This window comes from Pseudomonas sp. GW823-FHT05G12, from assembly GCF_058795575.1.
Genome location: NZ_CM179501.1, coordinates 2,617,068 through 2,732,410, shown reverse-complemented (window position 1 = coordinate 2,732,410; position 115,343 = coordinate 2,617,068). Strand labels below are relative to the sequence as shown.

Below are 115,343 nucleotides of genomic sequence, written 5' to 3'. Positions count from 1 at the left end.
CGGGCACTGGACGCGGCCGTGCCGACCGGCCCGGAAGTGGCGATCTTCCAGGCCAGGTACAGCAGATAGGCGGCGCCAGCGTAGCGCAGCACCGTGTACAGGGGTGGCCAGGCCTTGAATACCTCACCCAGCCCCAGGCCGACGGCCAGCACCATCATCATGAAACCAAAACTGATACCCAAGGCATGAGGGACCGAGCGGCGCACGCCGAAGTTCACCCCCGAGGCCAGCAACATGGTGTTGTTGGGGCCCGGGGTGATGGAAGACACAAAGGCAAACAGCACAAAGGCGGTCAGCAGGTCGGCAGAGGCAAGCATGGCGGGCATTCCACTTTCTTTATTGGTGCTGTCACACTAACGGAGCGCCACTCCCAGCAACCGATACAGTTCGATTAAATTACGCAGATACACATCACTGTACCGACAATCCGGATCAAGGAAGCCGTCACCATGAGCCTCACCATTCGCCCTGCCGTTCGTACCGATGCCGAGCAGATCCTCACCTTCATCACCGAACTGGCCGAGTACGAACGCGCGCGCCACGAGGTGGTCGCCACCCTTGCCGACATCGAGCACAGCCTGTTCGACGAAGGCAGCACTGTGCACACCCTGATGTGCGAGCGTGATGGCCGTGCAATTGGCTTTGCCGTGTACTTCTACAGCTACTCGACCTGGCTCGGGCGCAATGGCATCTATCTGGAAGACCTGTACGTAACCCCCGAGCAACGCGGCGATGGCGCCGGCCGGCAGTTGTTGCAGCACATTGCCCGCGAAGCGCTGGCGAACAACTGTGGGCGTCTGGAATGGAGTGTGCTGGACTGGAACGAGCCAGCGATCGGCTTCTACCAGAAACTGGGGGCCGAGGCGCAGGATGAGTGGGTGCGCTACCGCCTGGATGGCGACAAGCTGGCGGCATTCGCCCGCGGGTGATCGCCCGGTTTCTGCACTTCTGCCTGCAGGAAGAAGACTGCAGGCCTGAGCCTGCCGTACCTGCTGTTCAACGGCCTCGCGCGCTGTATGACATTGACGCCAAGCCCGCCCCATGCTCTCCTTATGCCTCGCGTTCAGGTGCCCCTCAGGGGGTGAAACGGGAAACCGGTGCGTCCCAGGCCCTTCAGCAGGGCCGGACAATGCCGGTGCTGCCCCCGCAACGGTAAGCGAGTGAAGCGTCTGTACCACTGTGCCTCGTAGTACGGCATGGGAAGGTGACGCGTTCCAGGAGCCCAGCTCTTCCTCGCAAGCCCGGAGACCGGCCTGGCGTTCATGAACACCCCGCGGTGGGCGGGCGCTGTTGCATTCCCTTGGGCGACCACGTCCGGGGCTGCCGCGCTCGCCCATTGCCCACAAAAAGCAGAGGATCGCGTCATGCCCGTCACCAGCGCCAAACAACACAGCCTTGCTACCCCCGTTACGCTCAGCCAACGTGTAACCATCGCCGTCGGTGCCAGCTTGCTGGGTCTGTGCCTGGTCTACTTTGCCGGGTTCTCGCACATCGAGGCCGTGCACAACGCCGCCCACGACACCCGCCACAGCGCCGCCTTCCCCTGCCACTGAGTACGCCTGATGATCACGCGCATTGCCCGTACTGCGGGATTCAGCGGGCTCCTTGCAGCCCTGTTGCTGACCTTGCTGCAAAGCTTCTGGGTGGCTCCGCTGATTCTGGAGGCGGAAACCTACGAGTCCTCGGCCCCGGCCGCACACCACGAACACGGTGGCGAAGTTGCCGCTCATGAACACAGCGCCGAAGCCTGGTCGCCGGAAGACGGCTGGCAGCGCGTGCTGTCCACCACAGGCGGCAACCTGGTGGTTGCGGTCGGCTTCGCCCTGATCCTCGCCGCCCTGTACAGCCTTCGCGAACCCAAACGCGCCGCCACTGGCGCATTGTGGGGGTTGGCTGGCTTCGCCGTGTTCTGCCTGGCCCCAACCCTGGGCTTGCCACCAGAACTGCCGGGTACGGCGGCCGCCGACCTGGGGCAACGCCAGACCTGGTGGGTCGGTACAGCCAGTGCCACAGCGCTGGGCCTGGCCTTGCTGGTGTTCGCCCGCCACTGGTTGCTGAAGGCGCTGGGCGCCGTGCTGCTGGTCATTCCTCATGTGATCGGTGCACCGCAACCCGAGGTGCACGAAAGCCTGGCCCCTGAAGCATTGGAAACCCAGTTCAAAGTCGCCTCCTGGCTGACCAACGCCGCCTTCTGGCTGGCCTTGGGGCTGCTCAGCGCCTGGCTGTTCCGCCGTTCCAGCCAGGCTTGATGCCTGCCTTCTATGCCGGTTTTGGCTGCCGCCGGGGTTGCCCGGCGGATACCTTGCAACGCTTGCTGTGCCAGGCCCTGGACAAACAGGGCCTGGCATTGGCTGACCTGCGCGGCATCGCAAGCATCAGCCTGAAGGCCGACGAGCCCGGCTTGTTGCAACTGGCAGAGCACCTCGGTTTGCCGTTGGTGCTGTACCATGGCGCGCAACTGCAACCCTATGAACCACTGCTCAGCCACCGCTCCGCCTTTGCCCACAGGCACAGTGGCTGCTGGGGCGTAGCCGAGAGCGCGGCACTGGCCCTGGCCAGCCAGCGGCAGGGTACGGCCAGGCTGCTGCTGACGCGCCAGGTACTGGGCCCGGCGACGCTCGCCCTGGCCTGCTGAGCGTTTCGCCCCCTCTTTCTTGCCAGGACTTTGCATGACCATCTACTTTATCGGTGCCGGCCCCGGCGACCCGGAGCTGATCACGGTCAAGGGCCAACGGCTGATTCGTCAGTGCCCGGTGATCATTTATGCCGGTTCACTGGTACCCGCCGCCGTGCTCGAAGGCCACCAGGCCGAAACCGTGATCAACAGCGCCGAACTGCACCTGGAACAGATCATCGCTGCCATGCGCAGCGCACACGAAAAAGGTCAGGATGTGGCCCGGGTGCACAGCGGCGACCCCAGCCTGTACGGCGCCATCGGTGAGCAGATTCGCCACCTGCAGGCGCTGGGCATCGATTACCAGATCATCCCCGGCGTTACCGCCACGGCAGCGAGCGCCGCCCTGCTCGGCTGCGAGCTGACCTTGCCTCAAGTGGCGCAGACGGTGATCCTTACTCGCTACGGCGACAGCTCGCCCATGCCGCCGGGTGAACAGTTGGGCGACCTGGCGCGCCATGGCAGCACCCTGGCAATTCATCTGGGGGTCAAGCACCTGTCACGCATTGTCGATGAGTTGATGCCGCACTACGGCGCGAACTGCCCGGTTGCGGTGGTGCATCGGGCCACCTGGCCAGACCAGGATTGGGTGCGCGGCAACCTCGGCGATATCGTCGAACGCGTAGCGGCCAAGGATTTCCGGCGCACGGCGCTGATCCTGGTAGGCCACGTCCTGGGGGATACACCGTTCGCCGAATCGGCCTTGTACCGTGCCGGGCATGCCCACCTGTACCGCCCTGGCGACTGAACATTGCCAGCCTTGCCTCGGGCGTAGCAGACTCCGGGTTCCCGCCTGCGAACAGGAGTCATGCCCATGCTGGAACTACGCCCCAACTGCGAGTGCTGTGATGCCGACCTGCCGGGTGACAGCCCCGACGTTATGATCTGCTCCTTCGAATGCACGTTCTGCCGTGCCTGTGCCGAAACTCGCTTCCAAGGCCGCTGCCCGAATTGTACCGGGCAGTTGGTAGCCCGCCCGACGCGGGTCGGTCAGGCATTGGCCAACAACCCTGCCTCCACGCTGCGGATACACAAACCGCACGCCGCCTGCGTCTGAACAACTGCAAAGCACCGGCATCACCGCTGTTTCAGGGTGATGTCTTTCCTGTTTCTTGTAGGACTTTTCAACAATAAGCACTGGGGATTTCAACACTTCTATACTCGGCATTACCAAACCTCGGGAATGGTCGTATCGTGCAGCGCTTCCGATAACCCCACTTGCAGACGTATTCCTGAGTGTTCCAGGAAGCGGACCACATCCCTACAGGAGTTTTCCTCATGACAACCGTGCTGATCGTCGACGACCACCCTATTGTCCGGCTGTCGTTGCGCCTACTGCTCGAGCGCGAGCGCTTCCATGTCATCGGCGAGGTCGGCAATGGCAGTGAAGTGGCTCAGGTAGCCCGCGAACTGCGCCCGGACGTAGTCATTCTCGACATCGGCCTGCCTGGCCTGGACGGCATGGAAGTCATCAAGCGATTGCAGAGCCTGGAGCCGGTACCGAAGATCATGGTGCTGACCGGCCAGGCCACCGATCTGTATGTGCGTCGCTGCCTGGATGCCGGAATAGGCGCCTTCGTCACCAAGGAAGAGGACCACGAGGCCCTGCTGTTCGCCCTCAAGGCCCTGACCAAGGGTTATTCGACCTTTCCGCAAATGTCGGTCAACAGCAACTCGCTGGAGAGCGAGCCAGTGCGCCTGGCCAGTCTCTCCAACCGAGAAATGGAAGTGCTGCGGCGCCTTGCGCGCGGTGAGAACAACAAGAACATCGGCACGTGCATGAACCTCAGCGCCAAGACCATCAGCACCTACCGGGGCCGTATCATGGAAAAGCTCAAGACCGAGTCGCTGGTGGAAATGGTCGACCTGGCCAAGCGCAACAGCGTCTATTGAGCGCTCGGCTGCCATGAAACAGTTGCTGGCGAGCGTCCTTCTGGCTATCGGTCTGGCCAACTCCCCGGAACTGCAGGCCAGCAGTGAACCACGCCATCTGCTGGCGCGCTCGATCAGTGCCGCTGCCCCACTGACGTTATCCGGCGATGATCGCCACTGGCTGAAACAACGCGAACGCCTGGTAATGGGCAGTGCGCGCCCCGATTACCCCCCGTTCGAAATCAACGTCAGCCAGCATGACTATGAGGGACTGAGCGCAGACTACGCCGGCATCATCGGCGAACAGCTGGATATCCCCATTGAAGTACGTCGTTTTGACAGCCGTCACGAGGCCATCACCGCCCTGCGTGATGGCCGTATCGACTTGTTGGGTAGCTCCAACGCCTTCGAGGCGGCGGACGCCCAGCTAAGCCTCAGCACCCCCTATGCCGACGACCTGCCAGTGATCGTCACCCGTGAAGGGCGCAGCTTGAAAAGCTCGCCCGAGCTCGCCGGCCTGCGCCTGGCGATGGTCGATCACTACCTGCCGGCCGTCAGCGTTCGCACACTGTACCCCAAGGCGCAACTGAGCCTGTACCGCTCGACCCTGGCCGGGCTCGCTGCCGTGGCGCTGGGCGAGGCAGACGCCTATCTGGGCGATGCCATCAGCACTGACTACATGATCGGCAAAAGCTTTCAGGGCACGTTGAAAATCGACCATTTCTCTCAGTTGGCCCCAGAGGCTTTTGCCTTCGCCATCGCCAGCGACAACCCGCGCCTGCATCGGCTGGTGGACAAGGCGCTGTCACGCATTAGCGAAAGTGAACGCCTGAACATTCTGCGCCGCTGGAGCAGTGGTAACACCAGCCTGCTGCTGCAGCGCCACCTCACTGCCTTGAGCGAAGAAGAAGAAGCCTGGATCACCGCCCACCCCACTATCAGCGTACTGGTCAATACCTCGCTGGCACCTTTGACGTTCAACGATGCCCAGCACCGCCCTAGCGGTATCACCCTGGACCTGCTCAAGCAGATCTCGCTGCGCACGGGGCTGCAGTTCACACCCGTCGAGAGTGCTTCATCGCAGGCCATGATCGACCGCCTGGTGCGGGGCGAGGCACAGATGATCGGGGCGCTGGGCTATGGTGCCGACCGCTTGAAGCAACTGCGCTACACCCGCCCCTACCTGGTCAGCCCGCGCGTGCTTGTTACCCGCAACGACGGTGAATCACCTGCACAGGCCAAGGCCCTGGATGGCAAGCGCATCGCCTTGGTGCGCGGCTCACCGCAGCAGGCCGTTTTGCAACAGCGGTACCCGCAGGCCGAGATAGTCGAAGTTGACAACCCACTGGGCCAGATGGAGGCCGTGGCCAACGGTGTTGCCGACGCTGCCCTGAGCAGCCATATCAATGCTGCCTATTACATCAGCCATGTGTTCAAGGACCGTTTGCGCATCGCCAACATGCTCGACGACGCCCCGGCCATTGCCGCCTTTGCCGTAGCCGCCGACCAGCCCCAATTGCAGGCCATTCTCGACAAGGCGCTGCTAAGCATTCCACCTGAAGAACTGGACCAGTTGATCAACCGCTGGCGCACCAGCACTCTGGTGAGCGACAGCCCCTGGCGCGACTACCGCACCCTGGCTTTGCAGGTGCTGGTGCTGTCGGCCCTGCTGCTGGCCGGGGTGGTGTTCTGGAACAGTTACCTGCGCAAGCTGATCAACCAGCGCACCGAGGCACAGCACGCGCTTCAGGCACAGCTCGCGCTGAGCCGTGGGCTGCTGGAACAGTTACGCCAGGCCAAGGACGATGCCGAACAGGCCAGCCAGACCAAAAGCACCTTCCTGGCCACCATGAGCCATGAGATCCGCACCCCGATGAATGCCGTGATCGGTCTGCTGGAACTGGCCCTGGAAGATAGCCGCAGCGGCCGCAGCGACGCCCAGACCTTGCAGACCGCCCATGATTCGGCCATTGGCCTGCTTGAGCTGATTGGCGATATTCTCGACATTTCCCGCATCGAATCCGGGCACATCAGCCTGCAGCCAGTACCCACCAATCTGGTCGAACTGGTGCGCGCCACGCTGCGGGTGTTCGAAGGCAATGCCCGGGCCAAAGGGTTGCATCTACACGGCGAGCTGCCTGCAGAGCCGGTATGGGTGCTGGCTGATCCACTGCGACTCAAGCAAATTCTGTCCAACCTGATCAGCAACGCCATCAAGTTCACCGACCGTGGTGAAGTGCAGGCATGCCTGCTGCTGCCCAAAGTTGCCGGCCACGGCATTCTGGCTATCGAGCTGAATGTGCGCGACACCGGCATCGGCATCAGCCCCGCCGACCAGGCCAGGCTGTTCAGTGCCTTCGTTCAGGTCGATGGCCCAAGGGCACGTCAAGGGGCAGGCCTGGGGTTGGTCATCAGCCGTACCCTGGCCGAACTGATGGGCGGCGCACTGAGCCTTCAGAGCGTCGAGGGCGTTGGCACCCGGGTACAAGTCAGCCTGCGGTTACCCGTCTGCGAAGCACCGGCACAAGCGGACCCGCAACTCACCACACATGAAAGTAACAGCGGCCCGCTCAATATCTTGGTGGTCGACGACTACCCGGCCAACCTGCTTTTGCTGGAACGGCAACTGCAAACCCTGGGGCACCATGTGACACTGGCGGAGAATGGCAAGATCGCCCTTGCACGCTGGCAGGAAGCGCGCTTCGACCTGGTGATCACCGATTGCAGCATGCCGGTCATGGACGGACATGAGCTCACCCGGCGCATTCGCAGCCTGGAGGGCGAGCGCGGCCTGCCAGCAGGCCGTATTCTTGGCGTGACCGCCAATGCCCAGGCCGAGGAGCGTACTCGCTGCCTGGCCAGCGGCATGGACGAATGCCTGTTCAAGCCGATTGGTCTGCGCACGCTCAAGACCCACCTGCCCCAGGTGCGCCCTCAGCAGCTGTCGCCGGAGCCTTTCCATAGTGGGTTCGACCTGGCCGAACTGCGTCACCTGACCCAGGACGACGAACAGTTGACGCGGCATTTGCTGGAGCAATTGTCGATAAGCGTCGGTGAAGACCTGGCCGCCCTGCGTGCCTTGGCAACAGACGCCCCTGATGAAACCGTGCGCGCCCTTGCCCACCGCATCAAGGGTGGCGCCAAAATGATCAGGGTGCGCACTGTGGTCAAAGACTGTGAAGCTATCGAACACGCCCACGCAAAAGGGCTGCCGACCGTCGAACAACGCGCGCAACTGCAACTCAGCCTGCAGGCACTGCTTGACGAGATGCGCGAGGCGCTCAATGCAATTGCAGCGTCGAGGTTATCTGGCTGATGGCATCCACGACGTGCCGTGAGCCTTGCTGGATTTCCATGATCACCGTCCCCGCCTCATTGGCCAGCGCCACGCCGTGACCGGTGCGGTTGAGGCTCGATTGCATGCTGGCCACTGCCAATAGCGACAGGTCGTGGTTCTGCCGCACCACATCGACGATTTCCAGGGTGGCCTTGCTGGTTCGCGCGGCCAGGTTGCGCACCTCATCGGCCACCACGGCAAAGCCGCGCCCGTGCTCGCCGGCACGCGCTGCCTCGATGGCTGCATTAAGGGCCAACAGGTTGGTCTGGTCGGCGATGCTCCGAATGGTCAGCACAATCTGCCCGATCACATCCGACTGCCTGTTTACCGCGTCGATGCTGCGCGCAGCGTCGTTAAGCTCCTGGGAAATCTGCTCGATTACCTGCACCGCCTGCTGCACCACTTCGGTACCCTTGCGCGCGCAGGCATCGGTCTGCACCGAGCTGGCATGGGCGGCATGGGCGGCGCTGTGCTGGGTGCAGACCTGATGGGTGATGTCGCTGGCAAACTTGACCACTTTGCACAGGCGGCCCTTGCTGTCGAAGATCGGGTTGTAGGAGGCCTCCAGAAAAACGGTCTGGCCCTGCTTGTTGACGCGTTCGAAGCGGTGCGAGTGGTATTCGCCACGGTTCAGCGAAGCCCAGAACTCTCGGTACTGGGCCGATTCGCGTTCATGCGCCAGGCAGAACAGCCCGTGGTGGCGGCCAACCACTTCATCGAGGCGGTAGCCCATGGTGTCGAGAAAATTCTGGTTGGCCTTGATAACCCGGCCTTGGGGGGTGAACTCGATCACCGCCATGGAGCGACTGATGGCCTTGAGCAGGCTTTCGCTCTCGTGCTCCAGCACCACCCGCTGGGTGATGTCCGACGCCACCTTGATTACGCTGGTGACTTGCCGGTGCTGGTCCAGCACGGGCATGTAGCTGGCTTCCAGCCAGACCTCGCGCCCCGCCTTGTCGATACGCTCGAACGTACCGCTGATAGCCTTGCCCTGCCCCAACTCGCGCCACAGTTGCTGGTACTCGGCGCTTTTTGCATAGTCCGGCTCACAGAACAGCCGGTGGTGCTTGCCACGCAGCTCGTCGGCGCTGTAGCCCATGGCCTGGCAGAAGCGCTCGTTGGCGTCGAGAATAGTACCGTCAGGGGCGAACTCGATCATCGCCATGGAACGGCCGATAGCGGCCAGTTTGGCTTGCGCATCGGCCAACGCCTGGCGGGTGCGCTGGATTTCTGCCAAATCAGACTTGCGATGGAAATCGAACATGACGCGGGGCTCCCTATGCGCGGTTTTCTGAGCATAGATCGCCGTTGGCAAGTCGTGGCATCTACAGCGCCTGTCTTGAACCAGCGCGCCCCCCGTAGGAGCGGGTTCACCCGCGAACACCGGCACAGCCGGTGCCATGCCCCCGTCGCCCGCTTCGCAGGTAAACCCGCTACACAATTGTTTCGGGCCAATCATTCCTGTGGGAGTCGCGCGAGAAGGCCTTGGCGGGCACTCTCAGGTGCTCTCCCGCACCATCAGCTCAAAGCCCAGATCCTGCTGCGCATTCGTCACCCGCTTGCCATCCAGCAACGCCAGCAGCGCCTGTGCTGCACCCCGACCCACCGCAGCCCGTGGTGTGCGAATGGAGGTCAGCCGCGGCACCATATGCGCCGACGCAGGCAAATCGTTGAAACCGACCATCGCCACCTGGCGTGGCACCTCCACCCCTTGACGCAAGGCCTGCAGCACGGCGCCCTGGGCCAGGTCGTCGTTACAGAAGAAGATGCCGTCGACATCCGGCGCCTGCTGCATCAGTTGACTGAACAGCACACTGCCCAGGGCAATCGACGATGGCTCCGGGGCCAACACCTCCAGCTCGGCGGCCTGCAAACCAGCCTCTGCCAAAGCCTGACGGAAACCCTCGGCACGCTGCATCACCCTCGGGTCCAGTTGCGCGGCAATGAATGCAAGGCGCTTGCGCCCGCGCTCGATCAGGTGCCGTGCAGCAGCACGCCCGGCCTGATGCTGCGAGAAGCCGACCGACAAAGCCCCTGGCTCGCCATTGAGTTCCATCATGTGCACACACGGCACGCCGCTGGCAGCCAGCATCTGCCGGGCAGCATCGCTACGCTCGAAGCCGGTCAGCAAAATGCCGCAGGGCTGATAGGCCAGGTAATTGCGGATCAGGTTCTCTTCTTCGGCAAGGTCGTAGTGATAGTTGCCGATCAGCACCTCTAGCCCACGAGGGCGCATGACCTCGTGAATGGCCTCCAAGGTATCGATGAACAGTTGGTTGGACAACGAAGGGATCAACACCACCACCGACTGGCTGCGTGCCGAGGCCAGCGCCCGGGCGGCCGGGTTGGCCACATAGCCTAGGTTCGCTGCTGCGGCGATGACCTTTTCCACCAGGTCAGGCGCAACGGTGCTGACCCCACGCAAGGCGCGCGAAGCGGTAATCGGGGAAACCCCGGAAAGCCTGGCAACTTCGGCCAGGGTGGGACGACCTGTAGTTCGGGAGCCGGTGCGGGACATGAATGTTGTAATTTTACTACTTGCAAGGAGAGGGAACGGCCACTAAGGTAGCGCTGTCTCAGGATGCAGGCAATGTAATCTTTGGTAGCAGCCACCACGCGCTCGCCACCAGGCGTCCATACTGCGTAAGGACAAGACCAATAACACCGGGGAGGTGGCTGTTCGTCATCGGCGAGACAGCGCTATCTCACCCGCAGGAGGTACTGATGAATTCTCCCCTGTCCGCCATTGTGGTGATGGGCGTGGCCGGTTGTGGCAAAAGCTGCATCGGCGCCGCCATCGCTGCCAGAAGCGGCGGCCGCCTGATCGAAGGCGACGCTTTCCACCCTGCCGAAAACATCCGCAAGATGAGCGCTGGCATCCCGCTGGACGACAGCGACCGTGCCGGCTGGCTGGTCCGCCTTGGTGAAGAGTTGCAAGCCACCACCCAGGCCGGTGAACGCCCGATCCTGACCTGCTCGGCACTCAAGCGCCGCTACCGCGACACCCTGCGCGATGCCATGCCTGGGCTGGTGTTCGTGTTCCTCGAACTGTCGCCTGCCGAGGCCGAAAAACGCGTGCTGGCTCGCCCAGGGCACTTCATGCCGGCCAGCCTCATCGACAGCCAGTTCGCGGCCCTGGAATCGCCACGCGGCGAGCCATTGACGCTTGCACTGGACGCCACCCAACCGATCGAAGCACTGGCCGAAGCGGTGGACCACTGGTTAAAGCACTGCGGTGAGCCGGGCCTGGCGCAAACCGCCTGACCTCGGCGGCTTTTCCGCCTCACCAAAGACAGCGCTACCCCACCCCGTAAACGCGGCAAAGACTCCAAAAAGCTACGCCCAAAACAACGATAAGACCGAGGCCTTCAAACCATGTTCGGACTGGCTACTGATACCTTCCTGCTGCTCGACGCGCTGGTTACCATCGTCGGGCTGATCCTGCTGATCACCCACTTCAAGGTTCACCCCTTCGTCGCCCTCACCCTCGCGGCCGGCTTCCTGGGCCTGACTTCCGGCATGCCGGTGGCCAAGGTCATGAAATCGTTCCAGGACGGTTTTGGCGGCGTACTCGGCTTCGTCGGTATCGTGCTCGCCCTGGGCACCATGCTCGGCAAGCTGATGGCCGACTCCGGTGGTGCCGACCAGATCGCGCAAACCCTTATCCGCGCCTTCGGCAAGAAGAACGTGCATTGGGCGATGATGTTCGCCGCCTTCCTGGTGGGCATCCCGCTGTTCTTCGAAATCGGCTTTGTGCTGCTGATTCCCCTGGTGTTCATCGTCGCCCGGCGCTCGGGCGTATCGTTGGTGAAAATCGGCATTCCGCTGCTGGCCGGCCTGTCGGTGGTGCACGGGCTGGTGCCACCACACCCGGGCCCCTTGCTGGCGATCGGCATTTTCCACGCTGACATTGGCAAGACCATCTTCTACGGCCTGATCGTCGCACTGCCCACCGCGATCATCGCCGGCCCTCTGTTCGGTAACTTCATTTCCCGCTACATCCCGGGCAACCCGTCCCAGGAGCTGATGGACCAGATCGCCAAGGACTCCGATCAGGGCAACCTGCCAAGCTTCAGCATCACCCTGATCACCGTACTGCTGCCGGTCGCGTTGATGCTGCTTAAAACGTTCGCCGATGTGGTGCTGCCTGCCGAGCACATCGTGCGCCAGTGGATGGACCTGATCGGTCACCCGATCACCGCCCTGCTCGCCGCCCTGTTACTGGCCTTCTACACCTTCGGTTCGGCCCGCGGCTTCAACCGCCAGCAGATCATGAAGATGCTCGACCAGAGCCTGGCACCGACTGCCGCCATCGTGCTGATCGTCGGCGCTGGCGGTGGCTTCAAGCAAATGCTGGTGGATACCGGCGTAGGCAACGTGATCGGGCAGATGGCTGTGCAGGCAGAAATTTCGCCGATCATGCTGGCATGGCTGGTGGCGGCGGTGATCCGCATCGCGACCGGCTCCGCCACGGTCGCCACCATCACCGGCGCGGGTATCGTGGCACCGGTGATCGACCTGGTGCCGGGGGTGAACCGTGAGCTGTTGGTACTGGCCACCGGTGCCGGCTCGCTGATCCTGTCGCATGTGAACGATGCCGGTTTCTGGCTGGTGAAGCAGTACTTCAACATGACCGTGGCAGAAACCTTCAAGACCTGGAGCATGATGGAGACGATCCTGTCCATCGTCGGCATCATTTTCATCATGTTGTTGTCGCTGGTGGTGTGACCGTTGATCGGGGTAATGGCACCTTGACGGTTCGGGTAAGGCCAAAGGGAAGTATGAGCCTTACCCTTACAGCAAAGGAGCCTGCCATGTCCCGCTCGATCGTCCTGTCGATTGCCCTGCTCGCCTCGCCGCTGGCCTTTGCTGTCGGCACCGGTCCGACCTACCCCGACGACCCACACAATACGGCGCCACAGCCAGGCGTGGACAGCACCCTCAACCCGATCGAGAAGCCTTTGCCGCGGGCCACCGACCCGCGCATACAGGGCAACGAACCGCAAAGCCCGCCAGCCAAGCAGAATGACAACCGCGATCTGCCGGGGATGGAGGGCAGTGGGTCGGAAGGTACCGGCCGGCAAGGAGAAGGCAGCTCAGGCACAGGTAACCCCTGACGACACGGCCTGTACTACCACTGACGCTTGTCAGGCCGGGTCAGCCCCAGCTTTTCGATCCGGTAACGCAGCATATCCCGCGACAACCCAAGCATCCGCGCCGACTTGGTCACGTTCCAATCGGTGCGGTCCAGGGTCTTGCAAACAAGATCACGCTCCATGTCAGGCAGGCTTGTACCCGGTTCTGGCTCGTGCCGCGGCATTTCGAACATGGTCGCCATCGGCTGTTGCGCCAACGGCTCGTCAACCAAGGTCATGCACAGGTTCAACTGATGCGCTTGCACCACCTCGTTCGGCGCCAGCAACACCGTCTGCTCCAGCATGTTGCGCAATTCACGCACATTGCCAGGCCAGCTATAACCGAGCAGCAGGCTTTCGGCCTCGGCCGAAAAGCGCAGGTTCGGCTTGCCATAGCGCCGGCTATGGTGGGCAAGGAAATGCCGCGCCAGTAGCAGAATGTCCTGCCCACGCGAATACAGGCGCGGCACCTTCAGGGCGATAATGCGAAGGCGGAAGAACAGGTCACGCCTGAATTTGCCCTGCTGCACCATTTGCTCCAGATTACAGTTGGTGGCGCTGATCACCCGCAGATCCACCTTGCGTTCCTTCACGGCACCAATCCGGCGGATGCTGCGGTCTTCCAGCAACTTGAGCAGCTTGGCCTGCAGCACCAGGTCCATTTCGCCGATCTCGTCAAGGAACAAGGTACCACCATCGGCAGCCTCTACCAGGCCTACCCGGCGCTCCTTGGCATCGGTGAACGCGCCCTTCTCGTGGCCAAACAGTTCGGCCTCAAGCAGGTTGGCAGGGATCGAAGCGCAATTGAACTCGATGAAAGGCCCTTTACTGCGCGAACCATCGAAATGCAGGGCACGGGCCACCAGTTCCTTGCCAGTACCGGTCTCGCCTTCGATCAGCACCGGTGGCAGGTCGTCACTGGCCATGCGCCGCTCGGCATCGAGTACCTGGCGCAGGGTGTGCTTGAGGGTGAGCATCACCGGCGACTCGCCGATCAAAGCCTGCAACCCGGACTTCTGCGCCTCGCGCTCCTGGTAGAACGACAGCGTGCGCTCCATGCGCTCGGTAGCCAGGGCCTTGTCCAGGGTCAGCTTGAGCTCGGCCAGTACCACCGGCTTGGTCAGGTAATGAAAGGCGCCCTCCTTCATCGCCTGCACGGCATCTTCGACATTGCCGTAGCCGGTCATCATGATCACTTTCAGGTCCGGCACCTGGGCCACCAGCGTGCGCAGCAGGTCGTGCCCGCTCATGCCTGGCAACGAGTTGTCGGTCAGCACCGCGTCAGGTTGCGCCCGCTTGATCTGCTCCAACGCCAGCTCCGCGCTGTGGCACACGATGACTTCGTAGCCCTTGAGGCTGAGGTAGGTGCGAATGTTGTCGGCAAGGATTTCATCATCCTCGACGACCAGGATGCTGTGCTCCATGTTCCCCTCCCGCTGCAATATTGAATGTAAGGCTGACGCGGGTTCCTTCCTCTTCGCGGCTGCTCAGGCTGACCGAGCCGCCAAAACGTTCCATGATGCGTTTGACCAGGGCCAGGCCTACACCGAGGCCACCCTGCTTGGTCGTGAAGAACGGTTTGAACACCATCCGTTCCTGCTGCTGGCTCATGCCTTTGCCGGTGTCGGTCAGCACGAACTCGGCACGCACGCCTTCTTGCACATTGACCTGGGCATTGAGCATCCCGCCAGCGGGCATGGCCTCCAGGGCGTTGGAAAACAGGCTGTTGAGAATCTGCGTGAGCTGCAGCGGCTGGCTGACCACCCATTGCACGTCAGGCCCTTCGAAATGGAAGCGCACGCCGTTGCGTTCGATCTGCTGGGCAAAGGCCAGGTGGGTGTCCTCGATGGCCGCCACCAGGTCCACGGCCTCGGGTTCGTCACTGGCCGGGCGCAACGACACCAGCAGGTCGCGCACCCAGCGCGACATTCGGTCGACCTGGCTGATGATGTCAGTGATGTTCTTCTGCGCAGCAGCGTTGGCGGTTTCCTGGGCAAGTTCGGCGCTGGAGCGTATGTTGGCCAGCGGGTTACGCATGCTGTGAGCCACTGCCGACGACATTTCACCCAGCGCCACGTAGGTTTCACTTGCCACCAGCCTGTCCTGCTGCAGGTGCAGCATATGTGCCGCCCGGCGCACGATCCAGAACAGGCCGAAGTAGATCAACGCCCCACCCACAAGTGTCGAGGCCCAGATCAGCACATAGCCGCGCTGGATGCGCCGGATGAGGTCTTGCGGCTCCTTGTAGATTTCCACCATGGCCAGTACCTGCTCACCCTGGCTGTCGAACAGCGGGATGTAGTTCTCGATGAACAGGTAGCGTGGTGCGCGCTGAAACTTCTGCTCCTCACGATCATCAGCAACCTTGTGATAGCTGGCCGACACCGCCTTGCGCGAGCGGAAGGCGCGCTCAAGATCGCCATCAGCCTCTATCCGCTTGCCAATCAGCTCCACGTTGGTGGACCAGACAATGGTGCGGTCGCGGGCATAGACATTGGCCAGCAAGGTGTCCGGCAGGTGCTCGACATGATCGAGGAACTCGATCCGGGTCGATTCGGCCAGGGCCGGGGTGACCTGCAAGTGCTGCAGGTCCAGCCGCGGGTCCAGCAACTCGCCCATGGTGGTGCCAGGCGGCAATTGCGAATGCCGCACTTCGGCCTGGGCCATTGCCTGAATGAACTGCGCGGTAAGCATGGCATCGCGCTCCACGCTGTCGCGCACCACGAAGCGCGTCGAAACGTAACCCAGCCCACCTGCCACCGAGGTAATGATCAACAGGCTGATCACCGAAAACCAGCGCAGCAGGTTGAATTCACGCAAGGGTACGGCCCGTCCGCTGGCGGTCGCATTGGCCTTGTCGGGCGCTTCGTCTTCCAGCATCTGCATCGCGTGGTTCCCGCGCAGGGCGTACGTTCAGAACTGCATCAAGGCCAATGGCAGCAGCCACTGGGTAGCAATCCACCTGGGCAGTCGCAGCTGCCATTTGTCGCGTGTCGCGCTTCACAAACTTCGCTGCAAAAACTTGGCCAGCAGCAACATGACAAAATAAAAACTTTAATTTTCAGTAGTTTGCCAGGACTTATTAAGATCGATTAGAGGATCAATCCCCACATTTGGGTGATTATCACCCACAAAACATAAATCCTTTTTATATCAACATCTTACTGAACCATATTGATGTCATTTGACGAATTCAGGCCAGTCGGAAACTTAACGAAACCCTTGTGCCATGGCCTTCGCTGCTGCTGAGCCGGACCGTACCGCCGAAACGTTCCATGATGCGTTTCACCAGCACCAGCCCCACCCCCAGCCCACCCTGTTTGGTGGTGAAAAACGGCCGAAAAGCCATACGCTGCTGCTCTTCGTTCATGCCCTTGCCATTGTCGGCCAGGCGCAAAGTCAGGCTGCGCCGGTTGTGACGTACCACCTCGATACGCAACCGCCCGCCCTGCTCCATCGACTCCAAGGCATTGGCAATCAGGCTACTGAATACCTGGCGCAGCAATACCGGGTGCCCCAACACCTGCACGGCCGGTAACGGTTGCAGGTCCAGGCTTACCCCGCTGCGCGCCAGCGGCACAGCGTAGGTCTGCAGGCTTTCCTGCAACGCCTGCGGCAAGTCCACCGCCAATACCTCGTCGTTCAGCGGGCGCAGTGACTGCAGCATCTGGCGGATCCACTGCGACATGCGATCGACCTGGCTGATGATATCGTTGACCTGGCGTTGCGCCGGGCCTTCGTCGAACGCCAGGGCCAGTTCCGCACTTGAGCGGATACTGGCCAGCGGGTTGCGCAAGCTATGGGCCACCGCCGAAGACACCTCACCCAGTGCCACGTAGGTTTCGCTGCTGATCAGGCGTTTCTGCTGTACCGCCAGCAGCCGTGCGGCGCGGTGCATGATGCCGTAAAGGCCGACATAGACCAGTGCAGCGCCGACCGTGATGGCCAACCAGATCAGGATCAGGCCACGCTCGATGCGTGCGATCAGGTCGTGGGGCTCCTTGTAAATCTCGACCATCGCTGTGACCCGATCGCCATCGGCATCGAACAGCGGAATGTAGTTCTCGATGAACAACTGCTTGGGCGGGGTGATGAACTTCTGCTCGGCGCGGGCCTGTTCGAAATTGTGGTAGCTGGCCGAGACCCGCATCTTGTACTCGAAAGCCCGACTCAGGTCTTCGTCGCCTTCGATCAGCTTGCCGACCAGTGCCGGGTTGGTGGACCAGATCACTGTATGGTCCAAAGCATAAATATTGGCCAGCAGCATATCGGGCAGGTGAGCGATATGGTCAAGGAACTCGCCGCGGGCCTTGCGCCGGGCTTGCGGGTCGACGTCGGGCAAGTTATTGCGGTCGGTGCGCGGATCGAGCAGTTCGCCCATGGTCCGCACATTGGGGATCGACACATGGCGCACTTCGGCATCGGCAATGGAGGTGATGAACTGTGCGGTGAGTAACGCATCACGCTCGACGCTCTCGTCGATGATGAAGCGGCTGGAAATCAGCCCCAGCCCGGCAGCCACCGAGAGAATGATGGCCAGACTGACCCAGGCATACCAGCGCAGCAGGTTGAATGGCTTGCGCGGGGCGGCCAGCTCGCTACCGGCTGGCACGTCAAGAGTGACGGAACGAGGGGCGGCGTCCATAACGGACTCCTCAGCTGGGCACCTTCAGAAGGTTATAGCCCAGACTTGGGGAAACTATAGTATTAAATTGATGGCATCCGCCGAAGGGTATTTATTCGCCCTGACTTCACCTACCCAAAACAGCTTGAGGGTGGCGCGGCCCCTGCGGGAATGCTTGAGCTGCACGCCCGCTGTTACAAAGACGAATCATCCGTCAACCCTTGCAACTTTCGATACTCGCGCAGCACCGTGGGCACATAGCGCCGGGTCTCGGCAAACGGCGGCACGGCACCGCGCCGCAGTACAGCATCCGGGCCAGCGTTGTAGGCCGCCACGGCCAAGGTGATGTCGTTGTCGAACAGGGTGAGCATCTGCTTGAGGTAGCGTGCCCCGCCCTGCACATTGTCTTCCGGGTCCAGGCGGTCTTGCACCCCCATCTCGCGGGCGGTGTCCGGCATCAGTTGCATCAACCCCACTGCACCCGCCCGCGAACGGGCTTTGGGGTTGTAGCCGGACTCGGCCTTGATCACCGCGTGCAGCAGCGCCGGCGGCAGGTTGTGGAGGCGCGCAGCCGTGGCGACTACCTCGGCGTAAGGGCGGCCGGTGATCATCTGCGCTTTGACCGGCCCGCCCTGGGCCAGCGGCTCGCTGATCACCTTCTCATAGTGTCGCCCTGGTCGATGGACATTGGTCAGTACGTAGCCACCCTTGGCATCGATTGAGATGTACACATCGGCCTGGGCAGCACCTGCCGCCAGCCAGATCAAACCGAGGATGAGTCCACGCATGCCGGTCGCCTCTTCGTCGTGGCCCCCGATGTGGGGGAAATGCCCCGGAAAACCCGAGTACATTCACCACGACGCAAGCACTGTGCCGCTTCCTGTGCCGCATGGCGCAAGGCCCCGAGGCAGACGTGCACGGCTGTTGCATGGCGCATGTCAACGCTTGTCCCCATGCAGTGGAGGGTTTCACCATGCAGCGCAGAACCAACCCGCAACGTGGCTTCACTCTGCTTGAACTCCTGGTGGTACTGGTAGTACTCGGCCTGCTGGCCGGCATCGTCGCCCCCAAATACTTCAGTCAGCTAGGCCGCTCCGAGGCCAAGGTAGCGCGGGCGCAGATCGAGGGGCTGAGCAAGGCCCTGGACTTGTACCGTCTGGAGGTCGGCCACTACCCCAACAGCGAACAAGGTTTGCAGGCGCTGGTGGTCGCGCCCAGTGGCGAGGCTCGCTGGACCGGTCCGTACCTGCAGAAGGCCGTGCCGCAAGACCCGTGGGGCCGCGCTTACATCTACCGGCAACCTGGCGAGAACGGCGGTGAATACGACCTGCTGTCGATGGGCAAGGACGGCCAGCCGGGTGGCGATGGCGAAAACGCTGAAATTACCAGCTGGCAGTAAGGAGAGCGGCCATGCGCTACAGCCTCAAGGCCCTGGGTAGGCAGGGCGTGGTGCAGTTGCAGATCGACGCCGAGGACGCCGACCAGGCCCGCCGCCAGGCCGAAGACCAGGGCCTGCGTGTGCTCAGCCTGCGCAGCAGCGGCGGCGCCCTGCGCAGCATGGCCTGGCGACGTGAAGCGGCGTTCGACCTGGTGCTGTTCAGCCAGGAACTGTCAACCTTGCTCAATGCCGGCCTGCCGCTGATTGACGCACTGGAAAGCCTGGCGGAGAAGAGCCCCGCAGCGACAGCGCGCAAGGTGCTCGCCGAGCTGGTGCGCCAGCTGTACGAGGGCCGCTCGCTGTCCCAGGCGCTGGGCCAGCAACCGCGGGTATTCCCGCCGTTGTATGTGGCGCTGGTGCAGTCCAGCGAACGCACCGGTGCTCTGGGCGACGCCCTCACCCGCTACATCAGCTATCGCCAGCGCCTGGACCTGGTCCGGCAGAAGCTGGTGGGTGCCTCGGTCTACCCGTTACTGCTGTTGCTGGTGGGAGGCGGTGTGGTGCTGTTCCTGCTCGGCTACGTGGTGCCGCGTTTCAGCCAGGTGTTCGAAGGCATGGGCACCGAGCTACCCTGGCTGTCACGGGTGCTGATGCAGGTCGGCCTGTTTCTGCATGCCCAGCAAGCGCCACTGGCGCTGGGCACCGTCGGTGGGGTCGCGGCGCTTTGGCTGCTGCGCCGGCACCCGCGTGTACGGTACTGGGCCTCCTGCCAACTGCGGCGCCTGCCCGCACTGCACCAGCGCCTGATGATGTACGAGCTGGCGCGTTTCTATCGCTCGCTGGGCATTCTGCTGCAAGGCGGCATCCCCATCCTCACCGCCATGGGCATGGCCCGCGGCCTGCTCGGCAACGCAGCAGCGCAGGGTCTGGAGCAGGCCAGCCAGCGGGTGGGCGAAGGGCTGCCGCTTTCCGATGCTCTGGCGGCCGGGCACCTGGTGACGCCGGTATCCCTGCGCCTGCTGCGCGCTGGTGAGCAGTCTGGCAACCTGGGCGAGATGCTGGAGCGCTGCGCCGACTTCCATGACCAGGAAATCGGCCGCTGGGTGGAATGGTTCGTCAAACTGTTCGAACCGCTGCTGATGACCTTCATCGGCCTGCTGATCGGCCTGATCGTAATCCTCATGTACATGCCGATCTTCGAGCTGGCCTCAAGTATTCACTGAATGGCCAGGCCCAGGCTTTCGCGTAACCTGAAGCCCACACAGGCGGTGTTCTGCGCCCAACCCGGGCCGCCATCGATAGTTGATCCCCACTTATCATTCAGCGTGATATTAACCTTCGTCCCGTTCGATTCGTGCCTCACGCGCAACACACTCACACTCCGCCCACTACTAATACATTGGCGGAGTTCTCCATGGAACAATCACTCAAACCCTTGCGCTTCCCCCTCGCTGCCCTGGCAGTGGTGGTGATCAGCGCTTGCGGTCGAACCCCCGACGCGGTGCAGGCTCCCGCTGCGCCGAAGGTAAGTGTGGCCAAGGTGATCGAGCAACCGATCACCGAATGGGACGAGTTCACCGGCCGCCTCGAAGCCCCGGAAACCGTCGAAGTGCGCCCGCGGGTCTCCGGCCAGATCGACCTGGTCGCCTTCACCGAAGGCGCTCAGGTCAAGAAAGGCGACCTGCTGTTCCAGATCGACCCACGCCCGTTCCAGGCCGAAGTCCGCCGCCTCGAAGCCCAGCTGCAACAAGCCAAGGCCACCGCCATCCGCAGCGCCAACGAAGCCCGTCGTGGCGAGCGCCTGCGTGACAGCAATGCCATCTCCGCCGAACTGGCCGAATCGCGCAGCAGTGCCGCCGCCGAAGCCCGTGCCGGGGTCGATGCGATCCAGGCCCAGCTCGACCTGGCGCGCCTGAACCTCAGCTTCACCCGCGTCACCGCGCCCATCAGCGGCCGAGTCAGCCGCGCCGAGTTCACCGCCGGCAACATCGTCACCGCCGATGTCACCCCGCTGACCAGCGTGGTGTCCACCGACAAGGTCTACGCCTACTTCGACGCCGACGAGCGCGTGTACCTCAAGTACACCCAGCTGGCCCGTGAAGGCCAGCGTAGCCAGAGCACCCCGGTATACCTGGGCCTGACCAACGAAAACGGCAACCCGCACCTGGGCCAGATGAACTTCGTCGACAACCAGGTCAACCCGCGCACCGGCACCATCCGCGGCCGCGCGGTATTCGACAACAGCAATGGCCAGTTCACCCCGGGCCTGTATGCGCGCCTGAAGCTGGTCGGCAGCGCCCAGTACGACGCCATGCTGATCAACGACGAAGCCGTGGGTACTGACCTTGGCAAGAAGTTTGTGCTGGTCATGGACAAGGACAACAAGGCCACCTACCGCGCCGTGGAACTGGGGCCGAAGCTGGAAGGCTTGCGCATCGTGCGCAGCGGCCTGGGCAAGGACGACCGCATCGTGGTCAAGGGCCTGCAGCGCGTACGCCCTGGTTCGCCGGTAACCCCGGAAGAAACACAGATGGCCAGCGAACAAACCCTCGCCGCCCTCGCCCAGCAGCGCCAGGCCCTGGAGGCCAGCAACCCGGCGCCGAAGGTGGCGGGCAACAACGTGAAAGTCGCCAGCGCCCAGGCGCCACGCGGTTAAGGGACCCTACCGATGAACTTCTCGAAATTCTTCATTACCCGGCCGATCTTCGCCGCGGTGCTGTCGCTGGTGCTGCTGATCGCGGGTTCGATCTCGCTGTTCCAGCTGCCGATCAGCGAATACCCCGAAGTGGTGCCGCCCACCGTGGTGGTGCGCGCCAACTTCCCCGGCGCCAACCCCAAGGTCATCGGCGAAACCGTTGCCGCGCCGCTGGAGCAGGCCATTACCGGTGTGGAGAACATGCTGTACATGTCCTCCCAGTCCACTGCGGACGGCAAGCTGACGCTGACCATCACCTTCGCCCTGGGTACCGACCTGGACAACGCCCAGGTGCAGGTGCAGAACCGCGTGACCCGTACCCAGCCCAAGCTGCCCGAGGAAGTGACCCGTATCGGTATCACCGTCGACAAGGCCTCGCCTGACCTGACCATGGTCGTGCACCTGACCTCGCCGGACAACCGCTACGACATGCTCTACCTGTCCAACTACGCCATCCTCAACATCAAGGACGAACTGGCGCGCCTGGGCGGCGTAGGCGACGTGCAGCTGTTTGGCATGGGCGACTACTCGCTGCGCGTCTGGCTGGACCCGAACAAGACCGCTTCGCGCAACCTGACGGCCAGTGATGTGGTCGCGGCAATCCGCGAGCAGAACCGCCAGGTAGCCGCTGGCCAGCTGGGCGCGCCACCTGCCCCAGGCTCGACCAGCTTCCAGCTGTCGATCAATACCCAGGGCCGTCTGGTCAACGAGGAAGAGTTCGAAAACATCATCATCCGCGCCGGTGCCGATGGCGAGATCACCCGCCTGAAAGACATCGCCCGGGTCGAACTCGGCTCCAGCCAGTACGCCCTGCGCTCGCTGCTGAACAACCAGCCGGCGGTGGCCATCCCGATTTTCCAGCGCCCAGGCTCCAACGCCATCGAGATCTCCGACGAAGTGCGGGCGAAAATGGCCGAGCTGAAAAAGGACTTCCCGGAAGGGATGGACTACAGCATCGTCTATGACCCGACCATCTTCGTGCGCGGCTCCATCGAAGCGGTGGTGCACACCCTGTTCGAAGCCCTGGTGCTGGTGGTGCTGGTGGTGATCCTGTTCCTGCAGACCTGGCGCGCCTCGATCATCCCGCTGCTGGCGGTGCCGGTCTCGCTGATCGGTACCTTCGCGGTCATGCACCTGTTCGGTTTTTCACTCAACGCGCTGTCGTTATTCGGGCTGGTGCTCGCCATCGGTATCGTGGTGGACGATGCCATCGTCGTGGTGGAGAACGTCGAACGTAACATCGGGCTGGGCCTGAAACCGCTGGAAGCCACGCAAAAGGCCATGAGCGAAGTGACCGGGCCGATCATCGCCACCGCCCTGGTGCTGTGCGCGGTGTTCGTACCTGCAGCGTTCATTTCCGGCCTGACCGGGCAGTTCTACAAACAGTTCGCCCTGACCATCGCCATCTCGACCGTCATTTCGGCGTTCAACTCGCTGACCCTGTCGCCAGCCTTGGCCGCGGTGCTGCTCAAGGACCATCATGCACCCAAGGACCGTTTCTCGCGGTTCCTCGACAAGCTGCTGGGCAGCTGGCTGTTCTCCCCTTTCAACCGGTTCTTCGACCGGGCCAGCCACAGCTACGTCGGTGGCGTGCGCCGCGTCATCCGCTCCAGCGGCATCGCCCTGTTCGTGTATGCCGGCCTGATGGGCCTGACCTACCTCGGTTTCTCGTCCACGCCGACCGGTTTCGTGCCGGCCCAGGACAAGCAGTACCTGGTGGCCTTCGCCCAACTGCCGGACGCGGCCAGCCTCGACCGTACCGAAGCGGTGATCAAGCGCATGAGCGAAATCGCCCTGAAGCAGCCTGGCGTGGCCGACTCGGTAGCCTTCCCGGGCCTGTCGATCAACGGTTTCACCAACAGCCCCAACAGCGGCATCGTGTTCACCCCGCTCAAACCATTCGATGAGCGCAAGGACCCGAGCCAGTCGGCGGCAGCCATCGCAGCCGCGCTGAATGCCCAGTTCGCCGACATCCAGGACGCCTACATCGCCATCTTCCCACCGCCGCCGGTACAGGGCCTGGGCACGATTGGCGGGTTCCGTCTGCAAATCGAAGACCGTGGCAACCTGGGTTACGAAGCGCTGTACAAGGAAACCCAGAACATCATCGCCAAGAGCCACAACGTCCCAGAGCTGGCTGGCCTGTTCACCAGCTACCAGGTCAACGTGCCACAAGTCGATGCCGCCATCGACCGGGAAAAGGCCAAGACCCACGGAGTGGCGATCACCGACATCTTCGACACCCTGCAGGTTTACCTGGGCTCGCTGTACACCAACGACTTCAACCGCTTTGGCCGCACTTACCAGGTCAACGTCCAGGCCGAGCAGCAGTTCCGCCTTGATGCCGAGCAGATCGGCCAACTGAAGGTGCGCAACAACCTTGGCGAGATGATCCCGCTGGCGACCTTCCTCAAGGTCAGCGACACCTCCGGGCCGGACCGGGTGATGCACTACAACGGCTTCATCACTGCCGAGATCAACGGCGCTGCCGCCCCGGGCTACAGCTCTGGTCAGGCGGAAGCTGCAATCGAGAAGCTGCTGAAAGAGGAACTGCCCAACGGCATGACCTTCGAGTGGACCGACCTGACCTACCAGCAGATCCTCTCGGGCAATACCGCATTGCTGGTGTTCCCACTGTGCGTACTGCTGGCGTTCCTGGTGCTGGCCGCCCAGTACGAAAGCTGGAGCCTGCCGCTGGCGGTGATCCTGATCGTGCCGATGACCCTGTTGTCGGCCATCACCGGTGTGATCGTATCGGGTGGCGACAACAACATCTTCACCCAGATCGGCCTGATCGTACTGGTGGGCCTGGCGTGCAAGAACGCGATCCTGATCGTCGAATTCGCCAAGGACGAACAGGCCAAGGGCCTCGACCCGCTGGCTGCGGTGCTGGAAGCCTGCCGCCTGCGTCTGCGGCCGATCCTGATGACCTCGATCGCCTTCATCATGGGTGTGGTGCCCCTGGTGTTCAGCTCCGGTGCAGGTTCGGAAATGCGCCATGCCATGGGTGTGGCGGTGTTCTCGGGGATGATCGGCGTGACCGTGTTCGGCCTGTTCCTGACCCCGGTGTTCTTCTTCCTGATCCGCCGTTTCGTCGAGCGTCGCCAGGCCCGCAAGGCTGAACACGCTCAAGTGCTGGAGAACCACGCATGAACCTGCTCAAACCCCTGACCCCAAGCCTGCTGGCACTGGCCCTGGCGGCCTGTGCGGTAGGCCCGGACTACCAGGCGCCAGCCACCGAACCTGCGCAATTGGGCAGCGATGTGCAGGCCAAGGCCTACGACCGTAGCCGCTTCGAGAGCCTGTGGTGGAAGCAGTTCGACGACCCGGTGCTGAACCAGCTGGTGCAGGCTTCGCTGGACGGCAACCGAGACTTGCGCGTGGCCTTCGCCCGCCTGAAATCGGCCCGTTCGATCCGCGAAGATGCCGAAAACGACCCGTTCCCGGTGGTCACCAGCCGTGCCAGCAGCGATCTCGGCAAAGGCCAGATCCCCGGCCAGACCACGCAGCGGGTGAACAGCGAGCGCTACGACCTGGGCCTGGACATGGCCTGGGAACTTGACCTGTTCGGCCGCATCCAGCGCCAGCTCGAAGCCAGCGAAGCCCAGGAAGCGGTGGCCGCCGCCGACCTGCAACAGTTGCAGGTCAGCCTGATCGCCGAACTGGTCGATGCCTACGGGCAGCTGCGCGGTGCCCAGTTGCGCGAGAAGATCGCCCTGGCCAACCTGAAGACCCAGCAGGAATCACGCACCATTACCGAAACCCTGCGCGATGCGGGCGTGGGCAATGACCTCGACGTGGTGCGTGCCGATGCGCGCCTGGCCGGGGTCGAAGCCACCGTGCCACAACTGCAAGCCGAACAGGCACGGGCGCGGCATCGCATCGCCACCCTGCTCGGCCAGCGCCCTGACGCGCTCAGCGTAGACCTGTCGCCCAAGGCCCTGCCGGCCATCGCCAAGGCGCTGCCGGTCGGTGACCCGGGTGAGCTGCTGCGCCGCCGCCCGGACATCCGCAGCGCCGAGCGCCAGCTGGCGGCCGCCACCGCCAACGTTGGCGTGGCCACCGCCGACCTGTTCCCCCGCGTCAGCCTCAGTGGCTTCCTCGGTTTTACCGCCGCCCGCGGCTCGCAGATCGGCTCGTCGGCAGCCAACGCCTGGGCGCTGGGCCCGAGCATCACCTGGGCGGCCTTCGACCTGGGCAGCGTGCGGGCCCGCCTGCGCGGCGCCAAGGCCGATGCCGAAGGGGCACTGGCCAACTACGAACAGCAGGTGCTGCTGGCGCTGGAAGAGTCGGCCAACGCCTTCAGCGATTACGACAAGACCCAGCAGCGTCTGCTGTCGCTGATGCGCCAGAGCGACGCCAGCCGCAAGGCAGCAGAACTGGCCTCGATTCGTTATCGCGAGGGTACCGTGGACTACCTGGTACTGCTCGATGCCGAACGTGAGCGGCTAAGTGCTGAAGATGCACAAGCTCAGGGTGAGGTCGACCTTTATCGCGGCATCGTCTCGATCTACAAGGCCCTGGGTGGCGGCTGGCAACCGGAGACGGTGGCCAGCGCGCACTGATTCCACTGCCTCAACGACTCCTTTGGTTGGCTCCTCCCCCAACCGTTTGCCCCGCAGGCCATGGCCCGCGGGGCTTTTTTATGTTTGCCATCGTATTCACCCCAATACGCAGTGCATGGAATGCCACCGCAGGCCTGGCGCCTGGCCAACGGCGTGCCCGGTTCGGTTGCATTTACCCCCCGGCTGGCCCAAGCTCTGCCCTTCCCGCCGCCACGGATCGTCCGATGCCCAGACGCAACCGCTACCTGATCGCCCTGCTGTTGTCGATTCTGGTATCGGCCCTGTTCGGCTACCTGTGGCGCGACGCCCCGCCAACCCCGCCAACCTTGCCAGCACACAGCTACGCCAAGGCGCTGCGCCAGGCCCACGACGGTCAGCCCGGCGCCGCACGGGTGCTGTACCAGCAATTGCAGCGTAACGACCTGCCTGCGATCCGCCGTGCGGCACTGTACGCCGAGTTGCCCAACTACCCCTCGCCGCAGGCATTGAAACTGGCCCGCCAGGACCTGGAACATGCCGAGCCGCTGGTGCGTCGAGCGGCCATTGCCAGTATCCGCCGCCTGTTACCGCCAGCACAGCGCAGCCTGGTACTCGGCCCGCTGCTGGACGACAGTGAGCAAAGCGTGCGTTTTGCCGCCGTGGATGCCCTGCTGGGCCTCGATCCCGACGCCATCGGCCTCTATTTCGGCCCCCTGCAGTCAGCCTTGGAGCAATACCAGCAAGCCCTGGAGCAACAGCCTGAAGATGCCGAGGCCCAAGTGCACCTGGCGCGCCTGTACCTGCACGAAAACGACTACACGCACGCCGCTGCGGCCCTGCAGCGTGCGCTCGCGGTTGCCCCCGGCAACCTCGATGCCCTGGCGACTCAGGTACGCCTGCTCGAGCGCCAGGGCCACCACGACGCCTCCCGCCAGGTGCTGGGCAAAGCCCTGGCGCTGAGCCCCGACTCGGCCTTTCTGCAGTATGAGCTAGGGCTTTGGCTGAAGCGCCACGAACAGCGCGAGTATGCCTTGCTGGCCCTGTCCCGCGCCGTCGAACTGGACCCGGACAACGCCGATTACCGCTATACCCTGGCAGTCACCCTGCATGAGCTGGACCAGCTCGACGCCGCCCAGAAGCAACTGGAAACCGTGCTCAATCGGCAGCCAGCCAATCGCCGGGCACGGGTGCTGCTGATTCAGTACTGGAAAGAGTCCGGCCAGTTGCAGAACGTGCAAGTATCGCTCGCCGAGCTGGAGCGTCAGAACCCGGACGACCCTGTGCTGCAACAGGGCCTGTAGGCAGTACCTGAACTTAGTTGAACCCTGAGCCTGTGCCAGGGTCCAGTGGGTATAAGGCCACCCTAAAGGAGAGTCGTTTTGGCCAGTTCGTTGGCGCTGGATGAACGTGCCTTGATCCTCGCACCGCCACAACTGGCGGCGGATACCTCACGTCTGCTGACTTCCGCCGGCATCAACAGCCTCTGCGCGGTCGACCTGGCCAACCTGCAGGCGCGTCTGACCGAGGGCGCAGGGTTGGCGATCATTGCCGAGCAGGTGTTCAGCCAAGGCCCAAGCGCCTTGCTGCAGGCATTCATCGACCAGCAACCCAGCTGGTCGGATTTGCCCATCGTGCTGCTGACCCAGGGCGCCTGGTCGACCGCTGGCGTGAATCATCATCCAGTGGGCAATCTTCTCTGGCTGGTCACGCCCTACGAAAATGCCCAGTTGCTGCACATGACCCAGTCCGCGCTGCGCAACCGGCGGCGACAGTACGTGACACGTGACCAGCTCCATGGCATGCAGCAGCGCCTGGACAGCCGGCCTTCAACCCCGGACGAAGAGCAGGACCGCAGTGAGTTCACCCGCTGCCAGGCACGCAAGATGGAGGCCATCGGCCAACTGGCCGGCGGCGTCGCCCATGATTTCAACAACCTGCTCACCAGCATCAGCGGCAGCTTCGAACTTATCCAGCGGCGCCTGCGCCAAGGCCGCAGCGACGGCCTGGATGGCGTTCTGTGCATGGGCCGCGAGGCCGTTTCACGCGCCGCCCGCCTGACCCACCGCTTGCTTGCCTTCTCTTCCCGTCAATCGCTGCACAGCCAACGTATAGATCTGCATACCTTGCTCAAGGCAGAACGCCTGGGCGCTCGCCTGAGCCCGTCGATAACCCTGCAAGTGCACGCGGCCAAAGACCTGTGGCCCGTGGAGGCGGATGACCAGCAGTTGCAGGAGGCCCTCGACAACCTGCTGCTCAATGCCCGCGAGGCCATGCCCAACGGTGGCCTGCTATGCATCGAGGCGAACAATCATCACATCGCCACCGAGCAAGCTGCTGACGGCGCTTTGCGCACTGGCGACTATGTGCGCCTGCGAATAACCGACAGCGGCCAAGGCATGGCGCAAAGCACGCTGGAGCACGCCTTCGAACCCTTCTTCAGCACCAAGGCGACCGGCCAGGGCATTGGCCTGGGGTTGTCGATGGTGTACGGCTTCAGCAAGCAGTCCCATGGGCATATCACCCTCAGCAGCGAGATCGGCCAGGGAACCCAGGTGGAGCTGTATTTGCCACGCCATGTCGACCAGGCCCTGTCATACAGCGAACCTGTGCCAGCCAGGCAAGACGGCTGCAGCCGACACGTGCTGGTTGTCGAGGACGATCCCCATGTGCGCCAACTGCTTTGCCAGGCGCTGGACGAAAGCGGCTTCCCCTGCCAAAGCGCAGCCGACGCCAATGAGGGACTGAAGGTGCTGCGCTCGGCACAACCGGTGGATTTGCTCATCACCGATGTGGGCTTGCCCGGCATGAACGGCCGGCAACTGGCAGAAATTGCCCGCAGCCTGCGCCCACGATTACCGGTGCTGTTCATCACCGGTTACGCGGAAACGGCCATGGCCCGCGAAGGCTTCCTGGGCGCTGACATGCACCTGATCTGCAAGCCGTTCGAGTTGCAGCAGTTGCAGGCTCGAGTGACACACATTCTAGGCAAGCCTTGAAGTGCCTTACACGTCAAGCAGGCGTAGCGCCTCATCGGCAAGATGCGCCAGGGAAAACGGCTTGTTCAACAATGCCGTGCCCGGCTGATCGAGCAATTGCGCTTCAATGGACTGATCTGCATAACCGGTGATGAACAGAATTTTTTGCTGTGCAAGCTGCATGCGCATGGCCTTGGCCACTTGCCGGCCACTGAACCCACCCGGCAAACCGATATCGGTGATGACCAGATCGAAAGGGCCGCCATGGCGAAAGCGCTCCAGTGCGCTATTGGCATCGCCCACATCCGTGACGTCAAACCCACGCTCAGTCAGGTATTCGCGCATGACCGCGCGCAGATCAAGCTCGTCATCCACCAGCAGCAGGCGCTTGCCAAGTGCCATGCGCTGCGAAAGCGGTACCGGCACGGGCTCATCCGGAACCGGCTCATGGCACCTGGGGAAAAGCATGGACACCTTGGTGCCCTGCTCTGGCGCCGACTCGATCCAGGCATACCCGCCCGACTGACGGACGAAGCCATATACCATCGACAGACCAAGCCCGGCCCCACGCCCGAGAGGTTTGGTTGTGTAAAACGGTTCAAAAGCCCTGGCGATATCAACCACTGCCATGCCATGGCCATCATCCTCGACATGCAACGCCACATAGTCGCCTGGCGGCAAGCCACTTTCATCCGGGAAAAACGCAGTCAGCCGTTCGTTCACGCTGCTGATGGTGACATTCCCTTGTTCCAGGCACGCTTCACGCGCATTGGCACACAAGTTGATCAAGGCATTCTCGAGCTGGGGCACGTCCAGGCTCACTGCCCAAGGTGCAATGTCCAGTTGCCAGTGCAAACGCATCTCTGCCCCCAACGCCCGCAGCAAAAGGGGTTCGCTCAAACGTAACTGCCGATTGAAGTCCAGTGGCCGAGGGGCCAATGGCTGATGGCGGGAAAATGCGATCAACCGATGGGTCAGGTCCATGGCCCGCTGCACCGCGTCGCGCGCAACGTCCACGTAGGCCTCCACACGCTCCAGCCGCCCCTCCTGCAAGCGCCGCTGCAGCAGTTCGAGGCTGCCACCAATACCGGACAGCAAGTTGTTCATTTCATGGCCCATGCCGCCTGCCAACTGGCCAACCACCTCCATACGCTCGCTGTTGTGCATCAGCATCTCTGCCTGCCGCGCAGCCTCTTCACGGTCTGCGGTGATGTCGCGGCCAACCGCAGTCAGCAGGCTGCCGTCAAACCTCGCACTCCAGCGAAACCAGTGGTAGTGACCATCGCGGTGTCGCAGGCGGATCTCCAACTGCTCCGCGTGGCTGCATTGCAGCAGCTCGGACACTGCCAATTGCACTTCGGCACGCTCTGTCGGGTGCACCAGCTGCATCACCGACATCGCCTGCACTTGTTCTTCTGTCCAGCCCAGAATGCGGTACCAGGCCGGGTTGGCAGCATGCAGTTTCAGTTCAGGGGTGAGCATCATCATCGCTTCGCGCGACAGCAACCAGAACTGCTCTCGCTCGGCCACATGCTGCTCGACCTGGCGTTCAAAGCTCTGCACCTGCTCACGCCAATGGCGGTGTGCCTCGACGCTGGCCGTGGTCTCGATCACCGTATGCAGAAACCCCGCCACGTTACCGAGTTCATCGTGCAGGGGGGCATAACCGAATGCGCACCATAGTGGTTCGGCGCCTTCACTGCGGACGATACGCAGGGGTGGGTCCTCGACAAAATTCGAGTGGCCTTCCAGTGCCTTGAACACCCAGGGGCCCACTGCAGGCCAGATATCACTCCACAGGGTATCGAACGCCATGCCCAGCGCATCCGGTAATGCCCGCAACGCCCGGTAGCCATCGTTATGCACCACACACAGGTCCGGCCCCCAGACCACCGCACATGGGAAAGGTGACAAATGCATCATGTCCACGGCAATGCGCAACGAAGCAGGCCAGCGCGACAATGGCCCAAGCGAGGTACGCCACCAGTCGAACTGGGCTATCCGCTCCCCCATCGGCTCGATCGATGGCAAAACAGGCGACTGCAGGATGACCTGCGGCGCGGGCTCGCGTGGCTTACCGTTAGCGACCAATATCGTGACTCCAGCAATGCTCAGGGTTGACCACAGCGCCGCCAAGCCTGGCACGCTCGCCCGTGGATGGATTCAAGTTAGCACAGCACGTCCGGCCCACCATGGCGGACTTGCTTGTGGCAGCTATGCTAATTAGGTTTTCCCTCGGGCCAGGGAGCACCGGCCCATTCAGGTTGGCGACGGGAGCAGGGTCATGAGCAAGAAAATTCTGGTGGTGTTGACCAATACAGCGAAGTATCCAACCCTCAAACGGGCGACCGGGTTGTGGCTGGGTGAAGCCGTTCACTTTGTCGAGAAAGTCGAAAAGGCCGGCTACACGGTCGATTATGTCAGCCCACAGGGCGGTTACGTTCCCGTCGACCCGAAAAGCCTGCAGATGGCCCCTGACCTGGACTGGCAGTGGTATGACGACAAGCGCTTCATGACGCGCCTGGGCAGTACCTTGGCCCCAGGGCAGGTGAAGGCCAACGAATACAGCGTCATCTATTACACCGGTGGGCATGGGGTGATGTATGACTTCGCAGAAAACCAGGCTCTGCAGGAACTGGCACGCAAAATCTATGAAAAAGGTGGCATTGTCGCAGCAGTCTGTCACGGCGTAGTCGGCCTGCTGAACATCAAGCTGAGTAACAACTGCCTGCTGCTCAAAGACCGCAAGGTGACCGGCTTTTCCAACATAGAGGAAAAACTGGCCGAACTGGACGACGTAGTGCCGTTCCTGACGGAGAACGAACTTGGGGCTCGCGGCGGTGAGTACAGCAAACATGATGAGCCGTGGAAGCCATACGTGGTCGACGATGACAGGCTGATCACCGGGCAGAACCCCGCTTCCACTGCCTTGCTGGCCGAGGCAGTGCTGAAAAAGCTCAAGGGCAGTTAGCTACATCAAGGCGCTCGCTTTCCTACCGCTTCAACTGCAGCCGGACTACAGCAGCCCGGTCAGCAAATACATAGGCTCAGGGCTCAACTGTTCACCACGGACAGTTTCAGAGCGGAGAACTATTAGCCTATGTCGAAAATCATGCACGCGGGGCGCAGCATGGTGGAGCTGCTGCTGCTCATTGCAGTGGCGCTGGTGCCTGTGGTTTCCGGTTTGCTGGTGATGGCTTTCCAGCTGGAAGCGAAACTTGCGGAAAACGCCAGCATTTCCGTTCAGGAGGCGGTTTTCAGCGTCGACAATGCACTGGACAGAATGCACGAGACGGCCCTGCGCACCCTGCCATTTGCAGGGGAATCTTGCGATAACGTCAAAAGCGCCTTGCAGGACCAGGTTGCCATCCGCTCCATGGTCAGGTCGCTGACCTTGCTCAAAGACAATCAACCCTACTGCAGTACGGCTTCAGGTTCGCTGGAGCATTATTCATCATTCGCGTCGTCCGGCCAGCGGGTCGCATTGTCCTACGGCCCTCCTGACACGCGCCAGAAGCTGCTGGTCGACTTTCACCAGAAGGGCAAAAACAATAGCGTCATCGTGACAGCCTATGCCATGCAGATTCGCAATGAGCTGGATGGCTTTCTGGATGGGCTGACACTGCTGGTCGAATTTGGCGACCGCTACATATGGAGCAATGGTGACAGCCGTGACCTTGAGCGCCCTTCACAGTCAGAATTCTTTACAAGCGCCATGTCGGCCAAGTATGGATACACGGTCAAAGGTGGCTACCCAGCGGGTTTCACCGCTCAGGAAATCCGCCAGTCGGTGCTGCAGATCGTCCCCTCGCTGATGCTGGTGGGGATCGTGACCGGCTCGATCGTCTACCTGGCCCTGTTCAGGGCTCGTGCCAACAGGCGGGGTACCGCCGCCGAACGAACATGACGACGACGGTACTCCAGGGGCGATCAGTCTGTGCTCAGCACGCCACGGCGTACCTGGTCACGTTCGATGGATTCGAACAGCGCCTTGAAGTTGCCCTCACCGAAGCCATCGTCACCTTTGCGCTGGATGAACTCGAAAAAGACCGGGCCAAGCAGGGTTTCAGAGAAAATCTGCAGCAGCAGGCGCTTGTCTTCGGGCTGCGAGGCACCATCGAGCAGGATGCCACGCGCTTGCAGTTGGTCGACCGGCTCACCATGGCCAGGCAGGCGCTCTTCGAGCATTTCGTAGTAGGTTTGCGGTGGCGGGGTCATGAAGCGCATGCCCAGCCCCTTCAGCGCATCCCAGGTCTTGAGCAGGTCATCGGTCAGGAAGGCCACGTGCTGGATACCTTCACCGTTGAACTGCATCAGGAACTCTTCGATCTGCCCTGCGCCCTTGGACGACTCTTCGTTGAGCGGGATGCGGATCATGCCATCAGGCGCAGTCATGGCCTTGGAGGTCAGGCCGGTGTATTCGCCCTTGATGTCGAAGTAGCGGATTTCACGGAAGTTGAACAGTTTCTCGTAGAACCCGGCCCAGTAGGCCATGCGCCCGCGGTAGACGTTATGGGTGAGGTGGTCGATGATTTTCAGGCCAGCACCCACCGGGTTGCGATCCACGCCTTCGATGAAGTTGAAGTCGATGTCGTAGATAGAGCTGCCTTCCTCGAAGCGGTCGATCAGATAGAGCGGTGCCCCCCCGATACCCTTGATCGCCGGCAGGCGCAATTCCATCGGGCCGGTTTCGATTTCTACCGGCTGAGCGCCCAGTTCCAGGGCGCGGGCATAAGCCTCATGGGCATTGCGCACGCGAAAAGCCATGCCACATACCGACGGGCCGTGTTCAGCGGCGAAGTATGAAGCGATGCTTTTGGGTTCATTGTTCAGGATCAGGTTGATGCCACCCTGGCGATACAGGTGCACATCCTTGGAACGGTGGGTGGCCACTTTGGTGAAGCCCAGTATCTGGAATACAGGCTCAAGTACGCCTGGGGTCGGCGAAGCCAGTTCGATGAATTCGAAGCCCATCAGGCCCATTGGATTTTCAAAGATATCAGCCATGTTCGTGTTCTCATCTGCAGCGAAAATTATTGATTGCGTGGGATGTGGAACAGGAACGGCGGTGAGCACGGAATGCCCCGCACGCTACGGGCGAGGTAGTCACCTATGATCAGCTTGAACCCATGGTATGTCATATGGACCCATTCTCGGCGGGCTTGATCCTTCGGAAGTGAAGGACCTTATTGTTGTATTCGTAAATCGATTCTACATTGCGTAAAATGGTTTGTCGCGTTTTAGTTGCTCGTACGCGGCGACAAACGGCTATCCTCTCGTTTTTACTCCATGATAGTCAGATCAGCATGCCCCTTACCGTCAAACGCCGCGCCGCACTCAGCTGGCGCACGCTCTTGCCCTGGGTCGTCGGCGTGCTGCCGGTCATGTGCGGCCTGGCCGTGATGAACTGGCAGGTCGAACGTGAAATGCAGGCCAGCAGCCACGCCACCACCCGCCAGGCGTTGGAGCACGTCGAACACATCCTCGACAACCTGTCCCGTGCCGCCAATTCGCTACTTCCACTGACTGACAGCTCATGCGAGCAGGCCCAGCTCATGCTGCGGGCCCAGGTTACCCGCAATGCCTTCGTGCGCTCGACCAACCTGTTCAGGCACAACAACCTTTATTGCTCCTCGCTGTTCGGCGAGTTCGAAGAACCGGTCAATCCTGGCGATTACGTCGACGGCAAGTTATGGCTGATGGACGGCAACTCGGTTACGCCGGGCCACCCGCTGCTGGTCTACCGTGCCAGCGACGGCGACCACGGTGCAATCACCACGGTGGATGGCGACCACCTGCTGACTGCACTGCGCCTGATCGGCCCCGATGAAGAACTGCAGATCCGCGTGGGCGACGCCTGGATGGGCAAGGACGGGGTGGTCCACAAAGGCGTATCCCCTGCGGCCCCCAGTGCCAACGTGCTGATTGGCTCAACCCGCTACCCTTTCAGCGTGCAGGGCGGCTACAGTGCCGACAAGCAAGGCCAACTGTTACGCAGCCACTACCCTGGCCTGCTCAGTCTGCTGCTGGTACTGGGTGCCTTGGCGGCGCTGGTGTGCCGCTGGCAGATTCGCCGCGCCACCTCTCCGCGTGCCGAACTGGAGCGTGCCCTGCAGGCCGATGAATTCCTGCCGTATTTTCAGCCGGTGGTGCGCAAGGGCGATTACCGCTGGGCTGGCGCGGAAGTGCTGATGCGCTGGCACCACCCGCGAGAGGGCCTGGTTCGCCCCGACCTGTTCATCCCCTATGCCGAACACAGCGGGCAGATTGTCGCCATGACCCGCGCGCTGCTGACACATACCGCGCAAAGCCTGGCGCCCTATGCCGGCCTGTTGGAAGACGGCTTCCATATTGGTGTCAACATCACCGCTGACCACTGCCGCGACCTCAGCCTGCTGGATGACTGCCGCACGTTCCTGCAGCACTTTCCGCCCGGCCGGGTGGTGCTGACCCTGGAACTGACAGAGCGCAAGCTGATCGAGCCTACGCCGGTCACCCTTGAGTTGTTCGAAAAGCTGCATGCCATGGGCGTGATGATTGCCCTCGACGATTTCGGCACCGGCCAGTCGAGCCTCAACTACCTGCGGCAATTCAAGGTCGACTACCTGAAGATCGACCAGAGCTTTGTTGCCATGATCGGCGCCGATGCGCTGTCAGTGCACATACTCGAGACCATCATCGAGCTGTCGGGCAAGCTGGACCTGGGCATCGTTGCCGAGGGTGTGGAAACCGACCTGCAGCGCGACTACCTGGCCGCGCACGGGGTGGACTTCCAGCAGGGTTACCTGTTCGCCAGGCCCATGCCGGCCGCCCAGTTCCTCGAAGCCCTGGCCACTCGCCCGGGCGCAACGCAGTTGCTGCAAGATGCGCCCCCTGAGATCATGCGCAGTTGATCAACCCGCTCAATTCCCGTATTCGAGGCATTCGTGTCAAAAGGCATTGTTTCATCGGTCATGGCGTCCTGCCTGTTCGCTGTGATGTACTACTATACCTCCCTGCTCAAGCCACTCGATGGCGAAGAAATCTTTGGCTGGCGCACCCTGCTGACACTGCCCTGCCTCACATTGTTCATGCTTGTCTCGAAAGACTGGAAGCGGGTGGGCGAACTGATGGGCCGGGTAAAACGCACGCCGGTGCTGTTGCTAGGCATGATCGGCACTTCCTGGCTGATGGGGGTGCAACTGTGGCTGTTTCTCTGGGCGCCCCTGCATGGGCGCAGCCTGGAAGTGTCGATGGGTTACTTCCTGCTGCCACTGGCCATGGTCCTGACCGGGCGGCTGGTATATGGCGAGCGGCTGTCACGCCTGCAGACGGTAGCCGTGGCCTGCGCCGCACTGGGCGTAGGCCACGAGCTGTACCAAAACGGCAGTTTTGCCTGGGAAACCCTGCTGGTAACGATCGGCTACCCGATCTACTTCGTGCTGCGCCGACGCTGCCGCACCGACCACCTGGGCGGCCTGTGGTGCGACATGTGCCTGCTGCTGCCGTGGGCGCTGTACTTCGTGATCCAGAGCCCACTGTCCAACGCTGACCTGCAAGCACACCCCGGGCTGTACGTGTTGGTACCGATCCTTGGCGCGATCAGCGCTTCGGCGCTTATCGCCTACGTGCTGGCCAGCCGCATGCTGCCATTCAGCCTGTTCGGCCTGCTCAGCTACGTCGAACCCGTGCTGCTGGTAGGCGTGGCGTTGCTGCTGGGCGAAACCATCGGCCCGGATCAGTGGCTGACCTACCTGCCAATCTGGGCCGCAGTACTGGTGCTGGTGCTTGAGGGCTTCAAGCACCTGCTACGTCAGCGTCGCCGTTCGGTGTAAGCCGTACCTGGCGTACCCGTCGCTCTTCAACCGCCTCCACGGTCAGCATCCAGCCATTCCAGGCTAGCCGGTCACCGACCATCGGCAGGCGGTCGAGCAAGCTCATCACCAGGCCCGCAAGGGTCTGGTAATCCTCGGTAGCACGGGCGCTGAAGCCAGTACGCGCCTGCACCTGGCTGAGGTTCAGCGCGCCGCTGACCACGAAGCCTTCCCCCTCCTGAACGATGCCCGGGCCTTCAACCTCACTGGCATCCGGCAGCTCACCGGCAATCGACTCAAGGATGTCGGTCATGGTCAACAGCCCGGTGAAGTCACCGAACTCGTTGACCACGAAGGCAATATGGGTCGACTGACCGCGCATTTGCTCCAGGGCATTGAGGATGCTGAAGCTCTCCAGCAGGTTCAACGGCGCCCGGGCCATGCTTTCCAGGTCGGGCTGGCTGCCCGAGAGCAGTTCCTTCAGCAGTTCCTTCTTGTGCACAAAGCCCAAGGGCTCGTCCACGCGACCATCGCGGATCAGCGGCAGGCGCGAGTACGGCGAATTGGCCAGGGCCTGGGCAATGGCGTCGGCCGGTTGCGCCAGGTCGATCACATCAACCTCGGCACGGGCAGTCATCACCGTACGAATCGGCCGCTCGGCCAGGTTCAGCACGCCGCTGATCATGACCCGCTCACGGCGGTCGAACAGCACCTCTTCCCCGCCACCCTCGACCAGGTCGGCAATCTCCTCGCCGACCTCGTCAGCCTCGACCCGGCGGCCGCCCAGCAGGCGCAGCACGGCATGGGCAGTACGTTCGCGCAACGGCCTGTGCTGTTGCAGGCTGCGCTTGCGGCGGGCACGGGCCAGCTGGTTGAACAGCTCGATCAGGATCGAGAAGCCGATGGCCGCGTACAGGTAGCCTTTCGGGATATGGAAGCCCAGGCCTTCGGCGGTGAGGCTGAAACCGATCATCATCAGGAAGCCCAGGCACAGCATGATCACCGTAGGGTGGGCGTTGACGAAGCGGGTCAGCGGCTTGCTGGCAACGATCATGATACCGATCGAGAAGATCACCGCGATCATCATCACGGACAACTCATCGACCATGCCGACCGCCGTGATCACGGCATCCAGCGAGAATACCGCGTCCAGTACCACGATCTGGGCAACGATCGGCCAGAACGCGGCATGGCGCAGCGTGCCGCTGGCCTGGGTCACGTGACCTTCCAGGCGTTCATGCAGCTCCATGGTGGCCTTGAACAGCAGGAACACACCACCGAACAGCATGATCAGGTCACGGCCAGAGAAGCTCTTGCCGAACACTTCGAACAGCGGTGCGGTCAGGGTGACCATCCACGAAATGCTGGCCAACAGGCCCAGGCGCATGATGAGCGCCAGGCTCAGGCCAATGACCCGCGCGCGGTCGCGCTGATGGGGCGGCAACTTATCGGCAAGGATGGCGATGAACACCAGGTTGTCGATACCCAGCACCAGCTCGAGGACGATAAGCGTCAACAGGCCTAACCAGGCCGTGGGGTCGGCTAGCCATTCCATTAGCGGGTACTCACGAGGGGCACGTCACAAGGACGGGAGAAGGATGGCCAGAAAGGCCGAAGACTGGGGGGCTCCGCGAAGGTGCTCATATAGACCTTGATAACAAATTGGGAGAACGATGCTACAAGCACAGCAGGTTTCTGTTGTAGCGCAAAACTATTACAAAACCTGTAACGACCCTGCAACGCCCTATCGCCCCGCGGGAGCGAGTCGTGCGTGGGTACTTTTGTTCAATACATCAGACCGTCGGCGACGCGAGGATGACGCCTCTCCAACCACGTGGATCTTCCTCATGAGCCTATCCCTGTCCATGGCCGCCTTCGCCCTTGCGGCCTCGATCTCTCCCGGCCCGGTCAACATCGTCGCCCTTGGTAGCGGTGCCCGCCATGGCCTGCGCGCCAGCGTTGCACATGTCGCCGGCGCCACGCTGGGGTTCTGCCTGTTGCTGGTGCTGGTCGGGCTGGGCCTGCATCAACTGCTGCTTCGCTGGCCTTTGCTGGGCCTGATGTTGCACTGGGGCGGTGTGGCGTTTCTGCTGTACATGGCGTGGAAGCTGGCCAGTGACGACGGTAACCTGAACAGCGCACAGCCTACCCAAGCCCCTTCCGCCTGGCACGGCGCAGCAATGCAGTGGCTGAACCCCAAAGCCTGGTTGGCAGCCGTTGCCGGGGTGGGTGCCTACACCGGTGGTGAACAGCACTTGCTGTGGCTGTTTACCTGGATCTACGGGCCGATCTGTTTCATCTCAGTGGCCTGCTGGGCCTGGGCCGGCAGCGTGATTCGCCGGTACCTGGACAACCCACGTCACCTGCGCATGCTCAATCGGAGCCTGGCCGTGTTACTGGTTGCCAGTGCGGTTTACCTGATCCTTTAAGGCATGCACGGCTCCTGCAGGAGCACCGAGGCTAGCGACAGCATTTCTGTAATGCCCCGGTGTCGCCGCCAGGTGCTGTTTGAATGCCCGCTGCAGGTGTGCCTGATCAGCGAACCCGGCCTCCTGTGCAACTTCAGCAATTGAGCGGCCCTGGCGCAACTGCGCCCGGGCCAGCTGTACACGCTGGTCTAGCAGGTAACCATGCGGCGTCAGGCCGAAGCGTTGGCGAAACGCACGAATCAGGTAGGAGCGGGACAGGCCGCAAGCCCCGCAGATGTCTTCGAGGCTGAGCGGGTCACTGCGGTGGGCGCGTATGAAAGCAGCCGCTGCATCCAGCCGTGGATTGCCCTGGTCAATCTCGCTGGCATTACGGGCAAGCATGCCCGGCAGCTCGCTGAACAGGGCCGCCAGGCGGGTTTCCCGATCAGGCAGCCTGGCGTCGAACAGGTCGGCAAAGGCCTGCAACAGCCGCCCGTACAACACAGGTGAGCGGCTCCAGGTCTGTGTTGGCAGGGTAAAACCCACTGCCTGCAACCAAGGCTGATCGACGAACAGCATCAGGTAAGACCAGGGTTCCCCGGCAACAGGGTTGCAGGTATGCACCACGCCCGGGTTCATCAACACCGTGGTACCCGCCCCCACCTCAACGCACTGGTCACTGTTGATGTAAGTGCTACGCCCCCCCGTGATCACCCCGATGGAGAAGCTCTCGTGAGAGTGCGCGGCGTAGCACACCTTGCGCCCGTCCCCTACCCGTCGGGCTTCGACGAACGGCAAGGCAGGGTCGCGCCAAAACCGTGATACCTCGATCATCCTCTACTGCCCTGCCCGCCGCGGATCCATGCACCGATACTACACACTTATCGTGGGAACAGATCCAACGTGCGCTCCACTTCGTCAATATCGATCCTGAAACCATCGCCTTCCGGCAGGCCCACCACAAAGCCAAAATGCTGCTGGTCACGATCCGTCAGGTATTTGTAGTAACTGACGAAACGGTTCGGCGGCTGCAAAGTCAGCAGGCAGCCTCCAGCCTGCAGCACATTCACGCCATGCACCAACTGACTACCCTCCACCCCGATGACCACTTTAGCCCCGGCGCATGCCGCGATAATGCTCGGCACATCGGACTTCAGCGGGTTGACGATGCGAAAACCGCGGGTAGTACGCAAGTGTTCGGCAAGCTCCAGCTCGTTGCGCAACAGGCGCAGGTCACCATCACCGCCCCGCAACAGGAAAACCCCCGGGTGCTGCGTGTACGACACATGCGAGAGCAGCTTGTCACCCATGGCTCGGTAGCGAGCATGCCGGCTGCGGTTGTTGCTCTGGTCATCGAACAGCACCAGCTCACGGAAGAACGCACTGCGCAGGCGCAAAGGCTTCATGTCCAGCCAGTCTTCATAGGCCGGTGCCTGGGTAAACAGCGGATACCTGGCAGACGGGGCGGTGGTCACCGGGATGCCCTCGTTGCAGGCCAGCGCATAGGTCGGACAGTCTTCCATCAACCAGGTGCCGAACCAGGCGTTACCGTTTTGCGTGCAGTAGATTGCAGCGCGATCGATTTCATTGTCGATGAGGATGGTCGGGAAGGTACTCGGCTTCTGTGACAGCCAATGGCTGGCTTTGCCCTTGTACAACGCCCCTTCGACCAGCCATACATCCTTGATCAAGTAGCCACGGGTTGGCCCTTGCAATGTGTTGACGCCCCCCTCCATGGTCTGCGCCGGGTGCACGTAGGGGTAAAACCGCTTGCCTTCCCAGCCCGTCACCCGCTCCAGCTGACCAGGCAGGAAAATGGCCGGCGGCGAAACCGTGGCTTCGCCCGGGGCGATGTCCCAGCACTTGGTGGCGACGCTCTTGAGATCGGTCGCCGTTTTTCCACCCAGCCGTTTGCGCGCCATGTGGCGGTAGGCGGCCAAGGTCCAGCTGTGTTGCCTGGCTGCGGGCGATGCACTGAACTGCGAGATGTCGCTTCCCATGAAGCGTCCTCCCTTGATGGCGAAGTGTGGAGCCCGGCGCTAGGCGCTGTACGAAAAGTCTTGAGACGCGGGTCAGGCAAGGCGAAAACAGCCGAGGAACGGCCGGGGTCGCGCCCGACTGTACTGGAGTACATGAGCATTCCGAGGCTGTTTTCAACGCAGCATGAACCAGTATCAAGGCTTTTCTTACAGCGCCTAGGCGCCAGATCAAAGCATCCCTGGCAGTTACTCAATTGCTCGTGACTCTTTCCATGGTGGGCGGTGATTGCAAGCTGGCGTAACGGCTGCGCAACGTTTGCACAAACGGTTCGCCTGCCCCGCTGCCGCCATAGAGATAAATCTTGTGCAGGCCACCAAACACCATTTCGTGATAGCGACTGGCAACTTCTTCATCGCTTGGGCCATCCGGGAGCCCCAGATGCAACGTCAGCTTGTCGCCTTCGACCGCGAACATCGGCGTATCCCACAAGAACTTTGCCGTACCGGTCTTGGGCAGGCGGACAAACAGGTACGCATGGTTACCCAGCGAATCGATATCACCACCGCGGCGGCGCTTCCACTTCAGCAGGCCGTCGTCCGGGCGCGCCAGACACAGGCCGATGTCGTAATAATCGAAGCCCTGCTCCAGTGCCCATTCAAGCGCCATGAAGGTGGTGATCGAATTCACCTCGCGCAGTTTCTTCGCATCGGAAAACACCGCCTCGCAATAGCCAAAGCGCAACGTGCTCCAGTAACGCTTGCCGCCGCGTACCACTTCACACCCCAGGTGACAGCCGATCACTTCATCGCCCAACATGATCAAGTCAAGCCGGCCGACACTCTTGGCAATACGGAACACCTCTTCGGTAGGAAACTGCGCGGCATGAATGCCCTGCCGGGCCGAAGCATAAGGGCGCAGCAGATCCCGGTCGGCCATGGCGATTTCTTCGTCCGAAAGAGCTTGGCGCATGTGATACAGCGGCCGGTTCTTGCGAATGCTGCGCCGCAGTTCGCTGTCGTAGCGGGCCGTGATGTCTTCCAGAGGGCGCCCCAAGGGCACCACGGCGCTCAGGTAGTGCGGCACTGACAGCGCCCCCGACGTGGGCATTTCGCTGATGACCACGACGTGGCTGGCAGCCGCCGTGGCACTTGCACCGTCCACGATCGATGCGCTGCCCTGGCCCTTGCCCCCAATCAGCAGCTTGGCCATTTCCCGTTGCTGCTTGCGGCCGATGTAGAGGATTTCGTACGGGCTCTCCTGTTGCGGGCGAAACCTGGCGACTTCCCAACGCCAGAGACAGGCACGCGCCATCATTTCTCGCATTTTGCTGGCCAGCAGCCTGATTTCGTAGCGCATGGAGGGCGACAGGAGCTTGCGCGCCACAGTCGTCAAGGTCTTTTTCATTTCTTCTTCGACGTCCTTTTGAAGTGCACTATTGGCCAATCGGAAAAAGAGAAAAATCCAGCAAAAACACTTAACACTTTGATTTTTATAGTATGGCTTGCAACTTTCTAATCACATTCAGTAACAATTTAAGATGCCTGCAAACGCTTTGGCAAGCGGCTTCTGGCTGACTTTAGATCAAGTTTCATGGCGTCAAATTCCCCGCATCAAACCGACGCTCAACAACACATTTGCTATAACCGTGCCCATCAAGCTCCGCTGGCCACTTCGCTATCCATGAATAACCTTTGACGACTTGCATCAACGTCTCTCAGGCCGCTGACGGATTGCCGGGCAGGCATTGGCGGCCATGTTGAACCAGACTGGTGTTTTTCCGGCAGCCAGTGCATGCTCGCAGCTGAAACGATTCAACTGACTTGAAAACCGCCCTTTGATGTGAGGTGCAGTACCCATGGACCGTTTGCTCGATTCACTCTTCCCCAGCGCCGAGAACATCCCGGAAACCTGGCGCCTGGGAGCCCCACTGGAACAACGCGACTACCTGGTCAACGGTGAGCTCAGGCGCTGGGACGGCCCGTTGGCCACGGTGCGCAGCCCGGTGTGGCTCAAGCAAGGCGACGAAGAGCATCAGGTCATACTGGGCAGCGCCCCGCTGCTGGATGCCGAGACCGCGCTTACCGCCCTCGATGCCGCCGTACAGGCCTATGACAAAGGCCGTGGCGCCTGGCCGAACATGCGCGTGGCCGAGCGTATCCAGCATGTGGAATCCTTCCTTGCCCGCATGCGTGAACAGCGCCAGGCCGTGGTCAAGCTGCTGATGTGGGAGATCGGCAAGAACCTGAAGGATTCGGAAAAGGAATTCGACCGCACCTGCGACTACATCGTCGACACCATCAACGCCCTCAAGGACCTGGACCGCCGCTCCAGCCGCTTCGAGCTGGAACAAGGCACCCTCGGCCAGATCCGTCGCGCCCCGCTGGGCGTGGCCCTGTGCATGGGGCCCTACAACTACCCGCTGAACGAGACCTTCACCACGCTCATCCCGGCGCTGATCATGGGCAACACCGTGGTGTTCAAGCCGGCCAAGTTCGGCGTACTGCTGATCCGCCCCTTGCTCGAAGCGTTCCGCGACAGCTTCCCGGCAGGCGTGATCAATGTCATCTATGGACGCGGCCGGGAAACGGTGAGCGCGCTGATGGCCAGCGGCAAGGTCGATGTATTCGCCTTCATCGGCACCCACAAGGCCGCCAGCGACCTGAAGAAACTGCACCCACGCCCGCATCGTCTGCGCGCCGCACTGGGCCTGGACGCCAAGAACCCGGGCATCGTGCTGCCCCAGGTCGACCTCGACAACGCTGTCGAAGAGGCCGTCACCGGGGCGTTGTCGTTCAACGGCCAGCGCTGCACGGCACTGAAGATCCTGTTCGTGCACGAGGATGTGGTCGAGGCCTTCCTCGACAAGTTTCAGCACAAATTGGCGGCGCTCAAGCCCGGCATGCCGTGGGAACCTGGCGTGGCGCTGACACCGTTGCCCGAGCCTGGCAAGGTCGACTACCTCGATGGCCTGGTTGCCGATGCGACGGAAAAGGGCGCGCGCGTGCTCAACGAAAATGGCGGGCACAGCCGCGGCTCATTCTTCTACCCGGCCTTGCTGTACCCGGTCAGCCGAGAAATGCGCGTGTACCACGAGGAGCAGTTCGGCCCGCTGGTACCGGTGGTGCCCTACCGCGACCTGCAGACCGTGATCGACTATGTGCTGGACTCCGACTACGGCCAGCAACTGAGCCTGTTCGGCAACGACCCGGCCACCATCGGCAGCCTCGTCGACATCTTCGCCAACCAGGTCGGGCGCATCAACATCAATGCTCAGTGTCAACGCGGGCCAGACACCTACCCGTTCAACGGGCGCAAGAACAGCGCCGAGGGCACGCTCTCGGTGGATGACGCTTTGCGTGTGTTCTCCATCCGGACGCTGGTCGCCACCCGCTTCCAGGAGGCCAACAAAGCGCTGATCAGCGAGATCATTCGCAACCGCCAGTCGAGCTTCCTGACGACCGACTACATCTTCTGACCGCCGCGCTTATAGACAATCGATCTAGCATCACTGTCGATTTTCCATCTGGGCGAACGACTCTAAGCAACAGGGCGCCTTTCGGCGCCCATTGCACAGGAGAGTCGAACATGGCAGTCAAACCCATCCCCGAAGGCCAGCACAGCATCACGCCCTACCTGGCCATCAACGACGCCGCCAAGGCCATCGAGTTCTACAAGCAAGCCTTTGGGGCGGTGGAAATGTTCCGTCTCGATGCCCCGGGCGGTCGTGTTGGCCATGCCGAACTGAGAATCGGCGATTCGTCGCTGATGCTGGGCGACCCTTGCGACATGGAGGGCGGCCTCACCGCCAGCCAGAAGCTCAGCGGTGCGGGTGTAGGCCTGCACCTGTATGTTGAAGACTGCGACAAGGTCTACGCCCAGGCCCTGGCCGCCGGGGGCATCCAGTTACATCCCTTGACCGACCAGTTTTACGGTGACCGCAGCGGCACCCTGAAAGATCCGTTTGGCAACATCTGGTTCGTGTCCACCCACAAAGAGGACCTGACCCCCGACGAGATTCGCGCCCGTGCCGCGAAGATGTTCGGCGGTAGCCAAGCGGCGAGTTGAAAGCCGCGCGACTTTGCTTGAAGCTTGAGGCTCGTAGCTTGGAGCTGCTTCATGCGAATCATCGACAAAACCGCCACCCAGGTGCGCAGCCTGACCCCCGCTGAAGAGGAACTGCTGGTCGGCTTTGCCACCGGCAGCCTCGCCGGCCCGCGCCTGCTACAGGCCAACCAGCTACTGATGAAAGTGCGCAACGCCAACCAGTGGCTGGCTTGCGACTGCCGCAACGATGCCTTGCCGGTGCTCAATGTCACTCTCAACGGCAGCACCGGCACACTTTTCCTCAAGAACAACCCGGGCACCGCCGAGCACGCGCCTGGCTGCCCGTTCACCAAGGACGAGCGGGAAGCCGCCGAACGTGAAAACGACCCCGCCCCACCCGCCGCCTGGCTGCCACCCGATACACCCTTGCGCCTGATCAGCGACTTCCGTGCTGGCACGGCCGGCGCCGTCGGTGATGGCAACGACAGACGCGAACAGCAGCGCCTGCTGTCACTGCTGCTGACCTGGATTGAAACCAGCGGGCTCAACCTTTACGCCACCCACCTGAAAAAAGACCTGACCACACAGTTTGCCGAGTTGCGCAGCGTGGCCAGCCGCTATCCGCTGCTGGAGCGGGTGCCCGCCAGCAACTACCTGGAAACCCGCCTGGACATGAAGCACATGATGATGCTCAAGTCCCGCCTGCGCGAAGCGTCTGTGTTCGGCAACCATCGCCGCCACGGCCTGCTGCTGGACTGCGTCGACCAGATCAAAGGGCACAAGTTGTTCAACAACCGCAGCGAGGACGGTTTCGACTTCCAGGGGCATCACCTGTACTGGGGCGGGAGCCGCACCACCGGGCCGTTGCTGGCGCTGATGATCTACTCGCCGACCAGCGCCGGAAGCCATTTCTATGAGCTGATCCATGTGGCCAGTGTGCCCGTGCTGTCGCGCGCGCACCTGTTCCCGGTGTACCGTGATGAAGAGCGCGAGCCGCTCAAGGCATTGGTGTCGCTGATCGACTGGATGGCCAGTAAAGGGGTGAAAGTGCAGATGCGTCGCCCCGTGATTGGTGGGCAGGTGATGGATGAGCTGGTGCTGACCTCGGACCAGGACCGGGTGTTGTCAGTGTCGCTGCTGGAACAGCCCATCGGCCCCGAGCCGGATACCGAGAACTTCAAGCGCTACGCCGACTTCAAAAGCCTGGAAACGTTCCGCAAGTTCGTTGCCGGCTTTTTCATGCGCGAGCGTTGAAATTGGCTCGCGCAGTTCCCTGCAGGAGATCGCCCTGCCCTTCGGGCGGGGCGGTCACTCAGCGAACACAGGCGGCAAGCGGCTAGACAAGGGTGCATTGGCCGCACAGGCGCGTCAGCCCAGGAACAGCTTGTACGCCGGGTTGTCAGTCTCGTCCCAGTACCGATACCCCATCTCGTCCAGCGTCAACGGCAAGCCCGCCAACTCGTCCGCTGGCACTTCCAAGGCAGCGAACACCCGCGCCTCCGCCGCACCATGGTTGCGGTAATGGAACAGGCTGATGTTCCAACGCTTGCCCAACCGCTCCAGAAACCCCAGCAACGCCCCTGGCCGTTCGGGGAACTCGAAGCGCAGTACCCGCTCATCAGCCCCTGACGCGGCATGCCCGCCGACGGTATGGCGCACATGCAGCTTGGCCAGCTCGTTGTCGGTCAGGTCCAGCACGCTGTACCCCTGCTCCCGCAAGCTGGCCAGCAACTGCTCACGTGGGTCGTGCACCGGGTGGGTCTGCACGCCAACGAACAGGCGCGCCTCCTTGCCGGGGTAGAAGCGGTAGTTGAATTCGGTGATCTGCCGCTTACCCAGTGCCTGGCAAAAGGCCCGGAAGCTGCCCGGCTGTTCCGGAATTGTCACGGCGATGATCGCCTCGCGCTGCTCACCCAGCTCGGCCCGCTCGGCCACATGGCGCAAGCGGTCGAAATTGACGTTGGCCCCGGAGTCGATGGCCACCAGGGTCTGCCCCTGCACACCTTCACGCGCCACGTACTTCTTGATACCGGCCACGGCCAAGGCCCCGGACGGCTCGGTGATCGAACGGGTGTCGTCGTAGATATCCTTGATCGCCGCGCACAGCTCGTCACTGCTCACCGTCACCACCTCGTCGACGAAGTGGCGGCACAGCTCGAAGCAATGGGCGCCGATCTGCGCCACCGCCACGCCATCGGCAAAGGTGCCGACCTGCGGCAGGATCACGCGCTCGCCGACGGCCATGGCAGCCTGCAGGCAGTTGGAATCTACCGGCTCGACGCCGATCACCTTCACGTCAGGGCGCAGGTACTTCACGTAGGCGGCGATACCGGCGATCAAGCCGCCACCGCCCACGGGCACAAAGATCGCGTCCAGCGCCCCCGGGCGCTGACGGAGGATTTCCATGGCCACGGTACCCTGCCCGGCGATCACATCCGGGTCATCGAACGGTGGCACGAAGGTCGCGCCTTCGCTGTCGGCCAGCTTCAGCGCGTGGGCCAGCGCATGCGGGAAGCTCTCGCCATGCAGCACCACATGCCCGCCGCGCGAACGCACGCCTTCCACTTTCAACGATGGCGTGGTGGTGGGCATGACGATGGTTGCCGTCATACCCAGATGCGATGCGGCCAAGGCCACGCCCTGGGCATGGTTGCCCGCCGAAGCGGTGATCACCCCGCGCTCACGCTGCACATCGGTCAGACGCGACAGGCGGGTGTAGGCACCCCGGATCTTGAACGAAAACGTAGGCTGCAGGTCTTCGCGCTTGAGCAACACCTGGTTGCCCAGGGCGGCAGACAAGGCCGGGGCCGCTTGCAGGGGCGTTTCAATGGCCAGGTCGTACACCGGCGCCGCAAGAATGCGCCGCACCTGCTCCGACAGCAGTTGCTGGGGGGTGACGGTAGTACGAGGGACACTGAAGCTGGTCATCGATGACTCCTTGGCTATTTTTACGTTGCCCAGGAGTCAGAGAGAAAAAACCCGCCTCCAGGGCGGGTTCGGTGCACGTACGCGCTAGCCCGCCAAGCTGATAATGGCGGTAATAATAATGGCGTTCACGTGCGGGAATGTATTCATGGGGTAGGAACTTAGCCTGCCTCGCAGCCGAAAGTCAACACTTGGCCTGCTGCGCCGAAAGCGGCACATCGAACACCTTGTCGAAGCCCCACTGGAAGACAAAGGCGTAAACGAAGAAGAACACGAACAACGCCAGATTGGTCAGCAGTGCGGCCCACAGGCTCACGTCCAGCCAGTACGCCACCAGCGGCAACAGGATCACCACCAGCCCACCCTCGAAGCCCAGCGCATGCAGCAGGCGCCGCAGGAAGGTGCGCTCACGTTTGGGCTGGCGCGCTTCCCAACGTTCGAATACCCAGTTGTAACCCATGTTCCAGCTCATCGCGATGCCTGACATCAGCACCGACAGCACGGTCGACTGCGCCATGCCGGCGCCGAACGCCAGCTCCAGTGCGGGCGCCACACAGGCGACGGCGATGGCCTCATAGAGAATGGCCTGGACGATCTTGCGGGCCTTACCTTGCATGTTCAGCTCCCTGAATGAACGACCTGTAAAGCTACAAGATGCAGCCCGCAAGAAACAGCCCGAAATTTGGACAATCCCGCGTTCGGCTGCTTGTATCTATTCCGTACATGACAGTGACATCTCCTGCACCTTCGTCGAGGGAACGAACGAGGATAAGACGATGGCCCACTCTGCCCTGCCGGTGGCTGACACATGAGCCTGGTATTCATCGATTTTCTCACTTACCTGCTGTTCGGCCTGAAGCTCCTGGCGATCACCCTTGCCTCGTTGATGTTCCTGCTGGGCCTGGACGACCTGTTCATCGATCTGTGCTATTGGGGGCGCACGCTGATCCGGCGTTTTCGCATCTACGGCAAGTTCGAAAGGGCCGATGAGAAGCGCTTGTACGAAGTCCCGGAAAAACCGTTGGCCATCATGGTCCCCGCCTGGAACGAAGTCGGCGTGGTCGGTGAAATGGCGCGCCTGGCCGCTTCGACCATCGACTACGAGAACTACCAGATCTTTGTCGGCACCTACCCCAACGACCCGCAAACCCAGGCTGACGTGGACGCGGTGTGCCTGCACTTCCCCAACGTGCACAAAGTGGTCTGCGCCCGCCCCGGTCCCACCAGCAAGGCCGACTGCCTGAACAACATCATCGACGCGCTGCTGCGCTTTCAGCAGGACGCCGGCATCGAGTTCGCCGGTTTCATCCTGCATGACGCCGAAGACGTGATCTCGCCGATGGAGCTGCGCCTGTTCAACTACCTGCTGCCGAGCAAGGACATGATCCAGATCCCGGTGTATCCCTACGCACCGGAGTGGAAGGGCTTCACTGCCGGCCACTATGTCGACGAGTTTGCCGAAAACCACGGCAAGGACGTGATCGTGCGCGAAGCGCTGACCGGCCAGGTGCCCAGTGCCGGCGTCGGCACCTGCTTCAGCCGCCGCGCCATCAGCGCACTGCTCGAGGACGGTGACGGCATTGCCTTTGACGTACAGAGCTTGACCGAAGACTACGACATCGGCTTTCGCCTGAAGCAAAAAGGCATGAAGTGCATTTTCGCCCGCTACTCCATCACCGACCCGGCACTGACCCTGAAGCAGGAATGGCGCCCAGGCATGAGCCGGGAATTCTCCCAGGTGATCTGCGTGCGCGAGCACTTCCCGCGTGACTGGCAGCATGCCATCCGGCAGAAGTCGCGCTGGATCGTCGGCATCGTGTTCCAGGGCACCAGCAACCTCGGCTGGAGCCGCAAGGGCGCGCTCAACTATTTCCTCTGGCGTGACCGCCGCGGGCTGTTCGCCTACCTGCTGAGCTTCCTGGTCAACCTGTTACTGCTGGTGTTGCTGGCCATGTGGCTAGTCACGGTGATTGCGCCGGAGTCGTGGCGCTTCATGTCGATCCTCAGCGACAGCTGGTTGCTGTCGACCCTACTGTGGCTGAACGGCCTGATGCTGCTCAACCGGCTGTTCCAGCGCGCCTGGTTCGTCACCCGCTTCTATGGCATCGGCGAGGGCCTGCTGTCGGCACCGCGGATGATGTGGAGCAACTTCGTCAACTTTTTCGCCAACCTGCGTGCACTGCGCCAGGTAATGGAAATGGGCGATTCGCGGCGCGTGGCCTGGGACAAGACCACCCACGAGTTCCCCGCCATCGCCACCCCGGCTCGCACACCACTGGGCCAGCGCCTGGTGGCCAAGGGCCTGATCACCGACGAACAGTTGCAGCAGGCCATCACCAGCCCGGTTCGTCGGCGCCTGGGCCGCGAGTTGCTGCTGCGTGGCTGGCTGAACAGTGAGCAGTTGGTGGCCACCCTGGCCGAACAACTGGACCTGCCCTGGGCACCGCTGAACCCGTTCAAGCTCAGCCCGCAACTGATCGCCAAACTACCGCGCAAGCTGGCCACCCATTACGGCGTACTGCCCGTGGACGAAGACGGCGACACCCTGATCCTGGCCAGTGAAAGCCCGGTCAGCCAGGTGTCGCTGGGTGTGATCAGCCGCCAGCTGAAACGCCCGGTCAAGGCACGCCTGGTCCCCCAGGGCCGGGTCACGCTGGGCCTTCGCTACCACTACCCAAGCCCCTGGCAGCATCAAGAAACCCGAGACATGCTGGCCGTGCTTGAACGCCACCAGGACGACGAAGCGCTGCTGGAGCGGGTCAGCCATCACCAAGTCATGCTAGGCGCGCTGCTGCAGGTGCGCGGCATGGTCCCTGTCACCCTGTTCAACCAGGCGTTGATCGACTTCGACCCCGAACACCAAAGCCTCGGCGAGCACCTGATTGCCCGCGGCATCATCACCAGGCAGGTGCTGGAACAGGCCCTGATCGAACAGGCCAGTGAACAGCAAGTGGCGATTGATCTGACCCGGGAGGTGGCATGAAGCCGCGTTTTTCCCTTGCTTTCACTGGCCTGCTGCTGTGCTCCGCCGCCCTGCCCGTTGCCGCTTCGGCGCCGATGACCGACTTCCAGCGGTTCACCAGCTTTCCGTTCATGGACCGCAGCTATCGCGAGGCCAGGAAAGACAACTGGGCTGAAGTCGAGCGCCTGACCCGCCATGTGCTGGGCCGGGTACCGAACAACGACGAAGCCCGCGCCCTGCTGGTCGAAGCCCTGGCCCACCAGCGCCGTTACAAGGAGGCCCAAGCGCTGGCTGAACAGCTAGGCGACAGCCCCGAATATGCCGACGCGCTGCTGGAGCTGCGCCTGACCTGGATCGAGCAGGACCCGCCACCGGCCAGCCAGGTGGACCAATGGCTGGCCGCCAGCGACGGCAACCACCGGGTACAGCTGTGGCAGGCCTACAGCCTGAGCCTGGCCAAGTTTGGTGGCGCTGCCAAAGCGCTGGACTGGCTCAACCAACTGCCGCCCGGTGGGGACGGCCAGGTCCTGCGCCTGGCCCGGGCCACCTTCGCCGAACAGCTGCGCAACTGGAAAGAAACCATCGAGCAACTGCAGCCGCTGGCCGACACAGGCCAGTTGCCTGCCCAGGACTGGCAACGCCTGGCCAATGCCTATATCCAGCAAGTCGACGAAAAGGGCCTGACTGCGCTGCTGACCCAAGCCCCCTCCCCCGCAGCAGCCAACCAGACGCGGCTGGCCATGGCCAACCGCGCCATTGCCGTCGGCCACCACCAGCAGGCCCAACGCTGGCTGCAGTCGCTACCGCCTGATCAACTGCAGCAACCCGAGCAGCGCCAGCAACTTTGGCAACTGGCCCGCGAAGGCGACGATGCAGCGCTGGTGCGACGCCTGAGCAACGACCTGCAGCGCCCCTGCCTTGAAACGGTCGACTGGCTGTCACATCAAGACCCGGACCTGGCCCGGGAACAGTTCAAGGCCTGCTCCGCCAGCGCCGACCCTCGGGCCTATGCCGTGCTCAAGCAGCGCCTGTATGGCGCCCCGTCGCCGCCCCCGCAGCCGCGCACCGCCGCAGAATGGGAACAACGCTATCGGCAGACCGGCGACCTCGCCGCCCTGGAACAAACCACCTTCCTGTTGACCGAACAGGGCGACGGCGATCACGCACGGCACTTGCTGGAGCAAGCCTACGACCGCCGCCAGGGCCGCCTCGGCCCATCGCTGCTACAGCGTCTGGCCAACCTGTATGCCCGTGACGACGGGCCCCTGGACAGCCGACGCATGCTCGGCCTGATACCCCGGGTCAACGCCAACACCCGCGCCCAGTTGCTCGGGCGGCTGGCCGAGGCCGGCCAGTGCGATGCCGTGCGCCAGGCAGTGCCGGCCACCCCGAGCGAACCGGGCCAGTACCGCGCCCTCGGCCGTTGCGCCATGCCCGACCAACCGGGTGCGGCGGTGGTCTACTACCAGGCTGCCGAGCGTTTGGGCGACCCTGGCAACCGTCTACCGCTGGCCTACGCACTCGAAGCGGCCGGCGACTCCGAAACCGCCCAGCCGATCTGGCGCAGCCTGCCAGACAGCGCCTTTACCGATAATGCCCGCCTCACCGCTGCCCGCGGCGCGCTGAATGCAGGCGACGCCGATGCAGCACGCCGCTACTGGGACGCTGCCGCGCACCAGAGCGCTGATGACTGGGCGCTGGGCGCCGCCATCGCCCAGCGCCAAGGTGACCCGCAGGCCGCGCTGGGCTTCCAGCGCCAGGCTCTGGCGCACAGCCCGCGCCCCGACCACTACTACGCCGCATCCAGCACCGCACAACTGGCCGGCGACAGTGCGCAGAGCACCGCCTGGCTGGCCGAAGCCGTGCGCCTGGCCCCCGACCAGCCGCGCTATCGCGCCGACTACGGCATGCGCCTGGCTGGCTCGACGGACAAGGCTCAGCGCATGCAATCGATTCCCTACCTTGAACGCGCCACTCACGACTTCCCCGAGGACTACCGCCTTGGCGAAACACTCGCCTTGCGCTATGACGAACATGCCGACAGCGCTGCGGCACGCCGCGAACTGCGCCGCATTCTCGACGTAGAGCAGAACCTGGTCGACGGTGATGACGAATACGGCAGCCTGGAGGCCCGCAAGTACCGCCAGCGCCGCGCCCACGAGAGCCTGTCACGGCGCGACACCATTACCCTGGCCAGCACCTGGTCGCCGGCCGGCACCTCGACCAACGACAAGTTTCTCGACAATGGCCAGCGCAGCGGCAGCTCGCGCCGGGCGCAATCGCAGAACGTGCAGCTGGCCATGTGGGACCATGCCCTGGGCGAGGAGCCCAGCCGCAATGGCAGCACCCTGTCAGTGTATGGCCGGGTACTGTTCGGTGGCCAAAGCCGCACCGACTATGCCCAGAGCATGGGAACCGGTGTCGGCCTGCGCTACAAGCCGCTCGGCCAGTCCAACCTCAACCTGTATGCCGAGCTTTACCACCAGCGGCAGATCGACGAAGCACACTATCGCGGTCTCAGCCTTGGCCAGTTACTGAGCCCGGCCAAGGTCGGCGGCAACTGGGGCGATTTGCGCCACCACGCCGAATCGAGCAATGACCTGCTGCTGCGCGCCACCGCCTCGTTCCTCGACCAGGGAGGCTGGCGCAACGATTGGCGCATCGATGAGGACGACTGGAACGAACGATTCCTCTACCTCGATGCTGCCTGGTGGACCCGAGCCGGCGACCATGCCTGGCTGTCGCGCTACCAGCAGGGCCACGCCTGGAAGCTGCCGGGCAGCTCGCCGCAAACGCTCATGCCCTACGGCTTTGTCGAGTTCTCCAGCCAGGACCCCAGCAACGACTGGCGCCAGGACGCCCGCGCCGGGGTTGGCGTGCGCTGGCAATGGTGGTTCGACGACGACCGCTACAACGCCTACCGCGGCTCGCTGAAAGTGCGTGCCGAGTACCAGCAATCGCTGGGCGGTAACCTCTACGAGCGCGCCAACGGTGTGCTGGTCGGTGCGGAGATGACCTTCTGATGCGTACGCTCATCGCCTTCTGCCTGCTGGCCCTGTGCCTACCGGCCACCGCTGACCAGCGCCTGTTCTACCAACCCCTTAACCGCGATGCCAGCGTCACACCCGCCCAGTGGCAGCACCTGTGGCAAGCCACCGTGGCCAGGGGTGGCAAAACCCTGATCGTGCAATGGAGTGCCTATGGCGACAGCGATTTCGGCGGTGCCCAGGGCTGGCTGGCCAACAGCCTGCGCACCGCGCGTGCCGAGGGCTTGCAGCTGGTGCTGGGGCTGTACATGGACCCGGCCTACTACCAGCGACTCGACGAGCTGGATGGCGAGGGCCTGAACAGCTACTGGAAAGCGCAGCTGGGGCGCTCGCTCAGCCAGTACCAGCAACTGCGCCAGGCCTGGCAGTTGCCAGTGGACGGCTGGTACCTGCCCATGGAGCTGGACGACCAGCATCTGCGCGAGACCGAACGGCGCGATGCGCTGTACAGCCAGTTGCAGGCCTTCAACCGCCAGTTGGACAAGCCGTTGCATATCAGCGCCTTCAGCACAGGCAAGCTGACGCCGCGGGTCAATGCCCTCTGGCTGGATCAACTGGCCGGCTTGGGCTTGACTGTGTGGTGGCAGGATGGCGCCGGCACCGGGCGTTTGCCGGCGTTGGTGCGTCAGGGCTATGAGCAGGCCCTGCCGTGCCGGGTGGGTGTGGTGCGCGAGGCGTTCCGCCAGGTGAGCGCGCCGGAGCAGGCGTTTCGGGCGGAGCCCGCCGAGCCCCGGCTGGGTAGCGGGTGCCATGCCGAGGCAGTGTTTGCCTTGCGCTACCGGCCTTGGGCCCGAGGTATCTTGCCACAGCAATGAATTACCAGGGCCGGCCTCTTCGCGGATAAACCCACAGGGCCCCCACACCGTACGGTCCCTGTAGGAGCGGGTTTACCCGCGAAAGTTCCAGGCCTGAAAAAGTAGTAGCCTCAGGAGCCCACCGATGTTCAAGACCATCGAAGCCCACGTACGCCAGCAGGTCGCGCCCGCCGCCCTGCGCGCCGAGTTCCGCCAGCACGAATTCGAGTCCATGCGCTCGTTCTGCCTGCTGGTATTCTCGATCAGCGTCCTGATCTGGCTGGTCTTCGACCTGATCGTCAGCTTCCTCGGCGACCAAGGCTTCACCTGGCTGTCCTTCCTGTTCATCGCCCTGCTCGGCAGCCTGATCGTAGTGCTGCATTTCACTCGCCGCAGCCATCACTTCGACGTGCTCAACCTGCTGTTCATTACCGTCATCACCCTGGGCATGCGCCTGGTGATCGAAGGCATCCCGATAGCCCTGCGCCCGGTGTGGTTGGTGCTCGGGGTGTCCACCGTGCTGTATGCCATGTCGGTGCTACCGGTGCGGCGCTGGTCATTCTTCTGCGCCATGGTCATCACCTGGGTGATGCTTAATCCGTTCTACCACACCCGCATCGAGCCCGATGCGCTCGAAGGCGCCATGCTGATCAGCTATGCCGTTTTTCTAAGCGGCCTGGTCAGCTACAGCTACCTGCAGATCCGCAAGGCCAAGCTGCATAATTTCTACCTGTCCAAGGTGTTGCTGGAGCAGGCCTACGTCGATGCCCTGACCGACATTCCCAACCGCCGCTCGTTCATGGCCCAGGCCGACCGCCAGCTGCGGATGGCGACGTCCGGGCAGTACCTGGCCATGATCGATATCGACAATTTCAAGCGGGTCAATGACCGTTTCGGCCATGACGTGGGCGATGAAGTGCTCAAGCGCGTGGCCCTGCATATCAAGACAAGCATGGCCGATCAGGCGTTTGCCCGGCTGGGAGGTGAAGAGTTTGCGATCTTCTTTGAAGGGCTGGATCAGCAAGGGGCCGAGCAGCGAGTGGCCGCGCTGTGCCAGCGCGTGCGCGAGGACGCTGGCGAGCACCCGGTCACCATCAGCATTGGCCTGGCCAGGGTCGACCGGGGAGAGAGCCTGACCACCGCGCTGGTCCGCGCCGATCAGGCATTGTATGAAGCCAAGCACACTGGCAAGGACCGCTTTGTGTCGTGGTCCAGCGAGCTGGCAGAGCAGGATTAGCAGGCCCGTCTCTTCGCGGTTGCGGCGCCCCTATCCGCCGGCGGGTAAACGAATCCTGAACTGCGCCCCACCCAGCGCCGACTGCGCCAGGGTCAAGGTGCCACCCTGCCCCTCGATCGCCCGCCGGCTGATGGCCAACCCCAGGCCAAAACCACCGGTGTTGCGATCGCGACTGCGGTCCAGACGGTAGAACGGCTGGAAAACCCGCTCGCGCTCCTCCACAGGGACGCCAATCCCGTCATCCTCCACCGTCAGCAGGCAGGCGCCATCGGCTTCCAGGCGCAAACGCAGCAACAGGCTTTCATCGCAATAGCGCATGGCATTGCGCACCAGGTTCTGCACCGCGCGCGCCGTCAGTCGCGGGTCCAGTACAAAGCGCGGCAACTCACCCTCGGCGCGCACTTCCCACTGGATACCCCGGCCATCGAGTTCCTCGGCAAAGCCCCCAAGCACACTGTCGACCAGCTCCAGCAGCGATACCTCCACCCGCTCCCGCGCCTGGTCGGCGTTGTACAACCGGCTATAGGACAGCAGCTCCAGCACCAGTTCATCCAGCTCGCGCACATGCCCGACCAGCTCCAGCAGGCGCTTGCGGCTGGCTGGCGGCACTTCGTCGAACAGCAGCACCAGGCCGAAGTCCAGCCGGGTCAGTGGCGTGCGTAACTCGTGCGATACCGCATTGAGCAGTTCACGCTGCTGGTTGACATGGCGTTCCAGGTCACTGGCCATGGTGTCGAATACCCCGGCCAGTTCACCAATGTTGGAGTGAGGCGAAATGTGCGTACGCTCGGCCATCTGCCCCTGGCCCAGGCGCCGAGCGGTCTCCTTGAGGCGCTCCAGATCACGCCAGTGCGGCCAGACCCACAGCAGCAGGCAACCCAGCATGGCTGCACCAATCAACACGGTCACGCCCCACGACAGCACGTTGATGTCCAGCGGGTCTGGCGGGGAATGCAGGCGTACCAGCCACTCCTTGTCCAGCGGCGCCAGCACCGTCTCGTAATAGCCCCACTCGGCAATGCGCACTGCGTACAGGCCATGCTCCAGGCGCGCCTGCTCCTCATCGCTCAAACCGGCCTGATCCCTGCGCAGCAGCTGCAGTTCCAGCGGCGCGAAATCACTGGCCAGTTCCTGCTCCACCGCTGGCCACTGCTCGCGCGGGGCCAGGCGGAACTGGCGCACGATCAACGCTTGTACACCCTTGGCCTGGTCCAGGTTGTAGGCCATGAACCGGTCGCGGAACAGGCCGACGATGGTGTCAGGGATGAACAGCAATGCACCGGCGTAGGCGACGATGATCACCAGGTACAACCGCACCAGGATCTTGAGCATGGCCGATCAGCACTCCCACTCGACACGGCTGAACAGGTAGCCCTTGCCCCACACGGTCTTGATCTTGCGCGCTTCGCCGGCGTTGTCGTCGAACTTGCGCCGCAGTTTGGAAATGGCCACGTCAACGGAGCGATCGGTGCCATTGAACTCGATGCCACGCAGCTGTTGCAGGATACGGTCGCGGTTCATCACCTCACCAGCATTGCGCGCCAGCACCACCAGCAGGTTGTACTCACCGCTGGACAGCTCCACCTCCTCGCCGCGCCAACTCACCGTGCGCTCGGCCAGGTCGATACGCAGGCCACCAATCAGGATCAGGTCGTTGTCCAGGCGCGGTTCGTTGACACTGCTGCGGCGCAGCAGCGTGCGCACCCGGGCCAGCAGCACGCGTGGCTCACAGGGTTTGGTCACGTAGTCGTCGGCCCCCATTTCCAGGCCTAGCACCTGGTCATGGCTGTCGTCGCGGGCCGTCAGCATGAGGATTGGCAGGGTCTGCGACTCCTGGCGCAGCAGCCGGCACAGCTGCAGGCCATCGATGCCCGGCAGCATCAGGTCAAGGATGACCAGGTCAGGCCTTTGCCGACGGTACTCGTCCAGCACATGATCGCCCCGGGCGATCACCTGGACATGGAAGTCGTTGCGTTGCAGGTAGCTGGCGATCAGCTCGGACAGGGCGCTGTCGTCTTCGACCAGGAAAATGTTCGGCATAGGTGCTTGGGCGTCTGGGTTGAAGTAAGCCTGTGGCGAGCGCTTCGCGGGTAAACCCGCTCCTGCGGGTCCCCGTAGGAGCGGGTTCACCCGCGAAAGGGCCAGCACAGGCGCATCCAGAATATAGAACCCAACCACTCGACAGGATCATTCTTCACACTTTTTCACACTCGCCCTACAGGTATTAACAGCCGCCCAGGCAGCGTCTGCCTTAGCATATACACGGTCATCATCGGAAGATCCGCATGCCTACTACCCTCTCCCCGTGCCTGCGCCCGTTGGCGCTCATGGCATTCCTGAGCCTGTCCCTGGCCGGTTGCAGCGACAGCGCCGAGCCAGACGAACAGGCCCCCACTGCGCAAGTGCGCGTGGAAACCCTGCAACTGCAGCCACTGGCCATCAGCAGTGAACTCAGCGGCCGTATCCTCGCGCCACGCACCGCCGAAGTGCGTGCGCGGGTCGCAGGTGTGGTGCTCAAGCGGGTGTACCGCGAAGGCAGCGACGTCAAGCGGGGTGATGTACTGTTCCTGATCGACCCGGCGCCGTTCAAGGCCGACCACGACAGCGCCCGCGCCACGCTGGCCAAGGCCGAGGCCACCCGGTACCAGGCGCGCCTGCAAGAGCAGCGCTACCGCGAGCTGGTCGACGACAAAGCCGTCAGCCGCCAGGAATACGACAACGCCAAGGCCAGTTTCCTGCAGGCCGATGCCGAAGTGGCCGAAGCCAGGGCGGCGCTGGAGCGCGCCCGGCTGAACCTCGGCTATGCCACCGTGACCGCGCCGATCTCCGGCCGTATCGGCCGCGCCCAGGTCACCGAAGGCGCGCTGGTCGGGCAAAACGAAACCACCCCGCTGGCGACCATCCAGCAGTTGGACCCGATCCATGCCGATGTCACCCAGTCTACCCGCGAGCTCAACGCCCTGCGCCGCGCCCTGCGCGCCGGCGAATTGCAGCGGGTGGGCGACGGCCAGGCACGCGCCACGCTGATTCAGGATGACGGCAGCGCCTACCCGCTGCCGGGCAAGCTGCTGTTCTCCGACATCAGCGTCGACCCCAGCACCAACCAGATCACCCTGCGCAGCGAGTTCCCCAACCCGGACCTCGACCTGCTGCCAGGCAGCTACGTGCGGGTACGCCTGGAGCAAGCGGTGCAACCCAAGGGCCTGAGCGTGCCGCAACGCGCCATCCTGCGCGACAGCGCCGGTGTGCCCAAGGTGCTGGTGGTAGACCAGCACGCCCGGGTCAGCGACCGCCAGGTTGTACTGGGCAGCGCCCAGGGTGACCGCTGGATCGTCAGCGAGGGCCTGGCGGCCGGTGAGCGGGTGGTGGTCGAGGGCCTGCAGCACGTCAAGGCCGGTGACCAGGTGCAGGTCGACAACACGCCCGCTGCCCCACCCATCGCACAGCATACCGGCCAGTGAGGGCCTGATTCATGCCGCAATTCTTCATCGATCGCCCGGTATTCGCCTGGGTGGTCGCACTGTTCATCCTGCTGGCCGGCGCGCTGGCCATCCCGCAACTGCCGGTGGCCCAGTACCCCAACGTGGCACCGCCGCAGGTGGAAATCTACGCCGTGTACCCGGGCGCCTCGGCGGCGACCATGGACGAAAGCGTGGTCAGCCTGATCGAACAGGAGCTCAACGGCGCCGACAACCTGCTGTACTTCGAGTCGCAGAGCAGCCTGGGCAGCGCCACCATCACCGCCACCTTCGCCCCGGGTACCCACCCGGACCTGGCCCAGGTCGACGTGCAGAACCGCCTGAAGGTGGTCGAGTCGCGCCTGCCGCGCCCGGTCACCCAGCAGGGCCTGCAGGTGGAGAAAGTGTCCACCGGCTTCCTGCTGTTGGCGACCCTCACCTCCGAAGACGGCAAGCTCGATGAAACAGCGCTGTCGGACATCCTTGCACGTAACGTGATGGACGAGATCCGCCGCCTCAAGGGCGTCGGCAAGGCCCAGTTGTATGGCTCCGAACGGGCCATGCGCATCTGGATCGACCCGCGCAAGCTGATCGGTTTCAACCTCACGCCCAACGATGTAGCCGAAGCCATCGCTGCGCAGAACGCCCAGGTCGCCCCTGGCAGCATCGGCGATCTGCCCAGCCGCAGCACTCAGGAGATCACCGCCAACGTGGTGGTCAAAGGCCAGTTGAGCAGCCCCGAAGAGTTTGCTGCCATTGTCCTGCGCGCCAACCCGGACGGCTCCACGGTCACCATCGGGGATGTCGCCCGGGTTGAAATCGGTGCCCAGGAATACCAGTACGGCACGCGCCTGAACGGCAAACCGGCCACGGCCTTCAGCGTGCAGTTGTCGCCCGGCGCCAACGCCATGGAAACCGCTACCCTGGTACGGGCGAAGATGCAGGACCTGGCGCGCTACTTCCCGGAAGGCGTCAAGTACGACATCCCCTACGACACCTCGCCGTTCGTCAAGGTGTCGATCGAGCAGGTCATCAACACCCTGTTCGAGGCCATGCTGCTGGTGTTCGCAGTCATGTTCCTGTTCCTGCAGAACCTGCGCTACACGCTGATCCCGACCCTGGTCGTGCCAGTGGCATTGATGGGCACCTTCGCCGTGATGCTGGCCATGGGCTTCTCGGTCAATGTGCTGACACTGTTCGGCATGGTACTGGCCATCGGCATTCTGGTCGACGATGCCATCGTGGTGGTGGAGAACGTTGAACGCATCATGGCCGAAGAAGGCTTGCCGCCCAAGCAAGCCACGCGCAAGGCCATGGGCCAGATCAGCGGTGCAATCGTCGGCATCACGCTGGTGCTGGTGGCGGTATTCCTGCCCATGGCCTTCATGCAAGGCTCGGTGGGGGTGATCTACCAGCAGTTCTCGCTGTCGATGGCGGTGTCGATCCTGTTCTCGGCGTTTCTCGCCCTCAGCCTGACCCCGGCATTGTGCGCCACCCTGCTCAAGCCCGTGGCCAAAGGCGAGCACCATGAACGCAAAGGCTTCTTCGGCTGGTTCAATCGCCGCTTCGAAAGCATGAGCAACGGCTACCAGCGCTGGGTGGTGCAGGCGCTCAAGCGCAGTGGCCGCTACCTGCTGGTGTACGCGGTGCTGCTGGCGGTGCTGGGCTACGGTTTCAGCCAGCTGCCTACGGCGTTCCTGCCCACCGAAGACCAGGGCTACACCATCACCGACATTCAACTGCCGCCGGGCGCCAGCCGCATGCGCACCGAACAAGTAGCCGCGCAGATCGAGGCGCACAACGCCGAAGAACCGGGTGTGGGCAACACCACCTTGATCCTCGGCTTCAGCTTCTCCGGTAGCGGGCAGAACGCGGCGCTGGCCTTCACCACCCTCAAGGACTGGTCCGAGCGCGGCGCCGACGACAGCGCCCAGTCGATCGCCGACCGCGCGACCATGGCCTTCACCCAGCTCAAGGACGCGATTGCCTATTCGGTACTGCCGCCCCCCATTGACGGCCTCGGTGAGTCGACCGGTTTCGAATTTCGCCTTCAGGACCGTGGCGGCATGGGCCACGCCGAGCTGATGGCAGCCCGTGACCAGTTGCTCGAAAGCGCCAGCAAAAGCAAGGTGCTGACTAACGTGCGCGAAGCCTCGCTGGCGGAAAGCCCGCAGGTGCAACTGGAAATCGACCGCCGCCAGGCTAATGCACTGGGTGTGTCGTTTGCCGATATCGGCACGGTGCTGGACGTGGCCGTGGGCTCCAGCTACGTCAACGATTTCCCCAACCAGGGCCGCATGCAGCGGGTGGTGGTGCAGGCCGAAGGTGACCAGCGCAGCCAGGTCGAAGACTTGCTGAACATTCACGTGCGCAACGACAGCGGCAAGATGGTGCCACTGGGTGCGTTCGTGCAGGCCAGGTGGGTCAGCGGCCCGGTGCAACTGACCCGCTACAACGGTTACCCGGCGGTGTCGATCTCAGGCGAGCCAGCCGCCGGCTACAGCTCGGGCGAGGCCATGGCCGAAGTCGAGCGGCTGGTGGCGCAGCTACCGCCCGGTACCGGCCTGGAATGGACCGGCCTGTCACTGCAGGAGCGGCTGTCCGGTAGCCAGGCCCCCCTGCTGATGGCGCTGTCGCTGCTGGTGGTGTTCCTGTGCCTGGCTGCGCTGTACGAAAGCTGGTCGATCCCGACTGCGGTGCTGCTGGTCGTTCCGCTCGGTGTGCTCGGTGCGGTGCTGGCGGTGACCTTGCGCGGCATGCCCAACGACGTGTTCTTCAAGGTTGGCCTGATTACCCTGATCGGCCTGTCGGCGAAGAACGCCATCCTGATCATCGAGTTCGCCAAGCATCTGGTTGACCAGGGCGTGGACGCCGCCGACGCCGCCGTGCAAGCGGCCCGCCTGCGCCTGCGGCCGATAGTGATGACGTCGCTGGCGTTCATCCTCGGCGTGGTGCCCCTGGCCATCGCCAGCGGCGCAAGCTCTGCCAGCCAGCAGGCGATTGGCACCGGGGTGATCGGCGGCATGCTCAGCGCCACCCTGGCGGTGGTGTTCGTGCCGGTGTTCTTCGTGGTGGTGATGCGCCTGTCCGGGCGACGCCAGGCGCATGACAGCGACGGGCAACCCGTACCCCGCGAAAGCTGACTGGACAAGCCCCGCGTGAAATGGGAGGGTTCCCGGCAATGACTGCCCGGAACCCTTTTTCATGCCTGACGCACTCCCCCCCTGCTCCATCCTCATTCTCGCCGGTGGCCGCGGCCAGCGCATGGGCGGCCGTGACAAGGGCCTGGTGGACTGGCAAGGCGAGCCGTTGATTGCACATGTTCATCGAGCGGTGCGGCCACTGAGCGACGACCTGGTGATTTCCTGCAATCGCAACCAGGCGGCATACCAGGCATACGCCGACCGGTTGGTGGGCGATGCAGAAGCCGACTTCCCCGGGCCGCTGGCGGGGGTGATTGCCGGGCTCAGGGTGGCACGTCATGCGTGGGTGGTGGTGCTGGCTTGTGATGCGCCGCTGGTTGATCGCGAATTGATTGAGGGCCTGCTGCGGCTGGCAGTGGCCGGTAACAGCGCGGCAATGGTGCGTCAGGGTGGTTTCTGGCAGCCGATGTTCAGCGTACTGCCCAAGCGGGTGTTGCCGGTGTTGGAGCAGGCCTGGGCAGCGGGCGAGCGGAGTTTGCAGAAGGCCCTGCTGCGCGAGGCGGTGCAAGGGCTGGAGTGCGCCGAGAGTGATCGCCGGCTAAGCAACTTCAACAGCCCGGAACGGCTGCAGGACTGAGGGCATGACACCGCCCTCACAGGTAATCCACAACACCTCAGGACTGTGGTGATCTTGTGGGAGCGGGCATGCCCGCGAAGAAATCACCGCGGTGGATGGCACCGGCTCTGCCGGTGTTCGCGGGTAAACCCGCTCCTACGACGGCCTGTGGTGATCTTGTGTGGGCATGCCCGCGAAGAAACCACCGCGGTGGATGGCACCGGCTCTGCCGGTGTTCGCGGGTAAACCCGCTCCTACGACGGACTGTGGTGATCTTGTGGGAGCGGGCATGCCCGCGAAGAAACCACCGCGGTGGATGGCACCGGCTCTGCCGGTGTTCGCGGGTAAACCCGCTCCTACGACGGCCTGTGGTGATCTTGTGGGAGCGGGCATGCCCGCGAAGAAACCACCGCGGTGGATGGCACCGGCTCTGCCGGTGTTCGCGGGTAAATCCGCTCCTACGACGGCCTGTGGTGATCTTGTGGGCCCGCGAAGAAACCACCGCGGTATGGCACCGGCTCTGCCGGTGTTCGCGGGTAAACCCGCTCCTACGACGGCCTGTGGTGATCTTGTGGGAGCGGGCATGCCCGCGAAGAAACCACCGCGGTGAATGGCACCGGTTCTGCCGGTGTTCGCGGGTAAACCCGCTCCTACGACGGCCTGTGTCCAACCACCGACCTGTGTCCACCCCGATCCGGCGTAGGAGCGGGTTTACCCGCGAATACGGTAGCGGCGGCAACAGTGAACGGCGGGTGGGGATTGGCCAGCAGGGCCGGCCCTTTCGCGAGTAAACCCGCTCCTACAGGCTACCGCGCACAAGGCTGTTGCTTTCACCTTGCGCGCGTAAAAGGTCATCTGGCAGACAGCTCTTCGACACTGATCTCGCGCATCCGGAATTTCTGCACCTTGCCCGTCACCGTCATCGGGAACTCGTCGACAAAACGGAAATACCGGGGCACCTTGAAGTGCGCAATCCGTGCCCTCGCCCACTCACGCAACTCTACCTCACTGACAGCATGCCCCGGGTGCAGCCGCACCCAGGCCACGATCTCTTCACCGTACTTGCTGCAGGGCACGCCAATCACCTGCACATCGGCCACCGCCGGGTGGGTGAAGAAGAACTCCTCCAGCTCGCGCGGGTAAATGTTCTCGCCGCCGCGAATGATCATGTCCTTGCTGCGCCCGACAATACGCACATAGCCCTGCTCGTCCATCACCGCCAGGTCGCCGGTGTGCATCCAGCCCTCTGCGTCGATGCTCTCGGCGGTGGCTTTGGGGTTGTTCCAGTAACCCAGCATCACGCTGTAGCCGCGGGTGCACAGTTCGCCGATCTCACCACGCGGGACAGTGTTGCCTTCAGCGTCCACCACCTTGCTCTCCAGCCGGGGCTGGGTGCGACCGACGCTGGTCACGCGACGCTCCAGGTCGTCAGCGGCACCGGTCTGCAAGGACACCGGGCTGGTCTCGGTCATGCCATAGGCAATCTGCACTTCGGCCATGTGCATCTCGCCAATCACCCGGCGCATCACCTCGATCGGGCAGGTCGCGCCGGCCATGATCCCGGTGCGCAGGCTCGACAGGTCGAATTCACCACGCTGCGGATGGTCCAGTTCGGCAATGAACATGGTCGGTACGCCATACAGCGCAGTGGCTTTTTCCTGCGCCACTGCGCGCAGCGTGGCCAGCGGGTCGAAGGCATCGCTGGGGTAAATCAGTGCGCTGCCGTGGGTCATGCAGCCAAGGTTGGCCATGACCATGCCAAAGCAGTGGTAAAGCGGCACCGGCACCACCAGCCGATCTTGCTCGGTAAGGCCCAGGCTTTCACCGACCATGTACCCGTTGTTGAGGATATTGCTGTGGCTAAGGGTGGCCCCCTTGGGGAAACCGGTGGTGCCTGAGGTGTACTGGATGTTGATCGGGTCGTCGCAACGCAATTGTGCCTGGCGTGCGGCCAGGGCCTCGCCGCTGACGGCCTCGGCACGGGCCTGCAATGCGTGCCAGGCCAGAACCCCCCGCGGTGGCGACAGCGCCAGGCTGACCACGCCACGCAGTTCGGGGAACCGCTCGCAGATCAGCGCACCCGGTTGGCTGCTGGCCAGGCCCGGGAGCAGGCCCTGCAGCATGGCGTGGTAATCGGAGGTCTTGAATGCGTCGGCACAGATCACCCAGCGGCAGCCGGACTGGCCAAGGGCATAGTCCAGTTCGCTGGAGCGGTAGGCCGGGTTGATGTTGACCAGGATCGCGCCGACCTTGGCGCTGGCGAACTGGGTAATGCACCACTCGGCGCAGTTGGGTGCCCAGATGCCAAGACGGTCACCGGGCTGCACGCCCAGGGCCATCAGCGCGCGGGCGTGCTGGTCGACGGCGTCGGCCAGTTGCCGCCACGTGTAGCGCAGGGCCTGATGGTGAACCACCAGCGCCTCACGGTCGGGGAAGCGGGCCACGGTGGCGTCGAAGGCGTCGCCGATGCATTGGGTCAGCAGGGGCTTGTCCTGGTTGCCCTGGGTGTAGCTTGGCTGGGGCATGGGCGTTCTCTTGTTGTTCTTGTGTTTTCTGTGCTGGCCTCTTCGCGGGTGAACCCGCTCCTACACAGGACGGCGCCACATTTGGGGCCTGTGGAGGTTTTCGTAGGCGCGGGTTTACCCGCGAAGAAGCACACACCGGTTTAGCGAACGAACACCTGCGGCGTCGTGGTAGACATGTCACCACCCGGCAACTTGATGTTCTTTACCTTTTCCAGCGTATCCGGATTGAACACCGCCAGGTCATTGAAGGTGCCGCCCAGGTAAAGCTTGTCGCCCTTCTTGTCGAACGTCACGCAGTAGTAGGTGTGCTCCAGATTAGCCGCCTTGATCAGCTTGCGCTGTTTGATGTCGTACTTGGCCAGGCGGTTGAGCACGCCGTAGATCTGGTTCGGGTCCTTGGGCGAGCGCAGGCCGGTGAAGTACAGCTCGGTCAGGTCGGCGAACTCCTGGGTGTGGGTCTTACCGGTCTTCAGGTCGATGCTCAGGTAGCCATACAGCGGTTCGGCGGTGGCCGGGTCCTGCTTGTCATCCTTGAACCTGGCAATGGTGTACAGCATGGTGAACTCATGGCGCGGGCTCTGGTGCGGCCAGAAGTACAGCACGTCCGGGGCGCTGTAGCCTTTTCGGTTCCAGTTGCGCAGCGGCAGGGCTACCGAGTACTTGCCGGTCTTCACGTCCATCTTGTAAATGTCCGGCCCGGCAACGTACAGGCTGCCATCGTCGGAGGCGCGCATCAGGTACACCTGGCGCGGCATCGGGAAGGTGCGTACGGGCTTGGCCTGAAGGCCATCAGCGGTGCTGAACACCTCCAGCCGCGGTGGTTTGACCACGTAATGGTCGTTCAGCCTCTGGGTCGGGTTGACCGTGGCATACACCTCTTTGCCGTCTGGGCTGATGGCGAACGAATAGATCGACCGGCCGACTTCACCAGCTACGCTGGACAGGTTGGCGTGGAAGGTGTTCTTGCAAGTGTCCAGGTCGATGCCGTAGATGTCGCCGTAATGGTTGTTGAGTACGTAGGCGGTGCGGTTGTCCGGCGCCATCATTGCGGTGCCAGGGCCGAACTTGTCGGGCATCCGGCAGCTCTTGTAGACCGTGTCACTGGCCACATCGACCACATGCAGGTTGTTCGGGTAGTTGGTCACGATCATGTATTCGTGGCCAGCCTTGAGTGCCGGGCCAGTGTCGTCGGCCTGTGCCTGCCCGGCGCAAGCCATGGCGGCGATGGTGAGCGCCAATGGCGCGCAGCGTCCAGCTTTCATGCGGTTTCCCCTTGTCATTCTTGTTGGGCCGTCACTTGTCTTTCGGGAACACGGTACCGAGGTTGCGCCAGTCCTCTGCCGAGTTGGACGCCTGGGCGTTCCAGTCCTGGTAGGTGCTCATCATGTCCGGCACCTGGGCCGGCCACCAGCAAGGGTCGGAACAACCATAAAGGTCAGCTTCCATCGGCTGGCACAGCGAGCTCACGCCGCCAAAGGCGTCCACCTCCCAGCCCGGGTCGGTAGTGGCCGTGCAGCCTGCCACCGCGCTCATTGCCATCACTTCTTCGACACGGTCTTCGGCGGCGGCCTGCTCCAGGATGCGCGCCTTGTTGTTCAGGGGCTTCAAGTGCTTCATGTCAATGCGCCTTCCGCGGGGTGATGTAGCGATCGATGAAGGCCGGGTTGGCGGCCATGATGCGGCTGTAGACTTCAATACCGAAGTCCACCCAGTCGCGCATCAGTTCGCAGTAGTGATAGGTCGGGTGCTGCGGGTCGCCGTAGCGCGCATAGCTTTCGTGATAGCAGCCGCCGGAGCACAGGTTGCGGATGCGACAGCTTTCACAGCCGGTGTTGCTGCGGTCCAGGCGCTGGGACAGGAAGTCGTTGAGCTGCGCCTGCTTCACGCCCTGGTGCACGTTACCGAAGGTGGGCAGGCTGGAGCCGGTGAAGCGGTGGCACAGGTTCAGCTCACCTTCGTGGTCCACTGCCAGCATCTTCAACCCGGCGCCACACGGCAGGGCCTTCTTGTGGCCTTCGTGGATGTCGGTGATCAACTGATGCAAGTTGGAGAACCCGATGTTGCGGTGCTCGAGTGCCGCCTCCAGGTAGCGCCGGCCGAGGGCCTTCATGTTGGCGAAGACCTGCACCAGCTCTTCGCCAGTAAGGTTGAAGTCGGCCATGTCGCCAGAGGTAACCGGGGCAAAGCCGACCTCGGCGAAACCCATTTCGTTGAACAGGTGGTTCCAGATGGTTTCAACGTCGGTAATGCCACGGGTCAGCGTGACCCGCGCGCCCACCGGCCGGCTGGTGTAGCGTGACAGCAGCAGGTCGGCCTTGCGCCGCACCACGTCATAGGTGCCCTGCCCGCCCACGGTGATACGGTTGCGGTCGTGCACGGTCTTGGGGCCATCGATGCTGATCGACAGGCCAAAGCGGTGCGCGTTGAGCCAATCGATGATTTCTTCGGTCAGCAAGGTAGCGTTGGTGGTCATGATGAACTCCACCTGCTTACCCGCCTCGGCGAACCGCCGCTCGCAGTAAGCCACCATGTGCTCGATCAACGGCCGGTTGGACAGCGGTTCGCCACCGAAGAACACCACGCTATAGCGCTGCTCGTTGGGTGACTCCTTGAGCAGCATCTCCACCGAGGCTTCGGCGGTGGCGGTACTCATCTTCTTGCCGGCGGAAGGCTTGTCCAGGTCTTCCTTGTAGCAATAGGTGCAGCTGAGGTTGCAACCGGTGTTGACGTTGAGCACCACGGTGTTGAGCGCGGTGCGCTCGACTTGCCTGAGGGCGATTTCCGGGGTCAGCGGCGAGCCGTCGCTGACCAGCTCCAGCGCGATCAGCTCGCGCAGGGTGTCCTGGATATCCTCGCCGGCAAACTGCTGGCCAAGGCGCTGCATCAGCTCCTCGGCCGAGCAGCCTTGCTGGCGCAAGGTGTCGATGATGCCGCCGGTCACCGCGTCAGCGGTGAACAGCGAACTGCTGGGAATATGGAACAGCATGCGGTCGGCATCAACCTGTACTTCGTGCAGGTTGCGTTCGACCAGGTTCAGTAGTACGCCCATGGCGACCTCCCGATAATCGATCCGTTGGAAAACCGTTGCAGCCTGCCGTTACGGCAGCGGCGGGTTATTCCAGCGCTGTACGGTGACGATCATGTGCCCTTCGCCGGTCTGGCCACCGTCGGCCAGTGTGGCGATGACCTTCAGGTTACCGGCGTTGTTGGTCATCATCTTGCGCTCAGGGTTGGGCCCGGCACCGCCTGGCACGAACACACCGTCAGCCTGCATCTGCCCGGCGAACTTGACGTCTTCATCCTCGACAGCACGCTCGTTGAACGGCTCGACCTTCCAGCTGGCCGGCAGGTAGCCGATACGCAGCGGCTGGCCATTGGCATCCTTGCCCCAGGCTTCGGCCTCGAAACGCCCCTGCACTTTCGGCACGGAGGCACCGTTCTCGCCAATGCGCGCGATGGAGAACGCCGGCACGACCTTCACTTCGTCGACCTTGTCGTAAACCGCCAGGTTCACGCCCTTGAGCGCACCTACCGCCACCTCGCGCAGCCCTGGCCTGGCATCGGCCGCGGCGCGGGCCTTGACCCTTACCAGGGTCGGGGTCTGCTCCAGCACTTCGGTCACTTCCACCCCGGCGCCCAGGTCCGGCTTGCCAGTCAGGCCGCTGCCAACCAGGGTGATTTCGCTTTCGCCTCCGGCTTTGATGAACGCCGGTTGTACCGCCAGCAACTGCGCCTTGCCTTCTTTTACGGCGCTGAAGTCCAGGCCGCGCTCATCGTGATCGGCTTCGAACATACGGCCTTTCATTTCGCCATCCAGCGCGGCGAACACCTGGCGCAGGTTGGCATCGCCAACCTTCACATTGCCCCGCCATTCATAACCGTTGTACAGGATGGCCGAGCCGCTGCCGTTGAACGGTGTACCGTCGGCGTAAGCGCCCTTGACCTCGACCTTGAAGGTATCGCCCTCTCCGGCCGTGACGCTCATCACCCCACGTACATCGCCCTTGGCCAGCATATGACCGCTGAATGCCCACTGCCCCGGCAGTACGTCCGCCTTGGGTTTGGCCTTCTGCCATTCGGCCCAGGCCGCGCTGTCCATCGGGAAGCGCTTGGCAAGGTCCGGCACCACTTGCTGCAGGGCGATCGGCAGCCAGTCGCGGTCACGCGCCTGGGCCTGGTATTCAAGGGACGGCCATTGGCCAAGGTGGAAGTGGACCAAGTGTTCCCACTCCTTGGCCGGGCGCCGTTGCAAGGCGACACGGGCACCCGAGTGGCAACGGCCACAGGTCTCGCTGAGCTGGGTGTCGAAGTGCTCGACGGTATTGAGCCGACGCTCCATGGCGTAACGCACGCCATCGGTTTCGCTGGGCGCCAGGCCCTGTTTGTCGGCCAGGTATTTGACCAGCGTGCGACGATCGTCATCGCTGATCTGAAGGCCATGCATCACCTGCATGCGGGCGATGCTCATCAGCCAGCCTTCCGGTGTCTTGCGCTGGTGGCTGATGCGGCTATAGGCGTCGTTGCCTTCGGGGATATGGCACCCCATGCACTTGTTCTGCAACAGGCTCGGGCCCTGCTCGGCCGCCATGGCCTGGGTGCTCAGCAGCGCGGCGGCGACCAGCGCCAGTTTGCCCGCATGCCGCCGGAGTCGAGTCGTCTTCAAGGTCAGACCTCCACGGTTGTTGTTCTTATCGTTTTCGCACGCTTTGGTACAGCAGGTGTGCATGTGACGGTTGTGATACAGGAACTGTGCCAGTTAGGGTAAAAGCGTTTCCTTTCAACCCTTTAAGCGGTTTTCGTGGCTTGGCCAGGAGCCGGGATGGCCATTTGCAGCGTGCCATTTCGCGACAGGGTGTTTCATGTTGAGACAGGGCCCGCGAAGAGGCCGAACAGCCACTGTTTCACCACCGTCTCACACCGTCTCAATGTGCAACAGGGCAACCCGGCAATCGCAGCCTTGCGCTCAGGCAAAACCCAACGCCCACAACACTTTGCGGCCATCAGCCCAGGTTGGCACGGCCATTGCGCCAGTGCCCGTCACATCCAATGACAAGAGGCACAGCCCCATGCTTTCCGAACTGCCCATCCTGCCCGCCACCCGCGCCTTTCTCGAACGCAAGCTGAAGATGCGCATCGGTGCCGACTGGCAGGACGCCGCCAGCGGTCGCACCCTGTCGTTCCGCAACCCGGCCACCGGCGAAGTGCTGGGTGAAGTGCCGGCCGCCGAGGCCGAAGATGTCGACCGCGCCGTGCGCGCTGCACGCCAGGCCTTCGACGACTCGCCCTGGAGCCGCATGCGCCCACGCGAGCGGCAGAACCTGCTGTGGCGCCTGGCCGACCTGATGGAGCGCGATGCGCGTCAGCTGGCCGAACTGGAATGCCTGAACAATGGCAAGAGCGCCGCCGTGGCCCAGGTGATGGACGTGCAACTGGCCATCGACTTCCTGCGCTATATGGCGGGCTGGGCCACCAAGATCGAGGGTAGCACCGTCGAAGCGTCCATGCCGTTGATGCCCAACGACCAGTTCCACGGCTTCGTACGCCGCGAGGCAGTGGGCGTGGTTGGCGCCATCGTCGCCTGGAACTTCCCACTGCTGCTGGCCTGCTGGAAGCTCGGCCCGGCACTGGCCACCGGCTGCACCGTGGTGCTCAAGCCTGCCGATGAAACCCCACTGAGCGTGCTCAAGCTGGCCGAGCTGGTCGACGAGGCCGGCTACCCGGCCGGCGTGTTCAACGTGGTTACCGGTACCGGCCTGAACGCCGGCGCCGCGCTCAGCCGCCACCCCGGCGTAGACAAACTGACCTTCACCGGCTCCACCGAGGTCGGCAAGCTGATCGGCAAGGCGGCCATGGACAACATGACCCGCGTCACCCTGGAACTGGGCGGCAAGTCGCCGACCATCGTCATGCCCGACGCCAACCTGCAGGAAGCCGCAGCCGGTGCGGCCACGGCGATCTTCTTCAACCAGGGCCAGGTGTGCTGCGCAGGCTCGCGGCTGTATGTGCACCGCAAGCACTTCGACAATGTGGTGGCCGACATCGCCGGAATTGCCAATGCCATGAAGCTGGGCAACGGGCTGGACCCGGCGGTGCAGATGGGCCCGCTGATTTCAGCCAAGCAGCAGGACCGCGTCACCGGCTACATCGAACTTGGCCGCGAACTGGGCGCCACCATCGCCTGCGGGGGTGAAGGTTTCGGGCCTGGTTACTTCGTCAAGCCGACGGTGATTGTCGATGTGGACCAGCGTCACCGTCTGGTACAGGAAGAAATATTCGGGCCGGTGCTGGTGGCGATGCCATTCGATGACATCGACGAAGTGATCGGCATGGCCAACGACAATCCCTACGGCCTGGGTGCAAGTATCTGGTCCAACGACCTGGCCGCTGTGCACCGCATGATCCCGCGCATCAAGTCCGGCTCGGTGTGGGTCAACTGCCACAGCGCGCTGGACCCGGCGCTGCCGTTTGGTGGCTACAAGATGTCTGGCGTTGGTCGTGAGATGGGTTCAGCGGCCATCGAGCATTACACCGAGCTGAAATCGGTGTTGATCAAGCTCTGATCTTTTTCCTGTACCGGCCTCTTCGCGGGTAAACCCGCTCCTACACCAGGTATCACCTGCCCTGTAGGAGCGGGTTCACCCGCGAAGAGGCCGGCACAGGCAACAAAAAAACAACAATAAAAACCATGGAGCAACCCCATGAGGCACACACTCGCCTGCACATTGGCCCTGCTGTTAACCGCCCCCGCCAGCCAAGCCTACGAGCTGTACAACCACGATGGCACCACCCTCAACGCCAACCTCGAAGCCCTGTTCGGCGTCTTCCACAGCGACGAAAGCTTCAACCAGGCCGGCAACCGCCAACCCGGCAGCACCGCCTGGCAGGAAGGCTACGTAAAATACGGCCTCAGCGGCAGCCAGACCCTGGCCGATAGCGGCACCCTCTACGGCGCCTTCAGCCTGCTCAGTTCCGCCACCTGGGGCGATGGCGACGCCGCCGGCCTGACCCTGGGTGACGAACGTCGCACCGCCATCGAAGACCTGTATTTGGGCTGGCGCTCGGCCAACCTGTTTCCGGCGCTGGGCGAAGATGGCGTCGACATTTCCGGTGGCCGCCAGGTCGTCACCCTGGGTGATGGTTTCCTGATCCAGGGTGACCCGGTCAACCTGGGCAAGGTCGACCTGGGGGCCAACTTCGACCGCGGCGGTGCCTACTACCTGGCCGCACGCAAGGCCTTCGACCGCACCGCCGTGCTGCGCCTGGGCGGCAACCAGGGCTGGCGCGGTGATCTGATGTGGTTGAAGTCCGACAACCATTACCAGGCCGACACTTCCCTGGCGGTCGCCAACCTGGAGCACGTCGCCGATACCGGCACCGTCGGCCTGAGCTGGATCCGCGGCCTCGACGTGGACCAGCGCTACGCGCAGATCATGGGCCTGGAACACCGCGACGGCATGGACACCGCCAGCCTGCGCGGGCGCGGCAACCTGGGCGTGAAAGATCTGGAACTGGCCGCCGAGTACGTGACTCAGGACAAGACCGGCGGGCGCGAGAATGCCTGGTACCTGGAGGGCAACTGGACCTTCTCCCAACTGCCCTGGTCACCCACCGCCACCTACCGCTACAGCCGCTTCTCCGAAGGCTTCGACCCGCTGTTCTATGGCCTGAGCCGGGGCTACGGCACCTGGTTCCAGGGTGAAGTGGCAGCCAACTATGCCGGGCCGTTCAACAAGAACAGTCAAGTGCACCATGTAGCGCTGAAGGGCAAGCCACGGGACAACCTGACCGTCGGCGCACTGTACTTCGACTTCGACACGCTGGACACCGACCAGGGCAACCTTGGCGGGCGCGAGCTGGACCTGTATGTGGAATGGATGGTCAACGACCACCTGCTGATCAGTCCGGTGGTGGGGTTCTACAAGCCGGAGCGCAGTGCTGCCAATGGCGGTACGCAGCTGGGTGGGCGGGATACCGGGACTTACCTGCAGTTGATTGTCGGGACCTTTTTCTGATCCGACATCCTGGGGCTGCTTCGCAGCCCATCGCGACGCAAGGCCGCTCCCACAGGGTTGTATGGTTGGGTTGTGTGGACTGTGGGAGCGGCCTTGCGTCGCGATGGGCCGCAAAGCGGCCCCGGCAATCTCAAACCAACCCCTGCTCCCCCAGCCACCACCGCACTCTCCTCTGCTGTTCACCCGCAAGCCCCGACAACACCGCCTCAACAGGCCGCCCACTGCGTATTTGTCGCACCACAGGCGCCAGTTCCACCCCCTGCAAATGCCACACCCCCAACGGCTGATCCGCTGTCACCACCACCTCGGCCGCATCCACCAGCCCATCACGCAGTACAGGCCGCCGCTCAACCCGCACCGCTTGCCAATCAGGCGCCTCATGCAGGGGTTGCGCATCCGGCCAACCCTGGCGCCGGGCCCAGAACGGTTGCCCCACCCGGCTTTGTTCCTGGGCATAGAAATCCCGGCCAATGCGGGCAAAACGCAAGAACAGCTGCTCGACCCGCTGCTGGTGAAACTGCCGCGCCAACTCGGCCCGCTCAGGCCGGCGCAGCAACGTATTGATCACCACCGGCGCCTGCAATGCCGAAGAGAGCGACTGAAAAATCCCGTTGCCCGACAGCGGGTCAACGGCCATGGCGGCATCCCCCACCCGGATCCAGTCCTGCCCGACACATTCACCCGCCAGAATGGCGGTACTGCTGCGTGCATGCACCAGTGCCGGTATCAATGCCTGATCGTCGAACAGTTCGGCGACCAACGCGCTGCGGCCCCGCAACGTCACGCAGTAAGCTGCCAACCCAGCTTTCCCCGGCAGCCCGGCAGCCTCCTGGGTGACTTGCCAGTAACAGCGGCCATCTTCCAGCCGTGCCATCCACGCCCAGCCATCCTCCAGGCTCTCCACCGCCGACGCAGGCGCACCGGGGCTACCCTGCCAGACATTGAGCAGGCTGACCGTTTCCGGCCCACGCAGGCGGTCTGCGGCCAGGGGCGCCTGGCGGCCTCGGGCCTCAACCAGGAAATCAGCGGTCAGCACCTGCCCATCGTCCAGGCGCACATGATGACCGCCCCCCTGCACGACCTCACGCACCCGCCCCTCGACCACACTCACGCCTGCGCGCTGAAGGTCTTCGCGCAGCGCCTGGTCAAAACGTTGCCGGTCGAGCAAAAACTCCTGGTTCATCTGCAGATGCTGGCCGTTCCAGTGCACCTGGCGGGTGGTCGGCATGGCCGCCTGGCTCAAGGCCCCGCCAAGGCCTGCGTACCGCAAGCCCTCCAGCACCCGCTGCGAAACACCTTCAACTGCCGCGAAACGGCGCCACTCCGACACCACCGTCACGGTGTAACCCAGCCGCCGCAAGCCAATGGCCGTGGCGGCACCCGCAGGGCCGGCGCCCAGCACCACAATGCGCGGCTCAACCATGGCTGGGACCCCGTCGCTCGGGCCCGTTGAAGGCCGCATGCTCACGCAACCAGTCATGCACCTGCTGGCGGTCCATCCCCTGGGCATCACGCAGCAAGGCGGCAATCTTGCCGCTCAACGCCGCACAACCCAGGCTCGCACCCGCCCGCTCACCCGCGCCCACGTAAGCGCCAAAATCCGCCTGTCGCGTACCCAGCCACGACCATTGGCCCGGTGCACAGCGGGCATCGCCAGTGACCCGAATGACGCCTGGGTAGCTCGCCGGGAACACCGGCCCACCCTGTGCCGGGCTGGATGCACACAACAGCACACCTGCGGCCAAAGCCTCGGCACAGGCCTGGTGCAATACAGGCCGGTCCTGCTGCAAGCCCAGGCTGAGGTTGACCAGCGAGGCCCCCGACTCCACCAGCCACAGCAATGCGGCAGCCACCTGCAACGCACTGGTGCTGGCCTGGGCACTGAACACCTGGGCCACCAACACAGACACAGGACCAGCCTGGTGTTGCAAGCTGGCGTACACCGCACTGCCGTGCCCAAGTTGGTCGGGGAACATTTCACCTTCGCGCAACTGGCCGTCTTCCAGCCAGAAACGGCGGGCGTCCAGCAAGCCGTTGGCCTGCTCCGGCGAGCAACCGCTGTCGATGATGCCAACGCGCACGTCAGTGCCCATGTTTGATCACCTCCTGCGCCAGTACCTGCAACTGGCCGTCATGCAGTTGCAGATGCAGGTCGGCATCGGCCAGGGTCGAAGCCCGGTGGCTGATCAGGATGCGCGTGCGGCCGGCGAACAGCTGGTCGATGGCCGCGATCACTTCACGTTCGGTGGCCTCATCCACCGCCGAAGTGGCCTCGTCCAGCACCAGAATCGCCGGGGCCTGCAACACTGCACGAGCAATGGCGATGCGTTGTTTCTGGCCCCCGGACAACTGCTGGCCGCGCTCGCCCAGCAAGCCATCCAGGCCCAGCGGCAGGCTGTCGACCAGGCTGTCCAGCCGCGCCAGGCGCACCACCCGTTCCAGTTCATCACGGCTGGCCTCGGGCACGCCATAAGCCAGGTTCTGCGCCAGGGTGCCACGGAACAGCACGATGTCCTGGCTGACCACGGCGATTCGCCTGCGCAGCGCAGCCAGGTCAAGGTCGCGCAGGTCGACACCGTCCAGCAGGATGCGCCCGGCGTCCGGGTCGTAGAAGCGCTGCAGCAGGTCGATCAGGGTTGACTTGCCCACCCCGGAGGCACCGCTGATGGCGACTTTCAGGCCACCCGGGATGCTCACCTGCACGTTGTTCAGTACCGCACCCTGACGCCCCTCATGGGCAAAGCTCAGCGCCTCTAGGCGCAACTCGCCGGGGCCATTGGGGATGGGCTGCGGGTTGGCGGTCTGATGTACCGCTACCGCTTCCTGCTTCAATTCCATCACCCTTCCCAGGCTGACAGCCATGCGCTGCACCGCCACGTACAAGCCCAACAGGCTCTGCACCGGCCCAACCGCCATGCCCATGTAAGTAGAAAAAGCGATCAACGCGCCCAGTTGCCAGGTGCCCTGGATCACCCACCAGCCTCCGACCAGGAACGCACAGGCGCGGCACCACGAGGTGAGCGTGCCGGGGATGGCCTGGGTGAAGAATTCGGTCACCTGCACCTTCAGCAGCTGACGCATGTAACCTTGCCCAAGCTGGTCCAGGCGCCCTGCTTCCCGGCCTTGCTGGCCGGCCGCCTGAATGAACTTCATCGCCGGCAGGGTCTCGACCAGGAAAGACGACACATCCGCCGAGCGCTCACGCAAGTTGCGCACTTCGCGCTCCACCTTGCGCCGCATCCAGCGCAGCCACAGCACCTCGATCGGCACCAGCAGCACCAGCAACAGGGACAACTGCCACGACAGCATCAGCATCAACGTCACCGCGCCCACCAGGCCGATCACTGCCGACACCGCCGAGAACAGCGAGTCCACGGCAAAGCGCTGGATCTCTGCCACATCGCCATCCAGCCGCGAAAGAATGTCGCCGATACGCCGCCGCCCGTAAAAGGTCGGCGACAACTGCTGCAGATGGCGGTAAAGGTCGTCGCGCAAGGCGAACAGGATGCGCCCCGACAGGCGCGTATGCAGGTAGCGGTTGACGCCAGCCAGCACCGTGCCCAGCAGGCCCGCGCCGATCATGATTGCCGCCATGTGCCAAAGCGTTTGGTAATCCTTGGCCAGCAGCCCCTCATCGATCAGGGTCTTGACCAGCCAGGGTTGCGCCAGCGCCAGCAGCGATGCACCTAGCGACAAGCTGAGCAACAGGCCGATGGCATGCCGATGGGGGCGCACGAAACCATACAGCCAGGCCAACGCCTGGCGCATGAGTACAGGGTCGCTGGAATCCACCAGCCTTGCGAACAGGCCGCCCACGTCAGCCGCGCAACTGCTTGAGCTTGCGGTACAGCGTCGCCCGGCTGATACCCAGTGCCGCGGCGGCGGCCGAGACGTTGCCCTGGTGGCGTGCCAGAGCACCGCGAATCTGTTCCAGTTCACTGTCCTTGAGGCTGCCGGAGGGCGCTGTGCTGCTGGCCAGTTCGTCCAGCAGGCAGTCGGTAAGGTGATCGAGGGTCAGCACCTGCTCGCCATCCTCGCGCATGGCCAGCGCGGTGCGCACCACCATTTCCAGCTGACGGATGTTGCCGGGCCAGTCGAAGCCTTCGAGCAACGCGGTCAACGCCGGGTCGAGGGTTACGCCACGCGCATCGGCCTTGTCCAGCAGGCCCTGAATGATCGCCGCCAGGTCCTCACGTTCGCGCAGGGCCGGCAGGCGCAGCGACACACCGTTGACCCGGTAGAACAGGTCCTCACGGAAGTGTTGTTCCTGGACCAGGCGCTTGAGGTCGCGGTGGGTGGCGCAGATCAGCGCCACGTCGATGTCCTGCTCGTCACCCGCCCCCAAGGGTGCTACCCGGCGCTCCTGCAGTACCCGCAACAGGCGTGCTTGCAGGGCGAGCGGCATGTCGCCGATTTCGTCGAGGAACAGCGTGCCACCATGGGCCTGCATCAGCCGCCCGACCATGCCGCCCCGGCGCGAACCGGTGAAGGCGCCCTCACGGTAGCCGAACAGCTCGGACTCGATCAGCCCTTCGGGGATGGCCGCGCAGTTGACCGCCACGAACGGTTTGTCGGCACGCGGGCTGGCCTGGTGCAAGGCCCGAGCGACCACTTCCTTGCCGGTACCGGTTTCGCCCAGCAGTAGCACTGGCAAACCATTGCCCAGCCCCTGGCGAGCCATGCGTAGGTTGCGCGCCAGGCGTTGATCACCACCGGCCAGAGCATCGAGTGCAGGCGACTGTTTGCTCAAGGCCGGCTTGCTGGATGGTGTGCTGGGGGTTACCCGGCCATGGCGCGGCAGCTGTAGGGCACGGAAATAGAACTCGCCCTTGGCGGTCTGCACGCTGCTGACCCCGCCCTGCCACAGGCGAGCGATAAAGGCCGGGGAACGTTCGCCCAGCAGGTCGGTGCTGCGCCGCCCAATCAGTTCGTGACGCGGCACCTGCAACAGCTGGCAGGCACTGTCGTTGGCAGCCAGCACTTCGCCGTCCAGGCTCAGGGCCAACAGGCCGTGCCAGGCACTGTTGAGGTACTGCGGGCGGCTGTGGAAGGCCAGCACCAACTGGTCCGGGTGGCACAGGCCAAACAGGCGGCTTTCAATGTTGCCGGCTGCCAGCATCAGGGTCGACAGGCTGTCCTGCGGTTGCGCCATCACCCCTTCGCGGGTGATGTCGAGCACACCGATCACCTCGCCGCGCGGGTCGCGCAGTGGCACGGAAGTACAGGAGAACGGGCTGAGGCGGTCAAGGTAATGTTCGCCGCAGTTGATCAGCGTCGGCCGGCCTTCGACCACAGCGGTGCCGATGGCATTGGTGCCGCGCAGCGATTCGCTCCAGCAACTGCCCGGGTGCAGATCGCGCAGGCCTTCGCGTTGCAGCACGTGCTTCTGGCCTTCGATGGCCAGCACGTTGGCCTGGGCATCGCCGAGGATGACGATGCCAGCCTTGCCCTGGCGCGCGACCAGGTAGTCGAGTTCGGGGGTAACGGCATCGATCAGCAGGCGGTTGCGCTCCAGCAGCAGGCGCAGGTCATGGCCCTGTTCCAGGCCCAGGCCGACCTGTTCGCCCTGCAGGCAGTCCAGGCCGTGGCCCAGGCTGCGGCGCCAGGAGGCGTCGATCTCGTCGCGCAGCATCCCTAGCGGTAGTTCGCCTTCGCTGGCCAGCTTCAGGCGGGCCTCGCGGGATTCGTGCAGCGGGTCGTGGGCGTTTGTTATAAGTTGTCGCGCCATTTTCTACTCCGGCTGTGCCCCGCAATGTGACGGGGTACGGGCTTGGGAATTTTCCGCAGTGTGCGGGAGAAATGGCTGGGCGTCATCTGGTAGTGGATGGATTGGGGTGTAGCTGGCCAGGTTACTTGAAGCTGGCGCAATCCCTGTGGAAGCTGGCTTGCCGGCGATCACCGGCTTCGCCGGTGCGATCCACCGCGTCGCCTGCTTCGCGGGCTTGCCCGCTCCCACAGGGTTCGCACCAAGCCTGAGGACTGCGCTGTACCTGTGGGAGTGGGCGGGAGAAATGGCTGGCCGTCATCTGGTAGTGGATGGATTGGGGTGTAGCTGGCCAGGTTACTTGAAGCTGGCGCAATCCCTGTGGAAGCTGGCTTGCCAGGGTTCGCACCAACCCTGAGGACTGCGCTGTACCTGTGGGAGCGGGCGAGCCCGCGAAGAGGCCCTCGAGGTCAATCAGGGATATCGATCGCTATCACCAATACCCAAGCCCCGTCAGGTACTCGACGCCGCCTTCCGCCCAGCCAGCTGCTGCCTCTCAACCCCATCCAGCAACGCCTCCACCACCGCCTTGGCCGAATCCAACCCATGGTCATTGCTCAACAACAGATCACGGCAGGTGCCCTTGGCCAGTTCCAGCGCCTTGAGGTTGGTCGCAAACGCCCCTTTCAGCAGCGTGGACAGCTGCACCAGCGCATCTTCGTAATCCACGCCCGAACGAACGGCGAACAACGGTGGATGGCTGCATTATCGCGACACAAAGCCCACACATCGACCTCGCAGGTGCCGTTGAATCTGCTTCAAGGCTGCAGATTCTGGCTCAAGAACTTGTCCACCGTGGCCTTGCCATCAGCTGGATCCCCCGCCACCTGCCACAGCCGCCGCTCGATCCCCTGCGCCAGCAAATGCCCCACCGCCGCTTCGATCGCCGACAGCACGCACAACTGCGCCGGTTCATTGGTGGTATACCCCACCTCGGCTTCCAGCAGTTTCTTGAACTCGATGAACTTGAACACCCCGGCACTGCGCCCTACCGAGTAGATGGTCTTGCTGGTCATCACGTTGGCCAGCACCTGCCCGGTGCGCACGTCCACGGCGCGCAGGTTGACGGTGACCTGGTCCACACGGTACTCGCGAGAGATGTCGATCCCCAGGTAGCGGGCGCCCTCGCCGCCGCTGCGCACGTTGGTGTCGTAGGCGATGATGCCGCCTTCGAGCATCAGGTTGGCGGCCTGCAACGGTGGTAGCTCGCCCATGATGTTTTCCGCCACATCAGGCTTTTTCTGCGATGCACGGATTATCTTGCGTTCGGTCAACAGGTTCTGCAGCCCTTCACGCTCCAGCACCACGAACCAGCCGCTGGCACTCAGGGCGTCCATCAACATGCTGGCCGCGCCTTGGGTGACGCTGGTGGAGAACGAGCTGGCCGGGGTGGGCTTGTACTGCCCGGTCTGGTCGCGGAAGCCGTACACCACGGCCATCAGCCGGCCTTTGGGGCGTGGCATGTTGATCAGGTCGTAGTAGGTCGAGGCCCTTGGGGTCAGGGTCGGGGTTTCCGAGTCCTGTTCAGCGGGCATCGGTTCGCGCAGGCCACAACCTTGCAGGCCCAGGGCGGTGATGATCAGCAGCGTGCTCAGCAGACGTTTCATGGTGTTCTCTCCCCAACATAAAAGCCCTTCCCTCTCAGGGGTTCAGGCCGCTGACCTCAATGATCGAAATTTCTCCTGTGGCACGATCGGTGACCTTGATGCTCAAGGCCCCGGAATCGTCGATGACGTCGATGAGAAACGCATCGGTCGCCATGCTGCCGGTGTTGCCGTTGCTGATGTTGTCCAGCAACTGCGACAACATCCGCGACTCCAGCTGGTTGCTGAAGCGCTCAAGGGCTGTGGTGCCGGTAAAGGCCGAGGCACGGTCCTTGAGGTCCGGGTCGTCGTAGTCGTTCTGCGCCTGGGCGTTGTTCAGCAGCCAGGTGCCGTTCAACGGGTTGCCGCCAAAGGCCGGGTTGACCGGGGTGTACACCAGCTCGGTGGCCTGGGCAGCACAGGCGCTGGCCAGCAGGCAGGCGGCAATGCAACGTGGAATGCGGTGGTTCATAGCTCGTCCCTCTCCAAGTCGGTGGTGTCCTGTAGCAGGCGTTGCAGCTTGCGTTGAATGATCTGCTGCTTGACCAGGTCGGCGGCGGCGACGGCCTCGTCTTTGAGCTCGGTGGTGTTCGGTGGCAGGAAGCGGCGGTACACCACTTCACGCTCGAACTCCACCGTCACCAGGCTGCCCCAGCGGGCATCGGGGCGTTCGCGTACCACCAGGTTGAAGTCCAGACGGCTGGTGGCACGCAGGCGGTCGGCGAAGTAGTAGTAAAAGTCGTGGCCGATGTGCGAGATGGTGTTGTCGACGATAAAGCCCTGCATCTCGTCTTCAGCACCCGCCCTGGCGCAGGTGGTCACCCCTGCCATCAGCAGCAGGCCCAGGCACAGCGCAGCCAGGCGCTTCATGGTGTGTCTCCCGGGCCTGCATTCGTCTGCACACCGCGTGCACTTTCGGTAAAGGCCTGCTCGGCGACGAACTGCCAGTCGCTGTAGTGCTCCATCCCCTCGAACCCGCTCCATTCGGCGCTGAAGCCACTGCGCTTAAAGGGGGTGGCGTCTGAACGGCTGTACACCCCGGTGATACGGCCGTCGATCGAGCGCAGCAGGCCCCATTCGTCGCTGTTGCTGATCGGGTCAGGGTAAAGCCTGCGAATGTGCCGTTTGGCCTGCGGGTAGCGGTTGTCCTGCAGCAGGTCGGCCAGATCCTGGGGGTACTGGGCCAGCCCTGGCGAGGCGCGGTAGTAGCTGCGCAAGGCCTGGGCATACTGGCTACCGACCCACAGCAACTGGCGTTCGCGGTCGCGCTGGGCGGCGCTCGCCCAGATCGTGCCGGTGGCCGCCAAGGCCACGCTGCTGACCGCAATCAGCAGCAGCACACCCAGGTAGGTAAAGCCGCCGTTGGCCTTACCACTCAGCGAAGAGGCTGCCATCACGCGCCCTCCCTGTGGCACCGCTCTTGATGTCGGCCACGCCGCCAGCCACACCCTCGGGCGGCGGCACCAGCTGCCAGGCATCGCTGCGCTCGGTGATCGGGTCGACCGGTGTGTTGCGCAGGTAACGTTGTTCCACCAGTTGTTCCAGCGAATCGGGGTAGTGGCCGGTATCACCGTAGTAGTGGTCCAGCGCCTCGCGCAGCACTGCCAGGCTCTGACGCAGGGTGGCCTCGCGCGAGCTTTCCAGGCTGTTGAAGTAGCGCGGCATGGCGATGGTCATCAGCGTGGCGATGATCGCCATCACCACCAGCAGTTCGATCAGGGTGAAGCCTTTGCTGCGTTTCATGGCTGTCACCATTGCCCGTAAGGGATATTGTTCAGGCCTTTGCCGCGGGCCCTGGAATACACGTCGAACACGTCTTCGCCGTCGCGCGGGTTGTCGGGGCTGCTGTCGTAGGCGCGCAGGCCCCAGCCGCCTTCGTCTCCATCCTTTGCCGCCACCAGCGGGTCGTGCGGGATGCGCCGCAGGAAGTAGAACTTGGCGCCCTTGGCACTGCGCACATCGCGCACGCCCTCTACCAGCACCTGCAGGTTCGGCGGGTAGCCACTGCTGTCCACGCGCTTCTCGATGTAGCCGGCGTCGAAGGCCCGCTTGTAGGCATCGATGGCGTCGCGAATCTGGTACAGCGCCTCGCGCAGTTGCTGCTCCTTGCCGCGGCGTACCACCGTTTCGGTCAGCGGCGCGGCCATGCTGGCGAGCAACCCGAGCAGTGCCAGGGTCAGCACCACCTCGATCAGGCTGAAGCCGTGCATGCGACGCCGGGCGCTCATGGCCGGGGGCTCCCGTTGACCGGGGCGACCGCCATCTGGCTGTCCACGACCGGTTCTTCAGTGGTCGGCGCATTACCAGGTACGTCCATCGGCGGCAGTGGCGCCATCTGGCGCACCTGCATGGCCGACTCGGTGCCCGTGGAAAACTCCATGTCCGACGGGCTCTGGTACGGCAGGTTACGCACGATGCGCGGGGTGATCGCCAGCACCAGCTCACTCTTGCTCATGTCGTCCTTGTTGCTGCCGAACAGCCGGCCCAGGCCCGGGATGTCGCCAAGGCCGGGAATCTTGTTGCCACTGGCGTTGTGGTCGTTGCGCACCAGGCCGGCCAGCACCTGGGTTTCGCCGTCGTGCAGGCGCAGGCTGGTCTGCGCGTTGCGGGTGTCGACCTGGACCGGGATGGTGCCCTGGCGGGTGGCCTCCAGCGGGGTGGCGTTGCTGACCTCGAGCGCCACCTTGATCGCCACTTCGTTGTTCAGGTGCACGGTGGGCTGCACTTCTAGCTTCAGGCCGACGTCCAGGTAGGTGACGCTCTCGGTAATGACCGGCCCTTGGGTCGACGGCACCGAGGTGGCGCTGATGATCGGTACCCGCTGGCCGATGTGGATGCGCGCCTGCTCGCGGTTGCTGACGCGGATCACCGGGCTGGCCAGGGTGTTGATGTCCTTGTCCTGGGCGTTGATCTTGGCCTGCGGCGCAGGCGCAATGCTGATGCGGCTGGAGTTGATGCCCTTGAGCTGGTCGAGCACGCTGACCGGGTTGCCATCGTCGCTCAGCACGCCAAAGGTGTTGGGCCATTGCAGGCCAAGGTCGAGGATGCGCGAGGTGGCCACCTCCATCACCTCCACTTCCAGCACCACCTCGGGGTTGGACTGGTCCTGCGACTGCAGCAGCTTCTCGGCCATGCGCACCGCGTCCGAAGTGTCGCGCATGGTCAGGGTGTTGAGGCGCTCGTCAACGAACACGTCGCGGGTCTTGAGCATGGTCTTGACCATGTTCAACGCGGTGTTGGCGTCGATGCTGGTCAGGTAGAACGTGCGCATGACCAGTTCCTGGTAGTCCTTGGTCTTCTGCGGCGAATCGGGGTAGACCATGACGGTGTTGTCGTTGACGATCTTCTGGCGCAGCTGGTTTTGTTCCAGCAGCAGCGCTATCGCGTCCTCGATGCGCACCTCGCGCACGAAGATGGTGGCTTTCATGTCCGGGCGCAGGTCCTTGTCGAAGATGAAGTTGATGCCGGCCACCTGCGACAGCACTTCGAAGATGGTCTTCAGGTTGGCATCGCGAAACTCCAGGGTGACCGGCCGCTCGAGCTTGCTGCGCAATTGCGGGTACGGCTGCGCGGTGCGTGCCTGCACGTTTTCGATGTCGCTGCGCAGGGTCATGCCCTTCTGGTTCTGCGGGTCCAGACGCAAGACTTCGCGCATGTAGCGTTCGGCCCCGAACAGGTCGCCCTGGCGCAGCGCCGCCTGGCCAAGCGCTATGCGTTCGTCCAGGGTGCGGATCAGCTCCAGCTGGCGAATGCCTTCCTGGGCGCGGCGGTTGTTCGGCTCCAGGGTGAGCACCCGGCCATAGCCCATCCGGGCATTGGCGAAGTCATGACGGACGCGGTCGCTGTCGGCCTGGCCAATCAGGGCCTCGACCGCCGCCTGGCGGCTGTGGGCCAGGGCGATATTCAGCTCCGTATCACGCGGGTCGTCGCGCAGGGCCTCTTCCAGGCGAGCGATGCCGGCCTCGTACTGGCCCTCTTTCATCAACTGGTCGCTGTCCTGGCGAACCGCACTGGAGCCGCAACCGGCAATGGCCACGCACAGCGCCACGAGCAGAAACGGAGCAGGCTTGCACAGCTTTGACGACTTCATGGTGCGCTCCCGACAGACAAGGTCTGCGACTGGTGCAAAGGCAGGTAGACCAGGTTCAGCTCGTTGGCCGATACCCGATCGAGGCGATAGGTGTCTTCGATCACGTCGCCTTGGCGCACGACGTAGAGTTTTTCGCCGCTCTGCAGGAAGACCTGCAGGTCGTCGCGGTCACCCATGCGGCCGATGAACTGGAAAGGCAGTTCCGGGGCCGTCGGGGCCGCGGCGACGACAGGTGCGATCATCACGGGTTGTTCGGTGACCGTGGCCAGGGTTTTGGGTTGGGTCCATTGCTGGGTTGGGAACAGGTCGCGGGAGGCCTGTTCTAGCCCTTTCGCGGGCAAGCCCGCGCCTACAATGGACGCAGCGCTTTCTGTTGTAGTAGCGGGTTTACCCGCGAAGGCCGCGACGCCATCGTCCTGGCCAAACCAATGGTCCGGTGCCCAGGCCAGCGCCGCGCTCACGCCGAGGAAGCCGGCCCAGATGACTGCACGTTGTGTGTTCATCACGACCTCGACAGATAAAGGGTCATGCGCAGGCGGGCATTGAGCTCGCTGTCGCCGATGCGCTTGCGTTGCAGCTCAAGGTCTTCCAGCACCAGCGTCGGCAGTTGCTTGAGCAGGCCCTTGATAAAGCCACGAATCTGCGGGTAGCTGCCGCGCACTGGCAGCACGATCTGGTAGCGGGCCAGCTCGGTCTTGGGGTCGATACCCAACGCGTATTCACCGCGGGCCAGGCTGATGCGCTCGGCGCTGGCCAGACGGTACAGACGCTCGATCAACTCGCTGGCCTGGGGCTGACCGGGCAGTTGCTGGCGCAGGCTGTCGAGGGCCTGCTGCTCGGGCTGGACCGCAATCTTCAGCTCACCCCGCTTGACACGCCCTACCTGTTCGCTGGCCTGCGCTTCGGTGGCACGCAGTTCGCGTACGCTTTGCCATTGCGGCAGCACGCCGGCACACCCCACGCCAATGGCGAGCAGGCCTACGGCTACGGCTGCCAGGCCTACCGGGCCGACAACGCGCAAGCGCTCCTGGAGGATCAGGCTGCTGAACGATTCAAGGGCGCGCATGGCCGGTCTCCCAGGTGGCGGTGAGGGTGAAGCGCACCGGGTGCTCGGGCCGCGCAGCGAGCACCTCGTGGTTGAGCAGCGACACGTCGCTGAGCTCGTCGCTGGCTTCCAGGCGCTGGTGGTACTGCAGCATCGCTTCGAGGTTGCGCGCCTCGGCGGCAATGCGCACCTGGCCCTTGCGCGCATCCGGCGTCAGGCCGAGCAGCGCGACGTCGTCCTGCGGCATGGCTTCAAGCATGGCGAACAGTTGCTGCCAAGGGCGTTGCAGTTGCTGCGACACACTGCGCATTTGTGCCAGGCGCTCAGCCTGCTCCCGGCTGGCAGCGCTGTTCTTGGGTTGTGCGACGGCCGGGCGGCGGCCCAGTTGCAGTTCCAGGTTATGGACGCTGGCTTCCAGCGCCACTTGCTCGGTCTGCAAGCGTTGCTGCAGCAGCACCAGCCCGGCGACCATGGCGCTGGCAAGGACGAGCAGCGACCAAACCAACGGGCCGCTGCGCCGTGGCTGGAATTCCAGGTCGAGGCGGCGCATGTCAGGCCACCGCCCGCCACATGGCGCACAGCGGGTCGGCTTCGCTGGCCGGCTGGCACAATTGCACCGCCGCCAGTTGCGGCACGTCGCAGCGGCCTGGGGCATGCAGGTACACCCGCGGCAGGTGCTCGCCGTACAGCTCACAGGTACGCTCGATCAGTGCCTGCAGGGCCTGGTCGCTGTCAGCGCAGCCTTGCGCCAGCACTTGCTGCCAGGCACCGCCGGCGGCCAGTAGCAATACACTGCGACGCGGCTCGGCCAGCACGAACAGGAAGTCACCCTGCTCCAGCTGTGACCAGCAACGGTTGTAGGCAGCCATCAGGTATGGCTGCACCGAGCGCAGGCTCAGGCGGCTTTCCCGGCCCAGTGCCTGCAGCCGCTGCAGCAAGGCTTCGGGCAGCGCCGTGGCGATGCGGGCGGCACCGGCTGGCTCCGCTGACAGCACGATGCGCCAGTCGTCCAACGGCTGCCCGTAGAGGTTCTCGAAGCAAGCGCGGGCATAGGCGTCCAGCTCGCGAGGGTGGCCGATGGCGTCACTCCAGGGCACCAGGCAGAAGCGGCTGTAGCGGGCCGACAGCAGCACCCGCAACTGGGCGCCACGTACCGCATGCTCGGCCAACAGCGCAGCAAGTGCATCGACGGCAGCTTCCCAGGTCGGTTGGGTGGCGTCGCTGCTGAACGCGCGGCTGCCCAGCCATTGGTGGTGATTCTTGTGCCAGCGACCCAGGCCGACACCCTCGGCGCCCAATACGGCGCAGTAACGGTCAGATGAATGTGACACGGTTGATCTCCTCAAGGGTGGTGCGGCCATCGCGGACCAGGTCCAGAGCCGAGGCCCGCAGCAGGCGCAGGCCGCGCTGGCAGGCAAGCGTCTTGATCTGCGCCAGCGGGCGGCGCTCCACGATCATTTGCCGCAGGTCATCATCCAGGTGAAGCAGTTCGGCAATGGCACTGCGGCCGCGGTAACCACTGCCACGGCAGTGGCCGCAGCCCTTGACGCGGACGAACGTCCAGCCGGCCACCCCCTCGCGGGTCAGGCCTGAGCCATACAGGGTGTCGTCATCGTGTTCGCAGGGCGTGGCGCAGTGCGGGCAGGCCAGCCGAATCAGGCGCTGGGCCAGTACCGCATTGAGCGCGGAAACGAAGCTGTAGGGGTCGACCTGCATCTGGCTGAAGCGGCCAATCACGTCGAACACGTTGTTGGCGTGGATGGTGGTGAACACCAGGTGACCGGTGAGTGCCGATTGCACGGCAATCTGGGCCGTGTCGGGGTCACGGATTTCGCCGACCAGGATCTTGTCCGGGTCGTGACGCAGGATCGAGCGCAGGCCGCGGGCGAAGGTCAGGCCCTTCTTCTCGTTGACCGGGATCTGCAGCACGCCGGGCAATTGATACTCGACCGGGTCCTCGATGGTGATGATCTTGTCCACGCCATGGTTGATCTCGCTGATCATGGCGTACAGGGTGGTGGTCTTGCCGCTGCCTGTAGGGCCGGTGACCAGGATCATGCCGTAGGGTTCTGCAGCCAATCGACGCAGGGCGCGCAAGGTCTCGTCGGCAAAGCCCAAGGCTTGCAGCTGCACGCCGCTGACCCGGTCGGACAAGTCCTGCTTGTCGAGCACCCGCAGCACGGCATCTTCACCGAAGATGCTAGGCATGATCGACACCCGGAAGTCGATTTGCCGGTCGCCCACGGCCACCTTGAAGCGGCCGTCCTGGGGCACGCGTTTTTCGCCGATGTCCAGCTCGGCCATGACCTTGATGCGCGAGATCACCTGGTCGGCGAAGGCGCTGCCACTGGCCTTGCCGGCACCGTTGAGCACGCCGTCGATGCGGTACTTGATGGTCAGGCCCTGGCCGGTCATGCCCAGGTGGATGTCGCTGGCGTGCAGCTTGAGGGCGTCGTACAGGGTGGAGTTGACCAGTTTGACCACGCGGCTCTGGTCTTCGCTGATACTGGCCAGCGACAGGCGTTGCAGCGGGTCTCCCTCGCTGCTGGCTTCGGCGTCGTGGTCAAGGGCATCGACTGCGTGGAAGCTTTCTTCATGACGGGCCAGGAAAGTGGCCAGGTCGGCGGCGTGGGCCAGGTAAAGCGGCGCGCCTTGCAGTACGTCGTCGATCCAGGCCAGGCGAGCGGGGTCGAAGGGGTCGGCGAACACGCCCAGCAGTTGGCCGCCTTGCTCGATCAGCACACATTCGCGCTTGATGCACTGGGCCAAGGCCAGCTTGTCGAAGCGTGGGGTGCTGGCCAGCAGGCTGTGGCTGTCGAGTACCGGGTAATGCAGGGTCAGGCCCAGGCGCTGGGTGAAGGTGTCGGGGGTGTCGCAGGCCAGGCGTTCCAGGCAGTCGAGCAGGCGCTCGTCAGTGGCTTGCAGACGGGCCTGGGCCAGCAGTTCGCGGGGGTAGGCGGAAATTTTTGCTGGGTTCTTCGCGGGCATGCCCGCTCCCACAGGTACATCACAGGTCTGTGGGCTGCATACATCCTGTGGGAGCGGGCATGCCCGCGAAGACGTCGGTGCAGGCTTTGCAGATTCCGGGGTTGCATCGAATGCTTCTGGCATGGCCTGCGACTCCGCTCAGGGGCGCGTCGCAGGCTGGCTCGGCCAGGGGTGCGGGCGCCGCTATTCCCCTGTGAGCAGTTGATCGTCGTCGGGCCCTGGTGGCTTGGCGCCGTTACGGCGGCGGTCGGCCAACACCCAGCTTCCATCGTACAACTGCAGGGGGAACGATTCGTTCCTGTTCTGGCGTCGTTCGACGAACCCTTCGGCCGGGTTGTCCGTGGCCCTGCGCCGGCGCTCGATGCCCAGCAGGTCGAAGATCGCACGCGCCAGCTCCATCAGTGGGAACGGCTTGAACAGGACGTGACTCACTCCGAGTTCGGCGGCCCGCTCACGCACCTCGACGGTGGGGTGGGCGGTGATCAGCACGAAGTGGCATTGCCTGTTCTTGCGTACAGCCTCCAGAACCTGAAAACCTTCCATGTCGGGCAAGCGGTAATCCAGCACAACTACTTGCGGTGCCAGGCTTTCAGCCTCTTCGATACCACTGGCACCGTTGTGGGCAACATGAACTTCCAGGCCCTGCGCCTGCAGATACGCTTGCAGGTTTTGCGCAAGAGTCTGTTCGTCATCGACTACCAATACTCTGTTCACCAAGGTCGACTCCCAAATACTGCCCGGTTCCCCGGTCTGCGAAGTACGCCCTTGTAGAGACTTGAGCAGGCTTCGTGCCAGGCGTGAATAGTCATGTTGCACCACTGTAAGCCACTGATTTTACTAAGGTGCCGGCCAGCAACCGACAGACGCTGAACAGGCACACCCAACCCGTTCCCCACAACCGGGGAAAATGATGGCACATTGCCAAACCTTAATTCCCCAGCATTGGGGGAAGCGCCCTCAACGGACTCAGTCGGCGATTTCCACTTTAGCGGACTCGCGCAAACGTTGGCGCACGGATTGGCGCGCCTGCGCCTCCCGCTGGCCGATGAGCGTTGCCCGAGCCAAGGCCAGGCCGTGTTCGCGTATGACCAATGGATTATCACTTTGGTTCTGCGCTCCTTGCAGTCTCTTCTGGTTGGCATCATAAAATGCCTCCACTTCGCCCTGGCTCGGCGCGTCGACTGCGCTGAGCAGGGCGTACACTTGCTGGGCCGCCATCTCATGCCGGGTGTATTCAGTGTACTGCGCCCTGTCGAAGCCCGCCTCTGCCAGTCGCCTTTCGAATAACGCCGGGCTGCCAAATGCCGCTTCGATCTCGCCAACCTGCGCCGACACTTGTTCATTGCTGACAGCAATACCTTGGCGTTGCGCTTCCTGCCACAACAGCTCCTTGTCGATCAGCTCGTCCAACGCCTGGTCGCGCAGGCGTTTATACAGGCCTGGATTGCGGATGCTGGTCACCGCCCTACCCTGGGCGTCCAGGTACTCGCTGAAGTAGCGTTCCAGGCGCATCAACCCGATCTCGACACCATTGACCCGCGCCGCCGGCACATCGGCCCAGCTCGCCCTGGTCAGCACCAGCAACAGGCAAAACCACACGATCCGCATGACAACCTCCGCTCAAGGGCTGGCCGGCACTGGCCGGTAGGGGGTGACCGAAGTAAAGCGTGGCCCGGGCAGGGCCACCGCCACCACATGGGCACCTGCCATGCCCTGGCGGCGACCAGGGCCAAAGCCCAGTGCCGGGGTCAGGCCGGTGGGCACATCGTGCAGGCCTTCGAGCGCAGCGATCAGTTGCTCGCGGCTGGCATCCCGACCAATCTGCTTCAGCGCTTCGCTCAGCAGGCGCAACGCGCACAGCGTATTGACCTGCAATGATGCCTGGCGCGGGTCCAGGCCCTGGCGCTGCTGCAGCCCGGCGAGCGTAGCCAGGCCTTGCTCGGTCCAGTCCTCAGGCACGTAGGGGTAGGCCAGAAACAGCCGCTGCGACCACTGCGCCGGCAAGCGCGCCACAGCGCCGGCTACCTGACTGGAAGCAGCGAACAGGTAGGGCTCGCGGCCGGCCACCTGCAACGCCGCCGCCAACTCGGCAAAGGCCTGGGCGCGGCCAAGGAAGACGATGCCCTGCCCGTCCACCGCCTGGCCGTCGAACGCCTGGATAGCGGGTGGCGCCCAGCCCTGCTGTCGTAAAAGCTCGCGCACCTGCTCGGCCAACGCGGCGTGTTCGTTACCGGCATACACCACATGTAATTCATCCGGGGCTATGCCCAGCGCCACACGGGCGTGCTCTGCCAGGCTCAGCAATTGCTCGGGCAAGCCGGGTAGCGGGTCGAAGACCTGTGCGCTGCCGCCGCTGCGCGGGGTGCTGCCAACCATCGGCACGTTCTGTGGCGCCAGCAAGGTCGTCAGGCGCTGGTCGAGCATGGGCGCCAATGGCGCGATCAGGGCGAATACCCGCTTTTGCTCGAGCAACTGTTGCAAGGCGCGTTCGGCACTGACCGGGTCGGAACCTGGGTCTAGTACGACCAGTTCCAGGCGCCGCCCGTGAATGCCGCCTTGCTGATTGAGTTGACCCACGCCGTCTTCCAGCACGGCGCGCACCACCTGCCCGGCTTCAGCCAGCGGACCGCTCGCGGGCAGCAGCGTGCCAAGGCGCAGCACGCCCTCCTCCACACCAGGGTCACGTTCTTCGGCCAAGCGTTTGAGATAGGCGGTGAGGTTGCGCTGGTCGGCCAAGGTCAACTCGAAGCGTGGCATGGCCGGGTCGAGGCGATTGCCAGCCGGGTCGATACCCTGCTGGATGGCCCGCGCCAGGCTGCTGTCGGTGTAGGCCGGGTAGCGGCGGCCGTTGGCCTCGCGCGGGCCCTGGCCGAGTGCCAGGCGTTGCCAGTCGAGGCCGGGGGGGCGAACACCGCCTTCGGCACGGCCACGGCCGTCGCTGCCATGGCAACTGGCGCAGGGCAGCACGCTGGCGGGGACTGTGATGTCGCTGGCGCCTACCCGGGCTTGCAATTGAGCGTCGCTACTGGAAACGCCCTCGCGGTAGAGGCGTTTGCCGGCTTGTTCGTGGTCGGTCAGGTCCAGGGCCAAGGCTGAGGTCGAAGTTGCCATGCCAAGCACGCAGGTGAGCCATATCGCAAGCCCTGTGGGAGCGGCCTTGCGTCGCGAAAGGGCTGCGAAGAAGCCCCGGCAGTGGCAGCTCAAGCGCAGAAAGAGGGGAGCGCTGCGCGCTACTTTCGCGACGCAAGGCCGCTCCCACAACAGCGGATGCCACAGAGGCCAACTCCCCAGGCGGCCCATGATACTCACCGACCTGCCAGCGGCTGGGTCAACAGCTGCATGCGCTGGGCAATCGCCGCTGGCGGTGCATCCGGGCGAATCTTGCTCCAGCGTTTACCTGCAACATCACCGGCAATCAGCTGCGTCGAATGCTGCTCGGGACTTGGCAGGAACTGCCCTATACGGCCAAGCACCAGGTCGACATTGGCCTTGTCGCCGGTCAGGAACAACCAGTTCGGCCCGTCCACCCCCTGCTTGGCGGCGAACGCCTTCAGCGCCTCGGGGGTATCGTTCAGCGGGTCACTGCTGATCGACACGAAGGTCACCTGGCCGGCCAGCGCTGGCCCCATGGCCTCGCGCACCTCGCGCAGCTTGCGGGTGATCAACGGGCAGGCATCGGTGCAATGGGTGAAGATCACGTTGAGCATCACCACCTTGTCCTTGAGCACGTCACTGTAAAAGCGCAGCTCGCGGCCATTCTGATCCTTCAGCACGGTGTCGGTGAACCAGGTCTTGGCGTCGCGGGTACCGCCACCACTGGCCATCGCCTGCGGTGCCGGCTGCGGCTCGGGGGCTTGCGGCGCATGGCCTTCGTGGGCGAACGCCACCGATGAGAGGATCCACAGGCAGCCAGCCAGCACCAGCCAGTCGAATGCACGCATGCCAGCGCGGTGGGCGGTTGCAGTGCTCATGGTTGCACCTCGTGATGGTCGGCAATGGCAGTACTCTTGGCATGGACCCGGCGCGCACTGAGGCGGTTGATTTCTTCGATCAATACGCCCGGGTCGGTGAAGCCGTAGTAACGCGTCCAGTGCCCGCTACGCCCGTCACCCACCAGTATCAGCGGCGGGTGCTGGTTGAGGTCGGCGTTGAAGCTGCCCAGCCCCTTCAGGGTTTCGGTGATGGCGTACGGGGTACCGGTCAGCCAGCTCCAGCCCGGCCCTTTCTGGAATGCCTTGGCATAATGTTGCAGGCGCTTGGCGTCGTCACGCTGGGGGTCGACACTGATCGACACCATGCGGACCTCCTCGCCTACCCGGCCACCCAGTTGCTGCTGGACCTTGCCCATGATCGACGACACCACCGGGCATACCGTGGTGCAGCTGGTGTAAATGAAGCCCATGACCACCAGATGGTCACCCACCAGGTCTTTCTCCAGACGTACCGGCATGCCTTCCTGGTTCAGCAGCGACACATCGGCAAAGCGCACACTGGTCTTTTCCTGGTGCGCCGCCGGCGGCTGCCCGGCATGGCCGTCATGCTCGTGACCGGCGTGGGCCATGGCCAGGTGGCTGGCGAATGCCAGGCTGAGGGCCAACAGTGTGCAAGCAGGCTTGGCGTTCATCGCACATTCCTCACGTCAGTCTGGGAAGCGTTGGTTGCAGCAGCCGGCAGGACGCGCAGGCTGGTGTAGTTTTCTTCGGCAAACTTGCGCCCCAACGAGGGCGACTGCACATGCAGGTACCAGGCGCCGGCCTCAGGCAAGTTCAGCGCTGCCTGGTAGACCCCCTCGCCCACCTCTTGCAGCTGCAGGTTGCGCGGCATCGACGATGGCGCCAGGAAGTAGCGCAGGCTCAAGTCGTTCAGGCCCAGGCGCGGCTGCCCGTCGTCACCGACAATCCGTACCCGCGCGGTGAAGTCGCTGTGCTGCGGCAGCGGCTGGTCGAGGCCAATGAACTCAGCACGCGCACCTTTACGTTTGCTGGCATCGCTCCCTGCGGCCACTTCGGTACTGAAGCAATGAATGATTTGTGGCTGGTTGAGCAGGAAGGCAACGTCGAACTTGCCGGCGGCGGGCAGCTTCACCGTCGAGCCATACACCCCGGGGGCCACTTCGCGCAGGCTGCGGTCAACGACGATGGCGGCGCGGGCCTGGTGGCCGCGGTTGTTGTAGCCGGACATCGGTGCATTCATGCCTTCGGCATAGAAGTAGGTGGTGTTGTCCACCGGGTTGACCACGAACACCGAATTGTCATCACGCGATACCGACAGCCCCTGGGCCAGTGGCAGGTCGCCGGCCTGGCGCGGCGCTGCGGGGCCAGCCTCGAAGCCTTGCACGATGGGCGCACGCCCCTCGCCCAGGCTGGCCAGATTGATCATGCTCACTTTCGGCGAGGCCAGGCCACGCACATAGGCATAGCCTTTGGTGAACGTCAGCTGGTACGGTTCGGCCGCCACCGGAATGCGGTGGATCAGCTTGTCGGTACTGGCGTCGATGACCAGGGCCTGGTTCTCCAGGGTATTGAGCACGATGCCGTAGCGGCCATCATGGCTGAAGCGCATCGGCCCCAGGCCCTGTTCGGCCTGGACCGTGTGGCGCAACTGATGGCTGCGGGCATCGAACACCCTTACGCTGCCCTCTTCACCATCGACCACGTACACCGCTTGGGACAGCGCCGAATAGCTGACCGACAGCGGGTGCGGGCCTACCTTGATGGTCTTGGCCAGGCGCATTTCCGGGATGTCGATGACGCTCAGGGTGCCGCTGTCGCGATTGCTGACATAGGCATAGCGCGAGTCGGCGCTGAAGGCGATTTCGTGGTGCCCGGTACCGGTGTTGAAGTGCTTCATGGCGCTGCGCCCCGGCACGTCGATCACTGTTACCCCGCCTTTGCCCGGGTCGCTGCTGTTGTTGCCAACCCACAGCCGATGCTGGTCCGGCTGCAGGGCCACGCGCAGCGGCTGATCGCCGGCGTCCAGGTCGGCCACGCGGGTAAAGGTTTCGGTATCGATCACCGAGACCTTGCCCCGCTCGGGTATCGACACGAAAACCTGCTTGTCGTCGCTGGTGGCCGCCCAGTCCATGGGCCGCCCTGGTAGCTCGATGCGGGCCATGGTGCTGGTCACGCCCCCCACCGACACCGTCGGGTCGATCACTGTCAGGCTGGCGTCATTGTTCAGCATCAGCAAGAAGTAGCTGTTCAGGTCGAGCAGCGGCCGGGCCCCGATGCTGCTCTTGAGAAACAGCGCGACCCGCGCCTTGCAGCTCTGCTCGCGGTCCCCGGCCGGGGCCGACTGCGCCGGGTCGATCCACGCCCCCGGGGCCATGCCCGACAGCGGTTGGCCACTGGTCTGGTCGCTGAGCTTGAAGCGGATGTTGGCGAAGCCGCCCTCCTTCAGTTCGCCGCCGGCCAATGGCCGGGCCTCGAACTCCACGTTCACGCCGTCCCGGCTGAGCCGGTGCAAGGCCTGCGAGCCGCCCCGTTCCTGCAACAGCTCGCGCGGGTCGCACCATAGCTTTTCGTACGCCACGCCCAGGCCGATCAGCGCTACCCCCAGCACTACCCCCAGGTAAGCAGGGCGAGTCTTTTTATTCATGCTCGCGTTCCCCTTCCGTCACTGCGCCGGGGCCGTTGCCGGCGGCGCTTCGTTGGTCACCCGCAAGATCCCCCACAGCCCCGAAAGGTTGCCGTAGGCAGCGTAGTCGCGGAACAGGTAGTCACCCGCCACCGCGTTTGCACCGCCGGCACTCGGCAGCATGAAGCTGAAGTGCGCCGCTGGCAGTACGCTTTCCTGCGCGCCGATGTACATGGCCATCGGGTTGTAGCCAAAGCGCACCGAACCGATACCAGGCAGGCTAATCGGGTAACCATCCGCATCGCTCTTCTCGGCCTGGTAGTTGTGCAGTGGCCATACGTGCCCGTCCAGCTGGTAGACCATGCCGCGGCTGCCACCACTGGGCATCACGATATGGTTGCGCACCGGTTGGCCAGGCTTGGCGTACAGCACCGGGGTTTGCGGGTCTCTACCGACCAGGGCGTTGGCGTAGGCCATGTGGGCGTTGGGTACATCACCAAAGCCCAGGCCATTGGCGCGGCCGAATGGCGAGTCGGGCGCCATGCCGAAGCGCAGCCACAACGGTTCGGTCTTGTAGTTGACCGCCATGTTGCCGTTGTCTTGCGGATCACCGGCAGCGCCGTTGCCTTCGGTATTGATGCCTTCTACCGGACGACCATCGGCCCAGCGCATGTTCAGTGCGCGCTGCCACACCGTGACGAAGTCGCGGTAGTCCGGCTGGCCGCTGACCTTCACCGTGGCCTGGGTACGGGTAGCAGTATCCTCGGTCCAGGTGGCGGTTTGCGGCAGGATGCTCATGGCGCCCACCAGGCCTTTTTGCGGCTGCTTGATGAAGTCTGACGGGGTCAGGTTGAGGCCGCCGAACTCGATAGGCGTGGTGTTTATGTTGTCCACCGTGCGGCCCAGCTGCGACACCGGTTTGCCTTCACGCTCCAGGTGGCCGGCGTAGTACTGGTACTCCTTGGTCGGGTAGGCGCCGCTGGTGCCAGCACGTGGTGGCACGGTCTGCACCGGGTTCAGGCCAACGTTGGCACCGTCCGACTTGGTGATGTCGTAGGCCAGCAGTTGCGCATGCAGGCCCACGTGGCTGGACGGCCGCATCAGGTTGTTGGCAAAGGCGGTGGAGCCTTCGCTGTCGAAGCGGTCACGCTTGACCACGTTGTGCATCACTGCAGTGCTCGGCAGGTCTGGCATCACCAGTGGCAAGCGGTTCTCCAGGGTGATGCTGATGCAGTCGCCGGCATTGGCGCGCAACACCAGCGGCTCTACCGGGACACCCGCCTTGAGCTTGCCGGTGGTGGCATCGAGGTCAGCCTTGCGCACGTACAGGATCGCGGTCGGGTCATGCAGCGGCGCACTGTGGCCACCGATGGTGAAAGGCTCCCCATCTTCGGGGTCTACCCCGCTCACCAGCGGGATGGCGGTTCTACGGCTGTTGAACACCAGGGTGCCGCCGTTGGCCTTGAGCGCGCCACCGACATGCTGGCCGACGCCCGCCGGGTCATTGATGCTGACGCCGTTACGGTTTTCGAGGATGTCGTTGGCCAGCGCTGCGACGATCTCGTAGCTGCGCTTGACCGTGGTGCGGGTACCGATGCCGTTCGGGTTGGCCGTGGTTTTCGGGCAGATGCCGTTGAAGTTCACGGTGTTGCGCATGGCCACCGGCTGCGGGTTGTTGGGCAGCGGGAACAGGTCGGCACGCTGCGCGGTGTAGTTGCGCATGATGCCCCAGATACCGTTCCAATAGCCCTCCAAGGCCGCGTCCAGCGAGTACAGGTAGTCGCCGTTGGTGGCTGCCGAACTGGAGATCATCGACACCGGCGCCATGAAGCCCAACTGCTCGGAGATGCCGATCATTTGCGACGACTTCCAGCCCGAGTTGGAGCTGTTGCCGAAGCCAGAACCGTTCTGCAGCCATTTCACGCCGTGCAGGGTGACGTTGTGCTCCTCTTCATGGCCACCGGCGTGCATGCGCAGGCGCACGTTGTCGCCGGAATAGGTGCGCAGCAACGGGGTGAACGGGTCGCCCGGCTCGGCGCCAGCCGTGTTGATATGCGGCGGGAACAGCGTAGTGCCGCCGGTAGGGCCGACTGCCGAGGTAATCGCCGATGGCGACAGGTTCATCGCCGGGATGGCGCGGTCGGTACGGGTTTGCAGGGCATAGCTGAGGTCGCCGGCCAGGCCGTCGGCCTGCATGCCACGCTTGCCGTCCGGGCCGACCTTGTTCGGGTCATACACGCGCAGGGCCAGCGGCTCGTTGCGGTAGTTGACGACGAACATCCCCGGGTCATCCACCGAGATCGCCTGCGGGCATGGCCGGCTTGGGCAGCCCGGGTTAAGACCGCCGCGTTTCTCGACGATGGCTTCGAGCAGGTTCGACGCCTTGCCGCGCACGGGCGGGTTGATGGCGTAACGGAAGCTGTCGGCAGTGGCCGGGTACGACTGGGCATTGGGAATGCCGTCCGGCCCTGCGCCTACGTACACCCCAGCTTCATAGGCATGCTGGAAGTCACTGTACTCCAGGAAGAACTCGCGGTAGCTGTCGTTCTTGCCGTCGCCATCGTGGTCGCCGGTCTTGATCACCGCCTGCCACGAGGTCGGGCCGCCGTCCTGGCGCGTGGCCGGGTTGTACAGTTGCTCGCCGGTTTCGGCGTGGTACCAGGTGGAGCCGGCCGGTTCGGCCAGCACGGTGGCATACAGGCCCAGTTGCTGGTGGGTCGATGGGCCAAGGTGGTCATGGGTGAAGATGGTACCCAGGCCACGGTCGACGTTATGCACGTTCACCAGCGGGTCAGCGAACCAGCGCTGCATGGCTGTACGCGCGCCCAGCCAGTCGGCGCGACCAAAGCGGCCGAAGTACGGGTGCTGTCTGGCTTTCGGGCAGGCAGCGGTGCCATCGCGGCTATCCCCATCAGTGCAACCGTTGTAAGTACGAATGGCATGCACGCGCTCGACCACGCTACCGGGCGAAAGTATGCCGTCTTCGTAGTTCCAGCCGTTGGCCGAGCCGTCGGCAGCGGTCAGGTCCCACTTGGGCAGGTGGATGTGCTGGCCGATCACGTCGGTCGGGGTGCGCACCTGGTAATCGTCCATCTCATAGATGTTCGGGATCAGGTTGGTGTGCTGGTACATCGCGCAGTCGAAGGTGTTCATGCGCATCACCAGCGGCTCTGGCGGGCGCTGCTTGGTAATGACCGGCCAGGCGTCTTCCCACAGGGCAATGATGCGTGCCTGCGGGAAGTGGTAGCCCACTTTGTTGTACACCGCGTCGAACTGGATGTTGGCCCCTTTGTAGATGCGTGGGCGGTCGGCAGTGAAGGCCGAGGCGCCACGGAAGTTCACGCCCGTCAGGCTCTCTCCACTGTTGAACTCCCCTACCCCGGAAGACTGGGTCAGGCGTTTTCCACGGTCATCCATGCACGGCTCGTAGAACGGCGCACCCGCAGTCGGCAACGCGCCGTTGGTGCGGAACGCACTGGCCACTGGCTGGCTGCCGGGGATCAATGCATAGCTGGGGTGTTCAGCCATGGCGTGGAACTGCATGGCGGCCTGCTCGACATCGGTGCCCTCTTCCGGCAGGTAGATGGGCTTGGCCTTGTGCACGACCTTGGTGAAGTCCAGTTTGGTGGTGGTGGTCTCCGCCACGCCACCGGCGGACACACCGTCCAGTGCATGGCGGCCAAGGCCGCCGTCCCAGCCATCGACCTGGTTCGCATCCAGGTTGGCCCACAGGGCTTTACCACTGTCTTTCAGTTGCCGGGCCAGGGCCGGGTCGAGCATGTCCAGGGGCGGGGTTGGCGGGCGGTTGCCCACGCTGCTTTCCATGCCGCCGATCCAGAACGGGTAGCCTGGGTTTTTCAGCGTGCCGTCGGCATTGCGGTTGGCCTCGGTGCGGTCGACCAGCGCCAGCGAGCCCACGGCCTTGCGCACGGGCGCCTCGCTGGCGTGGTCGTCATCATCCTCGTCTTCGTGGTCATCATCGTTGGCAGCAACCAACGCTTCGGATAGCTTGGGCACGACCACGACTTTGCCGGGCATGGGCGCCATGGCCTTGCCAGGTAACGGCACGATGGCCGGAATCGGCGTACCGGCAACGATCTCGCCATCGGGCAGGGCCCGGGCGCCAGCGGCCGGCTTACCGCTACGCAGGGCGAACGGGGTACTGTGGAAGCCATTCTCGCCCTGCCCGCTCACCTCCAGCCGCGTGCCTTCCTCGAACACGTCATGTACCCGCCACATGGCCCACATGCCCTGGGCGAAGTGCGGGTAGAAGTGACAGTGGTAAATGGCATCGCCGGCAACGCGGTTGCGGTTGCCCGAACCACCGTTGGCGATTTCGTAGGTGTAGCCGACACCGGCGCCGATGCCTTGGGCATCGATGTAGTCGGAGTTGTCGTCATTGGGGTTGAACAGCCACTGATGGCCGTGCAAGTGGAAGATGTGCTGCTCGTGCCCGTTGTGGGTGTTGCGGAACTTGGTGAAGTCACCGATATAGCTGTGGTGCACGTTGGCAGGCTCTGAGGGGTAGAGGGCCATGCTGGCCTTGACCCCGACGGCGCTGGCCGGCGGCACCTCGCCCGGGCGGATGTGTTCCAGGCCGACGTTGGCCGGTACATCCACCAGGGTGCCTATATCGCCGACCGTGTGGGCGCTGAGGAAGAACTCCTCATAGGCACACGACAGGCAGTCGTGCATCGGCCCCACCCCCAAGCGGTTGGCCACCACTTCGGCCCCCATCCCACCAGAGCCGTAATTGATCATGAACGAATCGCGCGCCGGCTCCAGCACGTGGCCCATCACCGGGTCGGCCCAGTAGCCAGGGAAGGCCTGGGTACCGGCAACCTCGTCGGCGAACTGCGAGGCGAAATCACGGAATGCTTCCAGTCGGTTGGGCAGCGCCGGGTTGCGTTTGCCCACGCTTTCCAGCGGGTAAGTGGAACTGGGGAAGCTACCGTCAGGGTTGGGCCCCATGACGATGGCATCGGTTTCGCTGCTGATGATCTCGTTGCCGTTGACCATGGCAATGATCGGTTTGCCGGCCTTGCCTTCGGCGATCCACGGTTCGACCTGCGGATAACGGGCTTCGTAGTCGATCACGGGCTGGCCGGTGGCGGTTCGACCCGTGGTGGCCAGGCGCATTTCTTCTTCAGTGAGGGTGTTGCGGTAGGTACGGCCCAGTTTGGGCACGACCACCACCTGGCCGAACAGGCCGTTGGAGACGTTGCCCGCCGTGCCCTCGCCGCCGAACGTAGCGGCTTTGCTGGTGGCGGCGAAGGCGCCTTCGCGCTCGGCATACAGGGTGTAGCTGCGGGTGCTGCCGGGGCTGACGAAGAAGTTGCCGTTACGCCCGGTATAGGCGGAAATATCGGCAATGCTGTTCACCGCCTGCATCCCGTTGACCTGGAAGCCGACCATGCGCTCGGCCACCTGTTCGTCGGCGACAAAGCCTTCGCCGCCTTCGTTTTCAACCTCCGGCCCCTCTGCCTCACCCTCGGGCTCTTCAGCCTCGATACCGTGCTTGTTGGGGTTCGCCTTGTAATCCAGCAGGTTGGTCAGGTTGACCGTCAGGCAGTCACCGGCCGCCACGCGCAGCACGATAGGCCGCGGGCGCTTGTCCGGGCGCAGGGTGACCTTGCCCGGTACCGCGGCCCCGCCCTTGCTGAGGGGGACCTGCTTGTCGTCCACCACGTCCTCACGAAGGGCAAACATCATGCCGTTGGCGTTTTGCGCGCCAAGGCGGTTGAACATCAGTGGCTGGTCCAGTGCCACCACGTTGGCGACCAGGGTGCGCTGGCACTGCACAGCCGCCTCGCTGGTTGCTTCCCAGCCAAGCAAGGCCAGTACAAGTGATGACAGGATGGGGCCTTTGAGCGGCGTCGACATGCTGCACCTCCGGGACACAGGATCTCTGCCGGGAGCTGGAGCAAGGTGTGTGCCAGAAGAAAAATCCAATATTAATCAATAACTTGTACGATCAACCGCAACGGATTGGGGAGGATCCCCCAGCAGGTTCCCCCGAATCGGGGGACGAAATCCCGTGGGGGCAAAGGCTGCTCCACAGGCGCGCGCTAACCTCACACAAGGTAAAAACGCACGGTACCCTTGCACAATTGTCGATTGTGCAAGGCAAATTCGCATGCCAGGATCCTGCGATCCTCCAGCGAACTCCAGACTTCACTTGGAAAATCAATAACAAAGCAGGGAGAACGCAATGACTGCACACGCTCATACCCCGGCAGCAACCGACCATGTATTGGCCGAGGTCCGCAACCAGATCGGCCACCTGACCCTGAACCGCCCAGCCGGTCTCAATGCCCTGACCCTGGACATGGTGCGCAGCCTGCGTCAGCACCTGGACCAGTGGGCCGACAACCCGCAGGTACGCGCCGTGGTCCTGCGCGGCGAAGGCCCCAAGGGGTTCTGTGCCGGTGGCGATATCCGCTCGCTGTACGACAGCTTCAAGGCCGGCGACACGCTGCATGAAACCTTTTTCGTCGAAGAGTACGCCCTCGACCTGGTCATCCACCGCTACCGCAAGCCAATACTGGTGGTGATGGACGGCTTCACCCTCGGGGGCGGCATGGGCCTGGCCCAGGGCTGCGACCTGCGCGTGGTCACCGAGCGCAGCCGGCTGGGCATGCCCGAGGTCGGCATCGGCTACTTCCCGGACGTGGGCGGCAGCTACTTCCTCTCGCGCATCCCCGGCGAGCTGGGCATCTACCTGGGTGTCAGCGGTGCCCAGATCCAGGCGGCCGACGCCTTGTATTGCGGCCTGGCCGACTGGTACCTGGCCAGCGACCAGCTCGCTGCCCTCGACCAGGGCCTCGACCAGCTCGACTTCAGCGACCACCCGCTCAAGGACCTGCAAAACCTGCTGGCCAGGTTCGGTACCCAGGTACTGGATGACGCGCCACTGCAAAAGCTGCGCCCGGCCATCGACCACTTCTTCGCCCTGCCCGACCTGCCAGCCATCGTCGAGCAACTGCGTGCGGTGAGCCTTGGCGACAGCCACGCCTGGGCGGTGGCCACCGCCGATCAGCTGGAAACCCGCTCGCCTCTGGCCATGGCGGTTACGCTGGAGATGCTGCGCCGGGGGCGCGAGCTGGGCATTGACGACTGCTTTGCCATGGAACTGCACCTGGACCGCCAGTGGTTCCAGCACGGCGACATCATCGAAGGCGTGCGTGCCCTGATCATCGACAAGGACAAGCAGCCCCGCTGGAACCCGCCGACCCTGGCCGCGCTGCAAGGCCAGCGGGTCGAACAATTCTTCGAAGGCTTGTGAGCCCGGGAGTACACAGATGCAAGACCTCGAACTGAGCGAAGAACAGATCATGATCCGCGACATGGCCCGGGACTTTGCCCGTGGCGAAATCGCACCCCATGCCCAGGCTTGGGAAAAGGCCGGCTGGATCGATGATGGCGTGGTGCGCAAGATGGGCGAACTGGGCCTGTTGGGCATGGTGGTGCCCGAGGACTTCGGCGGCAGCTACACCGACTATGTCGCCTATGCCCTAGCCGTGGAAGAGATCGCCGCCGGCTGCGGCGCCACCGGGGCGATGATGAGCATCCACAACTCGGTAGGTTGCGGCCCGCTGCTGGCCTACGGCACCGCCGACCAGCAACAGCAGTGGCTGCCACGCCTGGCCAGCGGCGAGGTAATTGGCTGCTTCTGCCTGACCGAGCCACAGGCCGGCTCCGAGGCGCACAACCTGCGCACCCGCGCCGAGCTGGTGGATGGCCAGTGGGTCATCAACGGTGCCAAGCAGTTCGTCAGCAATGCCCGCCGTGCCGGCCTGGCGATCGTCTTCGCAGTGTCCGACCCGGAGCTGGGCAAGAAAGGCCTGTCGGCGTTCCTGGTGCCCACCGACAACCCTGGGTTCAAGGTTGATCGCAGTGAGCACAAGATGGGCATTCGCGCCTCCGATACCTGCGCAGTGACCTTCGACAACTGCCGCATTCCTGCCGCCAATATCCTCGGTGAGCGTGGCAAGGGCCTGGCCATTGCCCTGTCCAACCTCGAAGGCGGCCGTATCGGCATTGCCGCCCAGGCCTTGGGCATCGCCCGCGCCGCATTCGAAGCGGCGCTGGTCTACTCGCGTGACCGCATACAGTTTGGCAAGCCGATCAACGAACACCAGAGCATTGCCAACCTGCTGGCCGACATGCAGGTGCAGGTGAACGCCGCACGTTTGCTGATCCTGCACGCCGCCCGCCTGCGCAGCGCCGGCAAGCCGTGCCTGTCGGAAGCGTCACAGGCCAAGCTGTTCGCTTCGGAGATGGCCGAGCGGGTGTGCTCGATGGCCATCCAGGTGCATGGTGGGTACGGCTATCTGGAAGATTACCCGGTGGAGCGCTACTACCGGGATGCGCGGATTACCCAGATCTATGAAGGGTCGAGCGAGATCCAGCGCATGCTGATTGCTCGGGAATTGAAAAACTATCCGCTGTAACGCAAAGGCAACGCGGTTCTTGGGGGCGCGGGCGACGCTGTGGCTGGCACCGGCTTTGCCGGTGTTCGCGGGCGCGCCCGCTCCCACAGGAATGTCACCGCGGCAAACTTCTCGCCTCAGCGCCAATACCGCGCGTCATCCACCACCCTGGCATGCCCCTCGAACAGCGCCGGCAACTGCTCCTTGAGGTAGTCGATCCAGGTGCGCACCTTGGCATCCAGGTAATGGCGTGACGGATACATCGCATACAGCGCACTCTCCCGCAGCCGATACGGTGCCAATAACCGGCACAAGCGCCCCTGCCCGATCGCCTCGCTGGCGGTGTAGAACGGCAGCAGGCCAATGCCCATGCCCAGCTCGCTGGCCACCAGCATGGCGTCGGCGACGTTGGTAGAGAAACTGTCGTTTGGCGCGATCACGCACTGGTCAACCCCTTGCGGGAACACCCAGTCGCCTTCGTACATCGGGTAAGCCATGCGCAGGCAGCGATGGCCGTGCAAGTCTTCCGGGCGTTCCGGTACACCGTGTGTGTCCAGGTAGCCGGGGGCTGCGCAGGGGATGCTAAAAATGTTGCCCAGCGGCACAGCGATCAGTTGCGAATCCGGCAGCGCACCGTCCACGGTGATCACCACGTCGTGCCCTTCGGCCAGCGGGTCGGGGTTGCGCTGCGACAGCGTCAGCTCGATCACCACTTCCGGGTAAAGCGTGTTGTAGCCGGCCACCAGCGGCATCAGCAACAGCCCCATGCCGTGCGGGCAGTGCAAACGCAGATGGCCGCGAGGCGTAAGGTGCGCCCCTCGCGCTTCGCCCACGGCTTCTTCGGTCAGCAGCATGATCTGCCGCGCACGCTCCAGAAACCGCTCACCCGCCTCGCTCATGCGCAGGCGCCGGGTGGTGCGGTGCAGCAGGCGGGTCTGCAGCTGGTTCTCCAGCTCGGCGACAATGCGCGAAACCTGCGCTGCAGAAATATCCAGAGCATTGGCCGCCGCAGCGAAGCTGCCACATTCCACCACACGGGTGAAGGTACGCATGGCATGCAGCATGTCCATGAAGGGGGTGCTCCTTGTTTTATTCCTGCATTAAAGGCAGGAATCTATCACGGTTTAGCCCATTTATTGTGGATGACCAATGAATAGATCATTAGCCATCCATTAAAAAGGAGCCTGTCATGAAACGCTCGATCGCCGTACTTGCCATTACCGCTGCCTTCGCCTCGTTCGGTGCTTTTGCCGATGCCGGCAATAACCAGCCAGTCAGCAGCCAATATGAATACGGCATGCCGCTGGACGTGGCCAAGGTCATCTCCATCACCCCGGCCAGCAACGCCGCTGACTGCCAAGTGGGCACCGCGCACATGGTGTACGTCGACCATCAGGGCCAGAAGCGCGAAATCGACTACCGGGAAATGGGCAACTGCTCGCAGCAGTGAGTCAGGACAGCACCTGGGTGATCCAGCCCACCTGCTGATTGAAATCGTCGATCTTCGCCTGAGGCACCGCATCGCGGGCCCGCTGGAAATTGGCCAGGGTCTGCTGCTTCTGCCGCAGCATGCGCCGCCACTTGACCACAAACGCCTCGCTTTTTTCCTGCATCAACACGGGGCCGAAGTACAGCTGTTCAGCGCTATACACCCCCCTGCCCGGCTCGGCGACGATGATCTCGTAATCGAAGCGGTTTTCCCGCAGCAGCTCCTCGCTGACGATCTGGTAACCATTGCCCGCCAGCCACTGGCGCAGTTCGCGCTCACCGCCATTGGGTTGCAGTACCAGGCGCGTGACGCCGCCAAGGCGATGCTTGCCGGCCTCGAGGATCTCGCACATGGTGTCGCCGCCCATCCCGCAGATGCTCACCACCGAGATACGGTCTTGCGGCTCGACCGCTGCCAGCCCATCGGCCAGGCGCACGGTTACCTGCTCTTGCAGGCCGTTTCTGCGCACATTGCGCTGGGCCGAGGCGAACGGCGTCTGCGCCACTTCACCCGCTACAGCGGCCTCGAGCACGCCACGCAGCATCAAGGCGACCGGCAGGTAGCCGTGGTCCGAGCCAATGTCGGCCAGGCGCGCCCCCTGCGGTACATGGGCGGCCACGCGCTCCAGGCGTCTGGACAAAGTCTGTTCGTTCAACGTAAACCTCTGGTTTTGCAATCGCCTGCGATTCTGACGGCGAACGCCGCGCATTTCAAACGCCGAGGCACCCTCGACCGGGCTGGTGCGCTCGCGTAGGCTTGCCGTTTTCCTTCCGTTGCAAGGCAGACACACCATGGCACATGCAGACATCATCTACACCCCGGACCCGGACGCCGAGTCGATTTCCTCGGACGTTGCTGAGTACAACGGCGTGCTGGTCACCACGCAAATCCCGACCCACGCCGACGGCAGCCTGGAGCTGGGCGGCATCGTCGAGCAGAGCGAATGCACCCTGCAGGCGCTGAAAGTGGCCCTGGAAAAGGCCGGTAGCGGTATGGACCGCGTGCTGCACCTGACCATCTACCTGACCGACATGGCCGACCGCGCGGCGTTCAACGAGGTGTACCAGCGCTTCTTCAGCAAGCCCTGGCCGGTGCGTGCGGCGGTGGGTGTGGCTTCACTGGCCTTTGAAGGCATGCGCGTGGAAGTGACGGCGATGGCTGCCAAGCGCTGAGCTGCGCTTGTCGGGGTGCGCAGCGCCCCCGACATCGTTGATTGGCCGCAAAATCGCCGGGGCCGCTCTGCGGCCCTTTCGCGACGCAAGGCCGCTCCCACAGTTGCGCGTACCCGCAGCCAATCCCGCACCTCTCGGCACCCCAATGATGCCGCCAGCCCGTTTCACCGCTACAATGCCCGCCTAAACCGTGACAGCCCGAAAATATAACGACATGTCCCTTCCAAAGAATCACCTGGAACTGCTCAGCCCTGCCCGTGACGTGGCCATCGCCCGTGAAGCGATCCTGCACGGCGCTGACGCCATCTACATCGGCGGCCCGAGCTTCGGCGCGCGCCATAACGCCTGCAACGAAGTCAGCGATATTGCCGAGCTGGTCGAGTTCGCCCATCGCTACCATGCACGCGTGTTCACCACCATCAACACCATCCTCCACGACAACGAGCTGGAACCGGCGCGCAAGCTGATTCACCAGCTGTACGATGCCGGCGTTGACGCGCTGATCGTGCAGGACCTTGGGGTGATGGAGCTGGACATCCCGCCAATCGAGCTGCATGCCAGCACCCAGACCGACATCCGCACCCTGGAACGGGCCAAGTTCCTCGACCAGGCCGGGTTCTCGCAACTGGTACTGGCGCGGGAGCTGAACCTGCAGCAAATCCGCGCAATCGCCGCCGAAACCGATGCCGCCATCGAGTTCTTCATCCACGGCGCACTGTGCGTGGCGTTCTCCGGCCAATGCAACATTTCCCATGCGCAGACCGGCCGCAGCGCCAACCGTGGTGATTGCTCGCAAGCCTGCCGCCTGCCCTACACGCTGAAAGATGACCAGGGCCGCGTGGTTGCGTTCGAGAAACACCTGCTGTCGATGAAGGACAACAACCAGACCGCCAACCTGGCTGACCTGGTCGATGCCGGCGTGCGCTCGTTCAAGATCGAGGGCCGCTACAAGGACATGGGCTATGTGAAGAACATCACCGCCCATTACCGCAAAGAGCTCGATGCCATCCTTGAAGACCGCCCTCAGTACGCCCGCGCGTCCAGCGGCCGTACCGAACACTTCTTCCTGCCCGACCCGGATAAAACCTTCCACCGCGGCAGCACCGACTACTTCGTGACCGACCGCAAGGTCGATATCGGCGCCTTCGACTCGCCAACCTTCACCGGCCTGCCGGTGGGCGTAGTCGAAAAGGTCGGCAAGCGTGACATGCAAGTGGTCACCGACGTACCGCTGACCAACGGCGACGGCCTCAATGTGCTGGTCAAGCGCGAAGTGGTGGGCTTCCGCGCCAACATCGCCGAACCGCGTGGCGAATTCGAAGAAGACGGCCAGAAGCGCTACCGCTATCGCGTCGAGCCCAACGAAATGCCCGAAGGCCTGCACAAGCTGCGGCCCAACCACCCGCTGTCGCGCAACCTCGACCACAACTGGCAACAGGCCCTGCAACGCACCTCCTCCGAACGCCGGGTCGGCGTGGAGTGGCACGCGGTTCTGCGCGAGCAGCGCTTGATGCTTACCCTGAGCAGTGAAGAAGGCGTGAGCGTGCAGGTGGCCCTGGACGGCCCATTCGGCGTAGCCAACAAGCCGCAGCAGGCACTGGAGCAGTTGCACGACCTGCTCGGCCAGCTGGGCACCACCCTGTACCACGCCGACCGCATCGAACTGGATGCCCCGCAGGCGTACTTCATTCCCAACTCGCAGCTCAAGGCCCTGCGCCGCGAAGCCATCGAGGCACTGACTGCAGCACGCGTGCAGGCGCATCCGCGTGGCGGGCGCAAGGCCGAGACCACGCCACCGCCGGTGTACCCCGAGTCGCACCTGTCGTTCCTGGCCAACGTATACAACCAGAAGGCCCGCGACTTCTACCACCGCCACGGTGTGCAACTGATCGATGCGGCCTATGAAGCGCATGAAGAACACGGCGAAGTGCCGGTGATGATCACCAAGCACTGCCTGCGTTTCTCCTTCAACCTGTGCCCCAAGCAGGCCAAGGGCGTGACCGGCGTGCGTACCAAGGTGGCACCGATGCAGCTGATTCAGGGTGACGAAGTGCTGACCCTGAAGTTCGACTGCAAGCCGTGCGAGATGCATGTGATCGGCAAGATGAAGAGCCACATCATCGACCTGCCGACCCCGGGCAGCGCGGTGGCCCAGGTGGTGGGGCATATCAGCCCCGAAGACTTGCTCAAGACCATCCCGCGCGGACCGCACTGAGTTCGCCGGGCAGGGCCTCTTCGCCGCTAAACCGATGTATGTCCACCCCCGGTGTAGGAGCGGGTTTACCCGCGAATACGGTAGCCGCGACAACGGTGAACGGCAGGTGGACATTGTCCAGCAGGCCCGGCCCTTTCGCGGGTGAACCCGCTCCTACGCAGGCTTGTGGTTTCCCGGTAGGAGCGGGTTTACCCGCGAATACGGTAGCCGCGACAACGGTGAACGGCGGGTGGACATTGGCCAGCAGGCCCGGCCCTTTCGCGGGTAAACCCGCGCCTACACAGGCCCCGTAGGAGCGGGTTTACCCGCGAATACGGTAGCTGCGACAATGGTGAACGGCGGGTGGAAATTGGCCAGCAGGCCCGGCCCTTTCGCGGGTGAACCCGCGCCTACACAGGCCCTGTAGGAGCGGGTTTACCCGCGAATACGGTAGCCGCGACAACGGTGAACGGCGGGTGGAAATTGGCCAGCAGGCCCGGCCCTTTCGCGGGTAAACCCGCTCCTACACGGGCTTGTGTAGGAGCGGCTTCAAAGAACGGCGCAAGCGTACCCCAGCGCCGCTCAACGTATCTGGTGCTTGTGCAACAACCGATAGAACGTCGGCCGTGAAATGCCCAGCACCTTGGCCGCCACGCTCAGGTTGTCGCTGTGCCGGTTGAGCACATCGCACAGCGCCTGGCGCTCGGCGCGCTGCTTGTATTCTTCCAGCGTGCCCAGCGGCTGTTGTTCCGGGTCGAGCAGCTGCAACCCCAGGTCCTGCGCCTCGATCTGCCGCCCTTCGGCCAGCACCAACCCGCGGCGCACGCGGTTGGCCAGCTCGCGCACATTGCCCGGCCAGTCATGCCGCCCCATCGCCGCCAGGGCATGGTCGCTGAACGACCGTGGCCGACGCCCGGTCTCCACGCTGTAGAAATGGGCAAAATGGTTGGCCAGCATCGACAGGTCACCATGCCGGTCGCGCAACGGCGCGGTCACCACCTGCAATACGTTCAGGCGGTAATACAGGTCTTCGCGGAAACGCCCTTGCTCGATGGCCCGCTCAAGGTCCACATGGGTGGCCGCCAGCACCCGTACATCCACCGGTATGGGCTGGCTGCCACCCACGCGCTCGATGTGCTTCTCCTGCAAAAAACGCAGCAAGTTGGCCTGCAATTCCAACGGCAGGTCGCCGATTTCATCAAGAAACAATGTGCCGCCATCGGCCGCTTCGATACGCCCGGTCTTGCGCTGGTGGGCACCGGTAAAGGCGCCCTTCTCATGGCCGAACAGTTCGGACTGGATCAAGTGCTCGGGGATCGCCCCGCAGTTGATCGCGATGAACGGCTGCTCGCTGCGTTGCGACTGACGGTGCAAGGTGCGCGCCACCAGTTCTTTGCCGGTGCCGCTCTCACCGCGGATCAGCACCGGCGATTCAGTGGGTGCCAGTTTACCCAGCAACTTGCGCAACTCGCGGATAGGCCGGCTTTCGCCGAGCAACTCATGGGTCGTCTCATCGACCTTGACGGCCCCCTTGCCGCGCAGGCGCGCCATGCCGAACGCCCGGCCCAGGGTTACCTGCACGCGGGAGACGTCGAACGGCAGGGTATGGAAGTCGAAGAACCACTCACACACAAAATCACCGAACGCTGGCATGCGCAGCTGGTCGGCGCTGAGCACGGCAATCCATTCGGTGTTGCTGCGCTTGATCATGTCCTTGACCGCGTCCGGGTGCCTCAGGTGCGAAGCCTGCAAGCGCAATAGCCCAACATCGCACGTGTGGTCCAACGCGGCCCCGAGCATACAGCTGTCCACATCCCAGCCTGCGTTGCGCAGGCCAGGTAACAAGCGGTGGCAATCGTCGCAGGGGTCGACGATAAGCAAACGGCGTTGAGCGGCAGGCTGCTGCATGACCGATCCTTGGCGCCAGTTTTTGGTTTTTTGAAGTAAAACAGCAAGTTGTGGCGCCCGTTTAACAGTAGCAACGAAGTTGACGGTTCCCAGTACCGTCTGTCTGCCGAATCATTTTTTTACAAACCGCCACGGGAATTTTCGCACTTTATCGACATCACATGGCGGCGCAGGCAAGAACAGCGTCGACCCTGAAAAAAAATTTACAGCCAATGTGTGACTTACCCACGAACAACGAGCATCAGTAGACATAACCCCGCGCTGCACTTCGCGATCAATGAGGCGACTTTGAAGCAACGCGGACTTCACTTCGATGTTTGGGACCATAGAGAGACCGAACCATGAATGCCCCGCTCCGTGTCAACGAAGCACTGCTGATTGCCGACCACGCCTTCGAACCTTTCCAGTGCGTAGCCTGGGATGCACCCAACGGTACTGGTGAACTGAGCCTGGCAGTGATCGACCGGACCAGCACCCGCATCGGCGCCAAGCAAGTGTCGTCGCGCATCTACTCCGACCCGGCCCAGTGGGCCAGCCTGATCGAAGAAGTGCGCGCCGAATTGTGTGAAAAGGGCTACGACCTGCAACCGTGGTCGATGCCGAAGTAATATCGGCCAGCACAACAAGTGCGTGCATGGTCACGCACTTGTACAACTTCTCTGTTGCTGTTGTGGCAACTTTCCCAATTGCGACAACGTGTCGCAACCTGCCAGTTCAATCCATCACCTTGAATTGTTGCAAGTGCTGGTAATCAGCCTGTAATTGTTCTGCCAGACGCTGCGCGCGTCCCAGGCGCACGGGCGCCAGTTCCATATCGACCAACAACGTGGCGCATGGCATCGGCTGCACGGTATTGCTGTGCTGCAGGCGACCGTCGGTGAACACCAGGCAACGCAAGGCCTCTTGCGGGTGGGCTCGCTGCCGCGCCTGCAGCCAGTGCCGCGCCTGTTCCAGGGCGGCGATCAGCGGCGTGCCCCCACCTGCTCCCAAGGCCTGCAGCCAGGGTTGCAAGGCAGCGGATGCCTTCAGCCCGTGGCGCTGCCACTGTGGTGTGCGCCCGCTGGCAGTCAGCAGGGCCAGGCGGGCGCGCTGGCGGTAGGCCTGGTCGAACAATGCCGCCAGCAGCCCTTTGGTCTGTGCCAGCGCCTGATGGCGCCGGGTTGAAGCCGAGGCATCGACGATCACCAGCCACAATTCTGCCGGCCTGCCTTGGCGCTGCTGCCAGCACAGGTCCTGTCGCTGGCGTGGCCGCCCTTTGAGCAAGGTCGGCAGCCAGGCTACCCGGCCGGCCGCCGCATTTCGCACGAGGCCACGGCGGGTACCGTTCTGCTTGCCTATGCCCGTTCTGGCATCCGCCCCGTTGGCTGGTGGCTGGGGGATGCTCAGGGCTTTTTTGCCCAGTTCGGCACCTCGCGGCGGGCGCCGCTGGCTACCGGCTGTGCCGGTAATGCCCCCCAGTCGCCCTGCCCGCCCCGTTCACCCGGGTTGCCGGCACCAGGCTGCTGGTCAGGCGGCTGTGGCGCCGACGGCGGGTTGGCCTGGGGCGTCATACGGCGGCGATGGCGCAAGGCGAATTCGGCCACCGCCTCGACATCCACTTCTTCGATAGCTGCAGCCCCCCGCCAGGCACAGTGGGCGCGCGCAGCGCGCAGCCACACCAGGTCGGCGCGCAGGCCATCTACGCCGGCGGCGTAGCAGCGCTCGGTAATCCAGGCCAGCGCCTGGTCATCCAGGGCAATGTCGGCCAGGGCCTGGCGCGCCGCGTGGCAGCGCTCGCGCAGTTGCGCCTGGGCCTGGGCCCAGTGTGCGCAGAACCCCTGAGGGTCACTGTCGAAGGCCAGGCGGCGGCGAATGATCTGCTGCCGGGCCTCGGGCTCCGGCAAGCCCTCCAGCGCCACGTTCAAGCCGAAACGGTCGAGCAACTGCGGGCGCAGTTCGCCCTCTTCCGGGTTCATGGTGCCGATCAGTACGAAGCGGGCGCTGTGCCGATGCGAGATACCGTCACGTTCGATACGGTTTGTGCCGCTGGCAGCCACGTCAAGCAACAGATCGACCAAGGTGTCGGGCAGCAGGTTGACTTCATCGACATACAGCACACCGCCGTCGGCCTGGGCCAGCACGCCCGGGGAAAACTGCGCCTTGCCCTGCCCCAGCGCGGCATCCAGGTCGAGGGTGCCGACCAACCGTTCTTCACTGGCGCCCAATGGCAAAGTGACGAACGGGCCTTCCCCAAGCAGGTCGGCCAGGCCACGGGCCAGGGTGCTCTTGGCCATGCCACGCGGCCCTTCGATCAACACACCACCGATCCTGGGGTCGATGGCGGTCAGGCACAGCGCCAGCTTGAGGTCGTCTGCACCGACCACGGCCGCCAGCGGAAATTGTACGGGTTCACTCATTTCAAGCCTGTTCCTCGCCATCGAGCAGTTGGTCCTCAAGGGCTTCGCGGTAGTCGCCCGGCGCCTGCCACAAGCCGCGCTGCTGGGCCTCCAGCAGGCGCTCGGTGAGGTCGCGCAGGGCCTCGGGGTTGTGCTCGCGCATGAAATCGCGGGTCGCCGGGTCGAGCACATAGGCATCGGCCAGCCCCTGGTAATGATGGTCGTCGATCAGGTGCGTGGTGGCGTCGAAGGCGAACAGGTTGTCGACTGTCGCGGCCATCTCGAAGGCACCCTTGTAACCGTGACGCTTGACCCCGTCGATCCACTTGGGGTTGAGCGCACGGGCACGGATCACCCGGTTCAGCTCTTCCTTGAGGGTACGGATGCGCGGTCGGTCGGCCTGGCTGTGGTCGCCATGGTAGCTGGCCACCACCGCCCCGGACAGGGTTTCCGAGGCCGCCAGCATGCCGCCCTGGAACTGGTAGTAATCGTTGGAATCGAGCAGGTCGTGCTCGTGGTTGTCCTGGTTCTGCAGCACCGCCTGCACCTTGGCCAGGCGCTGGGCGAACTGGGCGCGGGCCGGGGTGCCGTCGTCGCTGCCGCCATAGGCATAGCCGCCGTGGTTGAGGTAGACCTCTGCCAGGTCGTCGCGGCTGTGCCACAAACGCCCGTCGATGGCGTTCTGCACCCCGGCACCGTATGCGCCGGGTTTGGCACCGAACACCCGCCAGCCAGCCTGACGTGCAGCCTGCTCGGCATCCACGCCTTGAGCCTGCAGCGCGGCCCGCTCGCTGCGCACGCGGGCTGCCAGGGGGTTGAGGTCGTCCGGCTCGTCCAGCGCAGCCACGGCCTGCACGGCGGCGTCGAACAGGCGGATCAGGTTACCGAAGGCATCGCGGAAGAAGCCGGAAACGCGCAAGGTCACATCCACCCGGGGGCGGTCGAGCAGGCTCAACGGCAAGATTTCGAAGTCGTCGACGCGCTGGCTGCCGGTGGCCCAGACAGGCCGCACGCCCATCAGCGCCATGGCCTGCGCGATGTCGTCGCCGCCAGTGCGCATGGTCGCCGTGCCCCACACCGACAGGCCGAGCTGACGCAAGTGATCGCCGTGGTCCTGCAGATGGCGCTCGAGGATCAGGCTGGCCGAGGCGAAGCCCAGGCGCCAGGCTGTGGTGGTGGGCAGGTTGCGCACGTCCACGGTATAGAAGTTGCGGCCGGTGGGCAGCACATCGAGGCGCCCTCGGCTAGGCGCACCACTGGGGCCGGCGGGCACGAAGCGCCCGGCCAGTGCCGCCAGCAGGCCATGCATTTCCGCCGTGCCGCAGGCGTCAAGGCTGGGTGCGACCGCTTCACGCAGGGCCTGCACTACAGCGTGCACCGGTTGCCACTCACTCAGGTCGGGTAACTGTGCTGTGCCTTCCAGCGCCTGCCCGATCACCTGCAGTGCCAGCAGCTCAAGGCGCTCGCGGGTGTCGCCACAGGTGCGCCAAGGTTCATTGCTCATGGCCAGCAGCTGTTCAGGGCGTATGCCCTGCCACGGCTGCCCAAG

General features: G+C 63.6%; 92 protein-coding genes, 2 pseudogenes and 1 riboswitch (2 of these 95 cut by a window edge). Of the genes and pseudogenes, 41 read left to right on the top strand and 53 right to left on the bottom strand.

What is annotated here, in order from left to right; translation table 11 throughout:
- Positions 1-326, bottom strand: the 5' portion of a protein-coding gene (locus AC3RCM_RS12345; protein WP_012052198.1) for a LysE family translocator. It extends 304 nt beyond the left edge of the window; only the first 326 of its 630 coding nucleotides appear in the window; its start codon is at positions 324-326; its stop codon lies off the left edge, out of view.
- Between the two features lie 123 nt (positions 327-449).
- On the opposite strand from AC3RCM_RS12345, the gene AC3RCM_RS12340 reads away from it, so the two are divergent.
- From AC3RCM_RS12340 to AC3RCM_RS12305, 8 genes are all read left to right on the top strand, one after another.
- Entirely contained in the window at positions 450-929 is a 480-nt protein-coding gene (locus AC3RCM_RS12340) for a GNAT family N-acetyltransferase (RefSeq protein ID WP_003253811.1), read from the top strand.
- 119 nt (positions 930-1,048) lie between these two features.
- Positions 1,049-1,271: riboswitch (cobalamin riboswitch) on the top strand.
- 93 nt (positions 1,272-1,364) lie between these two features.
- Complete coding sequence (locus tag AC3RCM_RS12335; RefSeq protein WP_014590842.1) at positions 1,365-1,553, top strand: CbtB domain-containing protein; 189 nt, start codon at positions 1,365-1,367, stop codon at positions 1,551-1,553.
- A gap of 9 nt (positions 1,554-1,562) precedes the next feature.
- Positions 1,563-2,249 (top strand): CbtA family protein, encoded by a 687-nt coding sequence (locus AC3RCM_RS12330; protein WP_104887702.1) that lies wholly within the window; start codon positions 1,563-1,565, stop codon positions 2,247-2,249.
- Positions 2,249-2,635: a cobalamin biosynthesis protein gene (locus AC3RCM_RS12325; protein ID WP_104887703.1), complete on the top strand. Its 387-nt coding sequence runs from the start codon at positions 2,249-2,251 to the stop codon at positions 2,633-2,635. The genes AC3RCM_RS12330 and AC3RCM_RS12325 overlap by 1 nt, the downstream gene beginning before the upstream one ends.
- A 34-nt stretch (positions 2,636-2,669) precedes the next feature.
- Positions 2,670-3,422, top strand: coding sequence for a precorrin-4 C(11)-methyltransferase (cobM, locus tag AC3RCM_RS12320; RefSeq protein ID WP_104887704.1), 753 nt, complete (start codon positions 2,670-2,672; stop codon positions 3,420-3,422).
- Positions 3,423-3,488: 66 nt separating this feature from the next.
- A complete protein-coding gene (locus tag AC3RCM_RS12315) occupies positions 3,489-3,731 on the top strand; it encodes a DUF1272 domain-containing protein (RefSeq protein WP_064491192.1) in 243 nt (80 codons plus the stop codon).
- A gap of 221 nt (positions 3,732-3,952) precedes the next feature.
- Positions 3,953-4,567 carry a response regulator transcription factor gene (locus tag AC3RCM_RS12310; protein ID WP_003253824.1) on the top strand — a complete coding sequence of 205 codons (615 nt, stop codon included), beginning with the start codon at positions 3,953-3,955 and terminating at the stop codon, positions 4,565-4,567.
- Between the two features lie 13 nt (positions 4,568-4,580).
- Entirely contained in the window at positions 4,581-7,862 is a 3,282-nt protein-coding gene (locus AC3RCM_RS12305; protein ID WP_457251512.1) for a transporter substrate-binding domain-containing protein, read from the top strand.
- Here the strand turns inward: AC3RCM_RS12305 and AC3RCM_RS12300 are convergent.
- The 3 genes and pseudogenes from AC3RCM_RS12300 to gnuR form a co-directional block, all read right to left on the bottom strand.
- Positions 7,828-8,259: pseudogene (locus AC3RCM_RS12300) on the bottom strand (methyl-accepting chemotaxis protein); the annotation flags it as partial. The gene AC3RCM_RS12305 and the pseudogene AC3RCM_RS12300 overlap by 35 nt on opposite strands.
- Before the next feature lie 165 nt (positions 8,260-8,424).
- Positions 8,425-9,042, bottom strand: a pseudogene (locus AC3RCM_RS12295) (PAS domain-containing protein); the annotation flags it as partial.
- A gap of 339 nt (positions 9,043-9,381) precedes the next feature.
- Positions 9,382-10,401 carry a transcriptional regulator GnuR gene (gene gnuR, locus AC3RCM_RS12290; RefSeq protein ID WP_003253830.1) on the bottom strand — a complete coding sequence of 340 codons (1,020 nt, stop codon included), beginning with the start codon at positions 10,399-10,401 and terminating at the stop codon, positions 9,382-9,384.
- Positions 10,402-10,607: 206 nt separating this feature from the next.
- Here gnuR and AC3RCM_RS12285 point away from each other — a divergent pair, with 206 nt between their 5' ends.
- The 3 genes from AC3RCM_RS12285 (at position 10,608) to AC3RCM_RS12275 (ending at position 13,000) form a co-directional block, all read left to right on the top strand.
- Positions 10,608-11,147 carry a gluconokinase gene (locus tag AC3RCM_RS12285; protein WP_010954284.1) on the top strand — a complete coding sequence of 180 codons (540 nt, stop codon included), beginning with the start codon at positions 10,608-10,610 and terminating at the stop codon, positions 11,145-11,147.
- A 111-nt stretch (positions 11,148-11,258) separates the two neighbouring features.
- Positions 11,259-12,611 (top strand): GntP family permease, encoded by a 1,353-nt coding sequence (locus AC3RCM_RS12280; protein ID WP_060489439.1) that lies wholly within the window; start codon positions 11,259-11,261, stop codon positions 12,609-12,611.
- An 86-nt stretch (positions 12,612-12,697) separates the two neighbouring features.
- Positions 12,698-13,000, top strand: coding sequence for a hypothetical protein (locus AC3RCM_RS12275; protein WP_064491195.1), 303 nt, complete (start codon positions 12,698-12,700; stop codon positions 12,998-13,000).
- A 14-nt stretch (positions 13,001-13,014) separates the two neighbouring features.
- Here AC3RCM_RS12275 and AC3RCM_RS12270 read toward each other — a convergent pair whose 3' ends face one another.
- The 4 genes from AC3RCM_RS12270 to AC3RCM_RS12255 form a co-directional block, all read right to left on the bottom strand.
- On the bottom strand, positions 13,015-14,442 hold the full coding sequence (locus AC3RCM_RS12270) for a sigma-54-dependent transcriptional regulator (protein ID WP_492629642.1): 1,428 nt from the start codon (positions 14,440-14,442) through the stop codon (positions 13,015-13,017).
- The gene (locus tag AC3RCM_RS12265; RefSeq protein ID WP_492629641.1) at positions 14,411-15,904 is read right to left on the bottom strand and encodes a sensor histidine kinase; all 1,494 of its coding nucleotides are present in this window, start codon (positions 15,902-15,904) and stop codon (positions 14,411-14,413) included. Before AC3RCM_RS12265 ends, AC3RCM_RS12270 begins: the two co-directional genes overlap by 32 nt.
- Before the next feature lie 307 nt (positions 15,905-16,211).
- A complete protein-coding gene (locus AC3RCM_RS12260; RefSeq protein WP_265977472.1) occupies positions 16,212-17,663 on the bottom strand; it encodes a sensor histidine kinase in 1,452 nt (483 codons plus the stop codon).
- A 173-nt stretch (positions 17,664-17,836) separates the two neighbouring features.
- A complete protein-coding gene (locus AC3RCM_RS12255) occupies positions 17,837-18,430 on the bottom strand; it encodes a lytic transglycosylase domain-containing protein (RefSeq protein WP_004576566.1) in 594 nt (197 codons plus the stop codon).
- Positions 18,431-18,615: 185 nt separating this feature from the next.
- Between AC3RCM_RS12255 and gspG the strand changes: the two genes are divergently transcribed.
- From gspG to AC3RCM_RS12220, 7 genes are all read left to right on the top strand, one after another.
- Positions 18,616-19,041 (top strand): type II secretion system major pseudopilin GspG, encoded by a 426-nt coding sequence (gene gspG, locus AC3RCM_RS12250; RefSeq protein ID WP_014861762.1) that lies wholly within the window; start codon positions 18,616-18,618, stop codon positions 19,039-19,041.
- 11 nt (positions 19,042-19,052) lie between these two features.
- The gene (locus tag AC3RCM_RS12245; RefSeq protein WP_012052183.1) at positions 19,053-20,243 is read left to right on the top strand and encodes a type II secretion system F family protein; all 1,191 of its coding nucleotides are present in this window, start codon (positions 19,053-19,055) and stop codon (positions 20,241-20,243) included.
- Positions 20,244-20,434: 191 nt separating this feature from the next.
- The gene (gene mexE / locus AC3RCM_RS12240; RefSeq protein WP_492629640.1) at positions 20,435-21,676 is read left to right on the top strand and encodes a multidrug efflux RND transporter periplasmic adaptor subunit MexE; all 1,242 of its coding nucleotides are present in this window, start codon (positions 20,435-20,437) and stop codon (positions 21,674-21,676) included.
- Between the two features lie 12 nt (positions 21,677-21,688).
- Positions 21,689-24,868, top strand: a complete 3,180-nt coding sequence (locus AC3RCM_RS12235; RefSeq protein WP_003253849.1) for an efflux RND transporter permease subunit — start codon at positions 21,689-21,691, stop codon at positions 24,866-24,868.
- Positions 24,865-26,280 (top strand): efflux transporter outer membrane subunit, encoded by a 1,416-nt coding sequence (locus AC3RCM_RS12230; protein ID WP_064493284.1) that lies wholly within the window; start codon positions 24,865-24,867, stop codon positions 26,278-26,280. The genes AC3RCM_RS12235 and AC3RCM_RS12230 overlap by 4 nt, the downstream gene beginning before the upstream one ends.
- A 224-nt stretch (positions 26,281-26,504) precedes the next feature.
- A complete protein-coding gene (locus AC3RCM_RS12225; RefSeq protein ID WP_064493283.1) occupies positions 26,505-27,560 on the top strand; it encodes a HEAT repeat domain-containing protein in 1,056 nt (351 codons plus the stop codon).
- 78 nt (positions 27,561-27,638) lie between these two features.
- The gene (locus AC3RCM_RS12220; protein WP_064493282.1) at positions 27,639-29,255 is read left to right on the top strand and encodes a response regulator; all 1,617 of its coding nucleotides are present in this window, start codon (positions 27,639-27,641) and stop codon (positions 29,253-29,255) included.
- 6 nt (positions 29,256-29,261) lie between these two features.
- On the opposite strand, the gene AC3RCM_RS12215 is transcribed toward AC3RCM_RS12220, so the two are convergent.
- On the bottom strand, positions 29,262-31,325 hold the full coding sequence (locus tag AC3RCM_RS12215; protein ID WP_081273301.1) for a hybrid sensor histidine kinase/response regulator: 2,064 nt from the start codon (positions 31,323-31,325) through the stop codon (positions 29,262-29,264).
- 193 nt (positions 31,326-31,518) lie between these two features.
- Here AC3RCM_RS12215 and AC3RCM_RS12210 point away from each other — a divergent pair, with 193 nt between their 5' ends.
- Both AC3RCM_RS12210 and AC3RCM_RS12205 read left to right on the top strand, forming a co-directional pair.
- Positions 31,519-32,205 carry a type 1 glutamine amidotransferase domain-containing protein gene (locus tag AC3RCM_RS12210; RefSeq protein ID WP_064493280.1) on the top strand — a complete coding sequence of 229 codons (687 nt, stop codon included), beginning with the start codon at positions 31,519-31,521 and terminating at the stop codon, positions 32,203-32,205.
- 129 nt (positions 32,206-32,334) lie between these two features.
- Positions 32,335-33,141 carry a CSS-motif domain-containing protein gene (locus AC3RCM_RS12205; protein WP_064493279.1) on the top strand — a complete coding sequence of 269 codons (807 nt, stop codon included), beginning with the start codon at positions 32,335-32,337 and terminating at the stop codon, positions 33,139-33,141.
- A gap of 23 nt (positions 33,142-33,164) precedes the next feature.
- Here the strand turns inward: AC3RCM_RS12205 and hppD are convergent, their stop codons facing one another.
- Positions 33,165-34,241, bottom strand: a complete 1,077-nt coding sequence (gene hppD / locus AC3RCM_RS12200) for a 4-hydroxyphenylpyruvate dioxygenase (protein WP_104961566.1) — start codon at positions 34,239-34,241, stop codon at positions 33,165-33,167.
- Positions 34,242-34,540: 299 nt separating this feature from the next.
- Here hppD and AC3RCM_RS12195 point away from each other — a divergent pair, with 299 nt between their 5' ends.
- On the top strand, positions 34,541-36,127 hold the full coding sequence (locus tag AC3RCM_RS12195) for an EAL domain-containing protein (RefSeq protein WP_064493277.1): 1,587 nt from the start codon (positions 34,541-34,543) through the stop codon (positions 36,125-36,127).
- A 33-nt stretch (positions 36,128-36,160) separates the two neighbouring features.
- Positions 36,161-37,048 carry an EamA family transporter RarD gene (gene rarD / locus AC3RCM_RS12190; protein ID WP_064493276.1) on the top strand — a complete coding sequence of 296 codons (888 nt, stop codon included), beginning with the start codon at positions 36,161-36,163 and terminating at the stop codon, positions 37,046-37,048.
- On the opposite strand, the gene AC3RCM_RS12185 is transcribed toward rarD, so the two are convergent.
- Positions 37,011-38,582 (bottom strand): TerC family protein, encoded by a 1,572-nt coding sequence (locus tag AC3RCM_RS12185; protein ID WP_064493275.1) that lies wholly within the window; start codon positions 38,580-38,582, stop codon positions 37,011-37,013. The genes rarD and AC3RCM_RS12185 overlap by 38 nt on opposite strands.
- 292 nt (positions 38,583-38,874) lie before the next feature.
- Here AC3RCM_RS12185 and AC3RCM_RS12180 point away from each other — a divergent pair, with 292 nt between their 5' ends.
- Positions 38,875-39,456 carry a LysE family translocator gene (locus tag AC3RCM_RS12180; RefSeq protein ID WP_047605196.1) on the top strand — a complete coding sequence of 194 codons (582 nt, stop codon included), beginning with the start codon at positions 38,875-38,877 and terminating at the stop codon, positions 39,454-39,456.
- Here the strand turns inward: AC3RCM_RS12180 and AC3RCM_RS12175 are convergent.
- The 3 genes from AC3RCM_RS12175 to AC3RCM_RS12165 form a co-directional block, all read right to left on the bottom strand.
- The gene (locus AC3RCM_RS12175; RefSeq protein ID WP_003253877.1) at positions 39,421-40,269 is read right to left on the bottom strand and encodes a helix-turn-helix transcriptional regulator; all 849 of its coding nucleotides are present in this window, start codon (positions 40,267-40,269) and stop codon (positions 39,421-39,423) included. The genes AC3RCM_RS12180 and AC3RCM_RS12175 overlap by 36 nt on opposite strands.
- Before the next feature lie 47 nt (positions 40,270-40,316).
- Positions 40,317-41,435 (bottom strand): glycosyltransferase 61 family protein, encoded by a 1,119-nt coding sequence (locus AC3RCM_RS12170; protein ID WP_004576556.1) that lies wholly within the window; start codon positions 41,433-41,435, stop codon positions 40,317-40,319.
- A gap of 229 nt (positions 41,436-41,664) precedes the next feature.
- Positions 41,665-42,819, bottom strand: a complete 1,155-nt coding sequence (locus AC3RCM_RS12165; protein ID WP_003253880.1) for a GNAT family N-acetyltransferase — start codon at positions 42,817-42,819, stop codon at positions 41,665-41,667.
- A gap of 451 nt (positions 42,820-43,270) precedes the next feature.
- Here AC3RCM_RS12165 and AC3RCM_RS12160 point away from each other — a divergent pair, with 451 nt between their 5' ends.
- The 3 genes from AC3RCM_RS12160 to AC3RCM_RS12150 all read left to right on the top strand — a co-directional run bounded on the left by AC3RCM_RS12160 (position 43,271) and on the right by AC3RCM_RS12150 (position 46,713).
- Positions 43,271-44,890 (top strand): NADP-dependent glyceraldehyde-3-phosphate dehydrogenase, encoded by a 1,620-nt coding sequence (locus AC3RCM_RS12160; RefSeq protein WP_020190270.1) that lies wholly within the window; start codon positions 43,271-43,273, stop codon positions 44,888-44,890.
- A gap of 110 nt (positions 44,891-45,000) precedes the next feature.
- On the top strand, positions 45,001-45,480 hold the full coding sequence (locus AC3RCM_RS12155; protein ID WP_064493271.1) for a VOC family protein: 480 nt from the start codon (positions 45,001-45,003) through the stop codon (positions 45,478-45,480).
- Between the two features lie 51 nt (positions 45,481-45,531).
- On the top strand, positions 45,532-46,713 hold the full coding sequence (locus AC3RCM_RS12150) for a DUF8534 domain-containing protein (RefSeq protein ID WP_492629639.1): 1,182 nt from the start codon (positions 45,532-45,534) through the stop codon (positions 46,711-46,713).
- A 114-nt stretch (positions 46,714-46,827) separates the two neighbouring features.
- Here the strand turns inward: AC3RCM_RS12150 and ilvA are convergent, their stop codons facing one another.
- Together ilvA and AC3RCM_RS12140 are read right to left on the bottom strand one after the other, a co-directional pair.
- Positions 46,828-48,387 carry a threonine ammonia-lyase, biosynthetic gene (gene ilvA / locus AC3RCM_RS12145; RefSeq protein ID WP_081273300.1) on the bottom strand — a complete coding sequence of 520 codons (1,560 nt, stop codon included), beginning with the start codon at positions 48,385-48,387 and terminating at the stop codon, positions 46,828-46,830.
- A 181-nt stretch (positions 48,388-48,568) separates the two neighbouring features.
- On the bottom strand, positions 48,569-49,000 hold the full coding sequence (locus tag AC3RCM_RS12140) for a PACE efflux transporter (protein WP_010954313.1): 432 nt from the start codon (positions 48,998-49,000) through the stop codon (positions 48,569-48,571).
- A gap of 192 nt (positions 49,001-49,192) precedes the next feature.
- On the opposite strand from AC3RCM_RS12140, the gene nfrB reads away from it, so the two are divergent.
- The 4 genes from nfrB (at position 49,193) to AC3RCM_RS12120 (ending at position 56,424) form a co-directional block, all read left to right on the top strand.
- Complete coding sequence (gene nfrB / locus AC3RCM_RS12135; protein ID WP_104887715.1) at positions 49,193-51,367, top strand: cyclic di-3',5'-guanylate-activated glycosyltransferase NfrB; 2,175 nt, start codon at positions 49,193-49,195, stop codon at positions 51,365-51,367.
- Positions 51,364-54,369 (top strand): phage receptor, encoded by a 3,006-nt coding sequence (locus AC3RCM_RS12130; RefSeq protein WP_064493269.1) that lies wholly within the window; start codon positions 51,364-51,366, stop codon positions 54,367-54,369. Before nfrB ends, AC3RCM_RS12130 begins: the two co-directional genes overlap by 4 nt.
- Positions 54,369-55,208 carry a DUF4434 family protein gene (locus tag AC3RCM_RS12125; RefSeq protein ID WP_064493268.1) on the top strand — a complete coding sequence of 280 codons (840 nt, stop codon included), beginning with the start codon at positions 54,369-54,371 and terminating at the stop codon, positions 55,206-55,208. The genes AC3RCM_RS12130 and AC3RCM_RS12125 overlap by 1 nt, the downstream gene beginning before the upstream one ends.
- A gap of 124 nt (positions 55,209-55,332) precedes the next feature.
- Entirely contained in the window at positions 55,333-56,424 is a 1,092-nt protein-coding gene (locus AC3RCM_RS12120) for a GGDEF domain-containing protein (RefSeq protein ID WP_064493267.1), read from the top strand.
- A 30-nt stretch (positions 56,425-56,454) separates the two neighbouring features.
- Here the strand turns inward: AC3RCM_RS12120 and AC3RCM_RS12115 are convergent, their stop codons facing one another.
- Both AC3RCM_RS12115 and AC3RCM_RS12110 read right to left on the bottom strand, forming a co-directional pair.
- Positions 56,455-57,756, bottom strand: coding sequence for an ATP-binding protein (locus AC3RCM_RS12115; RefSeq protein ID WP_064493266.1), 1,302 nt, complete (start codon positions 57,754-57,756; stop codon positions 56,455-56,457).
- Between the two features lie 6 nt (positions 57,757-57,762).
- Positions 57,763-58,464, bottom strand: a complete 702-nt coding sequence (locus AC3RCM_RS12110) for a response regulator (protein ID WP_019437505.1) — start codon at positions 58,462-58,464, stop codon at positions 57,763-57,765.
- Between the two features lie 245 nt (positions 58,465-58,709).
- On the opposite strand from AC3RCM_RS12110, the gene AC3RCM_RS12105 reads away from it, so the two are divergent.
- The 3 genes from AC3RCM_RS12105 (at position 58,710) to mobA (ending at position 63,662) form a co-directional block, all read left to right on the top strand.
- Positions 58,710-59,885, top strand: a complete 1,176-nt coding sequence (locus AC3RCM_RS12105; protein WP_492629638.1) for an efflux RND transporter periplasmic adaptor subunit — start codon at positions 58,710-58,712, stop codon at positions 59,883-59,885.
- 11 nt (positions 59,886-59,896) lie between these two features.
- Entirely contained in the window at positions 59,897-63,025 is a 3,129-nt protein-coding gene (locus tag AC3RCM_RS12100; RefSeq protein WP_409312022.1) for a multidrug efflux RND transporter permease subunit, read from the top strand.
- 61 nt (positions 63,026-63,086) lie between these two features.
- Positions 63,087-63,662, top strand: a complete 576-nt coding sequence (mobA, locus tag AC3RCM_RS12095) for a molybdenum cofactor guanylyltransferase MobA (RefSeq protein ID WP_010954323.1) — start codon at positions 63,087-63,089, stop codon at positions 63,660-63,662.
- A gap of 830 nt (positions 63,663-64,492) precedes the next feature.
- Here the strand turns inward: mobA and AC3RCM_RS12090 are convergent.
- From AC3RCM_RS12090 to peaA, 5 genes are all read right to left on the bottom strand, one after another.
- Positions 64,493-66,166, bottom strand: coding sequence for a fatty acid CoA ligase family protein (locus AC3RCM_RS12090; RefSeq protein WP_104887720.1), 1,674 nt, complete (start codon positions 66,164-66,166; stop codon positions 64,493-64,495).
- 140 nt (positions 66,167-66,306) lie between these two features.
- Positions 66,307-67,428, bottom strand: a complete 1,122-nt coding sequence (gene peaD / locus AC3RCM_RS12085) for a quinohemoprotein amine dehydrogenase subunit beta (protein ID WP_014859935.1) — start codon at positions 67,426-67,428, stop codon at positions 66,307-66,309.
- Positions 67,429-67,459: 31 nt separating this feature from the next.
- Positions 67,460-67,783 (bottom strand): quinohemoprotein amine dehydrogenase subunit gamma, encoded by a 324-nt coding sequence (gene qhpC / locus AC3RCM_RS12080; RefSeq protein WP_004375838.1) that lies wholly within the window; start codon positions 67,781-67,783, stop codon positions 67,460-67,462.
- 1 nt (position 67,784) lies between these two features.
- On the bottom strand, positions 67,785-69,215 hold the full coding sequence (gene peaB / locus AC3RCM_RS12075) for a quinohemoprotein amine dehydrogenase maturation protein (protein WP_064492342.1): 1,431 nt from the start codon (positions 69,213-69,215) through the stop codon (positions 67,785-67,787).
- Between the two features lie 48 nt (positions 69,216-69,263).
- A complete protein-coding gene (peaA, locus tag AC3RCM_RS12070) occupies positions 69,264-70,829 on the bottom strand; it encodes a quinohemoprotein amine dehydrogenase subunit alpha (RefSeq protein WP_409320197.1) in 1,566 nt (521 codons plus the stop codon).
- Between the two features lie 403 nt (positions 70,830-71,232).
- On the opposite strand from peaA, the gene AC3RCM_RS12065 reads away from it, so the two are divergent.
- Complete coding sequence (locus AC3RCM_RS12065; protein ID WP_020192690.1) at positions 71,233-72,726, top strand: aldehyde dehydrogenase family protein; 1,494 nt, start codon at positions 71,233-71,235, stop codon at positions 72,724-72,726.
- Positions 72,727-72,864: 138 nt separating this feature from the next.
- Positions 72,865-74,178 carry an alginate export family protein gene (locus AC3RCM_RS12060; RefSeq protein WP_003247999.1) on the top strand — a complete coding sequence of 438 codons (1,314 nt, stop codon included), beginning with the start codon at positions 72,865-72,867 and terminating at the stop codon, positions 74,176-74,178.
- Positions 74,179-74,308: 130 nt separating this feature from the next.
- Here the strand turns inward: AC3RCM_RS12060 and qhpG are convergent, their stop codons facing one another.
- The 24 genes from qhpG to mnxG form a co-directional block, all read right to left on the bottom strand.
- Complete coding sequence (gene qhpG / locus AC3RCM_RS12055) at positions 74,309-75,601, bottom strand: flavin-dependent monooxygenase QhpG (protein ID WP_064493400.1); 1,293 nt, start codon at positions 75,599-75,601, stop codon at positions 74,309-74,311.
- Positions 75,594-76,271, bottom strand: coding sequence for a subtilisin-like serine protease QhpE (qhpE, locus tag AC3RCM_RS12050; RefSeq protein WP_492629637.1), 678 nt, complete (start codon positions 76,269-76,271; stop codon positions 75,594-75,596). Before qhpE ends, qhpG begins: the two co-directional genes overlap by 8 nt.
- Positions 76,261-77,994 carry an ABC transporter ATP-binding protein gene (locus tag AC3RCM_RS12045; RefSeq protein ID WP_104887724.1) on the bottom strand — a complete coding sequence of 578 codons (1,734 nt, stop codon included), beginning with the start codon at positions 77,992-77,994 and terminating at the stop codon, positions 76,261-76,263. Before AC3RCM_RS12045 ends, qhpE begins: the two co-directional genes overlap by 11 nt.
- Position 77,995: 1 nt before the next feature.
- Positions 77,996-79,906, bottom strand: coding sequence for a sigma-54-dependent Fis family transcriptional regulator (locus tag AC3RCM_RS12040; RefSeq protein ID WP_190869179.1), 1,911 nt, complete (start codon positions 79,904-79,906; stop codon positions 77,996-77,998).
- Positions 79,907-80,395: 489 nt separating this feature from the next.
- On the bottom strand, positions 80,396-80,632 hold the full coding sequence (locus AC3RCM_RS12035; protein WP_064493396.1) for a hypothetical protein: 237 nt from the start codon (positions 80,630-80,632) through the stop codon (positions 80,396-80,398).
- A gap of 68 nt (positions 80,633-80,700) precedes the next feature.
- Positions 80,701-81,549: a CsgG/HfaB family protein gene (locus AC3RCM_RS12030; RefSeq protein ID WP_104887727.1), complete on the bottom strand. Its 849-nt coding sequence runs from the start codon at positions 81,547-81,549 to the stop codon at positions 80,701-80,703.
- A gap of 34 nt (positions 81,550-81,583) precedes the next feature.
- A complete protein-coding gene (locus AC3RCM_RS12025; protein WP_003247970.1) occupies positions 81,584-81,997 on the bottom strand; it encodes a curli assembly protein CsgF in 414 nt (137 codons plus the stop codon).
- On the bottom strand, positions 81,994-82,395 hold the full coding sequence (gene csgE / locus AC3RCM_RS12020) for a curli production assembly/transport protein CsgE (RefSeq protein ID WP_010954337.1): 402 nt from the start codon (positions 82,393-82,395) through the stop codon (positions 81,994-81,996). Before csgE ends, AC3RCM_RS12025 begins: the two co-directional genes overlap by 4 nt.
- Entirely contained in the window at positions 82,392-82,919 is a 528-nt protein-coding gene (locus AC3RCM_RS12015; protein ID WP_064493394.1) for a type II secretion system protein, read from the bottom strand. The genes csgE and AC3RCM_RS12015 overlap by 4 nt, the downstream gene beginning before the upstream one ends.
- Positions 82,894-83,268: a type II secretion system protein gene (locus AC3RCM_RS12010; protein ID WP_003247965.1), complete on the bottom strand. Its 375-nt coding sequence runs from the start codon at positions 83,266-83,268 to the stop codon at positions 82,894-82,896. Before AC3RCM_RS12010 ends, AC3RCM_RS12015 begins: the two co-directional genes overlap by 26 nt.
- 5 nt (positions 83,269-83,273) lie before the next feature.
- Positions 83,274-83,753 carry a type II secretion system protein gene (locus AC3RCM_RS12005; RefSeq protein ID WP_492629636.1) on the bottom strand — a complete coding sequence of 160 codons (480 nt, stop codon included), beginning with the start codon at positions 83,751-83,753 and terminating at the stop codon, positions 83,274-83,276.
- Positions 83,750-85,615, bottom strand: coding sequence for a secretin GspD/PilQ domain-containing protein (locus AC3RCM_RS12000; RefSeq protein ID WP_010954341.1), 1,866 nt, complete (start codon positions 85,613-85,615; stop codon positions 83,750-83,752). The genes AC3RCM_RS12005 and AC3RCM_RS12000 overlap by 4 nt, the downstream gene beginning before the upstream one ends.
- Positions 85,612-86,118, bottom strand: a complete 507-nt coding sequence (locus AC3RCM_RS11995) for a hypothetical protein (protein ID WP_409322194.1) — start codon at positions 86,116-86,118, stop codon at positions 85,612-85,614. The genes AC3RCM_RS12000 and AC3RCM_RS11995 overlap by 4 nt, the downstream gene beginning before the upstream one ends.
- Positions 86,118-86,681 (bottom strand): GspMb/PilO family protein, encoded by a 564-nt coding sequence (locus tag AC3RCM_RS11990; RefSeq protein ID WP_104961534.1) that lies wholly within the window; start codon positions 86,679-86,681, stop codon positions 86,118-86,120. The genes AC3RCM_RS11995 and AC3RCM_RS11990 overlap by 1 nt, the downstream gene beginning before the upstream one ends.
- Complete coding sequence (locus AC3RCM_RS11985) at positions 86,668-87,210, bottom strand: hypothetical protein (protein ID WP_064493392.1); 543 nt, start codon at positions 87,208-87,210, stop codon at positions 86,668-86,670. The genes AC3RCM_RS11990 and AC3RCM_RS11985 overlap by 14 nt, the downstream gene beginning before the upstream one ends.
- Before the next feature lies 1 nt (position 87,211).
- Positions 87,212-87,991, bottom strand: a complete 780-nt coding sequence (locus AC3RCM_RS11980) for a hypothetical protein (RefSeq protein WP_492629635.1) — start codon at positions 87,989-87,991, stop codon at positions 87,212-87,214.
- Positions 87,975-89,648, bottom strand: coding sequence for a GspE/PulE family protein (locus AC3RCM_RS11975; protein ID WP_064493391.1), 1,674 nt, complete (start codon positions 89,646-89,648; stop codon positions 87,975-87,977). Before AC3RCM_RS11975 ends, AC3RCM_RS11980 begins: the two co-directional genes overlap by 17 nt.
- A gap of 183 nt (positions 89,649-89,831) precedes the next feature.
- The gene (locus tag AC3RCM_RS11970) at positions 89,832-90,365 is read right to left on the bottom strand and encodes a response regulator (RefSeq protein ID WP_492629634.1); all 534 of its coding nucleotides are present in this window, start codon (positions 90,363-90,365) and stop codon (positions 89,832-89,834) included.
- Positions 90,366-90,614: 249 nt separating this feature from the next.
- Positions 90,615-91,256 (bottom strand): SurA N-terminal domain-containing protein, encoded by a 642-nt coding sequence (locus AC3RCM_RS11965; RefSeq protein ID WP_104887731.1) that lies wholly within the window; start codon positions 91,254-91,256, stop codon positions 90,615-90,617.
- A gap of 12 nt (positions 91,257-91,268) precedes the next feature.
- Positions 91,269-92,759, bottom strand: a complete 1,491-nt coding sequence (locus tag AC3RCM_RS11960) for a cytochrome c/ABC transporter substrate-binding protein (RefSeq protein ID WP_198748244.1) — start codon at positions 92,757-92,759, stop codon at positions 91,269-91,271.
- A gap of 194 nt (positions 92,760-92,953) precedes the next feature.
- Positions 92,954-93,619 carry an SCO family protein gene (locus AC3RCM_RS11955; protein ID WP_492629633.1) on the bottom strand — a complete coding sequence of 222 codons (666 nt, stop codon included), beginning with the start codon at positions 93,617-93,619 and terminating at the stop codon, positions 92,954-92,956.
- A complete protein-coding gene (locus AC3RCM_RS11950) occupies positions 93,616-94,272 on the bottom strand; it encodes an SCO family protein (RefSeq protein ID WP_492629632.1) in 657 nt (218 codons plus the stop codon). Before AC3RCM_RS11950 ends, AC3RCM_RS11955 begins: the two co-directional genes overlap by 4 nt.
- Positions 94,269-96,245, bottom strand: a complete 1,977-nt coding sequence (locus tag AC3RCM_RS11945; protein ID WP_003247941.1) for a cytochrome D1 domain-containing protein — start codon at positions 96,243-96,245, stop codon at positions 94,269-94,271. The genes AC3RCM_RS11950 and AC3RCM_RS11945 overlap by 4 nt, the downstream gene beginning before the upstream one ends.
- Before the next feature lie 18 nt (positions 96,246-96,263).
- Complete coding sequence (gene mnxG / locus AC3RCM_RS11940; RefSeq protein ID WP_492629631.1) at positions 96,264-102,107, bottom strand: manganese-oxidizing multicopper oxidase MnxG; 5,844 nt, start codon at positions 102,105-102,107, stop codon at positions 96,264-96,266.
- 328 nt (positions 102,108-102,435) lie between these two features.
- Between mnxG and AC3RCM_RS11935 the strand changes: the two genes are divergently transcribed.
- Complete coding sequence (locus AC3RCM_RS11935; protein WP_492629630.1) at positions 102,436-103,509, top strand: enoyl-CoA hydratase/isomerase family protein; 1,074 nt, start codon at positions 102,436-102,438, stop codon at positions 103,507-103,509.
- A gap of 16 nt (positions 103,510-103,525) precedes the next feature.
- Complete coding sequence (locus tag AC3RCM_RS11930; protein WP_492629629.1) at positions 103,526-104,677, top strand: acyl-CoA dehydrogenase family protein; 1,152 nt, start codon at positions 103,526-103,528, stop codon at positions 104,675-104,677.
- A gap of 116 nt (positions 104,678-104,793) precedes the next feature.
- Here the strand turns inward: AC3RCM_RS11930 and AC3RCM_RS11925 are convergent, their stop codons facing one another.
- Positions 104,794-105,726 (bottom strand): LysR family transcriptional regulator, encoded by a 933-nt coding sequence (locus AC3RCM_RS11925; RefSeq protein ID WP_014590770.1) that lies wholly within the window; start codon positions 105,724-105,726, stop codon positions 104,794-104,796.
- A 119-nt stretch (positions 105,727-105,845) separates the two neighbouring features.
- Here AC3RCM_RS11925 and AC3RCM_RS11920 point away from each other — a divergent pair, with 119 nt between their 5' ends.
- Positions 105,846-106,106 carry a DUF2790 domain-containing protein gene (locus AC3RCM_RS11920; RefSeq protein WP_010954357.1) on the top strand — a complete coding sequence of 87 codons (261 nt, stop codon included), beginning with the start codon at positions 105,846-105,848 and terminating at the stop codon, positions 106,104-106,106.
- 1 nt (position 106,107) lies between these two features.
- On the opposite strand, the gene AC3RCM_RS11915 is transcribed toward AC3RCM_RS11920, so the two are convergent.
- Complete coding sequence (locus AC3RCM_RS11915) at positions 106,108-106,800, bottom strand: tRNA (adenine(22)-N(1))-methyltransferase (protein ID WP_492629628.1); 693 nt, start codon at positions 106,798-106,800, stop codon at positions 106,108-106,110.
- 136 nt (positions 106,801-106,936) lie between these two features.
- On the opposite strand from AC3RCM_RS11915, the gene AC3RCM_RS11910 reads away from it, so the two are divergent.
- Both AC3RCM_RS11910 and AC3RCM_RS11905 read left to right on the top strand, forming a co-directional pair.
- The gene (locus AC3RCM_RS11910; protein ID WP_004577524.1) at positions 106,937-107,317 is read left to right on the top strand and encodes a RidA family protein; all 381 of its coding nucleotides are present in this window, start codon (positions 106,937-106,939) and stop codon (positions 107,315-107,317) included.
- A gap of 214 nt (positions 107,318-107,531) precedes the next feature.
- Positions 107,532-109,532, top strand: coding sequence for a peptidase U32 family protein (locus AC3RCM_RS11905; RefSeq protein WP_003247926.1), 2,001 nt, complete (start codon positions 107,532-107,534; stop codon positions 109,530-109,532).
- Between the two features lie 561 nt (positions 109,533-110,093).
- On the opposite strand, the gene AC3RCM_RS11900 is transcribed toward AC3RCM_RS11905, so the two are convergent.
- Positions 110,094-111,419, bottom strand: coding sequence for a sigma-54 dependent transcriptional regulator (locus AC3RCM_RS11900; RefSeq protein ID WP_019437001.1), 1,326 nt, complete (start codon positions 111,417-111,419; stop codon positions 110,094-110,096).
- 341 nt (positions 111,420-111,760) lie between these two features.
- Between AC3RCM_RS11900 and AC3RCM_RS11895 the strand changes: the two genes are divergently transcribed.
- The gene (locus AC3RCM_RS11895; protein ID WP_003247923.1) at positions 111,761-112,027 is read left to right on the top strand and encodes a hypothetical protein; all 267 of its coding nucleotides are present in this window, start codon (positions 111,761-111,763) and stop codon (positions 112,025-112,027) included.
- 106 nt (positions 112,028-112,133) lie between these two features.
- Here AC3RCM_RS11895 and AC3RCM_RS11890 read toward each other — a convergent pair whose 3' ends face one another.
- The 3 genes from AC3RCM_RS11890 to cobN all read right to left on the bottom strand — a co-directional run.
- Positions 112,134-112,724 (bottom strand): vWA domain-containing protein, encoded by a 591-nt coding sequence (locus AC3RCM_RS11890; RefSeq protein ID WP_108190406.1) that lies wholly within the window; start codon positions 112,722-112,724, stop codon positions 112,134-112,136.
- Positions 112,725-112,801: 77 nt separating this feature from the next.
- Positions 112,802-113,815, bottom strand: coding sequence for a magnesium chelatase ATPase subunit I (locus AC3RCM_RS11885; protein WP_492629627.1), 1,014 nt, complete (start codon positions 113,813-113,815; stop codon positions 112,802-112,804).
- Position 113,816: 1 nt separating this feature from the next.
- Positions 113,817-115,343 carry the end of a cobaltochelatase subunit CobN gene (gene cobN, locus AC3RCM_RS11880; protein WP_492629626.1) on the bottom strand. The gene runs 2,235 nt beyond the window's last position, so only the last 1,527 of its 3,762 coding nucleotides appear in the window; its start codon lies off the right edge, out of view; its stop codon occupies positions 113,817-113,819.

What these genes read in the sequence shown, in the direction of transcription:
- AC3RCM_RS12230 (WP_064493284.1), top strand. Translation starts at nt 24,865, where the DNA reads ATGAACCTGCTCAAACCCCTGACCCCAAGCCTGCTGGCACTGGCCCTG.
- AC3RCM_RS12110 (WP_019437505.1), bottom strand. Translation starts at nt 58,464, where the DNA reads ATGCCGAACATTTTCCTGGTCGAAGACGACAGCGCCCTGTCCGAGCTG.
- AC3RCM_RS12180 (WP_047605196.1), top strand. Translation starts at nt 38,875, where the DNA reads ATGAGCCTATCCCTGTCCATGGCCGCCTTCGCCCTTGCGGCCTCGATC.
- AC3RCM_RS12340 (WP_003253811.1), top strand. Translation starts at nt 450, where the DNA reads ATGAGCCTCACCATTCGCCCTGCCGTTCGTACCGATGCCGAGCAGATC.
- AC3RCM_RS11905 (WP_003247926.1), top strand. Translation starts at nt 107,532, where the DNA reads ATGTCCCTTCCAAAGAATCACCTGGAACTGCTCAGCCCTGCCCGTGAC.
- AC3RCM_RS12195 (WP_064493277.1), top strand. Translation starts at nt 34,541, where the DNA reads ATGCCCCTTACCGTCAAACGCCGCGCCGCACTCAGCTGGCGCACGCTC.
- AC3RCM_RS11960 (WP_198748244.1), bottom strand. Translation starts at nt 92,759, where the DNA reads ATGGCAACTTCGACCTCAGCCTTGGCCCTGGACCTGACCGACCACGAA.
- AC3RCM_RS11895 (WP_003247923.1), top strand. Translation starts at nt 111,761, where the DNA reads ATGAATGCCCCGCTCCGTGTCAACGAAGCACTGCTGATTGCCGACCAC.
- AC3RCM_RS11935 (WP_492629630.1), top strand. Translation starts at nt 102,436, where the DNA reads ATGACTGCACACGCTCATACCCCGGCAGCAACCGACCATGTATTGGCC.
- AC3RCM_RS12060 (WP_003247999.1), top strand. Translation starts at nt 72,865, where the DNA reads ATGAGGCACACACTCGCCTGCACATTGGCCCTGCTGTTAACCGCCCCC.
- mnxG (WP_492629631.1), bottom strand. Translation starts at nt 102,107, where the DNA reads ATGTCGACGCCGCTCAAAGGCCCCATCCTGTCATCACTTGTACTGGCC.
- AC3RCM_RS12170 (WP_004576556.1), bottom strand. Translation starts at nt 41,435, where the DNA reads ATGGGAAGCGACATCTCGCAGTTCAGTGCATCGCCCGCAGCCAGGCAA.
- AC3RCM_RS11950 (WP_492629632.1), bottom strand. Translation starts at nt 94,272, where the DNA reads ATGAACGCCAAGCCTGCTTGCACACTGTTGGCCCTCAGCCTGGCATTC.
- csgE (WP_010954337.1), bottom strand. Translation starts at nt 82,395, where the DNA reads ATGAAGCGCCTGGCTGCGCTGTGCCTGGGCCTGCTGCTGATGGCAGGG.
- AC3RCM_RS12330 (WP_104887702.1), top strand. Translation starts at nt 1,563, where the DNA reads ATGATCACGCGCATTGCCCGTACTGCGGGATTCAGCGGGCTCCTTGCA.
- gnuR (WP_003253830.1), bottom strand. Translation starts at nt 10,401, where the DNA reads ATGTCCCGCACCGGCTCCCGAACTACAGGTCGTCCCACCCTGGCCGAA.
- AC3RCM_RS11920 (WP_010954357.1), top strand. Translation starts at nt 105,846, where the DNA reads ATGAAACGCTCGATCGCCGTACTTGCCATTACCGCTGCCTTCGCCTCG.
- AC3RCM_RS11885 (WP_492629627.1), bottom strand. Translation starts at nt 113,815, where the DNA reads ATGAGTGAACCCGTACAATTTCCGCTGGCGGCCGTGGTCGGTGCAGAC.
- AC3RCM_RS12165 (WP_003253880.1), bottom strand. Translation starts at nt 42,819, where the DNA reads ATGAAAAAGACCTTGACGACTGTGGCGCGCAAGCTCCTGTCGCCCTCC.
- AC3RCM_RS11900 (WP_019437001.1), bottom strand. Translation starts at nt 111,419, where the DNA reads ATGCAGCAGCCTGCCGCTCAACGCCGTTTGCTTATCGTCGACCCCTGC.
- AC3RCM_RS12005 (WP_492629636.1), bottom strand. Translation starts at nt 83,753, where the DNA reads ATGAGCGCCCGGCGTCGCATGCACGGCTTCAGCCTGATCGAGGTGGTG.
- AC3RCM_RS12285 (WP_010954284.1), top strand. Translation starts at nt 10,608, where the DNA reads ATGAATTCTCCCCTGTCCGCCATTGTGGTGATGGGCGTGGCCGGTTGT.
- AC3RCM_RS12335 (WP_014590842.1), top strand. Translation starts at nt 1,365, where the DNA reads ATGCCCGTCACCAGCGCCAAACAACACAGCCTTGCTACCCCCGTTACG.
- AC3RCM_RS12245 (WP_012052183.1), top strand. Translation starts at nt 19,053, where the DNA reads ATGCGCTACAGCCTCAAGGCCCTGGGTAGGCAGGGCGTGGTGCAGTTG.
- AC3RCM_RS12025 (WP_003247970.1), bottom strand. Translation starts at nt 81,997, where the DNA reads ATGAACCACCGCATTCCACGTTGCATTGCCGCCTGCCTGCTGGCCAGC.
- gspG (WP_014861762.1), top strand. Translation starts at nt 18,616, where the DNA reads ATGCAGCGCAGAACCAACCCGCAACGTGGCTTCACTCTGCTTGAACTC.
- AC3RCM_RS12205 (WP_064493279.1), top strand. Translation starts at nt 32,335, where the DNA reads ATGTCGAAAATCATGCACGCGGGGCGCAGCATGGTGGAGCTGCTGCTG.
- AC3RCM_RS12325 (WP_104887703.1), top strand. Translation starts at nt 2,249, where the DNA reads ATGCCTGCCTTCTATGCCGGTTTTGGCTGCCGCCGGGGTTGCCCGGCG.
- AC3RCM_RS12120 (WP_064493267.1), top strand. Translation starts at nt 55,333, where the DNA reads ATGTTCAAGACCATCGAAGCCCACGTACGCCAGCAGGTCGCGCCCGCC.
- AC3RCM_RS11910 (WP_004577524.1), top strand. Translation starts at nt 106,937, where the DNA reads ATGGCACATGCAGACATCATCTACACCCCGGACCCGGACGCCGAGTCG.
- AC3RCM_RS12255 (WP_004576566.1), bottom strand. Translation starts at nt 18,430, where the DNA reads ATGCGTGGACTCATCCTCGGTTTGATCTGGCTGGCGGCAGGTGCTGCC.
- AC3RCM_RS12275 (WP_064491195.1), top strand. Translation starts at nt 12,698, where the DNA reads ATGTCCCGCTCGATCGTCCTGTCGATTGCCCTGCTCGCCTCGCCGCTG.
- AC3RCM_RS12235 (WP_003253849.1), top strand. Translation starts at nt 21,689, where the DNA reads ATGAACTTCTCGAAATTCTTCATTACCCGGCCGATCTTCGCCGCGGTG.
- AC3RCM_RS12160 (WP_020190270.1), top strand. Translation starts at nt 43,271, where the DNA reads ATGGACCGTTTGCTCGATTCACTCTTCCCCAGCGCCGAGAACATCCCG.
- AC3RCM_RS12185 (WP_064493275.1), bottom strand. Translation starts at nt 38,582, where the DNA reads ATGGAATGGCTAGCCGACCCCACGGCCTGGTTAGGCCTGTTGACGCTT.
- AC3RCM_RS12105 (WP_492629638.1), top strand. Translation starts at nt 58,710, where the DNA reads ATGCCTACTACCCTCTCCCCGTGCCTGCGCCCGTTGGCGCTCATGGCA.
- AC3RCM_RS12065 (WP_020192690.1), top strand. Translation starts at nt 71,233, where the DNA reads ATGCTTTCCGAACTGCCCATCCTGCCCGCCACCCGCGCCTTTCTCGAA.
- AC3RCM_RS11955 (WP_492629633.1), bottom strand. Translation starts at nt 93,619, where the DNA reads ATGAGCACTGCAACCGCCCACCGCGCTGGCATGCGTGCATTCGACTGG.
- AC3RCM_RS12305 (WP_457251512.1), top strand. Translation starts at nt 4,581, where the DNA reads ATGAAACAGTTGCTGGCGAGCGTCCTTCTGGCTATCGGTCTGGCCAAC.
- AC3RCM_RS12125 (WP_064493268.1), top strand. Translation starts at nt 54,369, where the DNA reads ATGCGTACGCTCATCGCCTTCTGCCTGCTGGCCCTGTGCCTACCGGCC.
- qhpG (WP_064493400.1), bottom strand. Translation starts at nt 75,601, where the DNA reads ATGGTTGAGCCGCGCATTGTGGTGCTGGGCGCCGGCCCTGCGGGTGCC.
- AC3RCM_RS12140 (WP_010954313.1), bottom strand. Translation starts at nt 49,000, where the DNA reads ATGCAAGGTAAGGCCCGCAAGATCGTCCAGGCCATTCTCTATGAGGCC.
- AC3RCM_RS12100 (WP_409312022.1), top strand. Translation starts at nt 59,897, where the DNA reads ATGCCGCAATTCTTCATCGATCGCCCGGTATTCGCCTGGGTGGTCGCA.
- AC3RCM_RS11990 (WP_104961534.1), bottom strand. Translation starts at nt 86,681, where the DNA reads ATGCGCGCCCTTGAATCGTTCAGCAGCCTGATCCTCCAGGAGCGCTTG.
- AC3RCM_RS12010 (WP_003247965.1), bottom strand. Translation starts at nt 83,268, where the DNA reads ATGAAACGCAGCAAAGGCTTCACCCTGATCGAACTGCTGGTGGTGATG.
- AC3RCM_RS12040 (WP_190869179.1), bottom strand. Translation starts at nt 79,906, where the DNA reads ATGGCGCGACAACTTATAACAAACGCCCACGACCCGCTGCACGAATCC.
- AC3RCM_RS12270 (WP_492629642.1), bottom strand. Translation starts at nt 14,442, where the DNA reads ATGGAGCACAGCATCCTGGTCGTCGAGGATGATGAAATCCTTGCCGAC.
- AC3RCM_RS11995 (WP_409322194.1), bottom strand. Translation starts at nt 86,118, where the DNA reads ATGAACACACAACGTGCAGTCATCTGGGCCGGCTTCCTCGGCGTGAGC.
- AC3RCM_RS12150 (WP_492629639.1), top strand. Translation starts at nt 45,532, where the DNA reads ATGCGAATCATCGACAAAACCGCCACCCAGGTGCGCAGCCTGACCCCC.
- AC3RCM_RS12210 (WP_064493280.1), top strand. Translation starts at nt 31,519, where the DNA reads ATGAGCAAGAAAATTCTGGTGGTGTTGACCAATACAGCGAAGTATCCA.
- AC3RCM_RS12115 (WP_064493266.1), bottom strand. Translation starts at nt 57,756, where the DNA reads ATGCTCAAGATCCTGGTGCGGTTGTACCTGGTGATCATCGTCGCCTAC.
- peaB (WP_064492342.1), bottom strand. Translation starts at nt 69,215, where the DNA reads ATGGGCGTACTACTGAACCTGGTCGAACGCAACCTGCACGAAGTACAG.
- mobA (WP_010954323.1), top strand. Translation starts at nt 63,087, where the DNA reads ATGCCTGACGCACTCCCCCCCTGCTCCATCCTCATTCTCGCCGGTGGC.
- nfrB (WP_104887715.1), top strand. Translation starts at nt 49,193, where the DNA reads ATGAGCCTGGTATTCATCGATTTTCTCACTTACCTGCTGTTCGGCCTG.
- AC3RCM_RS12225 (WP_064493283.1), top strand. Translation starts at nt 26,505, where the DNA reads ATGCCCAGACGCAACCGCTACCTGATCGCCCTGCTGTTGTCGATTCTG.
- AC3RCM_RS11930 (WP_492629629.1), top strand. Translation starts at nt 103,526, where the DNA reads ATGCAAGACCTCGAACTGAGCGAAGAACAGATCATGATCCGCGACATG.
- AC3RCM_RS12310 (WP_003253824.1), top strand. Translation starts at nt 3,953, where the DNA reads ATGACAACCGTGCTGATCGTCGACGACCACCCTATTGTCCGGCTGTCG.
- AC3RCM_RS11985 (WP_064493392.1), bottom strand. Translation starts at nt 87,210, where the DNA reads ATGCGCCGCCTCGACCTGGAATTCCAGCCACGGCGCAGCGGCCCGTTG.
- AC3RCM_RS12090 (WP_104887720.1), bottom strand. Translation starts at nt 66,166, where the DNA reads ATGCCCCAGCCAAGCTACACCCAGGGCAACCAGGACAAGCCCCTGCTG.
- mexE (WP_492629640.1), top strand. Translation starts at nt 20,435, where the DNA reads ATGGAACAATCACTCAAACCCTTGCGCTTCCCCCTCGCTGCCCTGGCA.
- AC3RCM_RS11945 (WP_003247941.1), bottom strand. Translation starts at nt 96,245, where the DNA reads ATGAATAAAAAGACTCGCCCTGCTTACCTGGGGGTAGTGCTGGGGGTA.
- AC3RCM_RS12030 (WP_104887727.1), bottom strand. Translation starts at nt 81,549, where the DNA reads ATGAAACGTCTGCTGAGCACGCTGCTGATCATCACCGCCCTGGGCCTG.
- AC3RCM_RS12315 (WP_064491192.1), top strand. Translation starts at nt 3,489, where the DNA reads ATGCTGGAACTACGCCCCAACTGCGAGTGCTGTGATGCCGACCTGCCG.
- AC3RCM_RS12015 (WP_064493394.1), bottom strand. Translation starts at nt 82,919, where the DNA reads ATGGCAGCCTCTTCGCTGAGTGGTAAGGCCAACGGCGGCTTTACCTAC.
- AC3RCM_RS12265 (WP_492629641.1), bottom strand. Translation starts at nt 15,904, where the DNA reads ATGCAGATGCTGGAAGACGAAGCGCCCGACAAGGCCAATGCGACCGCC.
- AC3RCM_RS12260 (WP_265977472.1), bottom strand. Translation starts at nt 17,663, where the DNA reads ATGGACGCCGCCCCTCGTTCCGTCACTCTTGACGTGCCAGCCGGTAGC.
- AC3RCM_RS12130 (WP_064493269.1), top strand. Translation starts at nt 51,364, where the DNA reads ATGAAGCCGCGTTTTTCCCTTGCTTTCACTGGCCTGCTGCTGTGCTCC.
- qhpC (WP_004375838.1), bottom strand. Translation starts at nt 67,783, where the DNA reads ATGAAGCACTTGAAGCCCCTGAACAACAAGGCGCGCATCCTGGAGCAG.
- AC3RCM_RS11965 (WP_104887731.1), bottom strand. Translation starts at nt 91,256, where the DNA reads ATGCGGATCGTGTGGTTTTGCCTGTTGCTGGTGCTGACCAGGGCGAGC.
- ilvA (WP_081273300.1), bottom strand. Translation starts at nt 48,387, where the DNA reads ATGACCAGCTTCAGTGTCCCTCGTACTACCGTCACCCCCCAGCAACTG.
- AC3RCM_RS12000 (WP_010954341.1), bottom strand. Translation starts at nt 85,615, where the DNA reads ATGAAGTCGTCAAAGCTGTGCAAGCCTGCTCCGTTTCTGCTCGTGGCG.
- AC3RCM_RS11975 (WP_064493391.1), bottom strand. Translation starts at nt 89,648, where the DNA reads ATGCCCGCGAAGAACCCAGCAAAAATTTCCGCCTACCCCCGCGAACTG.
- peaD (WP_014859935.1), bottom strand. Translation starts at nt 67,428, where the DNA reads ATGAAAGCTGGACGCTGCGCGCCATTGGCGCTCACCATCGCCGCCATG.
- cobM (WP_104887704.1), top strand. Translation starts at nt 2,670, where the DNA reads ATGACCATCTACTTTATCGGTGCCGGCCCCGGCGACCCGGAGCTGATC.
- qhpE (WP_492629637.1), bottom strand. Translation starts at nt 76,271, where the DNA reads ATGGGCACTGACGTGCGCGTTGGCATCATCGACAGCGGTTGCTCGCCG.
- AC3RCM_RS12175 (WP_003253877.1), bottom strand. Translation starts at nt 40,269, where the DNA reads ATGATCGAGGTATCACGGTTTTGGCGCGACCCTGCCTTGCCGTTCGTC.
- hppD (WP_104961566.1), bottom strand. Translation starts at nt 34,241, where the DNA reads ATGGCTGATATCTTTGAAAATCCAATGGGCCTGATGGGCTTCGAATTC.
- AC3RCM_RS12155 (WP_064493271.1), top strand. Translation starts at nt 45,001, where the DNA reads ATGGCAGTCAAACCCATCCCCGAAGGCCAGCACAGCATCACGCCCTAC.
- AC3RCM_RS11925 (WP_014590770.1), bottom strand. Translation starts at nt 105,726, where the DNA reads ATGGACATGCTGCATGCCATGCGTACCTTCACCCGTGTGGTGGAATGT.
- AC3RCM_RS12280 (WP_060489439.1), top strand. Translation starts at nt 11,259, where the DNA reads ATGTTCGGACTGGCTACTGATACCTTCCTGCTGCTCGACGCGCTGGTT.